Below are 114176 nucleotides of genomic sequence, written 5' to 3' on the forward strand. Positions count from 1 at the left end.
GGGACCTGTTCACGCATGAGGGCAGGTGGGCGGTCGCCGCGATCCCGCTGCTGGAGGCGGACTGGGGCCCGATGCCGGGCTACAAGTGGCTGCAGCACGGCTCCAGTGCGATCGGCCTGCTGATCATCGCGGTGTACGCGCTGCTGTGGCTGCGCGGCCGGTCGGCGGAGCGTGCGGTGCGGACGCTGCCGGCGTGGCTGCGATGGAGCTGGTACTCGACGCTGCCGGTTGCGCTGATCACCGGCTGGTGCGTCGGTCTGGTCGTCCACGGCCCGCCCGGACAGGAGCTCACCGTGCAGCAGCTGGCCTACCGGACGCTGCCGGCGGCGTGCGGGGTGTGGGGCGCGGCGAGCCTGGTGCTGTGCATCGCCGTGGTGGCGGCGACCGGGCGTCACCGGGCCTGAGCACGCACTGCTCGTCGTCTCACCACCACTCGGCGGCGTCACCGCCCCAGGGACGCGGTGCGCGGAACATCTCCGGACCGCCCTGCCAGCGCACGGCGGGAGCGACCGTGGTCACCCGGGTGCCCGCGACGTCGAACTCCTGCGTGCGGGCGGCGGCCGCCGGCATCGGCGCGGCGGTCGGAGTCCTCCGCATCCCGAGCAGCTCCGCGGCGACTCGGCGCAGTGAGGTGCGCACGTACCACGAGCCCCCGGCTTCGCCGCGGCGTCGGAGTGCCGTCATGATCCCCGCGGCGAGCAGATATCCGGCGGAGTGGTCGAGCGCCTGCGCGGGCAGCGCACCGGGGGTGCGGCCGTCCGAGGACTCGATCCAGGAGATCCCGCAGTCGGCCTGAACGATGCTGTCGAATCCGCGCGGTGAGTAGGCGCCGTGCCAGGCGCTGAGCTGCGCGACGATCAGCTGCGGGTGGACGGCTGCGAGCGTGCGCGGTTCGAGGCCCAGCCTGCGCAGACCGTCCGGACGATAGCCGAGCACGACCACATCGGCATCAGCGAGGAGCGCGTCGAAGCGCGGACGATCGGCGGCGATGTCCAGCAGCGCCGAGCGCTTGCCGTGCCCGGTATCCAGATGCTGCCAGGGGATCTCCGGCCGCTGCGGAGGGTCCAGACGCAGCACGTCGGCGCCGGCGAAGGCCAGCGTGCGCGTGGCCACGGGGCCGGCGATCACGCGGGTGAGGTCGAGCACGCGGACGCCCGCCAGCGGTGCGGACTCCTCCGCGCCGGGGATGCGGCGCGGACGGGAATCGGCGAGGGGCGAGACCTCGGTCAGCGGATGCCGGCGCAGAGCGGCATCCGCCGCGGGATCCTCCCGGCTCACCAGCACGCACACTCCACCGGCCTCGCGAACGGCGGATGCCGCGGGCGCGGCCTCTCGTGCACGCAGGGCGTCGCTCACGTCGTCGCGGGCTGCGCTCGCGGGCAGACCCAGCGCTTCGCACAGCGCCGTCGCGTGGTGCGGGTAGTTGCCGTGCGTCCGGACCCAGCCGTCGGCCGTGGGCCAGAACCCGGAGAGCGGGGCGAAGCCGGAGATCCCCGCCCCGTCCAGGCGCAGATGGCGCTCGCTGCCGTAGGCGGCGGCCACCTGATCCGCATCGAGCGGGAGCGGACGGCCGAGACCGGGGGAGAGGGACGCGATCGCTGAGGAGACGGCGGACACGCTCGCTCGTGCGAGCTCTCCTACGGCGAGGCGGGAGGGCAGCGGGACCGGAGGGTCGGTCAGGATGGTGTCCATGAGGCGAGCGTACGGGGAGGGCGCCTGCGACACGCCCGGGGTGTGGGGCTGATTTGCCGGATGCCCGGGATCCCCGTAGATTATCTGTTGTTCGCCCCAAGCGGTTGAGCGAAAGGTCTCCGGGCCTGGCTCCCTCCAAGCAGCGAACGGCTCCTTCTTCCACTGGTGGTTTCACTGGTGTAAGGTGGAGATCCGGCGCCGGACAGACTACTCAGCAGTCTCGGATCTGCCGGAGACAATTATGAGGTTGCCCTGTGCGTCCTGCTTTGGTGGGTGTGTGGGTGCGTCCGATCCTTGAGAACTCAACAGCGTGCACTTGTCAAATGCCAAATTATTCTCGTCGGCCTCTTTTGTGGGGTTGGTTGAGTATTCCTTTGGATCAAATTTTGTGTGAATGTCAGTAATGATGTTCGTTTTTTGGTCATGGTTGAACTCGCTGCTTTCTGGTCGTTTTCCCGGCTGGTTGGTCAGCATCGTTTTTTTACGGAGAGTTTGATCCTGGCTCAGGATGAACGCTGGCGGCGTGCTTAACACATGCAAGTCGAACGATGAACCTGGGGCTTGCCCTGGGGGATTAGTGGCGAACGGGTGAGTAACACGTGAGCAACCTGCCCCTGACTCTGGGATAAGCGCTGGAAACGGTGTCTAATACTGGATATGTCCTATCACCGCATGGTGTGTGGGTGGAAAGATTTTTCGGTTGGGGATGGGCTCGCGGCCTATCAGCTTGTTGGTGAGGTAATGGCTTACCAAGGCGTCGACGGGTAGCCGGCCTGAGAGGGTGACCGGCCACACTGGGACTGAGACACGGCCCAGACTCCTACGGGAGGCAGCAGTGGGGAATATTGCACAATGGGCGGAAGCCTGATGCAGCAACGCCGCGTGAGGGATGACGGCCTTCGGGTTGTAAACCTCTTTTGTCGGGGAAGAAGCCTTCGGGTGACGGTACCTGGAGAAAAAGCACCGGCTAACTACGTGCCAGCAGCCGCGGTAATACGTAGGGTGCAAGCGTTATCCGGAATTATTGGGCGTAAAGAGCTCGTAGGCGGTTTGTCGCGTCTGTCGTGAAATCCTCAGGCTCAACCTGAGGCTTGCGGTGGGTACGGGCAGACTAGAGTGCGGTAGGGGAGATTGGAATTCCTGGTGTAGCGGTGGAATGCGCAGATATCAGGAGGAACACCGATGGCGAAGGCAGATCTCTGGGCCGTAACTGACGCTGAGGAGCGAAAGGGTGGGGAGCAAACAGGCTTAGATACCCTGGTAGTCCACCCCGTAAACGTTGGGAACTAGTTGTGGGGTCCTTTCCACGGATTCCGTGACGCAGCTAACGCATTAAGTTCCCCGCCTGGGGAGTACGGCCGCAAGGCTAAAACTCAAAGGAATTGACGGGGACCCGCACAAGCGGCGGAGCATGCGGATTAATTCGATGCAACGCGAAGAACCTTACCAAGGCTTGACATACACCAGAAGACCCTGGAAACAGGGGGCTCTTTGGACACTGGTGAACAGGTGGTGCATGGTTGTCGTCAGCTCGTGTCGTGAGATGTTGGGTTAAGTCCCGCAACGAGCGCAACCCTCGTTCTATGTTGCCAGCACGTTATGGTGGGAACTCATGGGATACTGCCGGGGTCAACTCGGAGGAAGGTGGGGATGACGTCAAATCATCATGCCCCTTATGTCTTGGGCTTCACGCATGCTACAATGGCCGGTACAATGGGCGGCGATACCGTGAGGTGGAGCGAATCCCAAAAAGCCGGTCCCAGTTCGGATTGAGGTCTGCAACTCGACCTCATGAAGTCGGAGTCGCTAGTAATCGCAGATCAGCAACGCTGCGGTGAATACGTTCCCGGGTCTTGTACACACCGCCCGTCAAGTCATGAAAGTCGGTAACACCTGAAGCCGGTGGCCTAACCCTTGTGGAGGGAGCCGTCGAAGGTGGGATTGGTAATTAGGACTAAGTCGTAACAAGGTAGCCGTACCGGAAGGTGCGGCTGGATCACCTCCTTTCTAAGGAGCATCTGTGCCTGGTCTTTCGGGGCTGGGTTCCAGAACCTCGGTCAGGGCCGGTTGTGCTCTGCGGGGGCTCATGGGTGGAACGTTTGACATGGCATTCGAGCTGCGAGCTTGGGTCAGTACGGCCTTCGGGTCTGGAACGCTGGGGTTCGGGGGTTGGGTGCGTGCACGCTGTTGGGTCCTGAGGGACCGGGCCGGCTCGGTGGAGTCGTGCTGGACCTCGTGGCCCTTTTTGTCGTCTCCGGTCGGGGATGGTGAGGGGGGTCCGCCCGTACTTTGAGAACTACACAGTGGACGCGAGCATCTTAAAGAAAACGATCATCAGTCTTTGTGACTGGTGTGCTCATGTGATGTCAAGTCTTTAAGAGCAAACGGTGGATGCCTGGGCATCTGGAGCCGAAGAAGGACGTAGCAATCTGCGATAAGCCTCGGGGAGCTGATAAGCGAGTTTTGATCCGAGGATCTCCGAATGGGGAAACCCCGCCGGGCGTTTGTGCGACCCGGTGACTCCCGTCTGAATGTATAGGGCGGGTAGAGGGAACGTGGGGAAGTGAAACATCTCAGTACCCACAGGAAGAGAAAACAATAGTGATTCCGTGAGTAGTGGCGAGCGAAAGCGGAGGAGGCTAAACCGTTTCTGTGTGATACCCGGCAGGGGTTGCAGGGACGGGGTTGTGGGACTTTTCTGATCATTCTGCCGGATGGTCGACGTGATGTGGCGATATAGACGAACCGTTTTGAAAAGCGGGCCGTAGTGGGTGCCAGCCCCGTAGTCGAAATGTCGTGCGCAGCGTGAAGAGTATCCCAAGTAGCACGGGGCCCGAGAAATCCCGTGTGAATCTGTCAGGACCACCTGATAAGCCTGAATACTCCCAGATGACCGATAGCGGACAAGTACCGTGAGGGAAAGGTGAAAAGTACCCCGGGAGGGGAGTGAAATAGTACCTGAAACCGTTTGCTTACAAACCGTTGGAGCCTCCTTGGTAGGGGTGACAGCGTGCCTTTTGAAGAATGAGCCTGCGAGTTAGTGATATGTGGCGAGGTTAACCCGTGTGGGGGAGCCGTAGCGAAAGCGAGTCTGAAGAGGGCGTCGTAGTCGCATGTTCTAGACCCGAAGCGAAGTGATCTATCCATGGCCAGGCTGAAGCACGTGTAAGAGCGTGTGGAGGGCCGAACCCACTTAGGTTGAAAACTGAGGGGATGAGCTGTGGATAGGGGTGAAAGGCCAATCAAACTTCGTGATAGCTGGTTCTCTCCGAAATGCATTTAGGTGCAGCGTTGCGTGTTTCTTGCCGGAGGTAGAGCTACTGGATGGCCGATGGGCCTCACCAGGTTACTGACGTCAGCCAAACTCCGAATGCCGGTAAGTGAGAGCGCAGCAGTGAGACTGTGGGGGATAAGCTTCATAGTCGAGAGGGAAACAACCCAGACCACCATCTAAGGTCCCAAAGCGCGTGCTAAGTGGAAAAGGATGTGGAGTTGCTTAGACAACCAGGAGGTTGGCTTAGAAGCAGCCATCCTTGAAAGAGTGCGTAATAGCTCACTGGTCAAGTGATTCCGCGCCGACAATGTAACGGGGCTCAAGCACGCCACCGAAGTTGTGGCATTGACATTTTTGGTAGGCCTTCGTGGTCCAGCCGTGTTGATGGGTAGGAGAGCGTCGTGTGGCGAGTGAAGCGGCGGGGTGACCCAGTCGTGGACGCCACACGAGTGAGAATGCAGGCATGAGTAGCGAAAGACGTGTGAGAAACACGTCCTCCGGAAGACCAAGGGTTCCAGGGTCAAGCTAATCTTCCCTGGGTAAGTCGGGACCTAAGGCGAGGCCGACAGGCGTAGTCGATGGACAACGGGTTGATATTCCCGTACCGGCGAAGAACCGCCCAAGCTAATCCAGTGATGCTAAGTGTCCGAAGCTTCCCATCGTCACCTTCGGGTGGCACCGGGGGGTGGAGCACACGACCCTATGCTGGTGCGGTTAGCGTGTTAACAGGTGTGACGCAGGAAGGTAGCCCATGCCAGGCGATGGTTGTCCTGGTGCAAGCGTGTAGGCCGGTCCCTAGGCAAATCCGGGGGCCATGCGGCTGAGACGCGATGCGGATGAAAAGTGGGTGATCCTCTGCTGCCGAGAAAAGCATCGACGCGAGGTTCCAGCCGCCCGTACCCCAAACCGACTCAGGTGGTCAGGTAGAGAATACCGAGGAGATCGAGAGAATCGTGGTTAAGGAACTCGGCAAAATGCCCCCGTAACTTCGGGAGAAGGGGGGCCATCCGCTTATACCCACTTGCTGGGGAAAGGGCGTGGTGGCCGCAGAGACCAGTGGGTAGCGACTGTTTACTAAAAACACAGGTCCGTGCGAAGACGCAAGTCGATGTATACGGACTGACGCCTGCCCGGTGCTGGAAGGTTAAGAGGACCGGTCAGCCAGTAATGGCGAAGCTGAGAATTTAAGCCCCAGTAAACGGCGGTGGTAACTATAACCATCCTAAGGTAGCGAAATTCCTTGTCGGGTAAGTTCCGACCTGCACGAATGGCGTAACGACTTCCCAACTGTCTCAACCACGAACTCGGCGAAATTGCATTACGAGTAAAGATGCTCGTTACGCGCAGCAGGACGGAAAGACCCCGTGACCTTTACTACAGCTTGGTATTGGTGTTCGGTGTGGCTTGTGTAGGATAGGTGGGAGACGGTGAAGCGGGCACGCCAGTGTTCGTGGAGTCATTGTTGAAATACCACTCTGGTCACTCTGGATATCTAACTTCGGACCGTGATCCGGTTCAGGGACAGTGCCTGGTGGGTAGTTTAACTGGGGCGGTTGCCTCCTAAAGAGTAACGGAGGCGCCCAAAGGTTCCCTCAGCCTGGTTGGCAATCAGGTGGCGAGTGTAAGTGCACAAGGGAGCTTGACTGTGAGACTGACAGGTCGAGCAGGGACGAAAGTCGGGACTAGTGATCCGGCAGTGGCTTGTGGAAGCGCTGTCGCTCAACGGATAAAAGGTACCTCGGGGATAACAGGCTGATCTTGCCCAAGAGTCCATATCGACGGCATGGTTTGGCACCTCGATGTCGGCTCGTCGCATCCTGGGGCTGGAGTAGGTCCCAAGGGTTGGGCTGTTCGCCCATTAAAGCGGTACGCGAGCTGGGTTTAGAACGTCGTGAGACAGTTCGGTCCCTATCCGCTGCGCGCGGAGGAAGTTTGAGAGGATCTGACCCTAGTACGAGAGGACCGGGTTGGACGAACCTCTGGTGTGCCAGTTGTTCCGCCAGGAGCACCGCTGGTTAGCTACGTTCGGGATGGATAACCGCTGAAAGCATCTAAGCGGGAAGCCGGCCTCAAGATGAGACTTCCATCACCTTCGGGTGGAGAGGCTCCCAGCCAGACGACTGGGTTGATAGGCCAGATGTGGAAGCACGGCAACGTGTGGAGCTGACTGGTACTAATAAGCCGATGACTTGATAACACCCCTGTTTTCTGCGGGTGCTCGCGTCCACTTTGTGGTTCTCGACGTACGGTCGGGAACCGACAACACATACTCATTTGTTGTGTGTTGCTGAAACGTCAATAGTGTTTCGGCGGCCATAGCGTGAGGGAAACGCCCGGACACATTCCGAACCCGGAAGCTAAGCCTCACAGCGCCGATGGTACTGCAGGGGAGACCCTGTGGGAGAGTAGGACACCGCCGGACTTCTCTTAAGCAAGATGGCCACCCCGGTTCGGGTGGCCATCTTGCGTTAACAAGCAGGGAGTCGGAATGTCGGAAGAGCAGCGGGACCGCCGAGACGGCGAGGGCGCGCGAGATCGACGTTCGGGCTCCGAACGCAGGCCGCGGTATTCGGATGCCTCCGCCCGCGAGTCTCGGCGACCCCGTGAGAGGTTTTCCCGGAGCGGCGAGCGCCGTCCATACGGCGCGGGCGCCAGCGACCGCGGCCAGCGCGACGACGGTCGCCCTTATGGCACTCGCGACCGTGATCGTGATGATCGGTACCGTGGTAGGTCTGGTGAGCGTCGTCCGTACGGTGATCGTGACCGTGACCGTGATCGCAGCCGCGGCCAGCGTGATGATCGGTACCGTGGCAGGTCTGGTGAGCGTCGTCCGTACGGTGATCGTGACCGTGACCGTGATCGCAGCCGCGGCCAGCGTGATGACCGTCACCCGTATGGTGACCGTGACCGCGCTCTTGGTGACCGTGGCGACCGTCGTCCCCACGGCGGCCGTGAGCGTGACGACCGGGGCCGTGACAGATCGAGCCAGCGCCGTCCGTATGGCGATCGTGATGGTCGCCGACCCTATGACGACCGCGATGATCGGAATCGCGGCCGGTCGAGTCATCACGGTAGATCGGGTGATCGCGGTAGATCGGGTGATCGTCGCCCGTACGGGGACCATGACCGGGACCGGGATCGCCGATACCGATCAGGCGATCGCGCGTCGTACCGGGATCGCCCGCGCGGGGGAGCGGACCGTCCGCGGAACGAGTTCGCCGCGGTTCGCGAGCGCATCCCGGAGCCGGCTCTGCCGGACGAGATCACGGCGAAGGATCTGCATTCGTCCGCCCGCAACGAGCTGAAGACGCTCAGCAAGGAGAACGCCGAGCAGACGGCGCGCCACCTCGCGATGGCGGCACAGCTCATCGACTCCGACCCGCAGCGGGCCCACGAGCACGCTCTGGCCGCCTCGCGTCGGGCGGGGCGCATCGCCGTGGTCCGTCAGACCCTCGCGATCACCGCATATGGCATCGGCGACTTCGCTCTGGCGCTGCGTGAGCTGCACACCTACCGGCGCATCTCCGGGAGGAACGACATGATCGCCCTCATCGTCGACAGCGAGCGCGGGGTCGGACGACCCGACCGGGCCCTCGAGGAGGGGCGCGGCGTCGACCGCACCGAGCTCGACGTCGACGTGCGCGTCGCCCTGGCCATCGCGATGTCCGGTGCGCGGCTGGATCGCGGCGAGACGGAGCTCGCCCTTGGCGAGCTCGAGATCCCCGAACTCGACCCCGACAGGGCGTTCGACTGGAGCCCCGCGCTGTTCTCGGCCCGCGCGGCGGTGCTCGAGGACCTCGGGCGCACCGAGGAGGCGGCCTTCTGGGCCCGGCGCTCCGAGGTGGCGGAGTCCGCACTGGGCCTGGACGGACGACTCGACGAGATCATCGTCGAGGACGCCCTGGCCGAGGGACAGGGCGAGGGCGAGGACGCTGAATCCGAGCCGGAGAAGGACGCGGAGGACTGATGGCGCTGTTCCGCCGGACGAAGCCGGCCCTGACCACACCGTTGACCGGTCGCGATGCTCTGCTCGCCGACCTCGACGGCGTCGTGTATGCGGGCTCGAGCGCCCTGCCGCATGCCGTGGAGAGCCTGGACCGTGCAGCGGACTCCGTGCGCATCGGCTACATCACCAACAACGCGTCACGGACCGATGCCGCCGTAGCCGCGCATCTCACGAGCCTGGGGCTCACGGTCTCCGCCGATGACGTGGTGACCAGCCCTCAGGCCGCCATGCGGCTGCTGGCGACCAGGGTGCCCGCGCCGGCGACGATCCTCATCGTCGGCGGGGATGGACTGGTGGACGAGGCGCAGAAGGCCGGGTACACCGTCACCCGCAGCGCCGAGGACTCCCCTGCGGCGGTCGTGCAGGGCTTCGCCCCGGAGGTCAGCTGGACCGACCTCGCCGAGGCGGCATTCGCCCTGCAGGTGCCGGAGGAGGAGGGCGGGATCCCGTGGATCTCGACCAACAACGATTGGACCATTCCCCGAGACCGCGGGGTCGCACCGGGCAACGGCACCCTGGTCTCCGCCGTGCACACCGCCATCGGCCGCCTGTCGACGGTGGCGGGCAAACCGGAGAAGCCGATCTTCGAGGTCGCGATGGAGCGCTTCGGCGCGCAGAGGGCGCTGTTCATCGGCGACAGGCTCGATACGGACATCGCCGGCGCCGTGCGAGCGGGAATCGACTCCGCGCTGGTGCTCACCGGCATCGACCGGCCGAAGCACGTGCTGGCCGCGCCGCAGGGCTCCCGCCCGGACTTCATCCTCGGCGACCTGCGCGACCTGCACGAGCCGTACCCGGCGACGGTGGAGTCCGACGGCGTGTTCTCCGTCAACGACGCCGCTGTCCGTGTCGTCGACGCCGACGTGCAGATCCTCTCGGCGGGTTCCTCCCAGATCGATCTGCTGCGAGCGGGTGCGGCGGCGATCTGGTCGACCGGCCTCATGATCTACGTGTTCCGGGTGCCCGAGCTGCTGTACGCGGATCCTTTCCACAGGCCCTGAGCCGTTCCCCGTGCCCCATCGCACGGCGCGTTACAGTGGTCGGATGGAGCACACGAGCGACGAGCCGGCAGACGCACTCTGGAGCCGTCTGCGCCTCATCGAGGGCCAGCCTCTCGAATCCCGCGCGGATGCCTACGGCGCAGTGCACGACGAGCTCATGAAGCGCCTTGAGGGCGCCCCCCGCGCAGCTGCGGGCCCGGCGAGTCGATGACGAGACTCGATACGGCTCTCGCGATGCGCGGGCTGGCGCGTTCGCGTACGCACGCTGCGGCGCTCATCGCCGACGGGCTGGTGCGCGTGTCGGGCCGCCCCGTCGTCAAGGCGTCCACTCCGGTCTCCGATGACGACGACATCCGCGTCGACGGCGCCGACCACTACGTGGGGCGCGGTGCGCACAAGCTCATCGCCGCCCTCGACGGCTTCGCCCTGTCGGTGCAGGGCAGACTCGCACTCGACATGGGCGCCTCCACGGGCGGATTCACCCAGGTGCTGCGCGAACGCGGCGCACGCCGGGTGCTGGCGGTCGACGTGGGCCACGGCCAGCTCGCCGATGCCATCGCGGCCGACCCCGGGGTGGTCGCGATCGAGGGGTTCAACGTGCGGCACATGACCGCGGCGAACCTCGCGGATGTCACCGGCGAGCCGAGCCCTCCCGATCTGGTCGTGGGCGATCTGTCGTTCATCTCCCTCGCGCACGTGCTTCCCGCCGTCGCCGCGGTGGTGGCATCCGACGGCGATGTCGTGCTGCTGGTCAAGCCGCAGTTCGAAGTCGGTCGCACCGCCGTCCGAGGCGGTCTGGTCACCAGCGCCGCGCTGCGCGTGGATGCCGTGGAGCGCACGCTGTGGGTCGCGTACGACAACGGGCTGCGCACGCTGGGCATCCTCGCGTCCCCGATCCTCGGCACGCACGGCAACGCCGAATACCTGGTCCACCTCTCGCCCGACCGCGGGGAGGATCCGTCAGAATGGACGGAGCAGATCGCACACGTGGCAGGAGGACGATGAACGAGCGCCGGATCCTGGTCGTCGCCCACGCGAAGCGCCCCGACACCGTCACCGCCGCGCTGCGCGTCATCGATGCGCTGCACGAGGCGGGCGCGGTGCCCGTGCTTCCCGCCGACGACCGGGACGAGTTCGCCGCGGTCGACCCGCGGTTCGCCGAGCTGGGCGTGCTGGGCGAGGACGTGCCCGATGACGGACTCGAGCTCGCCGTCGTCCTCGGCGGAGACGGCACCATCCTGCGGGCGGCCGAGCTCGTGCGCGATTCCGGTGCGCCGGTGCTGGGGATCAACATGGGGCACGTCGGCTTCCTCGCCGAGACCGACCGCGATGACATGGATGCCGCCGTGCGTCGCGTGGTCGATCGCGACTACGACGTGGAGGAGCGATTGGCGCTGTCCGTGCAGGTGCACGATGACGCCGGTCGCGTGGTGTACGAGACGTGGGCGCTCAACGAGGCGACGGTGGAGAAGGCCAGCCGGGAGCGGATGATCGAGGTGGTCGTCGAGATCGACGGACGTCCGCTCACGAGCTTCGGCTGCGACGGCATGGTCGTCTCCACACCGACGGGATCCACCGCCTACAACTTCTCCGCGGGCGGCCCGGTGGTCTGGCCGTCCGTCGAGGCGATCTCCCTCGTGCCGCTGTCCGCGCACGCGCTGTTCGCGAAGCCTCTCGTGGTGGGCCCGGAGGCGTCCGTCGCCGTCGAGCTGCTGGATCGCACCGGCGGCAGCGCCATCCTGTGGTGCGACGGCCGGCGCTCGCACGATCTGCCTCCCGGGGCCCGGGTCATGGTGCATCGGTCCACGCGTCCGGTGCGACTCGCGCGGCTGCGTCCGGCAGTGTTCACCGACCGGCTCGTGCGGAAGTTCCAGCTGCCGGTGACGGGGTGGCGGGGAGCGCCGTGATCGACGAGATGCGCATCCGCGGCCTCGGCGTCATCGATGACGCCGTGCTTCCGCTGGGCCCCGGGTTCACGGCCGTGACCGGCGAGACCGGCGCGGGCAAGACCATGGTCATCACAGGGCTCGGACTGCTGCTGGGCGCACGCGCGGATTCCTCCGCGGTGCGCGCGGGCGCGGCACAGGCCTCCGTCGCCGGGGTGTGGGTGGTGCCGCAGGAGGGCGCGGTCGCCGAGATCGTCGCCGACGCGGGCGGCGAGCTGGAGCCCGCCGGCGATGCCGCCGAGCTGTACGTGTCCCGAACGCTCAGTGCCGAAGGGCGCAGCCGCGCCAGCGTGGGAGGACGCCCCGCACCCGCATCCGTGCTGTCGGCGCTGGCGGACGAGCTCGTCGTCGTGCACGGACAGTCCGAGCAGCTGCGCCTGCGGTCCGCCGCCGCGCAGCGCGACGCGCTGGATCGGTTCGGGGGCGAGCCGGTTCGTGCCGCGCTGGCCGAGTACTCCGCCCGACTCGAGGCCTGGCGAGGGGTGGACGCCGAGATCGCCGAGCTCACGGCGAATCGCGACAGGCGCGCGGAGGAGGCCGCTCGGCTTCGCGAGCAGCTCGCGGAGATCGAGCAGATCGACCCGGAGGAGGGGGAGGACATCGCCCTCGACGAGCGCGCCGAGCGGCTGGAGAACGCCGAGGAGCTGCGGCTGGCGGCATCCGTCGCCCGCACGGCGCTGTCGGGGGAGGACGACGAGCCCGACGTCGCGGGGCTGCTGGCCGAAGCACGTCGATCACTGGAGAGAGCCGCCGACCCGCAGCTGGCGGAGATCGCCGAGTCCGTGGCGGATCTCGGCTACCGAGCGGCGGATCTCGCCGGACGTCTGTCGGGCTACCTCGCCGACCTCGACGAGTCCGGACCGCATGAGCTGGCCGCAGTGCAGGAGCGCCGTGCGGTCATCGGCGCGCTCGTCAGACGGCATGGATCCCTCGACGAGGCGCTGCAGGTCCGTCGCACCGGGTCACTGCGGCTGGCCGAGCTCGACGACGACGGCGACCGCGTCGAGCGGCTCACCGTCGAGGCGACGCAGGCGCGCGCGGCGCTCGATCGTGCGGCGGCGGAGCTCACCTCCGCGCGCACCGAGGCGGCCGTCCGGCTCTCCGCCGCCGTCACCGAGGAGCTGCATGCCCTGGCGATGCCGGATGCCAGGCTCGAGGTGCGTGTCTCACCGGGCGCGGAGACCGCGCACGGACACGATGAGGTGGAGATCCAGCTCGCTCCGCATCCGGGCGCCGCACCCCGTTCGCTCGCCCGCAGCGCCTCCGGCGGGGAGCTCTCGCGCGTGATGCTCGCCATCGAGGTGGTCATCGCCGGCACCGACCCGGTGCCCACGTTCGTCTTCGACGAGGTGGATGCGGGCATCGGCGGTGCTGCGGCCATCGAGGTCGGTCGCAGGCTCGCGCAGCTCGCCCGCACCTCGCAGGTGATCGCGGTCACCCACCTCGCCCAGGTCGCCGCCTTCGCGACCAACCACCTGTCCGTCGTGAAGTCCAACGACGGCTCGGTCACCGCATCCAGCATCACCCGACTGTCGGGCCGGGAGCGCGAAGCCGAGATGGCCCGGCTGCTGTCCGGGCTCGCCGATTCCGACGCCGCCCTCAGTCACGCCCGCGAACTCCTGAGCCTGGGCTCGGAATCGAACTGATAGGATAAAAGCCCGTGATGAACTCTTCTGTTGCGGAGCCCGAGAACGACACCACCAGGCACATCTTCGTGACCGGAGGTGTCGTTTCGTCGTTGGGGAAGGGTCTCACTGCAGCGAGCCTGGGCAACCTCCTCACCGCCCGCGGACTGCGCGTGGTCATGCAGAAGCTGGACCCGTATCTGAACGTCGACCCGGGGACCATGAACCCGTTCGAGCACGGCGAGGTCTTCGTCACCGACGACGGCGCCGAGACCGACCTCGACATCGGCCACTACGAGCGCTTCCTCGGCATCGAGCTGTCCCGCGCCGCCAACGTCACCACCGGTCAGATCTACTCGCAGGTCATCGCCAAGGAGCGTCGTGGCGACTACCTCGGAGCGACGGTCCAGGTCATTCCGCACATCACCGACGAGATCAAACGCCGCATGCGCCTGCAGGCCACCGAGGAGCCGCGCCCCGACGTGATCATCACCGAGGTGGGCGGCACGGTCGGCGACATCGAGTCGCAGCCCTTCCTCGAGGCCGCCCGTCAGCTCCGCCATGAGCTCGGGCGCGGGAACGTGTTCTTCGTGCACGTCTCCCTCGTGCCGTTCATGGGCGCGTCGGGCGAGCAGAAGACCAAGCCCACCCAGCACTCCGTCGCAGCACTCCGTCAGGTCGGCATCCAGCCGGACGCTCTCGTGCTGCGCAGCGATCGCCCGGTCAGCGGCGGCAACCGGAACAAGATCGCCCTGATGTGCGACGTCGACATCGAGGGTGTCATCAACACCGTCGATCTGCCCAGCATCTACGACATCCCCTCCACGCTCAACGAGCAGGGGCTGGACTCCTACATCATTGGGCGGCTGGGGCTGCGCGATCGCGCCCGGGAGGTGGACTGGACCCGCTGGAACACCGTGCTGCACGCCGTGCACAACCCCAAGCGCGAGGTCACCATCGGACTGGTGGGAAAGTACATCGACCTGCCCGACGCGTACCTGTCCGTGACGGAGGCGCTCAAGGCGGGCGGATTCGCGCAGGAGACCAAGGTCGACATCCGCTGGATCGCCTCGGACACCTGCGAGACGCCCGAAGGAGCGGCGAAGAACCTCGCGGACCTGGACGGCATCCTCGTACCCGGCGGGTTCGGCATCCGCGGCATCGAGGGCAAGCTCGGCGCGCTGCGCTTCGCGCGCGAGCAGGGCATCCCCACACTCGGCATCTGCCTGGGTCTGCAGTGCATGGTCATCGAGTACGGCCGCAACGTCGCCGGCATCGTCGGCGCCTCCTCGACCGAGTTCGACCCGGAGACCGCGGAGCCCATCATCGCGACCATGGCCGAGCAGGTCGAGATCCTCGACGGCGGCGACCTGGGCGGCACCATGCGACTGGGGCTGTACGAGGCCGCACTCGTCGAGGGGTCCCTGGTGCGCGACCTGTACGGTGCCGACACGGCATCCGAGCGCCACCGTCACCGGTACGAGGTCAACAACGCCTATCGCGACCGCCTCGCGGACGCCGGTCTGGTGTTCTCCGGCTTGAACGCCGATCTGGATCTCGTCGAGTACGTCGAGCTCCCGCGCGACGTGCACCCGTACTACATCGCCACGCAGGCGCACCCCGAGCTGCGCTCGCGACCCACCGCACCGCACCCGCTGTTCCGCGGCCTGATCGGCGCGGCCATCGAGCGGCACCGCTCCAGCGAGCTGTTCGGCGATGACGACGCCTGACCTGCTTCGGGACGAACCCTTCGAACCCGAGGTGCTGGAGAGCTCGATCGGCTTCGAGGGCGCCGTCTGGAACGTGCTCGACGAGCGGGTGGCGTACGGCGACGGCCGGATCCGCCGCCAGTACGTCGCGCACACCGGCGCTGTCGCCGTCGTCGCCCTCGACGAGGACGGTCGTGTGCTGCTCATCCAGCAGTACCGGCATCCGATCCGCCATCGGGACTGGGAGCTGCCCGCCGGCCTGCTCGACATCCCCGGTGAGGATCCGTTGACCGCCGCGCAGCGTGAGCTCGCGGAGGAGACCGACACCGCCGCCGCGCACTGGGAGCACCTGGTCTCGTCCTGGACGACCCCCGGCGGCAACGACGAGATGATCCACATCTATCTCGCCACCGGCATCACGACCACCGCCGCCCACGCCCGCGCGGACGAGGAGGCCGACATCCGGGTCGCATGGGTTCCACTGGCGGAAGCCGCGGATGCCGTGCTCGCCGGACGCCTGCACAACGGCATCCTCAGCATCGGTGTGCTCGCCGCCGAACGGCGGCTGCGCGACAGGGACTGACATGCGCCTCGATGCGGCGCTCGACGCGTACCTCCGCCACATCACGATCGAGCGCGGCCTCTCCGAGCACTCCATCGCCGCCTACCGGCGCGACCTCAACGGCTACCTCCGGTGGCTGACGGGACAGGGGGTCGGGACCACGGATGCCATCACTCCGGCGATCGTGACGGCGTTCATCGCCGAGCAGGCGGCGGCGGTGCCCGCACCCGCCGCCACGAGCCTCGCCCGTCTGCAGTCGTCGGTGCGCGGCTGGCACCGATTCCTGGCGCGCGAGGGCATCAAGGAGGACGACCCGACCGGGCGGCTGCGTCCTCCGAAGACGCCGCGCAGACTGCCCAAGGCGCTCACGATCGAGCAGGTCGAGCGGCTGCTGGCGGCGCCTCCGGCCGATGAGCCCCTCGGCATCCGCGACCGTGCGCTGCTCGAACTGCTGTACGCGACCGGCGCCCGCGTCTCCGAGGCCGTCGGCCTGGACGTCGACGACCTCTCCCACGGGGACGTGCTGCGCCTGCGCGGCAAGGGCGACAAGGAGCGCATCGTGCCGGTCGGCTCGTACGCGCGCGCGGCCGTGGACGCCTATCTCACCCGGGTGCGCCCGGCGCTGGCGGCGAAGGGCCGCGCCACCGCCCGACTGTTCCTCGGCGCCCGCGGGGCGCCGCTGTCCCGCCAGAGTGCGTGGCTCGTCATCCGTGCCGCCGCCGAGAGCGCCGGCATCACCGCCGAGGTGTCGCCGCACACCCTGCGGCATTCCTTCGCCACCCACCTGCTGCAGGGAGGCGCCGACGTGCGGGTCGTCCAGGAACTGCTCGGGCACGCGTCCGTGGCGACCACGCAGATCTACACGCACGTCTCGGTGGATGCGCTGCGCGACGTCTACATCACCTCCCACCCCCGCGCCCGCTGAACGGTCCGGGACCGGTTCGCCGTCGGCGTGCAGTGGCATCCGGAGGCGGCGGAGGACCCGGGGCTGTCCGAGGGGCTGGCCGCAGCGGCGCGGGAGCATGCCGCGCGCCGCCTCTGAGCCCGCCCGCCCTGCGGCTACAATCGAGCAAGCACGAACGAGCAGGAGAATCGGTGGCGGAGAAGGCGACGAAGTCCAAGTCGACGGCGGCGAAGGGGGACGACACCCCCATCGGCCCGACGGGGCGTCCGTACCGCGGCTTCGACATCCCCGCTCCGCTGGAGTCCCACGGTCCGGCGCGGATCATCGCGCTGTGCAATCAGAAGGGCGGAGTGGGCAAGACGACCACGACCATCAACCTGGCCGCCGCGCTCGCCGAGTACGGTCGCAGGGTGCTGGCGGTGGACTTCGATCCGCAGGGTGCGCTGTCGGCCGGCCTCGGCATCGTCGTGCACGACGTCCCGACCGTCTACGACATGCTCCTGGACGTCAAGCGCGACCCGCACGAGGCCATCGTCCACTCCGCGACGGCGAACCTCGACGTGCTGCCCGCCAACATCGACCTCTCCGCCGCCGAGGTGCATCTGGTCAACGAGGTCGCCCGCGAGACCATCCTCTCCCGGGTGCTGCGTCACGTCACCGGCGAGTACGACGTCATCCTCATCGACTGCCAGCCGTCGCTGGGCCTGCTCACGGTCAACGCGCTGACCGCCGCGCATGGGGTGCTCATCCCGCTGGAGTGCGAGTTCTTCGCGCTGCGGGGAGTCGCGCTGCTGATCGAGACCATCGACAAGGTGCGCGACCGTCTGAACCCGTCCCTCACCATGGACGGCCTGCTGGCGACCATGTACGACCCCCGTACCCTGCACTCGCGCGAGGTGCTGGAACGCGTCGTCGACGCCTTCGGCGACGACGTGCTGGAGACCGTGATCGGCCGCACCGTGAAGTTCCCGGACGCCTCGGTGTCGGGTGTGCCGATCACCGAGTACGCGCCGGAGCACGCAGCCGCCCAGGCGTACCTGCGACTGGCGCGGGAGCTTGTGGCCCGTGGCGCCGTCGCCTGAGCCCGAGGAATCGGACGCCTCACGGTTCCGCGTCTCGCTGTCGAACTTCGACGGCCCGTTCGATCTGCTCCTGACTCTGATCTCCCAGCGCGAGCTCGACATCACCGAGGTGTCGCTGAGCAGGGTGACCGACGAGTTCATCTCGTACCTGCGCGACCTCGACGGCGACGAGGAGCTGGAGCAGGCATCGGAGTTCCTCGTCGTCGCCGCGACGCTGCTGGACATGAAGGTGGCGGGTCTGCTGCCGCAGGGTGAACTGGTCGACGCGGAGTCCGTGGCGCTGCTGGAGGCGCGGGATCTGCTGTTCGCGAGGCTTCTGCAGTACCGCGCCTTCAAGGAGGTGTCGGCATGGTTCGGGCGCTGCCTGCAGCGGGAGGGCCGCAGGCACGCGCGCGCCGTGCCGCTGGATGCCAAGCATCGCAGCCGGACCCCCGAGCTGGTGTGGACGCTGAGCGCCGACGACTTCGCGGCGCTCGCCGCGATGGCCTTCGCCCCCAAGGAGCTGCCCTCGGTCGGCCTGGATCACCTGCACGCGCCGCTGGTCAGCATCCGGGAGCAGGCCGCCGTCGTCGTGGCGATGCTGCGCAGCACGGAGTCGCTGACCTTCCGCGAGCTGATCAGCGGGGTGAGCCAGCCGGGGATCGTCGTGGCGCGGTTCATCTCCGTGCTGGAGCTGTACCGGCATGCCGCGCTGTCCTTCCAGCAGCTGGAGCCGCTGGGCGAGCTCACCCTGCGCTGGTCGGCGCAGAGCTGGTCGGACGAGCAGCTGGCGACGCTGGGCGCGGACTACGACAGGTGAGGTGACGATGACCGAGGAGGAGGCCGTGATGGAGGAGGCCGTGCTCGAGACGACTGAGGAGACGCCGCTGGCCGAGCGGATCGAGGCGATCCTGCTCGTCATCGATGAGCCGATCGCCCTGGTCGCCCTCGCGGCGGCCGTGCATGCGCCCGTGCCGGCCGTGCGGCAGACGCTGGAGACGCTCGTCGAGGACTACGACGGGCGCGGACGCGGCCCGCGCCGCGGCTTCGAGCTGCGCGAGGTCGGCGGCGGGTGGCGGCTGTACGTCCGTGAGGACCACGACGACCTGGTCGCCGACTTCATCGGCGGGCAGGCGCCGTCGAGACTGTCGCAGGCGGCCCTGGAGACGCTCGCCGTCATCGCCTACAAGCAGCCCGTCACCCGCGGGCAGGTGGCATCGATCCGCGCCGTGAACGTGGACTCGGTGGTGCGCACCCTGCTGGCGCGGGGGCTCATCACGGAGCTGTTCGCCGATGCCGAGACGGGCGCGATCAACTACGGCACGACGGACCAGCTGCTGGAGCACCTGGGGATCAACTCGATCGACGAGCTGCCCCGGATCTCGCCGCTGCTGGAGGACGGTGCGGACGGGTTCGACGAGGGAGACATCAGATGACCGACGACAGGCCCGCACAGGGCGCCCCGCAGGGCGTCCGGCTGCAGAAGGCCCTGGCCAACGCGGGCGTCGCATCGCGTCGCGTCATCGAGCAGTACATCGTCGAAGGACGCATCCGCGTGAACGGGCGCACCGTGACCGAGCTCGGCACCCGCATCGACCCGGACGGGGACCGGATCGACGTGGACGGCACGGCCGTGCAGCTGGACGTGTCGAAGCGGTATGTGATGCTCAACAAGCCCACCGGGGTCTACAGCACCATGCACGACGAGAAGGGCAGACCGGATCTGCGCCGATTCACGCGGGAATGGCCGGAGCGGCTCTACAACGTCGGGAGGCTGGACGCCCAGACCAGCGGACTGCTGATCCTCACCAATGACGGCGATCTCGCCCACGTGCTCGCGCACCCGTCGTTCGGCGTGACGAAGGTGTACGTCGCGAAGGTGGCCGGCGCTGTCACCGCGCAGACGATCGCGACGCTCACCCGCGGGATCGACCTGGAGGACGGCCCCATCAAGGCCGACAGGGCGCGGCTGCTGGACGTGTCTCCCGGCTCTGCGTCCGCACGCAGCAGCCTCGTGGAGCTGACCCTGCATTCCGGGCGCAACCGCATCGTGCGACGCATGATGGCCGCCGTCGGGCATCCGGTCCAGGAGCTCGTGCGCCGGCAGTTCGGACCGGTCCACCTGGGAGCCCTCCCGGTCGGGAAGGCCAGGGACCTGAGTAAAATCGAACTCGGCGCGCTGCTGACCCTCTCGCGCCGGGATTCACCTGCGGCCGCGGGAGACGACGACGAGCAGGAGACCGAGTGAGCGATTCCCCCAGTGCACGCGCATCGCGCACCACCGGCACCGTGCGCATCGTCGGCGCGGGGCTGCTCGGAGCCAGCATCGGCCACGCGCTGCGCAGGCAGGACGTCGATGTCGTGCTGGCCGACGTCTCGCCCTCCCAGCTCCGGCTCGCGATCGACTACGGGGCGGGGCGAGACGCGCGTGACGACGACCGTCCTGGCCTCGTGGTGGTGGCCGTCCCCCCGGACGTGACCGCCGACGTCGTCCAGGCCGAGCTGGAGGCGCACCCGGAGGCCGTGGTCACCGATGTCGCGAGCGTCAAGCTCGAGCCGTTCACCGAGCTGCGCCGTCGCGGCGTCGACCTGACCAGGTACATCGGCTCGCACCCCCTCGCGGGCCGCGAGCGCGGCGGAGCCATCTCCGCGCGGGCGGACCTGTTCATCGGCCGGCCGTGGGTGGTGTGCCGCGATGAGGAGACCCGCGCGGCCGATCTCGCCGTCGTCGAGGCGCTCGCGCTGGACCTCGGGGCGATGCCGCTGGAGATGACCCCGCAGGAGCACGACCGCTCCGTCGCCCTGACCTCGCACGTGCCGCAGGTCGTGGCGAGCCTGCTGGCCGCACGGCTGGCATCCGCGGAGCCGGGCTCGCTGAGTCTGGCGGGCCAGGGCGTGCGCGACACCACCCGCATCGCCGCATCCGCCCCCGAACTGTGGGTGCAGATCCTCAGCGCCAATGCGGGACCCGTCGTCGAGGTGCTCGACGCCCTCGCATCCGATCTGCGGGAGGTGTCGGATGCGCTGCGCGAGCCGGACGCCCCCGGCGCGCGGCGGACTATCGCCGATGCGATCCGGCAGGGCAACGAGGGCGTGTCGCTGCTGCCGGGCAAGCACGGGCAGAACCGTCGTTTTGAGCAGCTCATCGTCATGGTCGACGACACTCCCGGCCAGCTGGGGCGCCTGTTCGGGGAGCTCGGGGAGTTGGGCGTGAACGTGGAGGACCTGCGGCTGGAGCATTCGCCCGGCGCGCAGTTCGGCCTCGCCGACATCAGCGTGGCGCCGGACGCGCTGCGCGGCGCCGTCGAGGGTCTGGAGGCGCGCGGCTGGCGGATTGCGGGGAACACCAATGACTGACACGACCACGTCCTCGGCGTACGACGCGGACAAGGTCATCGCCATCGACGGACCGGCGGGATCCGGGAAGTCCAGCGTCTCCAAGGCCGTCGCCCGCAGACTGGGGTTCGGGTACCTCGACACCGGTGCCGCCTACCGCGCGCTGGCCTGGTACGTGCTCGAGCGCGGAGGCGACACGGCGGATGCCGATGCCGTGCGCGCCGCGGCATCCGACCTTCCGCTGCGGCAGCGGCTGGACCCGGACGACCGGCGCGTCCTGGTCGGCGGCACGGATGTGACCGCCGCGATCCGAGAGCCGCGCGTGTCGGCGGCGGTCAGCGGCGTCGCCCGGGTGCCCGAGGTGCGCGTGCAGGTGAACGAGATGTTCCGCGCCGTCGTGGCGGATGCCGAGTATCCGGCCGTCGTCGTCGAGGGCCGGGACATCACGACCGTCGTCGCCCCCGACGCCCCCGTGCGCATTCTCCTGACCGCGGCACCGGAGGTGCGCGCGGCCCGGCGGGCGGGCGAACTGGCGGGGCAGGACGCCGCCGCCGTCGCCGAGGCGCTGCACCGGCGCGACGCATCGGACAGCGCCGTGGTCGACTTCCTCCACGCCGCCCCGGGCGTCGATGTCGTCGACTCGACAGAACTCGATCTTCCGCAGACCATCGACGCCGTCCTCGCCGTGATCCGGCGGCGGCGCGATGCCGACAAGGAGCCCCACCATGGCTGATGAAGAGTACGTCGGGGAGCCCGACGACCTCGCCGACAAGATGGCCGAGCTCGACGAGCAGCTGGCCGAGCAGCGGGCGGAGCTCATGCGCTCCACGCTCGCCGACTACGATCTCGACGAGGAGGACGCCGATCTGCTGTCCGGTGGTGTCGGCGGCCAGGACGGCATCGAGCACCTGCCCGCCCTGCCGGTCGTCGCGATCGTGGGACGACCGAACGTGGGCAAGTCCGCGCTGGTCAATCGCATCCTCGGGCGACGTGAGGCCGTCGTGGAGGACACCCCCGGCGTCACCCGGGACCGGGTCACGTACCGGGCGGAGTGGCAGCAGCGCCGCTTCTCGCTCGTGGACACCGGCGGGTGGGAGCCGGATGCCAAGGGCATCGACCGCTCGGTGGCTGCGCAGGCCGAGGTCGCGATCGATCTGGCCGACGTGGTGCTGTTCGTCGTGGATGCGAAGGTCGGCGCGACGTCGACGGACGAGCACGTCGTGAAGCTGCTGCGCAAGAGCGGCAAGCCCGTGCTGCTCGTCGCGAACAAGATCGATGACGTCCGCCAGGAGCCGGAGGCCGCGGTGCTGTGGAACCTGGGCCTCGGCGAGCCGTATCCGGTCTCCGCCATCCACGGGCGCGGCGTCGCCGACCTCCTCGATCTCGTCGTCGCGAAGCTGCCCGACGTCTCCGCGGTCGCCACGGCCGAGGTCGGCGGTCCCCGCCGCGTCGCCATCCTCGGCCGTCCCAACGTGGGGAAGTCCTCACTGCTGAACAGGGCCGCGGGGGAGGAGCGCGTCGTCGTCAACGACCTCGCCGGCACCACTCGCGACCCGGTGGACGAGATCGTCGAGCTGGGCGGCAGGCCGTGGCGGCTCGTCGACACCGCCGGCATCCGCCGTCGCGTGCACCTGCAGCAGGGCGCCGACTTCTACGCGTCACTGCGCACCTCCGCCGCGCTGGAGAAGGCCGAGGTCGCGGTCGTCGTGATCGACGTGAGCCAGCCGATCAGCGTGCAGGACCTGAACATCATCGACATGGTGCTGGAATCGGGCCGGGCCCTCGTGCTCGCGTTCAACAAGTGGGACCGTCTGTCCGACGACGACCTGGAGAACGCCGACCGGCGCCGGTACCTCGAGCGGGAGATCGAGCAGGACCTCGCGCACGTGACATGGGCGCCGCGCGTGAACATCTCGGCGAAGACGGGGTGGCATCTCGACAAGCTCGTGCCCGCCCTGGAGCGTGCGCTGGAGAACTGGGACCGCCGCATCCCCACCGGCAAGTTCAACGCGTTCCTCACCGAGCTGGTGGCCGCGCACCCGCATCCACTGCGCGGCGGCAAGCAGCCGCGCGTGCTGTTCGGCACGCAGGCCTCCACCCGCCCGCCGACGTTCGTGCTGTTCACGACGGGCTTCCTCGACCCCGGCTATCGCCGGTTCATCCAGCGCCGCCTGCGGGAGATCTACGCCTTCGAGGGCACTCCGATCGTCATCAACATGCGGGTGCGGGAGCGTCGGCGGCGGTAACCGCAGTTTGGGTCGCGGCGCCCGTCGAAGGGATAATGAGAACGGATGCCGTGATCCCGGCATCCGTTCCCGCTCGGCCCACGAGGCCCGCCGAAGGAGACTGCGATGACGCACACCCTGCCCCTGCCCGACTTCGCCCACGAGCGCGTGGAGGTGATCACCGGGCGCCGCAGCGGCCTGTTCATCGCCGTCGCGCTGCACTCCTCCGTGCTCGGCTCCGCGCTCGGCGGGGCGAGGCTGTGGACGTACCCGCACTGGAGCGACGCGCTCGGGGACGCGCTGCGGCTGTCGACCGCGATGACCCTGAAGAATGCCGCGGCGGGGCTCGACGCCGGCGGCGGCAAGTCCGTCATCCGTCTGGAGCCGGGGCAGACCCTGGACGCTGATCAGCGGCGAGCGGCCTTCCTCGACCTCGGTGACGCCGTCGAACTCCTCGACGGAAGCTATCGCACGGCCGAGGACGTCGGGTCGACCACGGAGGACATGCTCACCGTCAGCGAGCGCACGCAGCACGTCGTCGGACTGCCCGGGGCCGTGGGCGGCTCCGGCGAGCCGGCGGGCCCCACGAGTCTGGGCGTGTACGCGTCCCTGCAGGCGGTGCTCGAGCGGGTGACCGGATCGGCGTCGCCGGAGGGGCGGCGGGTGACCATCTCCGGCCTGGGACAGGTCGGTGGGCGCCTCGCGCAGCGGCTCGCCGAGCACGGTGCGCAGCTGACCGTCACCGACATCAACCCGGCCCGGCGCGCGTTCGCCACGGAGCTCGGGGCGACCTGGGTCGAGCCAGGCACAGAGCATCTGGTCCCCGGCGACGTGTTCGTGCCCGCCGGGATCGGCGGGGTGCTGACGGACGAGGTCATCGACGCGCTGGACGTGAAGGCCGTGTGCGGGCCGGCGAACAATCCGCTGTCCGAGCGCTCGGGAGCCGATCGACTGGCGGGCCGGGGCATCCTGTACGCGCCGGACTTCGTCGTCAATGCGGGCGGGGTGATCTACCTGGACCTGGAGGCGAAGCGGATCGGCACGAGCGAGGAGATCATGGCCCGCGTCGCGGCGATCGGCGACACCGTGCGCAGGATCCTCGACGACGCGCAGGTGCGAGGGGTGACGCCGCTGCAGGCCGCGGAAGAGCTGGCCGCGGAGCGGCTGCGCGGCGGCGTGCAGGACGGTGCGAGAAGGTAACCTCCGGACATGTCTCCGCCGCGGGGGAGCCGGACACGCGCAGCTGTGAAAAGCTGGACGGGTGACCATCATCCCTCCCGCTCCCGGCGAACCGCGTCGGCCCGGTGGCCCGCGTGATCCCGGCGACGCCTGGGTGATCTCGGCCTCGGGCGAGAGGTACTGGGGTCGATACGGGGCGGCGGGTCTGCTGGCCGTGGACGCGCAGCGGGGTGTGCTGCTGCAGCACCGGGTCGGCTGGAGCCACTTCGGAGGGACTTGGGGCGTGCCCGGCGGAGCCCTGCACGAGGGCGAGTCGGCTCTGCCCGGCGCGCTGCGCGAATCGCACGAGGAGGCCGGCATTCCCGCCGGATCCGTACGCGCACGGTTCACGAGTGTGCTCGATCTGGACATCTGGTCGTACACGACCGTCATCGCCGAGGTCACGACGCCCTTCGAACCGGTCATCAGCGACCCGGAGAGCCTGGCACTGGAATGGGTGCCCGTGGGGGAGGTGGATCAGCGTCCACTGCACCCGGGGTTCGCCGCCGCCTGGCCGGGCCTGCGCGCGCTGCTGCCGACGCGTCCCGCGATCGTGGTGGACGCTGCGAACGTCGTGGGGTCCGTGCCCGACGGCTGGTGGAAGGACCGGGCGGGCGCCGCTGCGCGGCTGCGCGACCGACTGACGGACTGGCTGCAGGTCGGCGTGGCCGCGACCGAGCTCGGCCTCGGTGCGGACCGGTGGTTCCCGCGCATCTCGATGGTGGTGGAGGGTGCGGCGCGCGTGCTGACCGAAGCCCCTGCGGCCGAGGCGGTGAGTATCGTGCGTGCCGAGGGCGGTGGGGACGACGGCATCGTCGACGAGGCTCGCAGACTGCACGGGGACGGCGCGCTGGTGACGGTCGTGACGAGTGACCGCGGGCTGCGCGCTCGAGTCGAGGCCCTGGGCGCGCAGGTGAGGCCCGCAGGCTGGCTGCTGGGTCAGTTGGACTGACCGCCGGACCAGCGGGACTGATCAGAACTGGTCAGAAGGGCGCGCCGATGAGGTCTCCGGCGGTGTTTCCGGCGGGCCGGCACGTCGGAAGATCCCTGGTGTCGGCGTCCACGAACATGACGCGTCGGGGCACTCGATCGGGATACGTGCGCCCTGTCGGGCTGTGCCATCGCAGCGTCTGATCGGCCAGCTGGGTCACCGTCCATCGTGCGGTGTCGGCCACGTCGGGGTGCTTGAGGGCGTGGTGGGATCTGCACAGATGCGCGAGATTCCCGATCGCCGTGGGCCCTCCTGCTGCGTGATCGTGATTGTGGTCGATGTCGCATCGATGCACGGGCATCCGACAGCCGGGGAAGCGGCAGTGCTGGTCGCGCGCACGCAGGAACCTGCGCATCGGCTCGGTGGGTGTGTAGGTGTCCGTCTCTTCGACCAGGCCCGCAGGGCTCAGGAACAGTCGTGTCCAGCCGGTGCGGGAGCCGGCGAGTGCACGAGCGACATCCGGATGCAGGGGACCGTGACCATCGAGCTCGGCGGGCCTGTCATCGGCACCGGCGAGGGTACTGGCGGCGACGGTCACCTGGATCGTCGCATGGATGCCCTCCAGACCCGTGCCGTGGACCTCCGAAGGAGCGGAGGCCAGCAGCAGGTCGGCGAACAGATCCGCGCGCAGCTGATCCATGGTCCGATCGTCGGCGGGGAGGTGGAGCAGCAGAGGGCTGTCCTCGTGCCGGTGCGGATCGCTCTCCGGATCCGCTTCCGGAGCAGGCCTGGCGCTCGTCTCGAAGTCGGTGTTCGTCTTCTCGAAGCCGGTGCTCGTCTCGGACTCGGTGCTCGTCTGGGCGCCGGAAGGATCGGTCGATGAGGGAGTAGCGGTCATGAGCCGGGCGGTCGTGAACGGATCGGTCGTGAAGGGGTCGGTCGTGAACGTACCGGCGCTGAAAATGGCCTCGGCCCACTCGGCTTCGGCTCTCTGAGCCGCCCATTCCGCATCCGTCGGCTCGGTGGGAGGCAGGATCGGTCTGCGGTCGTCGGAATGCCGGACCATGTGCCGCGCCATCACCGTGAGTCGGTCCTGGATCGCCAGCGCCAGGTGCTCGGGCAGCATGGCCTGCAGCAGCGCCATCCCATCGCCGACCGATCGCACCGTGACCTCCCGATCCGCGGCGGCACGCTCGTGCTGATCGACGACCGTGGTCCCGGCCAGCGCCGCCGCCACGCGTCGGGCGTGCGCACGGGTGCGGGCGGCGGTGTCCGCTTCAGCGACCTCCAGCACCGCGACCTCGTACAGCTTCAGGGTCCCGGCATCGACGTCGCCTGTGCGCACGGCCTCCCGCACCGGCCGAGACTCGCGGAGGATCTCGCGCACATGCTGCGGGGTCAGACGACCGTCGGTGAAGGCCTCTCGGATGGTGGGGAACTCCTCATGCAGTAACCGGGCGTCCACGAAGGCGAACTCCGCCGACCCCTGCGACATGTGTCCGGCGGCGGCGTACTCCGCGAACATCGAGCGCTCGATCATGTCGCGCTGCATCGGAGCATCCGCGACCTCCTGCGCCCACAGCTCCCACCGCTCCGCCAGCAGGGCTGCGGCCTCCGCCTGAAGACGAGCGATCTTCCGCTGCGTCTCCACCCAGGCATCCAGCAGAGCGCCGCGTCGCTCGCTCCGGATGATCTGGTCTGATGTCATGCATCCAGTATAGAACAAATATTCGAATATTCAAGAGGAGATCTCACGGAATCTCGAGGCGACCGATCGTCATCGATCGCGCTGATCGCGACCGCGCAACCGGTCGATCTCCCGGCGTTCCCGCTTGGTCGGGCGTCCTGCCCCGCGATCGCGCACCGCGATCATCGCGACGGGGTCTCGGGGCGGAGTGCGGTCCTCGTAGGCGGTGACGGCGACGGGCGCCCCCACGCGCTTGATCAGAGGCTGCTTCACGATGAGGATCCGATCGAAACCAGACAGGCGCACGCGCACCTCGTCCCCGGGCTTCACCGTCTGCGCGGCCTTGGCCCGCTCGCCGTTCACGCGCACATGCCCAGCGCGGCATTCGGCGGTCGCGGCGGAACGCGTCTTGCAGATCCTCACCGCCCACAGCCAGCTGTCGATGCGCGCCGGCTTCACGGCATCCGTCATCGCCTCTCCCTCCGGCTCGCGGTCGTGCGGAGGACGCCCCACGCGATCAGGCCCTGGCCGATCGTGTAGGAGGCCATGACGCCGGGGCTGGTCCAGTCGGGCATCCCCTCGGGGAGGAAGAGACGGAACGCGAGGAGGGAGTCGCTCGCGAGGAAGAAGGCCCCGCCGACGGCGACGATCGGATGACAGCGTGCGGACGTCGCCGCCGTTCCGGCGAGCACCAGCCCGTACGCGGCGACGGCGACGAGAAGACCTCCGGTGTGCGGGCCCAGGAGGATCAGCATCCCGATCCACCACATGAGATAGACGAGAGTCCATTTCGGCAGCCGGCGCATGCGGGCGAAGCGCAGGAAGAGCCAGATGTAACCGACGTGCGCGACGCCGAAGAAGAGGAGCATGAGGGGAAGCTCCGGGGCCCTGGTGAAGAGGGATCCTGCGCTGTCACCGAACCAGGAGAACACGATCGCACCGAGCAGCAGTATGAAGACCGCCCGCGGACGGAGTCTCGGCGCGGTGGCGATGACGGGAAGCGCGAGCAGAGGCATGAGCATCAGCTTCGTCGGTCCCGCCGCAGGCGAGTGCACGGCGAGAGCCGTGACGTGGACGATCGACAGGAGCAGGTACGGGACCCAGACGGCGATGTCGAGAAGACGGATGCCGTGCGGCATCCGCCTCTCCGTCGTCCGTGTGGTGCGAACCGCGGCCATCATGACTCGACCACCACGGCGGTGACTGCCCCGTCGGGATCGTGATTTGCGGCGGGCCGACCGAGCACGGGGTCGTCGATGACCGGATGCTGTGCGCTCATGGTTTCACGGTAGCGCGGCCGCACCTTCGACTTCGTGCACGACGAGGACACGCCCGGCGGGGAGCTCGGCGGTCTTCTGGAATCCCTGGGCGAGGAAGGTCGACAGGGTGCCGTGGAACAGGTCGTTCGCGCGGTGCGTGCCCTCGCTCGTGTCGACGGGGTACGCCTCGATGACGCGGGCCCCGGATTCGGCGGCGAAGTCGACGGCCGTGCGCAGCAGCTGTGCGGTGAGGCTCTTGCCCCGATGCTCCCGGCGTACGACGAAGCACGTGATCGCCCAGACGCTCTCATCGTCGAGGGACTCGGCCGTCGCGCCGGCGATCGCACGCGTACGAAGAATGCGCGTCTGCGCCGAACGCGGTCCGACGCGGACCCACCCGGCGGCCTCACCGTCGACGTACGCGATGAGCCCGGGCGGCGGGCCGGTGGCGATCTCGTCTCGCAGCATGTCGCGTCGTTCATCGAAAGTGGACGACTGCCAGTCCTTGCGTGCGACGACCGGCCAGATGCACTGACAGCTGCGCCCGTCTCCGCCGCCGGAGAGGGAGTGCTGCACGTCGTCCCATCGATCGATCGTCGCCTGCTCTGTGGTGATCATCGTCATGTCCGGCACGCTACGCGGGGGCTCGGACATCGGCAACGACGAGCGCCATGGCGTGTCGTGCGGCCATGCACCACGCCCGGCGATCGTGGTTCGCGGCGGCCCCGTGCGTGGGCTAGGATGGACGAGTTGCCCGCGCTTCGGTGCGGACCGCCACGGGCTGTGGCGCAGCTTGGTAGCGCACTTGACTGGGGGTCAAGGGGTCGCAGGTTCAAATCCTGTCAGCCCGACCAAAAAGTCCCGGAAACTCACCGGTTTTCGGGACTTTTCCGTGGGTGAGATGTGATCCGGCCATCGAAAACGTCGTCTTTTGCTCCCTCTGAGCCGGTGTCCACGCCGGCCGCGTTGTCGCTCGCGCACGCTACCGCGACTGCGAAGGAAAGGTCCGGTTCGTGCAGGCGACCAGGGAGAACCGGAAGGCGGCGGAACGCACGCTGAAAGCGAGGCTCGCGGACCGGAGTCTCTTCAAGCCCACCGGCATCGATCTGACCTCTGACAGCCCGTTCCCGGATCTCGTCGCGTACTGACTGGAAGACCTCGACCTCGAGAATCACCTGACCACGCGGACGCGGCAGCTGTACGAGCGGGACATGGAGAAGCTCGTCGTGACCGTCTTCCGCCCCCCTGACGCTGCGGGAGATCGGTGTCGCGCGGATGCGATCACTTCGTGAAGTCGCCGGCGAAACAGAGGTACTGACGACCGGTGACGTGACCGGTTCGGGGTCGGTCGTGCTGCGTGCCCACCCAGCGGCTCGTCACCCAGGGCTCCGGGCACCGCCCGAGTGAGACGGACCGGCCCGATGCCGGTGAGACACGGCCCGCTCGGTGAGACGCCCTCCGGATCCGGATGCGGATGTCCGGGTTGCGCGTCGGCTCCTGTCATCCATTAGCGTGTTCAGCATGGCTGAGTCGAACGGGCCCGCAGTTCCACCGAGCCGACCGGAAATCGGGGAGCGGAGCCGGACCTCGTTCAGACCAGCGGTTGCGGCCGAAGCCCGGCTGAGGTCGACTCCCTCTGCGGTGATCATGCAGCCCGGCACGGGATGCAACCTCGACTGCCTGTACTGCTATCTCCCTGAACACCGCGATATGCGGCGGATGCCGCTTGCCGTCGCACGGGCCACCGCCGAGACGGTCAATGCCTGGGCTCAGGACCGTCCGGGATTCGAGGTGTTCTGGCACGGCGGCGAACCACTGGCGGTGGGCAGGCGTCACTTCACCGACCTGCTGGCTCCGTTCAGCGGGGTGCGGCACGGCGTGCAGACCAACGCCACGCTGATCAACGACGCGTGGTGCGACGTCTTCGCCGCATACGCGATCCGCGTCGGCGTCAGCATCGACGGCCCACCGGCCCTGTCGGCCGCTCGACGCACCAGGTCCGGGCAGCCCGCCTACGGGCGGATCATGCGCGGTATCGACTGTCTGCGCCGCAACGGGATCAGCTTCACCACGATCGCCGTGGTCAGCGAGCCGGATCCGGAACTGGCCGCGGAATTCTACGAGTTCTTCGTCGGCCTCGGCACCGAGGCACTCGGCGTCAGCATCGAACAGCGAGTGGGAGCGAACACGCGCGTCGGCACAGGCGATCCACGACGAGCACAGGAGTTCTGGATCGCCCTCACCGAAGCATGGATGGCGGACCCCGCGATTCGCATCCGGGAGATCGACCGCAGTCTGCGTCATGTACGAAGAGCTCTCGCCGGGGAGCAGCCGGCGATCACCGACGTCGATCCCCTGCCGACGATCACCTGCGATGGTGACGTCGTGCTGGTCGCTCCGGAGCTCGCCGGCTTCCACGACCCGCTCGGATACGGCGACTTCGATTCCGGCAACGTCCTGGCCGATCCGTTGCACGAGATACTCGCCGAGGCGGGGGATCGGACGACATGGCTGGCCGACCACCTCGCCGCGGTCGACGCCTGCCGGGGTTGCGCTTCCGCGCAGTTCTGCGACGGACCCAGCCCCGCCGACGCCTACTTCGAACGCGGGCGGATCGACCCCGGCCCCACCGATCACTGTCGCACCACCACCATGACTCTGGCCGACACCCTGTGTCGGCCACTGCTCGCTGCGGCATCGTCGAGGATCACGTCGATATGAGCACGCTCGGTCGCGCTCCGCATCGTGACCGACGCGCACGTCATCACGCGGAAGCCCACCACGCGGCACTTCCCCCGGGCTTTCCCACGCCGAACGCAGAACACGGTTGACGACCTGGCTCGACCACCACGACCCGCGCAGGGCCCACCTCCGCCTCGGAGGCCGAATCCCATCGACCGAATCAGCAACAGTCGATGTCAGCGCACTCCGGGCGCATCGAAACCGTCGCACGTGGCGCGGTACGGACGATCGGGCAGATGGATCGCCCACTCCGCATCCGTCAGATTGCGCCCGGCAGCGGCGCAGGCGCGCACGAGGGGATCGTCGCTCTCCTCGGGCGGAGATCCCCCGATGCGGAGCAGGTGGACCTCCTCCCCGGCACCCGAGACGGCCAGCCAGGCTCCGTCCGGAGAGGTGCGCACGAGTTCCGCCTGCAGCGGCAGCGGCACTCCGCTGAGGTCGGGCGCCGACGCGGTGCCGCCGAAGGCGGGCGGGGACTCGAGACCGCCGGGAGTGATCGCCACCGCCGACCCGTCCGGCAGGAAGACGGCCGAGGCTGCCGGGAGGGGCAGATGACCGGTGGAGATGAGCGGTTCGAGCGCCTCACCGGTGTGCGCGTGATAGATCCCCGCGATCGCGCCGTCCTGGGCATCCGGTGCGCCCTGGCGAAGGACGGGCCCGAGGATGGTCTCGTTGTCCGGCGGGAGCACGACGCGAGCATCACCATCCCAGGCGAGCGTCCGTGCGCTGTCCCGCTCGCCGAACTGGTCGACGGTGACGGTGAACTGCCACTGTGCGACGACCTGAAGGCCGGCATCGAGAAGGGCGACCTGGCCTGCGGCGGAGGCGGCGAGAACGCGCTCGCCGGTGCGATCGCCCTCGACGAAGACAGCACGGTCGGTGAACCCGAGCTCTGCGACGGCACGCTCGGCGATGACACGACCGTCCTCGATGAGCGCGACGGAATCACCGCCGGCGACGAATCCGCTCTCGCCCCATGTCCCGACGACGGAGGCGGGGGAACGCGGGCCGGCGAACCCGAGGGCTCCGCCGTCGGCGCCGAACAGATGCACGCGTCCGCCCGCAGCCGCCAGCGTCTCGCCGTCATGCGACCACGCCAGGTCGACGAGCCCGGACGAGCTTTCGGTCTGAACCGGTGAGGAGACCTCTCCCAGTGGCCAGATCCGCAGCATCGAGGTCGCATCGACAGTCGCGATGTGCGTTTCCGACAGTGCGATGTCGATGGGGCGGGAGGCGTGCCCGATCAGGCGGGTCACGTCGTCGGATGTGGTGGTGATCTCCCAGTCGCCGGCGACCTCGGCTGCCAGGGCGAGGGCGTCACGAGCCTGGTCCGTCTCGGCGATCCGCCAGGCCTCGATCGCGAGGAGGCGAGCCAACGCGCCATCAGCACCGGCGACCTGTTGCGCCAGTGCCGCGAGGCGGCGACTGTCGGCATCATCCCGCTGGGCTTCTGCCTCCGCCCGGGCACGGTCGGCCGCGGCGGCCCCCTGCACGGCCAGGACGCCGCCCGCTCCGGCGACGACGAGCAGCACCGCGAGCGCAGCAGCCCCGATCCGGGTGAGGCGTCGGACACGATGCTGGCGGCGGACGTCCTCTCCGACGAGGTCGTCCTTCGTGGTTCCCACGACCGGTGCGACGATCTCCGCGAGCTGATCGAGGAAGACGGGATCGCGGGGCGCAGGCGGATGCATCCGATCGCCCCGGTAGGGCATGTGCCGCGGCTCCGCCGGGAATGCCGTGCGCAACGGCTCGGGGGCGGCGGTCGAACCGGCGGAGAGCTCACCCCGAGCACTGTCCCACTCCCAGGTGCCGGTGGTGACGACGACCTGGAGCCGTTCCACCCCGACCGCGGCGAGGCGCTGCCGGATGGCCGTCGTCACCGCGGCATCCCTCGCGGACTCCGGTGACGCCAGCAGCAGGAACCAGTCGGCGGAACCGGGATCGCCCGCGCGTGTGACGCGGACCGCGCCACGTCGACCGTAGCGGGGGAGTGCGCGGACGAGGGCATCCGCCAGCGGCTGGTCGGGGCCGTCCGCCGCGGCGAGGTAGACGGTGGCGCTCATGAGTCCTCCCCGGTCCCGGCGCAGCCGATGGGGGCATGGTCGACGGCGGAGAAGCCGATGAACTCCTCCCGTGAGACGGCGCCGTCGAGCGCGTCGCAGGCGATGGCGAGCATCCGGGCGGCGTCGGTCGGCCAGAGGCCCGCGGAGGTGCGCACCCAGGAGCCGCCGAGGAGCCAACGGGACTCGCTTCCCGCCGTCGTGTCGTAGCAGCCGCTCTCGGCGTACTCGAGCGCGGCGGGCAGCTCCGCGATCGTCGCCATCGTCGGCGGGTGCACGATGCCGGGCAGCGCGCAACCGTCGGCCGGGGCGAGCGCGAGCGCGTCGTGGGCGTAGTGCAGCGGCCCCGCTCTGCTGATGCTCATCGACGGGCCCGCCGTCTCCAGGGTGTCGGGGGCGAGGATGCGCACCTCCGCATCGTCGCGGACCCACAGGGCCGTCCCGTCATCGGTGAACCGAACGGTGCCGACTCCGGCGACCTCGGTCGTGGCGAGCTCGGTCAGACCGTCGTCACCGATCGCATAGGTGGTCAGACGCGCGCGGAGCGGCGCTGCTGACCAGGCCGGCCCGATACGGGCGGCGATCCTCCCGCCATCCGGGGAGATCGCGAAGGACGACGCCTCCCCGCTGCATCCCGCGCCGTCCGCACCGAGCGGGACGGGGACGGAGCGGACATTCCGCCCGGCGCTGTCCGACACGATCAGTTCCGCGCCTCCGGCCCCGTCGTGCCGGTACACGAACGCATCGCCGTCCGCGGCGAACACCGGTTCCGTGCCCAGCTCGGGGATCGTGCCGAGGGGTTCGGCCGCACCGTCCGGGCCGAGACCGAAGATCCTGCCGTCCGCACCGACCGCGCGCGCACCGTCCGGGGTCAGATAGTGCGTCCGGCCGGGCAGCTCCCAGGTGTCGTCGGCGGAGAGATCGACCACGACGGACCCCGTGGGCGTCGCCAGCGACAGGCGTCCGCCGCCGGCATCCCCCGGCGAGGAGCTCGACCGGATCTGCTCCGGACGGTACTCGTCGGGCAGCAGGGGAGGGAGGTCGACCAGATCGGCGCCGGGACCGCTGATCGCGGCGAGCAGTGCCCCCGTCTGTGCGGTCTCGGGAGCGAGCGCGTACGCCTCGACGGCGAGCGCAAGGGCGGCGCGGGGATCCTGCGCTGAGCGCGACTTCGCCGCGAACTCCCGAGCCAGCGCGGTCTGCGCCGCCGCCTCAGCGGTGGCGCGCTCGGCCGCCGCCGCCTGCCAGCTCACCCCCGCCGCCGTGGCGGCGACGACGGCGACAGCGGTCGCCGTGGCGAGGGCGCCGAGAGCGGAGCGGACGACGGTCCTGGTGCGGCGGCGCTCGGTGGAGTCCCGGTCGGCGACCTGCTGGACCGGCTCGTCACGGATCAGGGCGACGATGCGGGCGATATCGGCGCGGAAGCGCGGGTTGTCCAGCGTCAGCTCGGTCTCCTGCCGCGCCCAGGACAGGTCGATGATCCTCGGAGCGGTTGTGAGCAGCCCGCGCAGCGCGGGATGCGCGGCGTCGGATTCGGCGCTGAAATCCCCGGAATCCGCGTCCCAGCCGAGCGTGCCCTCAGTGAGGACGATGAGGATCCGGTCTGCGCCCTTGGTCGCGAGGCAGTGCTGGATCTCCTGCCCGACCCAGTGCGAGGCCGCCGCCTGCGGTGAGGCGAGGAGGAGGAACCACTCCGAGGCGTCCAGGGCGGTCGTGATCGCGCCCCACAGATCCGGGTCGACGGCGAGGCCGGTCTCATCCCGGAACACCTCCATCGCCCGCCGTTGCCGCCAGGACCGGGCGAATTGCTGCAGACCGCGCTGCAGCGCCGGGGCGAAGGCGCCGTCGGCGGAGTGCGAGTAGGAGATGAATGCCTGATATCCGGACTGCGCCACGTCATGCCCTCTCTTCGGCAGCGGGGGTGATCTGCAGGTCTGCGGCAGTGAGGATGCCGGGCAGGCGTCGTGCCTGGTCACGGCTCTGCTCCGCGTGCATCGGGTCCACATCCGCCCAGTCCGGTGCGGCGGCACCCGGATGTCGGGAGCGGAACCAGCGGTGGTGCTCCGCCTCGGCGAGCGCCTCGACCACATCATCGTCGAGAACCGTGATCGCGGGGAGGAGCGGTGTGCGCGGGACGATGTCGAAACCCAGCTCGCGCAGCATGCCGCGAGCGGCCCGGGCCGCGTCGTAGTTCTGCGAACGGAGCTCGTCGGGCAGCTCCGCCCAGGGGCGGTACGCGGGCTTGGCGGCGCGCTCCTCAGCCGGCAGGGAGCGATTCAGCTGCCGCAGGTATCCGTCGTGCAGCGCCCGTCCGAGGGTCTCGAGTCTGCCGTGCGCGATCTGCTCGTCATCACCGAGCTCTGCGGCGACGTCGAACAGCTCGATCCGGTCATGCCCGTGCAGCAGGCGCACCAGCGAGGGGCCCTCCGTCACCCCCACCACCACGGTGTCCGTGCCCCGCAGCGCCACATCGGCGCAGGAGAGCACGCTCAACGCCTCCGCATCGTCGCGCTCCGAGACGACGACCAGAGCCGGGGGCGTGTGCAACCCGTGAAGGGTCGCGGCGATCTCCCCGCGACTGTCCGGACTCCTCAACTCCTGCACGATGATCCGCGCTGACCCGTGCGTCCCGCCCAGGTCGGTGAGAAGCCGTTCGACGCCGCGGCTGCGAGCGGAGAGCAGCCAATGCACCTCCAGCACATCATCGTCCGCTCGTGCCGACCACTGCCGGGCCGCGGCGGCGATCACGGACCGGGCGACGGCATCGGCGCCGATGACGATGATCGGCGGCGGCGGTCCGGCGGTGGTGAGCAGACCCGCCCACCGGTCGATGATGACCGGGCCGGAACGATCCTCCAGATTGAAGAACTCACGCTGAAACGGTGCACCCGGGTCGTGCATGAGAGCATTCAGGTCGTTCGCGGTGTCGGCATCGGGAACGGCGAGGAAGCAGCAGAACTCCGGCCGGAAGGACAATCTCGGCGAACGGAAGAGGTCTGCCACGGCATCGGCGATGGCCGTGGTCTCGGCCGCGTCCCCGACGAGGACGATGGCCCGGGAAGCCCGGTCGAGGCGTGCGGCGCGCAGGCGGGAGACCTCTGTCGCGCTGCCGACGATCACCGGGATGCCCAGTCGGCGCGCGGCCCGCACATGCGGACCGGCGGCATCGGTCTCGATCACGGCCACGGCTCGGCCTGCTTGTTTCGCGGAGCGTGCGGCGCGCCAGCCGCGTTCCCCCAGTCCCACGATCACGACATGCCCGCGCAGGCTCCGCACGCCCAGGGCCCAGACCCGGTGCCGGGCCACGGAGACGACGGTGCCGATGGCCGCGGTGGCGAGCACGACGGGCGCAGCCCAGCGGGCGATCTCCAGTGCCCAGGGGATCTGCCCGTCGAGCGATCCGTTCTCCAGCAGGAACAGCGATGCGGTGATGTACAACTGCGTGCCGAAGGGGATGCCCAGGTCGTGGATGTCGGAGTACCGGGCGACACCGAACAGGCCCAGGAGGAAGACCGCCGCGACGGCTCCGAGCATGACGATGCCGCCGAGACGATCCCAGAACATCCAGAACCGCTGCCGCATCGCTCGTCCTCCACCAAGGGCCAGTTACCCTGATCCTAGTGAGGAACCGGGAGGAGTGCGGCGCAGTGATCCACGACGAGCACGTGACACAGCTCGCCCGAGCGATGCGGATGCGTGACGCCGAGAGCCGCGGCAGGACCGCCGCGGCATGGGAGCAGCTGGACGCCTCCGAACGAGAGGCGAACCTCGACTCGGCCCGGTTCGCGCCGATCATCCTCACCGCCCTCGGGCTGAGGATCGTCGAAGGCGAGCCCGAAGGACGCCGGGATTCCCTCACCGACGAGGAACTGGATGCGGGCGCGCGGCTGGAGCATCTGCGCTGGTGCCGCTTCACCCGTCGCGCCGGTCGCAGCGGGCACCCGGACCTCGTGCCCTGGGAGGAGCTGGACGAGCCGACTCGGGAACTCGACCGTCTTCGGATCCGAGCGCTGCCGGAGGTGCTGGCAGCGCTCGGATACTCGGTGATCGGCCATGACGGCGCATCCTGATCGGCACAGGCTTCTCGCCATCGACGGCGGCGGAGTGCGCGGCGTCGTCGCTCTGGAGACCATCGCCGGCATCGAGCGGGTGCTCCGCCAGGAGACCGGTGACCCCGACCTGCGGCTCGGCGACTGGTTCGACTACATCGCCGGTACGAGCACCGGCGCCATCATCGCCGCCGGACTCGCCCTGGGGCGTTCGGCGGAAGAACTCCTCGAGCTGTACGTCACGCACTCCAGGGCGATCTTCCGCTCCTCGCGCTGGAGCTCCCGCATCCGGCACCGCTACGATCACGCCGGGCTCGCCGCGCTGCTCAAGCAGGAGTTCGGCGAGACCACGACACTGGGCTCCGAGACGCTGCGCTGCCTGCTCATGATCGGGTTGCGCAATGCCAGCACGGACTCGCCGTGGCCGGTCAGCAGCAACCCCGCGGCCGCGTTCAACGATCCCGGGGCGGCCGATTCGAATCTGCAGCTTCCGCTGTGGCAGCTCGTGCGCGCGAGCACCGCCGCGCCGACGTTCTTCCGGAGCGAGCGCATCGTCTTCGGCAACGGCACCGCATACACCTTCAGCGACGGCGCGACGACCACGCTGAACAATCCCGCCCTGCAGCTGGCGCTCATGGCCACCCTGCCGGAGTACCGGCTCGAGTGGCCCCGAGGGCCGGAGAGGCTGCTGCTGGTCAGCGTCGGCAACGGCGCCTTCGCCACCCGTGCGCTCTCTCAGCTCGATCAGCCGCTGTGGCAGCAGGCGACGGCCGTGCCCGCCGCTCTGATCAACAGCGTGTCCGTGCAGCAGGATCTGCTCTGCCGTGTCCTCGGCCGGACTCGCCACGGTGCACCCATCGATGCGGAGATCGGAGATCTCCACAAGCCTTCGATCGACGACCCGATGTTCAGCTACGTCCGCTATGACGCCGCCGTCACCGATGCGGAGCTGCGCAGGCGCGGGCTCTCCGCCGAGGTGGCCAGGGCGGGCCGCCTGGACGCGGTCGATGCGATCCCGGTCCTGCGGCAGCTCGGGCGCAGCATCGCCGCGGATGTGCGAGCCGAGCACTTCGCGGGGTTCATCGGCCGACACCCCGCATAGGGCGATCTGGCGCGCACGCGCGCCTTGCCGATATGTTGGAGCAGGTATTCGACCATGGCGGCCGGACAGACCCCCCTCGTACCGGGCCGCACCGAAAGGAGCTCGGCTTTGGCGAGTGTTGTCTCAGGCATGTCCCCGGCCGCACGAGCGCGACGCAAACGCGGATTGCTCATCTGGGGCATCATCATCCTTCTCATCTGGTTCCTGTGCTCGCTCGCCTTCGCGTCCATGCTGGCGCCCGCCGCACCGAGCTTCGCCTCCGCGTTCATGGCGGGCCAGGGCATCGGAGGGGTGTTCTTCCTGCTGGGAGCCATCCTGTTCCTCATCGGCTTCATCGCCGAGCTGCGAGCGCGCGCCTTCAACCGCCGCGACATCGCCCAGGCGAACGCTCTGCATCACAGGCTCGTCGACTTCTCCCGGACACCGCGGTCCGCCCTGTACTCCGCCCCCGGTGACAGCGTCGTCAGCGGGGCGAGGATCATCGAGATCGAACGTCACTTCGACCAGCAGACCGAAGGAGCGATCACGGGTGCGCTGGAGACCAGCATGCGCATGTTCTCCACCTCCTTCGGCGTGTCCTCCGCGACCACCTACGCGCACGACGTCGACACGGCCCGCACCTACGGCTCGAGCTCCTCGTTCACCTCCGGGAGCATCAACGGCACGACGATCGCGAACCTCTCGATGAGCCAGACGACTCGCGCCAACCTCATGGGCGACGCGCTCTTCGCGGTCTTCGAGGTGAACGGCAACGACACCTACCGGGTCGTGTCGATGTCCGCATCCGGCGTACGCGACTGGATGGCGGAGCTGATCCTCGCCGTCTCCGAGCACTTCGGCGGGCAGGCCACCCACTCGGGGAACGTCGTCGCCTCGTGGGTGCCCACGATCACCCAGCAGTTCGGGCCGCAGGACGTGTCCTACGCCACCGACCGGCTCAAGGCGCTCGCCGCCCGCCCATACGAGGACCGGGAGTCCGTGGCGTTCGCGGGCACGACGATCGGGCGCAACGCCATGATCGCCACGCACATGCGCATCGGCGACGCACCACCGCTCGAACTGCTCCCGTCCGTGTTCCCGAGCAGTTTCGGCGCGGCGCTGGGCGCACCGGAACAGCCCGCTGCTCTGCCGCAGTCGGTCGGAGGAGGCCGGTGAGGCGGCGCGCGGCGGCGGCCGGCGCGATCCTCTGCGCAGCGCTGCTCCTGGCGGCGTGCGCCTCAGCATCGCCCCATGCGAAGGCGCCGACCGATGCCCCCGCCGACGTCGCGGAGACGCCGGAGGCGCCCTCCCTGACCGGTGCGGACATCCAGGCCTGGATCGCGAACGCCGAGTGGTCGTTCGCCGACCGCGGACTCGAGGAGCCGATCACGATCGTTTTCGAGGACGGGAAGGCGAGCGACGACGTCATGCGCGTGTACGAGATCGGCGTCGGCGTCGAATCCGATGCCGACGGCGACGGGGTCGTCGACCTCGCCGTGCCCGTCACCCAGCTCGACGGCAACGGCTTCCAGGAGCTGTGGTACGTCTGGCTCGGCAAGGACATCGATGCGGATGCCGTGGCCGAGCAGGTCTGGTACCCCATCGCGCGTACGGTCCGCTGCGGTGACGTCGTCCACTCCGTAGAAGGCACCGACGGCGGCTTCCTGATCGACCAGACCCTCTGGATGCCCCACACCGATCAAGGGCGCGACTGCGCCGGCGGCGGAACCGGGACGCAGACCCGCGAGATCGCCATCATCGACGTCGACGGCGTCGCCTACCCCGTGCAGACCGCGCCCGTCCCGGCCTGGGGCGGTGTCTGTCCGCGTTCGGAATGGCTCGACGGCATCATCGATGACACGGTCGACGGACGGGTCGCACCGCCGGCGTCGGCTCCGCAGGCCATCGCTCCCGGCGACCCGGTCGGGCTCTACGAGCTCCCGCCGGCACCGCTTCTCACCGCAGACGGTGCGCGGTTCTTCGGCTTCCAGGGCGACCTGCCCGGTGAGGCCGGCGAGCAGCAGGTGCTGATGCACTGCGCGTTCGGATGAGGCCGGAACAGCGGTGGGCAACGGATGAGGACACCGACATGAGACCGCTCCGCTACTCGATCAACGTCACGCTCGACGGCTGCTGCAGCCACGAGGCGGGGCTGCCACCGGACGCCGACTCGATGCGCTACTGGGCCGACCAGATGGCCAAGGCCGACGCGCTGATCCTCGGCCGGACGACGTATCAGATGATGGAATCGGCTTGGCGCCGGCCGGCGACAGGCGATTGGCCGGGCTGGATGGGGGAGCGGGAGCTCCCCTTCGCGGAGGCCATCGACCGCGCGCCGAAGCATGTCGTCTCGAGCACGCTCGATTCGGTGGACTGGAATGCCGAGCTGCTGCGCGGCGACCCGGTCGCTGCGGTACGGCACCTCAAGGCCCAGCCCGGCAGGGGCCTGTGGGTGGGAGGCGTGACACTGCCGACGGCGCTGGCGGAACAGGGACTGATCGACGAGTACGAGTTCCTCGTGCATCCGGTGCTCGCCGGCCGAGGCCCCACCCTGCTCGCCGGTCTCCACCAGCAGGTCCGGCTCGAGCTCGTGGAGCGGCGCGACTTCCCCTCCGGCGCCGTCGCCGTGCGATATCGGCCCCTGCACGCCACCGCCTGACGGCCGCGACGCGCGCATCCGTCATCCCGGCGACGGCATAGGACCCTGCACCTACCCGACGCGCCACGCCGTCCAGCACAATGGCAACCATGACAGTGCGCGTGCTCATCGTCGACGACCACCCGGTCGTCGTTGGAGGCCTGCGCGCCCTCCTGGAGACGCTGGACGGCATGGAGGTCGTCGGTCAGGCCTCGGACGGCGCAGGTGCCGTGCGGGAGGTCGCCCTGCGGCATCCGGATGTGGTGGTGATGGACCTGCGGATGCCGGGAATCGACGGCGTCGAGGCGACGCGCCGGATCGCCGCCGGGTACCCGGAGACCGCCGTGCTCGTACTGACGATGTTCGCCGAGGACTCCCTCGTCGCGGAGGCGCTCGCCGCCGGAGCGCAGGGGTACCTGCTCAAGGGCGCCGAGCAGGAGGAGATCGAGCGGGCGATACGCGCCGTCGCCGCCGGCGACGCGATCTTCAGCCGCGAGGTCGCCGATCAGCTCCTCCGACCGCGCGCGCCGCAGCGCGCCGCCCTCCCGCAGCTGACCGAGCGAGAGCGGGAGGTCACGCACCTGCTCGCGGCGGGACGCTCCAACAGCAGCATCGCGCAGCGGCTCGCGATCTCGCCGAAGACGGTCAGCAACCACATCTCCGCGATCTTCCTCAAACTCGGCGTCGCGACCCGCGCGGAGGCGATCGTGATCGCGCGGGACGCCGGCCTCGGGCGCGAGGACGAATAGGGCGTCACGAGCACCTGCATCGTGACGCCCCGCTCATGCCCGCTTCCTGGGTCTCGGAATCGGCGCGGCCTCCCAGATGTCGTCCGGGGTGCGCAGCACGTGCCATCCCAGCACCCCCATGCCGATCGCCGTCGTGCCCCAGCCGATGAAGTCCAGCCAGGGGATCCCGCCGAAGGTGGCGACCAGATGCACGATCTGCGACACCGTGAACAGCAGTCCGAACCACAGCGGCATGAACCGCGTCCTCATCGCCAGGATGCCCAGCAGGATGACGCCGGTGATGTGCCCGAGAACGAAGATCAGCACCGGGACGAATGTGATCGGCCCTTCGAAGGCCGCCTCGCTGAGAGCATCCGAACTCGCCCGGTCCAGGCCGGTCCGGACGGCTCCCCACGCGATGCCGTCCATGATCGACAGCGCACCCATCGCGATGTACGCCGGGGTGAGGATCGCCCCGGTGACGGTCGCGAGGATCGGCGCACGGCGCATCATCAGATGCACGGCGGCGATCGCGCCGCCGACGAGCGAGAACAGCGCCAGCCAGTTCCACAGCGAGGCCGCCCACTGCCCGGAGGGGTCGGCGACGATCTCGTCATAGGTGTCCGACCCGTCGCCGTGCAGACGCAGGAACGCGAGGATCAGAGGCCCGACGGGCATGAGGATCGCGGCGGTCACCCGCCGGAAGCGGCGCGAGTCGCGAGGCGTGCGCTCCTGCGCGCGGGTCGCCTCCGCGCGTGAGACCCGGCCGCTCATGAGTCCCGCCGCCCGAGCCCGGCGAGGATGAGCATGGCGATCACGATCGTGATCACGATCCCCAGCGCCGCCGCGATGATCGCGCCTGCGGGAACACCCGGCACGAAGAACGCCGGCAACCCGCCGAGCGACCCGACCACGCCGAACACCGCCACCGTGATCGCGGCGCGTCGCGAGCCCCGCCACGCGGGAACGGCGAGGGCGATCACCCCCAGATTCAGGAGCAGTCCGACGATGACGATCGCGAGGGCGATGCCGCCGGCGGCCGCGAGCTGCTGGGTGGCATCGGCGAGTCCGAGGACCGCCAGGAGCGCGGCGAGTACGAGTCCGATGCGCAGCAGGACGGTGCGGCGGTTCACGGATGCGGTTGGTGCGGACATGAGGTTCCTTTCCCGAGGACGACCGCTGTTCGGCCGACTGATTCCGAGCATCCGCCGTCGGCATCACCCGCCGGATGAGAGCGCGGCCGGAGTCGCTCGGGCTCTTCGCCCGGCCGCCTGGGGGCACGCCCCTACCCGGCGCACCCGTGCATGGGACAGAATCACACTCATGACCGAGGACGACGCGGACCCGCGCCGCGGCTGGACGCTGGTCGGCGCCGGCGTCGCGGTGCTGCTGCTGACCGTCGCCGCGGCGGGGGGAGCTGCACTGGGCTGGGGATGGTCGGACCTCGTCGAGACGTACACGTTCACCAACCTGCTCATCGGCGCCGCGTTCGTGCTGTCGGGGAGCGTGATCGGCTGGCATCGGCCGCGGAACGCCGTGGGAGTGCTGTTCGCGCTCGCAGGGCTCGCGCATCTGATCTCCGCGGCCTGCTATCCGCTGGTGCTCATCGGCGTGTCGGGCGGCTGGCCCGCGCCGCTGACCCGGGCCCTGGCGGGGCTGTTCAGCGGCAGCTGGCCGATGGGGCTCACCGCGCTCGCGCTCGTGGCGCTGCTGCGCTTCCCCGACGGCAGGACCGCCGGTGCGCCCCGCTGGCTGTGGCGCGTCGCCGAGGTCTGGATACTCGTCAACGGCGTCCTCAGCGCCTCGAGCGGGCTGGTCTCGCCCGCACCGCTCATCGCGGGCGATCCGGCGACGGTCTCGCTGTTCGCCGTCGCCGAGTTCCCCGTCGAGTTCGTCGACGAGCTGACCGGTGTGCTGGGCGCACCGACCGTCTTCCTCGTCATCGCGGCTTTCGTCGTGCGGTGGCGTCGCGGCGATGACCGCGCCCGTCGTCAGCTGCTCTGGCTCTTCCTCGCGTTCTTCGCGATGCTGCTCCTGAACAGCCAGCGCTGGCTCACCGACGACGGCCCGATCCTGCTGCTGGCGAGCACGGCGTTCATCCCCGTCGCGATCGGGATCGCCATCGTCCGCGAGCAGCTGCTCGACATCCGTCTGGTCTGGTCCCGCACGCTGACCTACAGCCTGCTGATCCTCCTGGTCGTGGGCCTGTACGCGGGGCTCGTCGCCGCGGTCGCATCGGTGGTTCCCCCCGAAGCCGATCGCCCGGTCACGATCGTCGCGGCCGTCGCGGTGGCACTGCTGTTCAATCCGCTGCGGATCCTGCTGCAGCGACTCATCTCGAGGGCGTTCTTCGGCACCCGCGGCGATCCGGTCAGGACCGCCGCCGACGTGCCGACCGATGGTGGGCTCGCGGATGTGCTCGCGCATCTGCGGGCGACGCTGCGCCTGTCACATCTGGCCGTGGCGCGAGACGGGCGGGTCCTCGCCGAGGACGGGGCGGCTCCCCCCGAACGCGACGCGGTCGCGCTGGCCATCGCCGCGGAACCGGGAGCGGAGCTCGTGATCGGCCTTCGAAGCGGGGAGCGCAGCCTGCACCGGAAGGACCGTCAGGCGCTCACGCTCGTGCTGCCGTCCATCGGCCTCCTGCTACGCGAGCAGCGTCTGCTGGAGGAGGTCCGCAGGACCAGGGCGCTCTCGGCGCAGGAGCGCGAGCGCGACAGGGCCCGGCTGCATCGCGACCTGCATGACGGGCTCGGCCCGCTGCTGACCGGGGTCGCGCTGCGACTGGATGCCATCGCGAACCTCGTCGGCCGACGCGATGACCGGGTCGACGATGCGATCGCGAGGGCCCGTGCCGAGGTGCGCCTGGCTCTCGACTCCGTCCGACGCGTGGTGTACGGCCTCCGGCCGGTCGCCCTCGGCGAGGGGGGACTCGTCGGCGCATTGCAGGAGCAGGCGCGCGGCGAGCAGTCCCCGGTCGTCGACGTGCACGTCGACGAGCCGCTGCCGGAGCTCTCACCGGCCGTGGAGCTGACCGCCTACCGCATCGCCATGGAGGCCCTCGCGAACGCGCGGCGCCACTCCCGGGCATCCGCCGTGTCGCTCACGCTGCGGACGCAAGCGGGTGACCTGCGCATGGTGATCGAGGACGACGGCGGGGAGACGTTCGGAACGGTCGTGCCGGGGGCCGGGATCCGGTCGATGCGCGAGCGTGCGGAGGAGCTGCGCGGCCAGGTCATCGCCGAGCCCACAGCACGCGGCTGGCGGGTGGAGGCCACCATCCCGCTCGCCTGAGCGGGTGTCATCCTGCCGACGTGTTCCGGACAGGACCACGCCGTCGGCCTGCCGGTCGTCTCACGACGGCTGATCGCGGGAGAGATACGCGATGGCCGCGAGGACCCTGCGGTGGGCCCGGCCGTCATCGGGGAGGTCGAGCTTCATGAAGATCGTGCGCATGTGCGTCTCGACCGTGCGCTCCGACAGATGCAGCGCCTCCGCCACCGCCGTGTTCGACCTGCCCTCGGCCACGAGCGCGAGCACGTCGCGCTCGCGCGCCGTGAGCCGACCGAGCGAGCCGTGCGCGGACTCCTGCACCAGGGCGCGCACGACCGTCGGATCCAGGGCCGTACCGCCTTCGGCGACTCTGCCGAGGGCCTCGCAGAACTCGGACACGTCGAGCACCCGGTCCTTGAGCAGGTACCCGAAACCGGGGGTGCCGATGAGCACCCGGCAGCCGTGCAGCTCGATGTGCTGACTGAGCATCATGATCCCGCACTCCGGCAGGCGGCGGCGCAGCTCCACCGCGGCGACGGCGCCATCGCGCACGCCGGCCGACGGCATCCGGATGTCGATGATCGCGACATCCGGGAGACAGCGCTCGACGGTCTCCGTGATCGCATCCGCACTGCGGGCGATCGCCACCACCCGGTGGCCCTGCCGTTCCAGGAGGGCGGTGAGCCCCTCTCGGAACAGGGCCCCGTCCTCCGCGATCACGATGCGCACGGGATCTCCGCGGTGACCCGTGTTCCCCGACGGCCCGGCTCAGGGCCCACCCGCAGAGAGCCGCCGATGGCCACCGCCCGGTCCGTGAGCCCGGTCGGCACCGTCGTCACCAGCCCCGTGCCGTCGTCGGTCACGCACAGCGTCAGGCGGTCCCCTTGATGCGAGAGCCGCACCTGAACGCGGTTCGGCCGCGCGTGCTTGAGGGCGTTGGTCACCGCCTCCGCGGCGATGAGGTACACCGTGGCGGACTGCGCCTCCGACAGCTCGGGGAGGGTGCATACCTCCACGTCGACGGGAATCGGGCCCGTCATGCGCAGCGATGCCAGCGCCGCCGCCAGACCGTCCTCGAGCCTGCTCGGCCGGACGCCATGCGCGATCCTGCGGATCTCCTCGGTGGTCTCGCGCAGCTCGTGGACGATCCGCTCCAGGCCCGCCGCTGCCGCATCCGACACGTCGGACTGCACGGCGCGCACGAGCATGCCGATTCCGATCAGGCGCTGCTGCACGGCGTCGTGCAGGTCATGCTGGAGTCGTCGCCGTTCCGCCGCAGTCGCCTCCGCGAGCCGTGCGTTCACGGCGCGGGCGTCCTCAGCGGCGCGGCGCAGCACGGTGTCGAGCCGGCAGAGCTCCAGTGCCAGCGTCAGCGGCTGCGCGAGTTCCGCGATACGGCGCCGAAGCCGTGGTGTCCGGATGCTGAGCTCGATGCGCGCGATGCGTTCGGCTCCGCGCTCGATGTCGAGGTACGGGGCGTGCGGATCCGGCGTCGTCGGCGTGCCGTCCGGCAGCATCCACTCCGATGCCCGGGGCTCCAGGATCAGCACTCGAAGCCCGGAATCCCTGCAGGCCAGGCGCAGCGTGTCGGTGACGGCGGACGGCGGCCGGGTGCCGTCTCTCACCTGTGCGGCGAAACGTGTCGCCAGCGTCACGGCATCGACGTTCTCACGATCGATGAGCCGGTGGATGCCGACGCGCAGCGCACGGTGAGCGGGAAGCAGGACCAGTGCCGCGGTGAATGCGGCCAGTGTGATCCCGACGGTCGTGTACGACGGCAGCAGCTCCGTCACCCCGAGCACGAGCACGGCGAACGCGGCTGCTGAGATCACGAACGAGGACAGCCAGGCGATGGACTGGCCGAGGATCCAATCGATGTCGAAGAGGTCGTGGCGGAGAACCGCGATCGTGACGGCGAGAGGGAGCAGAACGAGGATCGCGAACAGGAACGGTGAGAAGGAGACCGCGAGAGGCAGGTCGGCCAGCTGCATGCCCCATCCGGCGATCAGCAGCACCATCACCCCCGAACCGGCCAGCAGGAGCCAGCGGATCTGGCGTCTGCGGGCTGCGGATCCGGCGCGGTGGCGGGCGAGGAGGTCGATGACCGCGAGCAGCATGCTCGTCGCGATCAGCGCCATGCCGACCAGGACCGCCGGCTCGGAGCCGGAAGCCTCCGCGGAGACGCGGCCGTCCTCCTGCGGCACGTCCCACAGGCCGACCAGCACCAGCAGCGCCCCCGTGCCCCAGCTCCACGGCAGTGCGCGCACGATGCGCTGGAATCGTCGCGAACGGCCGGAGTCATCAGGGAAGACCAGCAGCAGCGCGAAAGCCCCCGCGAGATTGACGGGCCACGCGCCGGCCCACCAGTGCGCGGCCACGGAGGCGCCCGGCAGAGGCGCCGATGTCGCCGCGGATGCCGCCAGCACGTCGTTGATCGCGACGAGCACGACGGCCGCGCTGCTCCAGGCCAGCGCCGGTGCGACGGCGGAATCCGGATGGACTCCGTGGATCACCCAGCCCAGACCGACGGCGACCCCCGCGAGGGCCGCGATGCCCCAGAGCGCGGGCTCGTCCCGCATCGCGCCCAGCAGCGCGCCGACCGCGATGACGGCGGATGCGAGCGCGGTCAGGACTCCGAACCGCAGGCGTCTCACGGCTCGATTCTGCCGGTTCGACCGCGCATCCGCCTCCGTGCGAGCACTGAAGGCCCCGCACGGGGCGAACTCCGGTGCGGGCGCGGATGCCGGGACGGCGCCGCTCCGGAAGTCTCGGATGCATCACGTCGACTCTTCCAGGAGGAAGCATCATGAATCTCATCGTCGCCCCGATCCTCGCCATCCTGATCGGCCTCTTCGTCCGCTCGAAGTTCCAGGCAGTGCTGCTGTACCTCGTCATCGAGGCGCTCTTCTTCACCTACCAGACGCTGTCCGTGCTGATGTCGTGGATGGGCGGGGAGGGAGGTTTCGGAGGTGCGACGGAACAGGGCGCGTTCGGGCCGGCACCCGACGGGTTCCCGCTGGAGTACAGCGCGAGCGAGCTCAGCGCGTACGGCCTGGTCAACCTGACCATCATCCTCGTGGGCACGGGGCTCATCCTGCTGATCTGCTGGCTGAGGGGGCGCAGCCGGGTCAAGAAGCACAGCGTTCAGGTCGCCTGAGCGCGTGGGGTCGCCGACGGCATGCCCGGTGGCCATGGCCGCCCGTCGCCGGGGCGGCGGCCCTCACCAGGGCAGATCGCCGTGCCCCGATGCGAACGTGCCGGTCGGCCCGTCCGGGGAGACCATGGCCATCCGGACGATGTGTCGCGCGCCGACCTCCACGCTCTGCGTGCCGGTGTTCCCGTTCAGATCGGTCCGCGTGAAACCGGGTTCGACGGAGTTGACGCGGAACCGGGGGAGGGCCTTCGCCAACTGGATCGTGATCGTGTTGACGACGGCCTTCGACGCCGGATACGCGATGCCCGGATAGAAGTGCGTGGGTCCGGACGGATCGCTCAGCATCGACAGCGACGCCAGGCCGCTGGCGACATTGACGATGACCGGTGCCGCCGAGCGCTCCAGGAGGGGGAGGAGCGCATGTGTGACGCGCATCGTGCCGAACACGTTCACGTCGAACACCGCCCGCACGTCCTCGGCCGTCGTCTCCGCCGGCGCGAGGATCGTGTTGCCCGGTCCGCGTCCTTCGACGCCCGCGTTGTTGATGAGGACGTCGATCCCGCCCTCGCCCGCGATCCGTTCCGCCGCGCGGGCGACGGAAGCTCCATCGGTCACGTCGATGCGGATGAAGGTCGCTCCCAGCTCGGCGGCGGCCGCCATGCCTCGGTTCTCGTCCCGCGCTCCGAGGAGCACGGTGTGCCCGGCGGCGATGAGCTGCCGGGCGGTCTCCTTGCCGAGGCCCTTGTTCGCCCCGGTGATGAATGTCGTCGTCATGATCTCCACCCTTCCGCGGGGCTCGGGCGCGGAACAGTCGTCGGCCTGTCCTGGGACTGTCGGACCCAGGACAGGCCGTGTCGTCAGGGGGCAGGATGGAGAGATGGAATCGGAGTTCGGGGCCGCTCTGCGGGCGTGGCGGGATCGGCTGAGCCCGCACGAGCTCGGCCTGCCGACAGGCGCCCGGCGTCGCGCATCCGGGCTGCGCCGGGAGGAGCTCGCCGGGCTCGCGGGGATCTCCGTCGACTATCTGACCAGGCTGGAGCAGGGGCGGGCGCAGGGCCCGTCGGATCAGGTGGTCGCCGCGCTGGCGCGAGCGCTGCGGCTGTCCGACCGGGAGAGAGGGCTGCTGTTCGGTCTGGCCGGGGTCGCCCAGCCCGGCCCCGGCATGATCCCCCGGCACGTCGCGCCGAGCGTGCAGCGGATGCTGGACCGCTTCACCGGGACGCCGGTGATCGTGTTCGACGCGTCCTGGACGCTCATCTCCGCGAACGACGCCTATCGCGCAGTCATGGGTGACACGTCCGCCTGGGTGGGGCATGAGGCCAACGGCGTGTGGCGCGCCTTCACGGGCGCCGGCACGCGGGCACGACTGACCGCCGAGGAGTCGGAGGAGCAGCGACGACGGCTCGTCCTCGACCTGCGTCTGGCGGCTGCCCGCTACCCGGGCGACCCCCGCCTGCGCGACCTGATCCGCGACCTGAGGAGACGGTCGCCCGACTTCGGTGAGCTGTGGGACGAGCCCGGCGGTGAATCGGCGCCCGCGCGACGCAAGGTCATCGACCATCCCGAAGTGGGGCCGATCGGCCTCGACTGCGATACCGTCGAGGTCGCCGGTGATGACCTGAGGGTCATGATCTACACGGCCGTACCCGGCACGGAGGACGCGAGCAGACTCGCGCTCGCCGTGGCCCTGGGGGTGCAGCCTCAGGCCGCTTCCGGCGACGGGAGCGGCCGCCGGTCATCCCGGTGAGGCGACCCGTTCGGCTGCTGCGGCCAGCGTCTGCATCATGATCCGGCTGGCCGCCTGAAGGATGGGGAGCCCGCGCATGCGCGGCAGGACCTCGCGGAGGTCATCCGCCGAGATTCTGCTCATGACTTCGAGCATGCCGCCCAGGACGAATCGCATGGTCGCGAGCTCCTCGTCGTTCACGTCGGAGCTCTGCAGCCGGAAGGCGTCGAGCCAGAGGCTGCGGATGGAGTCCTTCAGGATCTCCCGCAGCTCGGAGGTGGAGTTCGGGCCCGCCACGGTCAGCATGTGCCGCAGCCGATCGTCTCCGATCGCGTTCAGCATGACCTCTTCGACCTGTGCGGACTCGAAGCCGAAGCCTCCCGCGATCAGACGGGGGATCTCGGGCACCAGCTGGTTCGCGACGGCGCTGCGGGCCAGGTCCTCCAGGTCGGCGTAGTGGTAGTAGAACGAGTTCCGATTCACCCCCGCCGCCTGCACGAGACCGCTGACGGTGATCTCCTGGAACGGCATGGCGCGCAGCTGGGCGAAGAACGCGGTCTCGATGCGCGTCGTCGCCGGAGGGGAGCCGTCTTTGCGGGGCCGTGCCATGAGTGCTCCTGGGTTACTGGGCGATTCGCGTGAGTCTGTCTGTTTTTATTGTACAGCGTGTCTAATAGCCTGGAGGTTCCGAGACGACGGACTTCAGGACAGGGAGAGGATCCGGGATGATCGAGAGGCTGGGACCGAGGAAGTACGCCTTCCCGCTGCTGGTGGTGGTGCTGATCGGATGCGTGATGGCGCTGCTGTTCTATCCGATGCTGCACATGCAGCCGAAGAACCTGCCGTTCGCCGTGCTGTCCCTGGACGAGGGGGCCACGACGCCCGCCGGCGAGGTCAATGCGGGCGAGATGATGACGGAGAAGCTCGTGACCGCGGAGGCACCCGGAGACGGCGAGGTCGCCCCGATCAAGTGGGAGGTCGTCGACTCGCAGGAGGCGCTGGACGACGCGATCGCGGAGAACGAGTATTACGGCGCACTGACGATCCCCGCGGACTTCACGAAGGCGCAGGCCGCCGCGCAGGCCGGTCAGGGCGAGGCGCCGAGCGTGCATGTCGTGCTCGACAACGCCAAGAGCCCCATGATGGCGACGCAGATGCAGACGTTGATGGGGCAGACGTTCGGCGGGCTCGGTCTGACCGCGGACATCGAGGTGATCCACACCGGGGATGCGGATGCGGCACCGGTCTCGCCGATGGCGGGCATGATGAGCCAGCAGGTGGGAATCATGCCGCTGATGATCATGTCGCTGATCGGGTCGATCCTGCTGGTGCGCATCTTCCCGATGCGGGGAGCGGAGACCACCGGGCGGCGCTTCGGGGTCCTCGGCATCCAGCTGGCCTACGCCGCCGGATACTCGCTGCTGGCATCCCTGGCCGCCGTCTGGCTGCTCAACGGCGTCGTCGGCGCGGCGGCGCCCTTCTGGACGACGACGGTGTTCCTGTGGTTCGCGGCGTTCGCGGTCACCGCCCTGTTCCTGGGTGCGTTCGACGTCGCGTTCCCGCTGGGCGTGCTGCTGGCGATCGCGGCGGTGCTGTGCGGGATGATGACCGCGGTGCTCCCGCCGGAGACCCTGCCCGCGTTCTGGGCGGATTGGATCCAGCCGTGGGTTCCGCAGCCCTTCATCGCCGGGGGCCTGCGCGACATCCTCTACATGGGCGCCGGACTCATGCCCAAGGGCAGCGGCGGGCTTCTCGTCATCGGCGGCGTCGGGGTCATCCTCACCCTCATCGCCGGATTCATCCCGCGCCGTGCGCGGGCGGGCGTCTCACCGGCAGCCGCCGAGCCGGAGCCGGTGACGGCCTGAGCGGTCGGGCCTTCAGCCCGGACGCGGCTCCCGTCGTGCCCGTGCGACGACGATCCCGCGCTGAGAGTGCGGGAAGTCCTCCAGCATCGCTCGCAGCTCGGCGGCCTCCACATCCGCGCCGAACGCCTCCGCGCCCGGCTCGAGCATGATCCCGGATGCCAGGGGGCCGGCGATCACCGGATCGAAGCCCAGGTCGTCGACGAGCCCGGCGACGGCCGCCACGTCGTCCTCCCCGTCGCCGGCGATCGCGATCGCCTTGCGCCCGGCGGCTCCCGCCGGCCTGGCCTCGTCCACCAGATCCTGATATCCCATGTGTCCGAGGGCCTTGACCACCCGGGCACCGGTGAGGAACTCCTGCACGAGCTCGCTCGTGGAGGTGCGCGGGTCGTTCAGGTCCGGACGGATGCCGTCGGAGCCCCACCAGAAATTCATGGCGTCGATGACGAGCATCCCGCGCAGTCCCGCCACGGGGAGGGTTCGGAAGCCGCTGAGCGGGAGGGCGAGCAGCACGGCATCCGCCCCCGCGATCACGCCGTCCACGGACCCCGCCGACGCGCCGATCGCGGCCATCGCCGGGGCGATCGATCCGGCGTCGCCGGAGTGCGCGACCCGCACCCGCAGGCCCGCGGCGACGGCGAGCTGCGCGATCGCGCCGCCCAGCCGTCCCGCGCCGATGATGCCCAGGGTGCGGATGCGGGTGTCCATGCCACGATGCTACGTGCCGCTCGGGCCCGAAGAGCGTTCCGCACCGTCCTTCCCGCGCGCGAGGCGGGAGGGCCACCAGATCGCCGGACCGATGTCGAGACTCAGCGCGGGCACGAGCAGCGATCGCACGACGAAGGTGTCCAGCAGCACGCCGACGGCGACGATGAACGCGATCTGCACGAGGAACAGGATCGGGATCACCGAGAGCGCGGCGAACGTCGCGGCCAGCACGAGCCCGGCCGAGGTGATCACCCCGCCCGTGACCGCGAGCCCGCGCAGCACGCCCTCTTCCGTGCCGTGGCGCCGCGACTCCTCGCGCACCCGTGTCATGAGGAAGATGTTGTAGTCGATGCCCAGCGCGACGAGGAACACGAAGCCGTACAGCGGGACGGCGGGGTCCGCGCCGGGGAAGTCGAAGATCCCGTTGAACACGAGGGCGGACACGCCCAGCGCCGACCCGAACGACAGCACGGTGGTGAGGATCAGCAGCAGCGGGGCGACGACGGCGCGCAGCAGCAGCATGAGGATCCCGAGGATCACGAGGAGGATGACGGGGATGATCAGCGTGCGGTCGTGGATCGACGCGGTGTTCGTGTCGATCGACGTCGCGGTGACTCCTCCGACCAGCGCCCCCAGCCCATCGAGGTCATCGCGCACGGCGTTCACGGCCCGCTCCGCGGCGGCGGAGTCCGCGGCGGAGTCGAGGGTGGCCTGCAGCAGCACCCGTCCGTCCACCACGGTGGGCGCGGGAGCAGGGGCACCGGGAGGACCGAAGGCGCCCACGCCGTCCGCGGTCATCGGCGCGGTGCCCGACGGCGAGTCGGATGCCGTCACCGACACCGTGTCGATGCCGTCCGCGTCCCGCAGCACGTCAGCGGCGTCCTGCAGGCCGGACTCGTCGACCAGCACGTACACGGGGCTGCCGGATCCGCCCGGGAAGTGCTCGCCGAGCACCTGCTGGCCGTCGCGGGCGTCGGACTGGCCCAGCACCAGGTCGGACTGCGGCACACCGTCCGCCTGCAGCTGCACGACCCCCGTCGCCGCGACGAGGAGCACCAGTGCCACGGAGATCCAGATGGCGCGCGGCCTGCGGCGCACGAGGCGCGCCAGGCGCGGCCACGCGCCTCCCTGATCGAGAGGACTCTCGTCGACGGCGCCGTCGGGGGAGAACACCGGGCGACGTGGCCAGAACGCGGCGCGCCCGAACAGGAGGAGCAGGGCCGGGAGCAGGGTGAGCGCCGACAGCATCGCGAAGACGATGCCGACGGCCGCCACCGGGCCCAGCGAGCTGTTGGACTTCAGATCGCTCAGCAGCAGGCACAGCAGGCCGGCGATGACCGTGCCGCCCGACGCGAGGATGGGTTCGAAGGATCCCTTCCAGGCGGCGCGGATCGCCGTCCATCCGTCCTGCGTCCGCCGCAGCTCCTCACGCAGCCGCGCGACCAGCAGCAGCGAATAGTCGGTCGCCGCGCCGATGACGAGGATGAACAGGATGCCCTGGGTCTGCCCGCTCAGCAGCAGGATGCCGGCCTTCGCCGCCCACCACACCACCAGCAGCGCCACGCACAGGGCGAACAGGCTCGTGCTGAGCACGATCACCGGCAGCAGCAGGGACCTGTACACGACGATGAGGATCACGAGCACGGCCAGCATCGCCACCAGCAGCAGGATGCCGTCGATGCCGGAGAAGCCCGCGACGAGGTCGGCGGTGAAGCCCGCCGGCCCGGTGAGATGCACGCGGACGCCGGCGGGAACGGCGGTGCGCAGGTCGGCGGAGAGGGCGGCGGTGACCTCGCCGACATCGGCGTCCGCGTCGATGGGCACGAACGCCTGCGCGGCCCTGCCGTCGTCGGAGACCAGCACGGGGGAGGAGCCGTCCTGCACGCCCTCGGCGGTCACCGCGCCGTCCAGCGCGGCGCCGAGCGCCTGACGCAGATCGTCGTCGATCGTCGTGTCCGCTTCGAAGACGACCACCGCGGGGATGGCGTCCTCGCCGAGGAAGTCGCCGAGGCTCCGCTGCACCTCGGTGGCCGCGGCGGAATCGGGCAGATAGGCGGTGCCGTCGTTCGAGGAGACCTCGTCCACCCGTCCGAACAGCGGACCGCCCAGGCCCGCCCCGATCACCCACGCGAGGATGAGGAGGGCGGAGAGCAGGGTGCGCAGCAGGCGACCGCGTCGGCGGGTCGGCTCTGCGGCCTCGGGCGGTCCCGAGCGGACCCGGGGCGTCGCGGTGCGCTGCGGTGAGGAAGGGGGATGCGACATGATCGGCCTTTCGGATCGGGCGGGGTCAGCCCCGCCATGCGGCGATGAGCAGCAGGGTCGCCAGGAAGCCGACGACGTAGTTGAGGATGAGGAAGCGTCGCCAGGAGCGGTTCGCAGCGGGGGATCGGTCGTCGGTCACGCTCCACCACGGCAGGGCGATCGCGATGTACGGCAGCACGAGGGCGGCGGCCCAGGGGCCGGGCCACGGCGCCCAGAGCATGACGCACCCCGCGGTGATCCAGACGACGACGGCGAGCCTGACCGTGGACCGCGCGCCGAGCGCCGTCGCGATCGAGGAGATCCCGCCGGCGCGGTCGGGAAGGACGTCCTGCACGGCGCCGAAGGCGTGCGCGGCCGCACCCCAGAGGAAGAAGGCGACGAGGGTGAGCACCCAGCCGGCACTCGGTGCGGCGCCCGCGAGGGACAGACCGACCAGTGCGGGGCCGACGAAATGCGTGCTGGAGGTCAGGGAATCGATGACCGGCCGCTCCTTCAGACGCAGCCCCGGCACGGAGTAGGCGACCACGGCGACCATGCTCACCGCCAGCCACGCCCGTGCCGCCGGGGTGCCGAGGGTGAACAGCAGCACGAGGAAGGGGATGTTGGAGGCCGCGATCGTCCACATCAGAGCACGGTGCAGCTCCGGCGTCGGCTGTGCGCCCTCCGCTCCGCCCTTGCGGGGATTGAGGAGGTCGGAGGCGCTGTCGAACACGTCGTTGATCCCGTACAGGGCGAGGTTGTAGGGGGCGAGGAAGTAGGCGACGCCGATCACGAGGACGACGTCCACCCGACCGGAGGCCATCAGATACGCGGCGCCGAACGGGAACGCCGTGTTGATCCAGCTGACGGGACGGGAGACCGTCAGGAGCTGCCGGACCGCGCCGGTGGTCATCGTCCGGGCCCCTCGTCCGTGTCGCGTCGGGAGCGCAGCGCCGCCCACACTGCAGGCAGCAGGACACCGGCCGCCAGCGGATACGACAGGTCCTCCACGGGGACGGGCCCGATGTGCACGCCCAGGAGCCGCGACGGCTCGTAGGAGAAGAATCCCGCGGTGATCATCACGGCGTCGAAGACGAGCGTCAGGGCCAGCAGGACGGTGATGGTCAGCAGGACGGGGACCGTTGCAGGGCGCCGCGCCGCCGCGAGCCGCAGAGCCGCGGTCAGCACGACGACGGCGGCGAGGAGGATCACGGACAGCAGGGGGTACGTCATCCGAGATCCTCCGACCGGTCGCGACGGATGCCCCGCAGTCGGGCGGTGCCGACGATGCGGACGAAGCCGGTGTAGGCGACCATCGTGCACGTCGACAGCAGGACCAGGAACACCGGCTCCTCCAGCGGCAGCTCCGGGGCGAGCACGATGCCCGTCGCCCACGGGCTGTCCCCGCGGAGGAAGATGCCGGCGGCGATGCCCGTGGCATCCCAGAGCAGGAAGAAGACCGTTCCTGCTGCGGTGACGATGGCAGCCGTGATCGGATCCCTCCAGAAGAACAGCCGGAAGCGATGATCCAGCAGCAGCACACAGCCCAGGCCGGCCAGCAGCCCGAGAAGATGCGTCATTCCCATCATCCTCTCCTTCGCACGTCGGCGCCCGCGGGCTCGGGCAGCGGACCGGCGGAGCGGTCGCCACGGATGCGCTTGAGGACGAGCTCGGCGCTGATCAGGCACATCGGCACGCCCACCCCCGGTGACGTCGTCGCCCCGGCGAAGTACAGCCCTCGTACGCGCCGGGAGGCGTTCCGGGCGCGGAGGACGGCGCTCTGCGACAGCACGTGCGCCGGTCCCAGCATCCCTCCGCGCCAGGAATGGAAGTCGGCGGCGAAGTCCGCCGGGCCCCGCGTCTCGCGCACGAGGATGCGTGGGCGCAGATCCGGGATGCCCGCCCACTGCGAGACCGTGTCGATCGCCGCATCCGCGATCTCCTCGACCCGCCGATCACCTCCGCCCTCGCTCCCGCCCCGGCCGAGCGCGACGTCGGGCGGCACCGGTACGAGGAGGAAGAGGTTCTCATCGCCCTCCGGGGCGACCGTCGGGTCGGTCTGCGACGGCTTGCACGCGTACAGCGAGGCGGGCTCGGGAACCCGCGGTCGCGTGCCGAACACGGCATCGAGATTCGCATGCCAGTCCTCGGCGAGGAACAGGGAGTGATGCGGGAGCCGCGGAAGGCGGCCACGGATGCCGAGCATGACCGTCACCGCTCCCGGCCCGCTCACGCGGCGGCGCCACCAGCGCTCCGGCCAGGTGCGCAGCCGGGGAGGCAGGAGACGGGTCTCGGTGTGATGCAGATCCGCGGCGGAGACGACGATGTCCGCGGAGAGGCGTCGCTCGACGCCCGTGCCGTCGCGCCAGCGGACACCGCGCACCTCGGCGCCCGTGGTCGTGGTCGTGGTGAGGATCTCCTCCACTTCGGCATCCGTCACGATCACCGCTCCGGCATCCTCCGCCAGAGCCGTCAGACGGTCGATGACGCGGGCGAAGCCGCCCTGCGGGTAGCGCACGCCGTCATCGAGGTCCAAGGCGCTCAGCAGGTGGTACAGGGCCGGTGCGCGCCGCGGGTCGGTGCCGAGGAAGACCGCGGGGTAGCCGAGGATCTGCCTGAGCACGGGATGCGCGAACCGGCGGGAGGCGAAGGCGTCCAGGCTCGTGGACAGCAGGCCCGCCAGTCTCGGCAGCACGCGCAGGACCTCGGGGCGGAACAGACCGCTCAGCCGCGTGTACGGGTTGTACAGGAAGTGCGCGAGCGCGAGGTCCTTCGCCCGGCGCGCGGAGGAGAGATAAGCCGTCAGCCGCCGGCCGGCGCCCGGCTCGAGACGCTCGAACAGGATCGGTGCCGCGCCGCGCGCGTGCACGGCGACGGGGGAGACCGGGGCGCCCTCGTGGCGCTCGGCGAAGACGGCGTATCCGGGATCGAGCGATCTCAGATCCAGCTGCTCGTCCGACGAGGTGCCCATCAGCGCGAAGAAGTGCTCGAAGGCCTCGGGCAGGAGCAGCCACGACGGCCCGGTGTCGAATCGGAAGCCGTGACGGTGCAGCGAGCCGGCGCGTCCGCCGACGACGGCGTTCTTCTCGAGCACGGTCACCTCGTGGCCGTCACGGGCGAGCAGTCCCGCCGTGGCCAGCCCTGCGACCCCGGCCCCGATCACGATGACGCGGCTCATCGGCCCGGCTCCGCGACGGTGCGCAGCACGGCGCCGGCGACGATGGCGGCCTTGCGGGCGTCGGGCACGCGCACGCGCGTGCTGTACAGGGTGCTGACCGGGGTGGCGCTGATGCGATCCGCCAGTGCGGCGAACAGCCCCAGGGCGCTGCGGACCGCGACCCGCGCGTCCCTCGGCAGCAGCGGGACGGCCACGCGCGCCTCGGCCAGCCGGGCTCGGATCCGCAGCAGCCGAGCATCGCGATCTGCATCCGTCAACCGGCCCTTCTCGCGCAGGTAGCTGCGGTGCAGCCGTTCGGTGTCGTCGGCGAGATCCCGCAGGAAGTTCACGTCCTGGAAGGCCGCCCCCAGTGCCCGTGCGCCGTGCTCGAGAACGCTCAGCTGCCCGTCGCTGCGGGATTGGTGGCACAGGAAGACCCGAAGGCACATGAGTCCGACGACCTCTGCGGAGCCGTGCACGTACTGCTCGTGGGAGCGATCGTCGTGGCCCCGGACGGTCGTGGCTCCGGCGGGGCGGAGGTCCATGCGCATCGAGTCGAAGAACGGCGCCGTCAGATCCTCGTCGATGCCGCAGTCCCGCGCCGTGCGGGCGAAGGCGTGCAGCACCATGTCGCCGCTGCATCCGAGGCGGATCGCGCGGCCGACCGCCTGCTCGTACTCGCAGAGCGCGGCCAGCTGCGCGGCGGCGTCCAGACCCGCCTCCTCCGTCACGCCGTCGACCAGCTCGTCGGCGATGCGAACCATGGCGTAGATGTTTCGGACGTGCTGCCGGTGCCGCCGGCCGAGCAGGCGGGTGGCGAGACCGAAGGAGGTCGAGTAGGCGCGGATGACCTCCGATGCGGCGGCTTCGGCTGTGTCGGTGAACAGCGGCAGGCCGGCGGTGGCTCTCGTGCCCGTCATGACGCCCTCCCGTCGATGAGCCCCACCACGTCGTCGAGCACGGCCCTGGCGGGAGGCGGGAGCAGTCCAGCGCGGGCGGCATCCGCGATCCCGGCTCGAGCTCGGGCGAGCTGCTGGGCGACCAGACGGTGGGCGAACTCCTCGGCGCCGCAGGCTCGGAACCGGTCGCGCATCGCGTCGGCCTCCGCTTCCGTGAGATCAGCGGCGCCGAAGCGGGGTGCGATGTCCTCCCACGCGCCGGTGCGGCGCGCGTGGGCGACGAGCGTCGTGCGCTTGCCCTCCCGCAGGTCCGAACAGGGGTCCTTGCCGTGCGAGCGCCCGTCGCCGAACATCGCCAGCGCGTCATCCTGAACCTGATACGCCAGTCCGAGGGCCCGGGAGACTGTCGCGAGCACCGTTTCGAGATCCTCGCCGCGCCCCGCCAGGATCACCGCCAGACGCAGCGGGAGCGCGAAGCTGTACGCCGCGGTCTTCTCCGCCGTCATCCTCAGAACCGTCTCCGGCTCGTCGGCGATCACCCCGTCACTCAGAGCCGTGTCGGTCAGCTCCCCGGCGACGGTCGTGCTGATCGTGCTGTGCAGCAGCCGGAGCATGCGCGTGCGCACAGCGGCCGGCAGGTCGGCGAGGGCGAAGATGCGATGCACCTCGGTCAGCAGCAGATCGCCCATCAGGATGGCTCCCGTGCATCCCCAGTGCCGGGCCGCCGCGTTCGTGCCGCGGGCGGGAGCAGGATGCTGATCCTGCAGGCGCGCGATGAGATTCGGGGCGTGCCGGCGCTGCAGATCTCCGTCGATCACATCGTCGTGCAGGAGGAATGCGAAGTGCAGCAGCTCGATGGCGCAGGCCAGCTGGAGCACGGTCCGGGGCGCCGCCGAGTCGGAGCAGCGCGAGGAGACCGCCGGATCGGGGCGGTCCGACAGTGCGGCGTGGAGGCGGAGCAGCATCCGCGGGCGCAGCATCTTCCCGTCTGCGATCTGCTCTCCCGCGAGCCGCCACAGCAGGGCGAACTCGTCGCCGTGCGTGAGCGCGGACGCCTCCCGCTCCGCAAGGAGCCGGCGCAGTTCGGGCCCGACCTCGGCCTCGGGATCCGCGGCGCCGCGCAGCGACGTCATGGTCGCAGCCCGTCCAGCTCGAGGAGCAGCGGAAGCTGCTCGCGCATCCACGGGCTGAAGACGAATCCCGTCGTCTGCAGGGCCTGGGCGACGGCCCCGGGCTGTGCCCAGGCCCAGTCCAGGACCTCGGTGGGATCGGGCGCCGGCGTTCCGTCCAGCAGGGCGACGGAGACAGGGCAGATCTCGTTCTCGACGACTCCCGACGCGTCCACGGCACGGTACCGGTAGGAGGGGAGCACGATGCGGATCGATCGGATGCGAACCCCGAGCTCCTCGTGGGCGCGCCGCTCGGCCGCCCGGACCGGATGCTCTCCGGGGAAGGGATGCCCGCAGAAGCTGTTGGTCCACACTCCCGGCCAGGTCGTCTTCTCCAGCGCGCGGCGGGTGAGCAGCAGCCGCCCGTCGGAGTCGAGCAGATAGCAGGAGAAGCCGAGGTGCAGCGGTGTGAGGGCGGTGTGGACGGTGTCCTTGCGCGCCGATCCCGTCGGTGTGCCGTCATCCGACAGGAGCGTGATCAGTTCCATGCGTCGTTCCCCTCAATATCTATAGCCGAGAGTATTGCTAGCTAGGCAAGAAAGCAATATAGCATGAAATAATTAATCGGATAGTATCGGAGGATGGATGAACGATCGGGCCAGGGAGCCTCAGTCGGCGAAGGAGCCGTCGAGAGCCCTCGGCGCCCGTCGGAGGGGATGCGGAAGGACGATGTCTACGACATCGATCTCAGCGATCCCACGCACATCCTCGTCGACCGGGGGGGGATGGATCCCGCCGATGTGCGGCAGATCACCGAACTGATGATGTCCCTGGGGCGGCTCCGTGAAGCCGAGGAGCACCTGTCGGAGGTCTCACGGCGCTACATGCGCCTCAACGAGACCGACATGCGCGCGCTGCACTACCTCATCGTGTGCGAGAACAAGAAGGTCATCGCCACGCCCGGGGGCATCTCCGACCACCTCGACATCTCCTCCGCCTCGACGACCAAGCTCCTGGACCGACTGGAGCGCGGCGGGCACATCGTGCGCGAGCCGCATCCCACCGACCGGCGCGCCCTGGCCATCTCGATCACCCCCGAGACGCATCGTGCGGCCATGGAGACGGTCGGACGCCAGCAGTCCAAGCGCTTCTACGCCGCAGCACGGCTGAGCACGGCGGAGCGGGACGTCGTCATCCGGTTCCTGCAGGACATGACGGCGGAGATCACGCTGCACGACGAGGCCTGGGCTCAGCAGGAGGACTGACACCGCGGCGGCGTCGATCGGAGCCGGCCCGGTCATGCCGTCGTCCCGCCCATCGGGCCCCGCGGATGCCTAGAGTGTGGTCATGGAGAAGAATCGACCGGACGAACCCGAACGGCCTGCGGCCGTCGACGCGGAGGAGGCGCTGCGCGACGCGGCCGCAGCCGCAGGGGCCGCGACGGCCGAGGCCAACCGCTGGGGCGGGGCCGACAAGAAGCCCGCCGAGCCCGCGGACCGCTTCTGGTGAGCCGGGTGGAGACGGCACGGCTCACAGGGCGCCTGCACCGGGGTGCTCACCGGAAGTCCCGCGAGCGGTGGGCGAGGCCCGTGCGCAGATCCTCGAAGGCATCCGCGAGGACGTTCGTCACACCCTCGGCGGAGCGCTCGACGATGCCGCGCACGATGAGGGCGGGGGAGTCCCGGGCGACACGGCGGTAGCGCCCCCAGACGCCCGCCGAGCAGATCACGTTCACCAGCCCGTACTCGTCCTCGAGGTTCAGGAAGGTGATCCCGCCTGCCGTCGCCGGACGCTGCCGGTGCGTGACCACGCCCGCCACCTCGATGCGCCGCCCGGCCTCGTGCGTGCGCAGCAGGTCGGAGCGGAGCACACCGCGCTCGTCGAGCGTCGCCCGCAGATGGGCGATCGGGTGATCATCCGTGGACACGCCGGTGGCCCACAGATCCGCGGCCAGGCGCTCATAACCGGACTGATCGGCGAACAGCGGCGGCTGAACGGCCACCGTCGTCCCCGGCAGATACTGTGCCCGGTCCCGGGCGGCAGCCCCCGCCAGCCAGATCCCCTCGCGTCTGCTCAGACCCAGGCACTCGAAGGCGCCCGCAGCGGCCATCGCCTCCAGCTGGGCGGCTGTGGCATCCGTCCGCCGCACCAGATCAGGCAGATCGCGGAACGGACCGTGCTCATCACGGGAGGCGACGATCCGCTTCGCGAGCCGCTCGCCGATCCCGCGGATGCCGGCCAGACCCAGCCGCACGGCGAAGCGGCCGTCACGGCGGTGCGCGGCCGAGGAATCCGGAGCTGCGGCATCGAAGATCCCCGCCGCGGGCTGCTGGTCGTCCAGGCAGGACTCCAGCCCGGTGGGACCGTGCGGACCCTCATCGCCCAGGCGCTCCAGGCCGTCCAGCGCCGCGGAGGCGTGCAGATCGGGCCGCAGCACGCGCACTCCGTGTCGGCGGGCGTCGGAGGTCAGCGACGACGCCGAGTAGAACCCCATCGGCTGGGAGCGCAGCAGCCCGGCCAGGAACGCCGCCGGGTAGTGCAGCTTCAGCCAGGAGCTGGCGTACACGAGCAGGGCGAAGGACAGTGAATGGGATTCCGCGAAGCCGAAGTTCGAGAACGCCTGGATCTGCGCGTAGATGCGATCGGCCGTCACCTCGCTCAGGCCCTTCTCCCGCATGCCGGAGTACAGCGACTCCCGGATCCTCTCGATCTTCTCCGACCCCCGTTTGGATCCCATCGCCCTGCGCAGCAGATCGGCCTCGTCGGCCGTGCAGTCCCCGAGCACCGTCGCCATCCGGATCAGCTGCTCCTGGAACACCGGGACGCCCAGGGTGCGCTCGAGCACGTTCTTGAGCAGGGGGTGCGCGTACGGGATCTCCGGCGGATCCTCGAGCGGCTCGCCGCGTGCCCTTCTGACACGGTTCGACTTCTCGACGCGATCCCTCTCCAGCTTGCGCTTGACGAACGGATGCACGGCACCGCCCTGGATCGGGCCGGGACGGATCAGGGCGATCTGGATCGCCAGGTCGTAGAACTCACGGGGCTGCAGTCGGGGCAGCAGGCCCATCTGCGCGCGGGACTCCACCTGGAACACGCCGATCGAATCCGCGCGGCAGAGCATGTCGTACACCGCGGGCTCCTCCTTCGGGATCGTGTCGAGGGACCAGTGCTCTCCGGTCGCCTCGGCGATCAGGTCGAAGCAGTGCCGCAGCGCCGACAGCATCCCCAGGCCCAGCAGGTCGAACTTGACCAGTCCCATCCAGGCCGCATCGTCCTTGTCCCACTGGATGACCGTGCGGCCCGGCATCCGGGCGTGCTCCACCGGCACCACCTCTCCCACCGGCTCGGCGGTCAGCACCATCCCCCCGGAGTGGATGCCCAGATGCCGCGGGGCCTTCAGCAGCTCCCCGGCGTAGGAGAGCACGTCGGCGGGGATGTCGCTGCCCTCGGCGGGCTCGATCTCCGCCCCCCAGCCGTCCACCTGCCTCGACCAGGCATCCTGACTGCCGGGAGAGTGCCCCAGCGCCCGTGCCATGTCCCGGACGGCGTTCTTCGGCCGGTACTGGATGACGTTCGCCACCTGGGCGGCGCGCTCACGGCCGTAGGTCTCGTACACCCACTGGATGATCTCCTCGCGCCGGCTGGAGTCGAAGTCCACGTCGATGTCGGGCTCCTCGCTGCGGGTGGTGGCCAGGAACCGCTCGAAGGGGAGCCGGTACAGGATGGGGTCGACGGCGGTGATGCCCAGCAGGTAGCAGACCGCGCTCGCAGCCGCCGATCCGCGACCCTGGCAGAGGATGCCGAGGCTCCTGGCCTTCTGAACGATCCCGTGCACGATGAGGAAGTAGCCGGGGAAGTCCTTCTCCTCGATGACGTCCAGCTCGCGCTCGATCCGCCGCCGTCCCGCCTCGTCGAGCCGAGGGTACCTGTGCGGGACCGCCGCCCAGACCAGGGCGCGCAGATGGCTCATCGGCGTCTCGCCCTCCGGCACCTTCTGCCGGGGGAGGGCGGGCCTGGCCCGTCGTAGCGGAAAGGCGCAGGCCGCGGCGATCCGCAGCCCTTCCTCGACCGCTCCCGGGTACCGACGGAACCGTGCGGTCATCTCCGCCCCGCTGCGCAGATGCGCACCGCCGTGGGCGGGCAGCCAGCCGTCGAGGTCGTCCATGCTGCGGGTCGCGCGCACCGCGGCGACAGCCTCGGCCAGGTCAGTCCGCGCGGGTGTCGCGTAGTGCACGTTGCCGGTGGCGACCACGGGAAGACGGAGATCGGCGGCGAGGGCGGCGAGGGCGTCGTTGCGGCGGGTGTCCAACGGGTCGCCGTGGTCGAACAGCTCGACGGCCACCCGGTCCTGCCCGAACAGGTCCACGAGCCTGCGCAGGGGCGTCTCGGCATCCGCCTGCTCGAGGCCGCGGCGCACGCCGCCCTTGCGGCATCCGGTCAGGATCATCCAGTGCCCTCCCGCGCTGGCCACCAGATCGTCGAGATCGTAGAGCGGTCGCCCCTTCTCCCCGCCGCGCAGCTGCGCGCGGGTGATCGCCCCGGAGAGCCGGTGGTACCCCTCGACCCCGTGCGCGAGCACGAGCAGGTGCTCCCCGAGCGGGTCGGGAGCACCGGTGCGGGAGGGAGCGGGACGGCCGTCGGCGGCGCCCAGCGACAGTTCCGCCCCGAACACGGTCTGCACGTCGGTGAACTCGGCGGCCTCGGCGAAGCGCGCCGCGCCGTAGAAGCCGTCATGATCGGTGATCGCGAGGGCGGTCAATCCCAGGGCCTCGGCCTCGGCCAGCAGCTCCTCGGGCGAGGAGACGCCGTCGAGGAAGGAGAACGAGCTGTGCGCGTGCAGCTCGGCGTACGGCACGGCGCCCTCCGGGCGGGTGACGGCCGGGCGGGACGCGGGCGGGCGGTGCCTGCTGAGCGGCCCGGGATCCATGCGCCGGACCGGCGGCTCGGGCGATGCCGGGGGCGGATCGGTCGGTGCGCTCAGCGTCCGCGCGAGCTGCGACCAGGGGAGGCTCGGGTTGTTGAAGCCCATCAGCAGTACCGCCCCTCGGCCCACCAGCCGTCCTCGCGGAGCAGGACCAGCCAGGCGCGATGCCGGTCGTCGAGCAGCTGGAACCGGTGGACGGGCCGGCGCCGTCCGGCACCCCCGCGCCGTTCGCGCACCGGCCACGGTCCCGCCCAGCCGATCACCGGACTGTCCTCGACGAGAGCGGGTGGGCAGGACAGCCCGCCGCGCTCGTCGACGACGACCTCCGCGCCGTCGGCGCCGGTGACCTGCACGGGACGCGGCGGGGCGAAGACCTCGGCGGGCAGCGGGTTCGGCATGCTGCCCGGCCACGGCCGATCGGGCTCGCGCGGGAGGACAGGGCGCTCGCCCCACGGTGTGAGCACCTGACGATCCTCGAGAAGACGCCCACCCGACACGGCCGCGGTGAGGACGCCACGATGTCCGAGCATCGTCTGCACACGGGAGACCGCGTGATGCAGACGGTCGTCGGTGCCCGAGCCGAACAGGCCGGGCTGGTGGTGCGCGGCGTCGTCCACCGCGGTGGGCGCGATCCGCACCGCGACGATCCCCCGGAAGGAGCGCGCGGCATCGGCATCCTGTCCCAGCACCCCGCGGCGCGCGGAGTCCGCGGCGAGCGTCTCCAGCTGCCAGCGCACCCTGTCCACGAGATCGCTCGCATCGAAGCAGGTGGGATGCAGCCAGACGCGTGAGAACACCGCCCCGTCGTCGTCGGTGAGGTCGACGCGCACCTCGGTGCACACCAGAGAGGCGTCGGCGAGGGCCAGCAGCACGGCATCGGCCGTCCGCCGCACGGCGAAGGCGATCTGATCGGACTGCCCGAGCGGCGTCTCGAAGACGGCCTCCCCGGACAGCTGCGGATCGGGAGGCCGGGGGGTCGTCGGGCGGGAGTCGGCGCCCTGCGCCAGCGCGTGCAGCCGAGCGCCGTGCTCGCCGAACCTCTCCCGCACGGCCTCGCCCTCCAGGGCGGCGAACCCGCCCAGCGTGGAGATCCCCAGCCGTCGCAGCAGGGCGGCCAGCTCCGGTGCTCCCAGTGCCTGCAGCGGGAGGGGGGCGAGGAAGCGCCGGGATGCGCCGGGCGGGACCACGGCGTACCCTCCGGCGGGCTCCGCCGCCGTCCGCTCCGAGGCGGTGCGAGCCGCCAGTTCCGCGGTGAACGCCCCGTCGGCGACGCCGATCCGGACCTCCCCGTAGCCGGCATCGGCGAGCAGATCGAGCAGGGCGGAGGCGGCCTCCGCCTCACCGCCGTGGTAGCGGGATATCCCGCGGGAGCGGAGGGCTGCGAGCCCGGGGCGCAGCAGGTGCACGCCGGGAGCGTGATCCTCGATCAGCCGCAGCACGGGCAGGAAGGCGCGCTCATCGACCGAGGGATCGTGCGGCAGCATCCGCAGCGACGGCAGCAGGCTCTGCGCGTGCCGACGTCGTTGTCCGATCCGTACCCCGTGCTCTCGGGCGGAAGCCGTACAGGCGGTGATCGCCCCCGCCCGCACGAGCGCTGCGGGCGGATGCGGGGGAGCACCTCCCAGGGCAGCCCGCAGCGGCCAGTCCGGGAACCACAGCGCGTGCATGCGGACGGGGGCGGGGTGCGCGGCGGAGGGCGCGTTCATGACGCCGCCGCCCAAGGACCTCGGACGGGTTCGACGGTCCGGCGCACCGAAGCGGAGGACCGCTCTCCGGCGGTGATCGGGACCACCCCGATCCTGCCCCGGTCGTCGGGCAGCCGTACTCGCATGCTGCGCGGGTGCGGGGCGGACCTCGTCTGCGCGGCGACCGTCACCATACGCTCCGTCAGCAGCCCCCAGCCCTCGCCGATCCCCTCCCAGTGCGGGTCCTGCAGGCTGATCATCCCCTCGCTCCGGGGCCAGGACGCGGTGGTCAGCACCGTGCATCCGCGATCGCGCAGCCGGGCGGCCAGCCGTGCGGCCTCCTCCTCCCGCACACCGCCGGTGGGATGGACCGCCAGCAGCGGCACCACCTCCGCCAGCGCCGAGACGACCGCCAGCCACCTCTGGCCGGGAGAGGGCACCAGGATCAGCCTGCTCAGCTCGATGCCGAAGGCGGCGGCGGCCTCGATGCCGAGCGTGGGCATGCCCACGGCGGCGCACCAGCCGCCGCGCTGCGAGACGGTGCTCATCAGGGCGAAGAGCAGGCTCGGCGAGGGCGACACCGAGTACACCGCGCCGGTGCGCAGCCCCTGCTCGGGGAGCAGCCCCTGCAGGACGGGCGGCAGCGGCAGCACGGTGTCGTCGCCGCGACGCCGCTGCATCCGCCCGATCTCCCGGCGCAGACGGAGGACGTCCCCCGCGCGTTCGTCAGCGGCGGAGAGCGCCGTGATCGTTCCGATGCTCATTCGACCATCCTCGAAGAAAGATTCGAATAATTCAAATGCATATCGAAGTGTAGATAGTACATCCGACATCGCGGAGTGCTCGGGTGGCGCGTGCGCGGACAGTGCGGGACAAGAGGGCTAATCTGAGCACATGGCAATCGCACGGCTACACGGCGGCCCGCTCGACGGGCAGATCATCCCGCTCGAGGACGCCGGGCAGGCATCCCTGGTCCTGCCCTACAGCGAGACCCAGCTGACGTATCAGCGCGAGGGCGAGGCGACGAACACGGGGGCGCATGACGGCCCCACCGAGATCGCCTTCCGGTTCACGGAATCCAGCGACGACATCTCACCGCATGACGACTGACGCCGCGGTGCCCTCTCCGACGGTGGCCGGCGACCCGCAGCGCACCGTCGAGATCGAGCGCAAGTACGACGCGGATGCCGACACGCGGCTGCCGGACTGGACGGGCGTCCCCGGGGTGACGACGGTGAGCGCGGGTGAGCTGAGGGAGCTGGACGCGCGCTACTTCGACACGGTCGGGCGCACCCTGGCCATGCACGGCATCGCGCTGCGCCGCCGTACCGGCGGTCCGGACGCCGGCTGGCACATCAAGGGACCTCGGCAGGGCGATGGCAGGCTCGAGCTCGGCTGGCCGCTGGATGATGACGACCGGATGCCGGATGCCGTCGCCGGGACCGCCGCGCAGTGGACCTCGGACCGCCTGCTCCCGATCGCCCGCATCCGCAACACCCGCACCGCCTACCGTCTGATGGGCGGAGACGGCATGGTCGCCGAGTTCGTGGACGATCGCGTGCGGGCCACGAATCTGCTCACCGGGACGCGCCGGGAATGGCGGGAATGGGAGATGGAGCTGGGTCCTGCCGCGCCCGCGGACGCCGCAGGGCAGGAGTCCTTCTTCGCCGCCGTCGAGCAGGCCGTCCTCGCCGCCGGAGGTCGCGCGCCGTCCTCCGGCTCCAAGCTCGCCCGCGCGCTCGGGGCCTGAGCTCAGGCGCGCTCAGACGCAGGAGGCTCCGGTCCGAGCGGACCGGAGCCTCCTGCGTGCGGACGCCGAGGCGTCAGAGGTTGATCATGTGGCCGGCGAGGCCGTGGAAGCCCTCCTGCAGCGCCTCCGACAGCGTCGGGTGGGTGTGCACGTTTCGGGCGGCCTCGAGAGCCGTGAGATCCCACTTCTGTGCGAGGGTCAGCTCCGGGAGCAGCTCGGAGACGTCCGGACCGATCAGGTGCCCGCCGATGAGCTCGAGGTGCTCGGCGTCCGCGATGAGCTTGACGAAGCCGACCGGCTCGCCCAGGCCGTTGGCCTTGCCGTTCGCGCTGAACGGGAACTTCGCGACCTTGATCTCGCGTCCCTCCGCACGCGCCTGCTCCTCGGTGAGGCCGAAGCTGGCGACCTGCGGCTGGCAGAACGTCGCACGCGGCATCATCCGGTAGTCGCCCAGCGTCTGGGTCTCCGCACCGGCGATGGTCTCGGCCGCCACCACGGCCTGCGCCTCGGCCACGTGGGCCAGCTGCAGCTTGGCGGTCACGTCGCCGATCGCGTAGATGCCCGCGACGTTCGTGCGCATGTGGTCGTCGATGTCGATCGCACCGCGCTCGGTGAGCGTCACCCCGGTCGCCTCCAGGCCGTAGCCGTCGACGTTCGGCGCGAAGCCGACCGACATGAGCACCTTGCCCGCGGTGATCTCACCGGGCTGCCCGTCCCGGGTCTCATAGGTGACGTGCACGGACGAGCCGTTGTCGGTGACGGTCTTGACCGCCGTGGAGGTGAGGATGTCGATGCCGAGCTTCTTGTACTGCCGCTGGATCTCCTTGGAGACCTCGGCGTCCTCGTTGGGCAGTGCGCGGTCGAGGAACTCGATGATCGTGACCTTGACGCCGTAGTTCGCCAGCACGTACGCGAACTCCATGCCGATCGCACCCGCGCCGACGATGACGATCGACTCGGGCAGCTCGCGGGTGAGGATCTGCTCCTCGAAGGTGACGACGTTCTCGCTCAGCTGCACGCCCGGAAGCAGACGGACGGTCGACCCCGTCGCGATGATGACGTTCTCGAACGTGACCTCCTCGGTGGTCCCGTCCGACTTCGCCACGGAGATCGCCTTCGGACCGGTGAAGGTCCCGCGCCCGTCGTACTCGGTCACCTTGTTCTTCTTCATCAGGAAGTGGATGCCCTTGACGTGCGTCTCCGAGACCTTGCGGCTGCGGTCGAACGCCGCACCGAAGTCGAAGTGCACGTCACCGGAGATGCCGAAGAAGTCGGCCTTGTGGGTGAAGGTGTGCGCGATCTCGGCGTTCTTCAGGAGCGACTTGGAGGGGATGCATCCGACGTTCAGGCACACACCGCCCCAGTACTTCTCCTCGATGATGGCTGTGGACAGACCGAGCTGTGCGCTGCGGACGGCGGCGACGTAGCCGCCAGGGCCCGCCCCGAGGATGACGACATCGTAATGTGGCATGTCCTCAAGCCTATCGTCTGCGTCGCGCGCGAGCGCCTGAGAGCGCGTGCGCGGGAGGCGAAGTCCTCCTCCCGCGCACGGGATGGCATCCGATAGGCTGAAGGACCGGAGGAGGGAGAACCGTGACAGACGACAGCACGATCGGCGCCGGAGGCGCGATCCACCGCGATGGCGAGGTGCGGCACGATGTGACGCAGACGTTCGGCCACGAATCCGACCTCTCGTTCGTGCCGTTCGGTGCGGACCTGACCGAGACGGAGAGCGCCGCCATCGCAGCACTGCCCTCCGGCTCCGCGCTGCTGCTGGTGCGGGCGGGGGCCCTCGCCGGCGCGCGCTATCTGCTCGACGCCGATGTGACGACCGTGGGCCGTCACCCCGAGGCCGACATCTTCTTCGACGACGTGACGGTGTCGCGTCGTCACGCCGAGATCACCCGGGCGGGAGCGGTGTTCGAGATCATCGACCAGCGGTCCCTGAACGGCACGTACGTCAACGGCGAGCGCGTCGACCGCAGTGAACTGGCCAACGGCTACGAGCTGCGCATCGGCAAGTTCCGGATGAACTTCTTCGCCTCCCCGATCGATCTCGCTGCGGCGAACGACTGATGGCATCGGGGGGTGCCGCCCGGGAGCGCTTGGCGCCCACGGGTCTTCTCAGCATCGGTCAGGTGCTCGCTCGCCTGACTCCGCAGTTCCCGCAGCTCACCTCCAGCAAGCTGCGCTTCCTCGAGGTGCAGGGCATCGTCGCACCGTCGCGGACCGAGTCCGGATACCGAAAGTTCTCTGCATCCGACGTCGAGCGTCTGCGCACGGCGCTGACCCTGCAGCGGGATCACTACCTGCCGCTCAGCGTGATCCGCGAGCAGCTCGACGAGGCGGAGGCGAAAGGGGAGAGCTGGAGTGACATCGTGCCGCGCTCCATCACTCCCGTCGGCCGTCGCCACCGGCGGGAGGAGCTGCTGGCCCGGACCGGAGCCACGCCGCAGCTGCTGAACGATGCGATCAGCGCCGGGCTCATCCCGGCATCCGAGACGTATCCGGAGCAGGTGTCCACGCTGCTTTCCGGCCTCGTGACGCTGGCACGGCACGGCATCGAGCCCCGTCATCTGCGCAGCCTGCGGCAGAGTGCGGAGCGCGAGGCGGCACTGATCGAGTCGGCGCTGTCCACGCTGCTGCGGCGCACGGATGCGGCATCGCGGGGGCGCGCGGCCGAGCTCGCCCCCGAACTGGCCACCTGCATCGATGAGGTGCGCAGCGCCATGGTGCGCCAGGCGCTGGAGCGGGTGCTTTCGTAACGAAGAGGTTGCGACACACCTTCGGTGCGAGGCGGATGTGATTGCCCGTCCGGGGGTGCTGCTCTAGCGTTGAGGTATTCGTTCAGGAGAGGACAGAGGTTATGAATGCGGATGAGCTGACGGGTGAACCGCGCTTCGTGACCGAGCTCCTCTTCACCGACGGGCTGCCCGCCATGGACGACGAGGTCGGGTACCGCGGCGTCGTCGCCGCGCGGGCGGCGGGGATCACGTATCGCCAGCTCGACTACTGGGCTCGCACCGAACTGGTCGTCCCCACCATCCGCGGCGCCTCCGGATCCGGGTCGCAGCGCCTGTACGGCTTCCGTGACATCCTCGTCCTCAAGCTGGTCAAGCGCCTGCTGGACACCGGGATCTCCCTGCAGCAGATCCGCACCGCCGTCGAGCAGCTGCATGCCGCCGGCATCCGCGATCTGGCCGGGACCACGCTCATGAGCGACGGGGCCTCCGTCTACCTGTGCACCTCGAACGATGAGGTCATCGACCTCGTCAGCCGCGGCCAGGGTGTGTTCGGCATCGCCGTCGGGAAGGTGCTGCGCGAGGTGGAGACCACGCTCGTGGAGTTCGACCAGTCCGCTCCGGACCCGATCGACGAGCTCGCCGCCCGCCGCAGGAAGCGCACCGCCTGATCCTCCACGGGGCCGAGCCCTTCCCGGCTCAGCGCAACGGCGTCACGCCTGGGCGCCGCCCTCCGGGACCGGCACGCGACCCGCGCGGACGATCCGGTCCAGGAGCTGGTCGAAGTCGGCAGCGAGCTCCTGAGCGGAGTCACCGGGCCAGATGTGCAACGGCTTGGCGGCCCCCTGCGCCTGCTGCAGCGAGGTGCGCTCCGGCAGCTGCGGCGAGAGCACCAGCGGGCCGAACATGTCGCGCAGCTCCTTGATGCGGAACTGGTGCTCGATGGACTGCGGGCGCACGCGGTTGACGACGATGCCCAGCGGCTGCAGGCGAGGGGAGAGACCGCGGCGGATCTCCTCGATGGCGCGCAGCGCGCGATCGGCGGCCGCCACCGAGAACAGGCCCGGCTCGGTGACCACCATGACGCGGTCGCTGGCGGCCCAGGCCGTGCGGGTGAGCGCATTCAGGGAAGGGGCGCAGTCGATGAGCACGAGGTCGTACTCGCTCTCGACGGTGGCCAGCGCCTCCTCGAGCTTCCACACGTCGCGCACGCTGGGGTGCGGGCCGTCGAAGTTGATCGCCGACGGGCTGCCGATCAGCAGATCGATCGTGCCGGGGTGCACTTTCGCCCAGCCGCTGGTGGTGATCGCCTGACGGACCACCTTCTCCTTGGGGTTCTCCAGCACGTCGGCGATGTTCAGCCTGCCGGCGATCTGGATGTCCATGCCGGTGGACACATCCGACTGCGGGTCGAGGTCGACGACGAGAGTGCGGATGCCGCGGGCGAAGGCGGCGGAGGCGAGACCGAGGGTGACGGTCGTCTTCCCCACGCCTCCCTTGAGGGAGCTGACGCTGAGTACGTGCACGACCTACACGTTACCGTGCCATAGTCTGGGGGCACACTCAGCCCCCGCCTGCACGCAGTCGTCTGCGCGCATCGACCTCTGAAGAGGTGTGCATGTTTCAGAAGATCCTGGTAGCGAATCGTGGCGAGATCGCCATCCGCGCGTTCCGCGCGGCGTACGAGGTGGGGGCGCGCACCGTCGCGGTCTTCCCCCATGAGGATCGCGGCTCGCTGCACCGGCTCAAGGCCGACGAGGCGTACGAGATCGGTGAGAGGGGCCACCCCGTCCAGGCCTACCTCGACGTCGACGGGATCATCGCGGTCGCGCTCGAGGCCGGCGCGGATGCCATCTACCCCGGCTACGGCTTCCTCTCCGAGAACCCGGAGCTGGCGGAGAAGGCCGCCGCCGCGGGTCTCGTCTTCATCGGTCCGCCCGCGCACGTCCTGGAGATGGCCGGGAACAAGGTCGAGGCCAAGCGCCACGCCATCGAGGCCGGCGTGCCCGTGCTGGCCTCGACGGAGGCGTCCGACGACATCGACGCGCTCGTGGCGCAGTCCGACGAGATCGGCTTCCCGCTGTTCGCGAAGGCCGTCGCCGGCGGCGGCGGCCGCGGCATGCGACGGGTGGAGACGAAGGAGGAGCTGGCACCCGCACTGGCGGAGGCCATGCGCGAGGCAGGGGCGGCCTTCGGCGACGCGCGGATGTTCCTCGAGCAGGCGGTGCTGCGTCCTCGTCACATCGAGGTGCAGATCCTCGCTGACGGGCAGGGCGGCATCGTGCACCTGTTCGAGCGGGACTGCTCGGTGCAGCGACGCCACCAGAAGGTCGTCGAGGTGGCGCCCGCGCCCAACCTCGATGACACCGTGCGAGACGCCCTGCACCGTCATGCGATCGCGTTCGCGCGCTCGATCGGCTACCAGAACGCGGGGACCGTCGAGTTCCTGCTGGAGACCGAGGGTCCCCGCGCGGGGCAGGTCGTGTTCATCGAGATGAACCCGCGCATCCAGGTCGAGCACACCGTGACCGAGGAGGTCACCGACGTCGACCTCGTGCGCGCGCAGATGCAGATCGCCGACGGCGCCACCCTCGCCGAGCTCGAGCTGGAGCAGGACGACATCCAGCTCCACGGCGCGGCGCTGCAGTGCCGGATCACCACGGAGGACCCCACCCAGGGATTCCGACCGGACACCGGCAAGATCACGACCTATCGCTCGCCCGGCGGCGCGGGCATCCGTCTCGACGGCGGCACGACAGCCGCGGGATCCCAGATCAACCCCTACTTCGACTCCATGCTGTCGAAGCTGATCTGTCGAGGCCGCTCCTTCGACAGCGCCGTCTCGCGGGCGCGCAGGGCGCTGGCGGAGTTCCGGGTCCGCGGCGTCGCCACGAACATCCCGTTCCTGCAGGCGGTGCTGGACGATCCGTCCTTCGCCGCGGGCGACCTGTCGACGTCCTTCATCGACGAGCGACCGGAGCTGCTGCGCGGACGGGTGTCGAAGGACCGTGGCTCGAAGATCCTCAACTGGCTCGTCGACGTCACGGTCAACAAGCCGTACGGCGAGAACCCGCTCGTGGCGTCCCCGTCGCAGAAGCTGCCGGTGATCGACCTCGGTGCCGAAGCACCCGCAGGGTCCCGCCGGCGACTTCAGGAGCTCGGCCCCGAGGGGTTCGCCGCCGCGCTGCGCGCGCAGGACGCCCTCGCCGTCACCGAGACGACGTTCCGCGACGCGCACCAGTCCCTGCTGGCCACGCGCGTGCGCACGAGGGATCTCGTCGCCGTCGCTCCGCACGTGGCCCGCATGACGCCGCAGCTGCTGTCGGTGGAGGCCTGGGGCGGCGCGACCTACGACGTCGCGCTCCGCTTCCTCGGCGAGGACCCGTGGGAGCGGCTGGCAGCGATGCGCGCCGCGCTGCCGAACATCAACATCCAGATGCTGCTGCGCGGCCGCAACACCGTGGGCTACACGCCGTACCCGACGGCCGTCACGGATGCCTTCGTGCGCGAGGCCGCCGAGACCGGAGTGGACATCTTCCGCATCTTCGACGCCCTCAACGACGTGTCGCAGATGCGCCCCGCCATCGATGCGGTGCTGGGCACCGGCACGGCCGTGGCCGAGGCCGCGCTGTGCTACACCGGTGATCTGCTGGACCCCGCCGAGGACCTGTACACCCTGGACTACTACCTGCGCCTCGCGGAGCAGATCGTCGCGGCCGGCGCGCATGTCATCGGCATCAAGGACATGGCGGGTCTGCTGCGCCCCGCGGCGGCGGCGAAGCTCGTCACGGCGCTGCGGGAGCGCTTCGATCAGCCCGTGCACGTGCACACCCATGACACGGCGGGCGGTCAGCTGGCGACCCTGCTCGCGGCGAGCGGGGCCGGAGCGGATGCCGTGGACGCGGCCTCCGCGCCGATGTCGGGCACCACCAGCCAGCCGTCGCTGTCGGCTCTGGTCGCCGCCCTCGCGCACACCGAGCGCGACACCGGCATCGATCTGCAGGCGGTCGCCGACCTGGAACCGTACTGGGAGGCGGTGCGCCGACTGTACCGGCCGTTCGAGTCCGGTCTGCCCAGTCCCACCGGCCGCGTGTACCACCACGAGATCCCCGGTGGGCAGCTGTCGAATCTGCGTCAGCAGGCGATCGCCCTGGGCCTGTCCTCCGACTTCGAGCTCATCGAGGACATGTACGCCGCGGCGGATGCCATCCTCGGCCGAGTGCCCAAGGTGACCCCGTCCTCGAAGGTGGTCGGCGATCTCGCCCTGCACCTGGCAGCCGTGAAGGCGGATCCGGCGGACTTCGAGGCCAACCCCGATCACTACGACATCCCCGACTCCGTCGTGGCGTTCATGGCCGGCGAACTGGGCGATCTGCCCGGTGGGTGGCCCGAGCCGTTCCGCAGCAAGGTGCTCGCCGGACGCGGCGCGAAGGCCGGCATCACCCCGATCACGGCCGCGCAGCAGGAGGCGCTCGACGGTACGTCGCAGGAACGGCGCGGCATGCTCGACGAGCTGCTGTTCCCCGCTCCGACCAGGGCCTTCCGTCAGCGCCGTGAGGAGTACGGTGATCTGTCGGTGCTGGACACCGCCGACTACCTGTACGGGCTGGTCCCCGGCGCCGAGCATGCCGTGGAGATGGAGCGCGGCGTGCGGCTGTACGTCGGTCTCGAGGCCATCGGCGAAGTCGATCCGAAGGGCATGCGCACCGTGATGACCACGCTGAACGGGCAGCTGCGCCCGGTGTCGGTGCGCGACAGGTCGGTCACCGTCGAGGTGCACGAGGCGGAGAAGGCCGACGCCTCCAGGCCCGGGCACGTCGCTGCTCCGTTCTCCGGCGCGGTGACTCTGAAGGTCGAGGAGGGGGCCGCCGTCGAGGCGGGCGAGGCCGTCGCCTCCATCGAGGCGATGAAGATGGAGGCGACCATCACGACACCCGTCGGGGGCGTCGTGGAGCGCCTTGCGATCGGTGCGACCCAGCAGGTCGAGGCCGGTGATCTTTTGGTCGTCATCCGTCCCGAGCACTAATCTTGGGCGGGCGCATGTGTGCGCCGGAGCTGGGAGCTGGATTCGTGACGCCGAAGAACACCGTGGACCCCGAGGGGGATGATTCGCTGGGCGTGCTCGATGACACCGCGTCGTCGGACACCATCCCGATCGGACCGCTCGGCAGCACCGAGCAGGTCAGCGTGACGCTGCCGACGGGCGGTGAGGACGACGATCTCGTGGACGACGAAGTGGTCGGCGGCGAGGTCGTCGCCGACCTCATCATCGACACCTCGGCGGTCGCCGACGAGGACACGGTCGCCCGGATCAGCCGGGAGACGCCGGAGATCGTCATCGAGCTGCCGGCGGAGGATCTGCCGCAGGCGGCCCCGGCTGAGCCGGAACCCGTCATCGAGGTCGAGCCGGAGACCGCACCCATGACGGAGAGTGCCCGCTCCGTGGACCCGGCCCCGTCCGCCATCGTGGACGCGGAGGTGGTCCCCGCGACCGATGCGGTGCCGACGTCGGCCGGGTCGACGTCCTCGGCGGGTGGCAGGCCGACGGCGACGTCGAGACCGACGAGGAAGCCGGCGACGAAGGCGAGGGCGAAGGCGTCCGCAGGGGAGTCCGCGCAGCGGAAGGCGGACGCACGCCCTGGGGCGGACGCCGCACGAAAGTCGGACGACGGCGCGGTGCCGACCGCCGTCGTCGGGTCGCGGGAGGCCGCGGAGCCGGTGTCGGCCGTCGCATCGGCCGCCGCAGCGCGCACGGATGCCGGTCCTGAGCCCACGAGCGACGAGAACCCTCCCGAGGGGTCGGAGCTCGCGCAGCTGGAATCCGTGGTCGCCGCTACCAAGGCCTCGCTCCGCGAGGCCATGTCCCCGACCCGACCCGACCCGAGGAACGAAGCACGGCCCGTCACGACGGGCATCGAAGAGGAGAACAGCCCCGTGCACACCGAGGACGCCGCTTCCGCTGGCCGCCCCGCGACCGACGCCGACCACCCGACGCCCGCGCCGGTGCGAGCGGCCTCGGAGCTGACGCTCACCGCCAAGCGACTCGACGATCTGGGCGACTCGGGCAGGGAGAGCGCCGACCTCCTCACCGCTGACCGGCTGCTCGACCCGTCCCGCCTCTCGCGGCCCGAGCCGGAGGGCGCGTGGAGTCACCTGCTGTACACGCTCTCGCGCGGCAGGATCAACATCGGTGACGGGCGCAGGGCGCGCGAGCGCAAAGCGCTCACCGCACGGATCGCGGCACCGATGACCGGCGACGCGCGGTTCGTGCCGGTGCTCTCCCGCAAGGGCGGTGTCGGCAAGACCACGGTGACGGTGCTGCTGGGAATGGCTCTGGCCGATGCCAGGGAGGACCGCGTGATCGCCGTGGACGCCAACCCCGACCGGGGCACGCTCGCCGAGCGCGTCGGCGGCAGCCACACCAGATCCGTGCGCGACCTGGTGCGCGCCCAGCATGACATCCGCGGATTCCATGACATCTCCGCACTCGTGGCTCGTGACCACACGCGTCTGGACGTGCTGGCGTCGGATGCCGACCCTCGTGTCTCGGAGGCGTTCGGCGACGCGGACTACCGGGACGTGGCGGCGGTGGCCGCACAGTACTACTCGCTCGTGCTCACCGACTCCGGCACGGGCATCGTGCACTCGGTGATGGGCGCCACGCTGGACCTCGCCGATCGGATCATCGTCGTCTCCGGCCTCAGCGTGGACGAGGCGCGCCTGGCATCCGAGACGCTGACATGGCTGGAGAGCAACGGGTACGCGCAGCTCGCGCGCGATGCGATCGTCGTGCTGAACCAGTCCACGCCGGGGATGCCGCTCGTTCGTCTCGGTGAGCTCGAGTCGCATTTCTCCACGCGTGCCGCACAGGTGCTGCGCATTCCGTACGATCCGCAGATCGCCGGCGGCGGACCCATCCACTATGCCGGCCTGCGGCCGGAGACTCGGCTCGCCGCCCGCGAGATCGCCGCCGCGCTCGTCGAGGGCCTGCGGGCGAAGGCCGCCTGATGGCCGTTCGTGAGATCCGGCTGTACGGCGACCCCGTGCTGCGCGAGAGGTGCGCGACCATCGACGGCATCGACGACGGCGTGCGCGCGCTGGTCGCAGATCTCCTCGACACCGTCGCACTGCCCGGCCGCGCAGGAGTGGCGGCGAACCAGATCGGCGTCGCGCTGCGCGCGTTCAGCTACAATATCGACGGCGACATCGGCTATGTCCTCAACCCCGTGCTCACCGAGGTGCGCGGCGAGCCGGAGCTCGTCGGCGAGGGATGCCTGTCGGTGCCCGGGCTCTGGCACGACACGCCGCGGCATCCATGGGCTCGTGTGGAGGGGATCGATCTGGACGGCGAGCCGGTCGTGCTGGAGGGCGAGGGGCTGCTGGCTCAGGCGCTGCAGCACGAGACCGACCATCTGGACGGCATGGTGTACCTGGGCCGACTGCAGGGCGAGACCCGCAAGCTGGCGATGCGCCAGGTGCGGGAGAGCGACTGGTTCTGACGCGGGCCGGAGCAATGCGGCGAGGCCGCGTCGCTGGGACGGTCAGCCCAGCGGTGTCGTCGTGGTGTGCGCGGGCGCCTCGTAGATCTCGGCGATCTCGTCGGCGAAGTCCTGCAGGATCACGTTGCGCTTGATCGACAGCTTCGGCGTGAGATGCCCGCTGGCCTCGGTCCACTCGACGGGGAGGATCGTGAACTTGCGGATGGACTCGGCGCGCGAGACCGTCTTGTTCGCCCGGTCGATGGCGCGCTGCACCTCCTCGCGGACCGCCGCGTTCGTGCTGGCCTCGGCCAGCGACATGTCCCCGGGGAGGCCGTTGTTGGTCAGCCACGTCGGCAGCATCTCGGAGTCGAGCGTGATGAGCGCTGAGATGAACGGCTTCTGATCGCCCAGCACGACGACCTGGCCGACGATCGGGTTGGAGCGGATCGGATCCTCCAGCTGAGCGGGGGAGACGTTCTTGCCTCCCGCCGTCACGATGATCTCCTTCTTGCGGCCGGTGATCGTGAGGAACCCCTCGGAGTCGAAGGTGCCCAGGTCGCCCGTGCGGAACCATCCGTCGTCGAAGGCCGCCGCCGTCGCCTCCGGGTTGTTCCAGTACTCCTTGAAGACGTTGATGCCCCTGATCTCGATCTCGCCGTCGTCGGCGAGCCGGAGGCCGACGCCGGGAAGGGCGGGACCGACCGTGCCGATCTTGGACTTGTCGGCGAGGTTCACCGTCGCGGGGGCGGTGGTCTCGGTGAGCCCGTAGCCCTCCAGGATCACCACGCCGAGACTGTGGAAGAAATGGCCCAGGCGCGCGCCCAGAGGCGCGGAGCCGGAGACGGCGTACTTGACGTTGCCTCCCATCGCTTCACGCAGCTTGCCGTAGACGAGCTTGTCGAACAGCGCGAACTTCACCCGCAGCCCGAGCGGCACCTTCCTGCCCTGTTCGAGGAGGGTGGAGCGCTCGACGGCGACGGCCGCCGCGGCGCGGAAGATCTTGCCCCTGCCTCCGGCCTCGGCCTTCTGCTCCGCGGAGTTGTAGACCTTCTCGAACACGCGGGGAACGGCCAGGAGGAAGGTGGGCTTGAAGGAGCCGAGAGCGGGCAGCAGCTGCTTCGTGTCGGGCTGGTGGCCCGTCCGCACGCCCGCGTGGATGCCGAGGACGGAGATGAACCGTGCGAACACGTGCGCGGTGGTGATGAACAGCAGGGTCGACGCGCCCGGCATCGTGACGACCTCCTCCAGCGCCTTGGCGGAGTTGCGGGACAGCTCCACGAAGTTGCTGTGCGTGAGCACGCAGCCCTTGGGGCGGCCCGTCGAGCCCGAGGTGTAGATGAGGGTCGCGATGTCGGAGCCCACCGCGATCCTGCGGCGGCGCTCGATCTCGGCATCCTCCACGTCGGCGCCCTGGGCGGTGAGAGTGTCGATGGCGCCGAGGTGCATCTGCCACACCTCGCGCAGCAGAGGCAGGTCGCCGCGCACCTCGTCCACGCGGGCGAAATGCTCGGGCGACTCCACGATGAGCGCGATGGCACCGGAGTCCTCCATGATCCATTGGATCTGCGAGGGGGAGCTGGTCTCGTAGATGGGCACCATCACCGCGCCGGCGTAGAAGAGGGCGAAGTCGACGAGCGTCCACTCGTAGGTGGTGCTCGCGAGGAAGCCGACCTTCTCACCGGGCTGGATGCCCGCGGCGGTGAAGCCCTTCGCGAGGGCGATCACCGCCGTCTCGAAGTCCTTGGCCGTGACGTCGCGCCAGCCGTCCCCCTCGGGAACGGAGAACAGAGCGAGGTCCGGGGTCTGCTGCACGCGGATGGCGAGCAGATCAGAAGTGTTGGCCTGGGGGTCGGCGGGGACGAGGGCGGGAACTTCGAACTGGACCACGGCAGCTCCTTCGGTACCGGATGGACGGGTGACAGTCCCGAGTCTAAGACATGGGACCCGGTCGCATCCCACCAGACACCCGGTCGCTCGAGAGGGGGCGGCGCTAGACTTCCAGACGATGTTCTACTGGCTGATGAAGTACGTCGTGATCGGACCGCTGGTCAAGGCGGTCTTCCGACCCTGGATCGTGGGGCGCGACAACGTCCCCGCCTCCGGCCCGGCCATCCTGGCGAGCAATCACCTCTCCTTCGCCGACTCGATCTTCCTGCCGCTGCTGATCGACCGGCCCATGTCGTTCCTCGCCAAGAGCGACTACTTCACCGGCCGCGGGCTGAAGGGCTGGGCGACCAAGGTCTTCATGAAGGCGACCGGTCAGATCCCCATCGACCGGTCCGGCGGCAAGGCGTCCGAGGCCTCCCTGAACACGGGGCTGCAGATCCTGGGCCGTGGAGACCTGCTGGGCATCTACCCGGAGGGCACCCGCAGCCCCGACGGCAAGCTGTACCGGGGAAGGACGGGGCTCGCGAGGATGGCACTGGAGGCCAAGGTGCCGGTCGTCCCCGTCGTCATGGTGGACACGGATGCCGTGATGCCGATCGGCACGCGCATCCCGAACGTCATGCGGGTCGGCGTGGTCATCGGGGAGCCGCTGGACTTCTCCCGGTACGCGGGCATGGAGAACGACCGCTACATCCTGCGCTCCGTCACGGACGAGATCATGATCGCACTGCAGCGCCTGGGTGAGCAGGAGTACGACGACGTGTACGCGTCCACGGTGAAGGATCGACTGCCCAAGTCCGCCGTCCGCCGCTGAGCGGCCCCGCCCGTCACGGCGGGATCGGCGCCGACGCGCGGACACTAAGCTGGGTGGATGCATCCCTCGCACCCTGAACTCGACGCGTGGCGCTCCCTTCCCATCAAGCAGCAGCCGCAGTGGCCGGACGGCGAGCGGGTGGCCGAGGTGTCCGCGCAGATCGCGTCGCTGCCACCGCTGGTGTTCGCGGGCGAGGTCGACGACCTTCGCGCCCGCCTGGCGCGAGCGGCGTCCGGGCACGCCTTCCTGCTGCAGGGCGGAGACTGCGCGGAGACGTTCGCCGGGGCCACGGCCGATCAGATCCGCAACCGCATCAAGACCGTGCTGCAGATGGCCGTCGTGCTCACCTACGGCGCATCGATGCCGGTGGTCAAGATGGGGCGCATGGCGGGCCAGTTCGCCAAGCCGCGCTCCAGCGACACGGAGACCCGCGGGGATGTCACCCTGCCCGCCTACCGCGGCGACATCGTCAACGGGTACGACTTCACCGCGGCCTCCCGGCAGCCCGACGCCGGCCGCCTGCTGCAGGGCTACCACATGGCGTCGTCGACGCTGAACCTCATCCGCGCCTTCACGCAGGGCGGGTTCGCCGACCTGCGCGAGGTGCACTCCTGGAACCGCGGCTTCGCGCAGAACCCGGCCAATCAGCGCTACGAGCGCATGGCGGCGGAGATCGATCGCGCGATCAAGTTCATGGAGGCGGCGGGTGCCGACTTCGAGGAGCTCAAACGGGTGGAGTTCTTCACCGGTCACGAGGGCCTGCTCATGGACTACGAGCGGCCGATGACGCGCATCGACTCGCGCACCGGGACCCCGTACAACACGTCCGCGCACTTCCTGTGGATCGGGGAGCGCACCAGAGGCCTCGACGACGCGCACGTGGACTACTTCTCCCGCATCCGCAACCCCATCGGCGTCAAGCTCGGGCCGACCACGACACCCGACACGGCGCTCGCCCTCATCGACAGGCTCGACCCGGAGCGCGAGCCCGGGCGTCTCACCTTCATCACGCGGATGGGTGCGGGCAGGATCCGGGACGCCCTGCCCCCGCTGCTGGAGGCCGTGCGGGACTCGGGGGCCACGCCGCTGTGGGTCACCGACCCCATGCACGGCAACGGCATCACGACCTCGACGGGGTACAAGACCCGTCGCTTCGACGATGTGATCGACGAGGTGCGCGGCTTCTTCGAGGCGCACCGCGCGGCGGGGACCTTCCCCGGCGGCATCCACGTGGAGCTCACCGGCGACGACGTCACGGAGTGCCTGGGCGGCTCGGAGCACATCGACGAGGCCTCCCTCGCCACGCGCTACGAGAGCCTGTGCGACCCGCGGTTGAACCACATGCAGAGCCTCGAGCTGGCCTTCCTCGTGGCAGAGGAGCTCGAGAAGCGCTAGCGTCGGGACTCGCCGGGCGGCCGGCGGCGGGAATCAGCCGCTCACATTGAGCACGATGTAGATCTCGGTTCCCCGGCGACGCATCGATCCGCTCTCCGGGTCGGTGCTCTTGGCCTGCGTGAGGGCGTTCGGGACACCGCTCCAGAACGGCGCGTACGTCGCGGAGAAGCCCGCATCCTTCAGCTTCTTCACCGCATCGTCACGCGTCAGCCCGGCGACGTCGGGAACGGCGAACAGCTGCGGGCCCTTCGAGACCGTCAGCGTCACGGTGTCGCCGGGGCGCCAGCTGCCACCACCGGGACGCTCCGTGGTCTGCGCGATGACGGTGCCCTTCGCGGCGGTGTCACTCCACTCCTCCGGACGATTGCCGTCGACCTTCAGCTCGACGTCCTGCAGCTCCTTCACGGCGTCGTCCACGGTCTTGCCGACGACGTTCGGGACCTCGCCGAGGGAGATCTGGATGAGGGCGTCGTCGTCCTCGAAGAGATCGCAGCCGTCACCGCATCCGTAGGGCTCGCCCCCGGCTCGGGGAGTGATCCGCACGTTCAGCACGAGGCCGCGCTCGAGAGAGGCGAAGTAGCGCTCGACGTCATCGTCGACGTTGACGCCGTTGGCGACCAGCGTGCGGCGAACCTCATCCTCGGTGGAGCCGCTGAGCTTGCCGATGGTGTGTCGGGCGGGGCCGGAGGAGACGATGAGCGTGACGGCGCTCTCCTTCTCGACGCGTTCGCCCGCGCCCGGGTCGGAGTCGATCACATCACCCGCGTCGATGTCGATCGACGGCTTCTCCATCGTCTCCGGATGCAGGCCGGCATCCGTGATCGCGTTCTGCGCATCGGCCAGTGTCAGCCCCGCCACGGGCGGCACCGTGATGAGAGACCCGGGTCCGGAGCCGAACCACCACCCGACGCCGCCGGCTGAGACGGCCAGCAGCAGCACGATCGACAGCAGCAGGGCTCCGCGTGCGCGGCGGCGTGCGGAGCGGCGTCTCAGCCGGGCTCCGTTGTCGGTCTCCGTCTCGGCCGGTGCGACGGGACCGGCGATGACGGCCGTCCCGGGCAGGATCTTGGTCACCGCGCCGGAGTCGTGCTCGCGGGAGGCGGAGTGCGCGGAGGTCCGGATGGGGGTGATTCCCAGCTCCTGTTCGATCTCGCGGAGCCGGTCGAGCATCGCCTGCGCGTTCAGCGGACGCTCGTCGGGCGACTTCTCGGTCGCCCACAGCACCAGCTCGTCCAGCGCCGCGGGCACGCCGGGGTTGCGCACGCTCGGGCGGGGCACCTGCTCGGTGGCGTGCTGGAAGGCGATCTGCATGGGCTGCTCGCCCTGGTACGGCTGCTCGCCGACGAGCATCTCGTACAGCATGATCCCCAGCGCGTAGATGTCGCTGCGCGCGTCTGCCGTCCCGCGGGTGACCAGCTCCGGTGCGAGGTACGCGATCGTCCCCATCAGCTGCGCGCCCGTGGCGGTGTTGGCCGTGGTGGCGCGCGCCAGCCCGAAGTCGCCGATCTTGATGCGCCCGTCCTCGGCCAGCAGCACGTTCTCGGGCTTCACATCGCGGTGCACGATGCCCGCGCGGTGCGCCGCGGACAGGCCGGACAGGATGGCGTCCATGATCGTGACGGTCTGCTGCACCGTCAGGCGCTTCTGCTCGCGCATGAGCTCGCGCAGCGTGATGCCGGGGAGGTACTCCATCACGAGATAGGCGAGGTCGCCGTCCTGCCCCTGGTCGAACACGTTGACCACATGCGGGTCGGCCAGGCGGGCGGCCGAGCGCGCCTCCTGGATGAACCGGCTCTGGAACGCCGAGTCGTCGCTGAGATGGGCGTGCATGACCTTGAGCGCGATACGGCGCTCCAGACGCATGTCGGTGGCGACATACACCGTCGCCATGCCGCCGCGCGCGATGCGCGCGCGCACCCGGTACCGGCCGTCGACGAGCCGCCCGATGAGGGGGTCTGCCGGCGGAGTGCTCACGGGAAGAGTCTATGAAGAACGCGCGCGAGGCTGCGGCAGCGGCTCACCTGCGGGACGTTTCGATCCGCTGACGACACGGTCATCCCAGCGCGGCGACCCACTCGGTCGCCTGCTGCTCCCACTGGCCGTAGCGCTCCGGGTACGCCGACACCTGCACGGTCTGTGCGGCCTGCGTGAACGGCATGTGCTGCCATCCGGTCACGTCGAGCAGGCCGCGGCTGGCTGCGCCGTTGGGGTCGTGCCCACCGCCGTAGAACACCCGGATGCTGCGGTCGGCGTCCATGATCTGCGCGGGCGTCCCCCATCCCTGGCTCGGCCGCTGCTGGAACAGGCCGAGGGAATCGCGGTCGCCGTGGTCGAGGTTGCGCAGCGAGGACTCCACCATGGCCGTCGCCAGCGCGATGGCGATCCCGCGGTCCGGTACGCCGAGTTCGCGCCCGACGCGGATGATGTGCTGGGCGTGCCCGCGCTGGGTGGCGTCCAGGACGGCCCTGCGCTGCGTGGACGCGGGGGAGAGTCGCAGGGTCTGACCCGGATAGATGATGCTCCCGTCGCGGAGTCCGTTCGCCTGCATCAGCACGGCCACGCTCGTGCCGTGCTTCCTCGCGATCCCGAACAGCGTGTCTCCGGCGACGACCCTGTGGGTCTGCGCGGCGGGAGCCGCGGTGGGGGCGGGTCCCGCCGTCGTCGCGCCGGGCACCCGCAGGTGCTGGCCGGGATGGATGAGCGCCGAGTCGCCGAGCCCGTTCGCGGTGATGACGGCGTCGACGGTGGTGCCGTACCTGCGTGCGATCGCGTACACGGTGTCGCCGGGCGCCACGGTGTGCACGGTCGCGGCCGGCGGGGCAGGAGACGTCGCTGCCGCTGCCGCCGGCGCAGCGCCGGGGACCAGTCGCAGCGTCTGGCCCGGGTGGATCACCGAGCGCCAGCCCAGACCGTTCCAGCCGAGCACATCGGCCGGGCGCAGCCCGTGCCGGATGGCGATGCCGGACACGGTGTCTCCCGGACGCACCACGTAGTCGGAGACAGTCGACGCCGGTCGCGACACGGCGGCGCGCGGGGCGGCCGGCCGAGCGGCGCGGGCCTCGTGCGCGCCGACCGAGGCGGGGGCGGAGCGGACGGGCTCCTCGGCCTCCGTGGGCACTGCGGTGAGGACGGCGGCGAGGGTTCCGATCACGGCGGCAGGCGCTCCGAGGCGGAGCGACCGGGCGCGGGCCGAGCGATTGTGCATGAGGATCTCCCTGTCCTTCCTGAGGACACGCTGACACGGAAGTAAAGAGTTGTCAACAGAAGTGGCTGGTGTGACTGGAGGGTCCAGAGTTGCCATCAAGACGAATCCTCGCCGTGAACACCCGTATCGACGGGATGAGATAGTGGTGAGGTGTCTGAGAACGCCCCTGAACCGACCGACTGGCTGACCCTCCCCGAGCTCGCCGAGGCGCTCGGCGAGACTCCCGGGCGTGTGCGCCGACTGCTCGACGAGCATTATCTGGTCGGCTCGCGCCGGGACGGCGCCTTCGCGGTGCCCTCCCTCTTCCTCGTCGACGGCAGGCCGCTGCCATCGCTGCGCGGGACGATCATCGCGCTCCAGGATGCCGGGTTCGACGACGACGAGGTCATCGACTGGCTGTTGGCGCAGGAGGATTCGCTCGGTCGCAGCCCCATCGCCGCCCTGCGGGACGGTCACAAGAGCGCCGTGCGCAGCATCGCCCGCACACTCGCCTGAGATCTGCGCGGCGCCTACGCCGAGCGCGCGATCGCGGCCTCTGCCAGCTCGCGAAGCGTCGCCGCCGCCTCGGCGTCGACCGCGGCGGATGCCAGTGCCTGCTCGGCCCGTGCGCCGTACTCGGCGATCATCTCCTCGATCTGCGCCACCGCCCCGGTGCCGTCGATGAGCGTCTGCAGCGCACGAACATCGGAGGGCGACAGGTCGGGGTCTCCCAGGGCCCGATCGAGCCCGGCCCGGTCGGCTGACGAGAGGCGCTCACGGGCGAGGGCGATGAGAGCGGTGCGCTTGCCCTCGCGGAGATCGTCGCCGGCGGGCTTGCCCGTCACGAGGGGATCTCCGAAGACGCCGAGCAGATCATCGCGCAGCTGGAACGCCATGCCCACGGGGTGGCCGATGGCGCGCAGTGAGGACAGCAGCCCCGCATCCGCCCCCGCCAGCGATGCCCCCAGCAGCAGCGGCTCGATGACGCTGTACCCGGCGGACTTCAGTGATGCGACGCGCAGTGCGCGCTCGAGCAGCACGGCGGGCTCGTTGACGCTCCACGCCGACTCCTCGGTGATGTCCAGCAGCTGTCCGATCGTGACGTCCCGGCGCATGCGCGCGTACTCCGCGCGGGTGGCGGCCGCGTGCGGGTGTCCCCGCAGCGATTCCTCGAGGAGATCGTCGCTCCACGCCACCAGCAGGTCTCCCAGCAGGATCGCAGCGGATCGTCCGAACGATTCGGCGTCGCCGTGCCAGCCCGCCGTGCGGTGGGCGCTCTCCAGCGCGCGGTGCGCGGCGGGGCGTCCGCGTCGGGTGTCGGAGTTGTCGATGAGGTCGTCGTGCACGAGCGCCGCGGACTGGAAGATCTCCAGCGCCGCGCACAGCCCCCAGAGCGCGGAGAGGTCGTCGGACGCGGGCGACGCGGCCAGCCAGCCCGCGTGGCAGAACCGCGCGCGCAGGCGTTTCCCGCCGGAGAGGGCTGCTCCTGCGGCGTCCAGGAACAGGGCGGCGTCCGTACCGTAGCCATCGCCTTCCGCACGGATCCTGCCGAGGAATTCCTCCAGGCGGGCGGACACGGCATCGGGGACGGGGGAGGGGCGCACGATTCCCAGCCTAGATGCAGGAATCGGACGGCGCTCGGCTAGCCGGGCGCCCTGCGCACGGGTAGACTGGGGGGAACGAACCGAGGGGGTTGGACATGCCTCTTTCCGAGCAGGAGCAGCGCATGCTCGATGAGATGGAGCGCCATCTCCTGAAGCATGACGCGGATGTGGTGAGCGCGCCGTCCGGGGACCGTGCGCTCAGCTACCGGAACCTGGTCTACGGCGCCCTGCTGCTGCTTGCCGGCGTGGGAGGGCTGGTGGCCGCGGTCGTCGCCAGCGGCGGCATCGGGCAGATCGGCAGCATCGTGATCGGCGTCATCGCGTTCGTCGCGATGCTCGGCGGGGCCATCGTCGCCTTCACTCCCGTTCGACGTGCGTCCTCCGGAGTCCGCCCCGGTGCGGGACCGCGTCCCGACCGTCAGCGCGACGCCTCCTTCATGGAGCGCATGAACGATCGGTGGGATCGGCGGCAGGACGAGCGCTGACTCGACTTCTTCTCCGAGGAGCCCGGATGCTGAGCATCCGGGCTCCTCGCGTCTCCAGCCGTCGTCGGAGCGTCGAGAGCGGTCCTTCGCCACCCGCCCTCCACCCGTCCTCCACTTCTCCTCCACTGGCCTCCACCCCCGCGATCCGCGTGATTGCGGGGGTTTTCGCGTTCAATCCGTGAGGATCCCGTGAATGGTGCCGATTGATCATATAAAAGTGGAGAGAAGTGGAGTAAAGTGGTGCAAACCTCGGATTGGCCGGATGCAGAGGGGGTGATGGCCGATGCTGTTGGGGACGCACACGCCCAAGCTGGACGACAAGGGCCGAGTCATCCTCCCCGCGAAGTTCCGTGAGGATCTCGCCGGCGGCATCGTCGTCACCAGAGGGCAGGAGCGTTGCCTGTACGTGTTCAGCACCGCCGAGTTCGAGGCCATGCACGAACGCATCCGGCAGGCTCCGCTGAGCAACAAGCAGGCCAGGGACTTCCTACGCATGTTCCTCTCCGGCGCCAGCGCCGAGATGCCCGACAGTCAGAACCGGATCACGATTCCCGGTCATCTGCGCCAGTACGCGGGGTTGCAGAAGGAGCTGGTCGTCACGGGTGTCGGCGCGCACGCAGAGATCTGGGACGCCGCCGCGTGGAACGCGTACCTGGAGGGCAATGAGGAGTCGTACGCAGAGCTGGAGCAGGAGGTGATTCCCGGATTGTTCTGACCACGGCTGTGATGCCTCGCCGCTCCGCCCCGACACACTTCCCCGGTGCCGGGTCGAGCGGAGAGGAATCAGAGCCGGCGGTCACGGGAGAAGATCATGAGCCTCCGCGACATCCACACGCCGGTCCTGCTGGACCGCTGCGTCGAACTGCTCGCCCCCGCTCTTGCGGCAGACGGGGCCGTGCTCGTCGACGCGACGCTCGGCATGGGCGGGCATTCCGAGGCGTTCCTGGAGCGATTCCCGGGCATCCGGCTGATCGGGCTGGATCGCGACACCGACGCGCTGGACATCGCGCGCGAGAGGCTCTCGCCGTACGCGGACCGGATCACGCTGGTGCACAGCGTCTACGACGAGATCGGTCTGCATGCCCACGGCGCGTCGGCGATCCTCTTCGACCTCGGGGTCTCCTCCCTGCAGCTCGACGAGGCGGAGCGGGGCTTCGCGTACTCCCAGGACGCGCCACTGGACATGCGCATGGACCAGACCAAGGGGCGCACCGCCGCCGCGATCCTCGCCGAGTACAGCGAGGGTCGGCTGCGCAGGATCTTCGAGCGCTACGGCGAGGAGAAGCTCGCCGGCCGCTACGCCCGCTTCATCGTCGAGGCACGGCAGGAGCGTCCGCTCCTGCGCTCCGGGGAGCTCGTCGATCTGCTCATCGCGGCCACCCCCGCCGCGGCGCAGAGGGCGGGGCATCCGGCCAAACGCGTCTTCCAGGCGCTGCGCATCGAGGTCAACTCCGAGCTGAGCGTGCTCGCCGACGCCATCCCCTCCGCGATGGACGCGCTGGCCGTCGGCGGTCGCATCGTGATCCTGGCGTACCAGTCGCTGGAGGACCGCCTCGTCAAGCAGGCCTTCGCCTCCGCATCCGCCTCCACCGCGCCCGCCGGGCTCCCCGTCGAGCTTCCGGAGCATGCGCCGCGGTTCCGCATGCTCACCCGGGGGGCGGAGACGGCGGGCGAGGAGGAACGCGCACGCAACCCGCGCGCCATCCCCGCCCGCCTGCGCGCAGCGCAGAAGCTCAGGGAGACGACATGAGCGTGCTCGACGCCCTCGCACCGCAGCGGGTCGAACCGGCACGGAAGCCGGAGCGACGGCTTCGGGCCGTCACCGGGCGCGTCGCCAGACGGCGCCCCAGGCTCGCCGGAGCCGTGCTGGCCGTCGGCGGCGCCCTGGCCATCGGCGCCGCCCAGATGGCGATCTCCCTGGCCTCCACGCAGGACGCGTTCGTCCTCGCCGGGCTCAACGTGCAGCAGCACGAACTCACCCTGCAGAAGCAGGCGCTGGAGGACGAACTGGCGGGCGTGAGCTCGCCGCAGGCCCTGGCTGCGAAAGCGGATGCCATGGGGCTCGTCGTCGTCGGTTCGCCCTCCTACCTGCGCCTGAGCGACGCCACCGTGCTCGGTGACCGCGCCGGTACGGGGTGGATCTCCACCGTCACGCCCAACGGCTCGACGAGAGTCGGCAACGCGCTGCTCGCACCGCCGCCGAGCGAGACGCCCGCGGAGGCACCGGAGGAGACGGCGACTCAGGAGGACCCCGACCGGCCGCCCGTCCTCACCGACGGCCTGCCCTCACCGACCACCCGTTAGACCCGTTCAGGATGGAGACCGCCGCATGACGACACGCGCAACACGCGGGACACGACGGCGCACGGTCGTCGCGCTCGCCGTGATCCTCGCGGTGCTGTCCGCCTTCATCCTGCGTCTGATCGACATCCAGGTGGTGCAGGCCGACGACCACGTCGCCGACTCCCTCGGCAAGCTCAGCAGCTCCACCACCATCCCCGGTGCGCGCGGTGACATCGTCGATGCCGAGGGCACGGTGCTGGCCTCGGACGCCTTCGTGTACGACGCTCAGCTGGATCCGAAGCTCATCCACCAGTACGAGACCGAGACCGATCCGAGGAAGAAGCCCGAGCTGTCCTGGGACCAGGCCAGCGAGAAGATCGCCGGGATCGTCGGGATGACCGGAGACGAGGTGCGGGGCATCGTGGCGGCGGCACTGGAGAAGAACCCGAACAGCCGGTACGCCAAGCTGAAGAACGGACTGTCCACGGAGCAGTACCTGCAGCTGCGGGACCTGCGTCTGGCCTACCTGCACAACGCCTCCCGGGCCATCCGGGTGTATCCCGACGGCGCCGTGGCGGGCAACCTCGTCGGCTTCCTCAACGGGGCGGGCGAACCGCAGTACGGCATCGAGCGGATGGACCAGTCCTGCCTGGCGGCCAAGAACGGCTCGACGACGTACCGGCGCGGCCAGGGCGGTGTGCGGGTCCCCGGCAGCGAGCGCACCGTCCCCGCCGTGGACGGCGGCACGGTGCGGCTGACCATCGATGCGGATCTGAACTGGTACCTGCAGCAGATGATCGCCGAGGAGGCGCAGCGCCAGGGCGCGCGGGCGGGCAGCGTCACCGTCGTCGAGGTGAAGACCGGGAAGATCCGCGCCGCGGCGGAGTACCCCTCCGTCGACCCCAACGACGTCGACACCGTGCCACAGGAGTTCTGGCGCTCGCACGTCTTCTCCGATGCCTACGAGCCGGGGTCGACGTTCAAGGCCATCACCGCCGCGACCGTCATCGATCAGGGCAAGGCGACGCCGCTGTCGCATGTGACCGCCCCCGCGCACATGGTCTTCCCCAACGGGGCGGTCATCAACGACGCCGCCCCGCATCCGGTCTACGAGTACACCCTCGCCGGAGCCATGATCGACTCCTCGAACGTCTCGCTGTCGATGTTCGGCAGCAGAGTCGACCCCGGCACGCGCGAGGAGTACCTGCGGAGCTTCGGGGTCGGAAGTCCCACCGCCGTCGACTTCCACAGCGAGGCCGCCGGGATCCTCGAGGACTCCGCCAAGTGGGACAACCAGTCGCTGTACACCACCACCTTCGGCCAGCACTTCACCGTCACGCCCGTGCAGATCGCCGGCGCCTACCAGGCCATCGCCAACGACGGCAGGAAGATCGACCTGTCCCTGGTCGAGTCCTGCACCGACGCCGACGGCACCGTGCACGAGGCCGCCGCGCCCGAGAGCAGACGCATCATCAAGTCGGAGACCGCGGCCGATGTGCGCCGGATGCTGGAGAACGTCGCCGTGCAGAGCTCGAACGCCAGAGCCGTCAAGGTTCCCGGATACCGGATCGGCATGAAGACCGGGACGGGGGAGAAGCCCGACGGGCACGGCGGGTACAAGAAGGGCGTGTACTTCACCAACATGGTCGGCATCGCCCCGATCGAGGACCCGCAGTACGTCGTCGTCGTGACGCTGGACGAGCCGACTAAGATGAGAAGCTCCGCCGCAACCGCCGTCGCGTTCCAGCAGGCGGTGACCCAGGTCATGAAGACCTATCGCGTGCCACCGTCCTCGAAGCCGATGGGCGAGCTGCTTCCCAAGTTCAACTAGCCGGCGTTCCGCCGCGCATGGAGATGACACATGATCGCTCTGTCGCTCGCCGAGATCGCCGAGATCCTGGACGGTGAGCTGCGCCCGGCCGGTGCGGACTCCGCGCAGACCGTCGTCCGCGGCCCCGTCGACACGGACTCGCGGGAGATGACCCCGGGGGCGATCTTCGTCGCCAAGCCCGGCGAGGTCACGGATGGCCATCTGTTCGTCGACGCCGCGGTCGCCGCGGGGGCGGTGCTCGCGATCGTCGAGCGTCCGGTCGAGACCGAGGTCTCGCAGATCGTCGTCGCCGATGCCGTGCAGGCACTCGCCGACCTCGCGCGCGCGGTGGTCGCGCGAGTGCGCGCCGCCGGCCGGCTGAGGATCGTGGGGATCACCGGGTCGAACGGCAAGACCACGACCAAGAACTTCCTCGCCCGCATCCTCGCCGACGAGGGCGAGACCGTGGCGCCCATCCGGTCGTACAACAACGAGGTGGGCGCGCCCCTGACCATGCTGCGCGTCACCGAGCGCACCCGCTACCTGGTGTGCGAGTTCGGCGCCGCGGGGCAGGGCGGCATCGCCCATCTGGCGGGTCTCGTGGAACCCGATGCGGCAGTGGTGCTCATGGTCGGCCTCGCCCACGCCGGCGGCTTCGGGAGCATCGAGTCGACGGCACGGGCGAAATCCGAACTCCTCCAGGTCGCCCGTCCGGGCGGGACCGCCGTGCTCAACATCGATGACCCGCGGGTATGGGCCATGCGCGCGGTCGCCGAGGATCGCGGCCTGGCCGTGGTCGGCTTCGGGCAGGGCGAGGGCGCCGTCGTGCGCGCGGAGGACGTCGTGGTCACGGCCTCGGGCACCTCGTGCACGGTCGTGCACGCCGACGAGCGATTCCCCCTGCAGCTGCAGGTGCTCGGTGCGCACCACATCGGCAACGCGCTGGCGGCCATCGCCGCGGCGGGCGTGCTCGGTGTGCCGGCATCCGTCGCCGCGGCGCGCCTCGAGACCGTGGAGATCGCCGAGCGGTGGCGCATGCAGCCGATGGGCAATGAGCGCGTGCGCATCATCAACGACGCTTACAACGCCAGCCCGGACTCCATGGCCGCGGCCCTGCGCACACTCGCACAGATCACCGGACCGGGAGAGCGCACGGTCGCCGTGCTGGGCGCGATGACCGAGCTGGGGGAGTACGCGGGCGAGGAGCACGATCGGATCGGCCTGCTGGCGGTGCGCCTGAACATCCGTCGCATCGTGGTGGTGGGCCCGGAGGCCCGGCGCCTGTACCTCGCCGTCGTCGGCGAAGGATCATGGGACAGCGAGGCCGTGCACCTGCCCGATCAGGACGCCGCTTTCGAGTACCTGCGAGGCGAGCTGCGCGACGGCGACCGCGTGCTCGTGAAGTCGTCCAACTCCGTGGGGCTCCGGCATCTCGGCGATCGTCTGGGAGAATTGTTCTCGTGAGGTCCCTGCTTATGGCGACGGCGATATCGCTCGCCTTCTCGCTCTTCCTGACGCCCGTGTTCCTGAAGCTGTTCCGCAGGGTCGGCTGGGGTCAGGTGATCCGCACGCCCGAGGACATCGCCAACCCCAGTCACGAGGCCAAGCGCGGCACCCCCACCATGGGCGGCGTGATCTTCATCATCGGCACCATCCTCGGCTATTTCGTGGGGACGTTCTTCGGCGGCACCACGCCCGCGCTCTCGGCCATCCTCGTGCTGTGGCTCATGGTGGGCTTCGGTGTGGTGGGTTTCATCGACGACTACATGAAGGTGCGCAGCCAGCGCAGCCTCGGGCTGTCGGGGTGGCGCAAGGTCGTCGGACAGCTCGTCGTGCTCATCCCGTTCGGCATCGTGGCACTGAACTTCCCCAACTCCCTCGGGCAGTACCCCGCCAGCGGCTATGTCTCGCTGTTCCGCGACATCTCCTGGCTGAACCTGTTCGTCTTCGGCACGGTGCTCGGCTGGATCCTCTATCTCATCTGGATCTCGGTGATCGGCGTCGCCACCTCCAACAGCGTCAACCTCACCGACGGTCTGGACGGCCTCGCCGCCGGCTCCGGCGTGCTCGTGGTCGGATCGTACGGGCTCATCGCCTTCTGGCAGTTCAAGCAGTCCTGCATCGGCGAGGGCATGAACGCCATGGGCTGCTACGAGGTGCGCGAGCCGCTGAACCTCGCCACCGTGGCGGCGGCGTTCGCGGGCGGGCTGATCGGGTTCCTGTGGTGGAACGCACCCAAGGCGAAGGTGTTCATGGGCGACGTCGGCTCGATGGCCATCGGAGGCGTCGTCACAGCGCTCGCCATCCTCACCCGCACCGAACTGCTGCTGCTGGTCATCGCCGGCATCTTCGTGATCTCCTCCGGCTCGGTGATCCTGCAGCGCGCGTACTTCAAGCTCACCCGCGGCAAGCGGCTGTTCCTGATGAGCCCCTTCCACCACCATCTCGAGATGCGCGGCTGGGCGGAGGTCACGATCGTCGTGCGGCTGTGGATCATCGCGGGTCTGCTGGCGGCATCCGCCGTCGGACTCTTCTACGTGGACTGGTTCGCCCAGGCCTCGAACGGCTGACGGGCATGAGCGACACCGCGCGCCTGGACGGACTCATCAGCTGGCACTCCGACTGGGCAGGACTCCGCGTCGCCGTCCTCGGACTGTCCGTGACCGGCTTCTCCGCCGCCGACACCCTCACCGAGCTCGGTGCCGAGGTGCTCGTCCTCTCCGAGGACGCCGCAGAGGAGTACGCGCGCCTCGTGCCGGTCATCGGCGCGCGACTGGTTCTCGGCCCGCTCGATGCGCCGCCGGAGGCGCTGCGCGCCTTCGAGCCGGATGTGATCATCGCATCGCCGGGCTTCGCCCCCTCGCACCCGGTCATCGCATGGGCGCGGGCGGCCGACATCGCCCTGTGGGGCGATGTCGAACTCGCCTGGCGGCTGCGCGACAAGGTGCTGCGTCCGGACGGAACTCCCGCCGAATGGGTGCTCATCACCGGCACCAACGGCAAGACCACGACCACGCAGATCACGGCCACTCTGCTGCAGGCGGGCGGACTGCGGGCGGCGCCGTGCGGCAACATCGGCGTCCCAGTGCTCGACGCGATCCGCGACCCGAGCGGCTTCGACGTGCTGGTCGTCGAGCTCTCCAGCCATCAGCTGTGGTACCTCGGGCTGTCCGCGCCCGCCGGCCAGCCCGTCCCGTACGCCGCCACCTGCCTCAACCTCGCCGACGACCACCTCGTCTGGCACGGCGGCGCCGCGGCGTACCGCGCGGCCAAGGCGCTCGTGTACCGGCACACGAAGGTCGCCTGCGTCTACAACAGGGACGATGCCGCCACCCGGGAGATGGTGGAGGAGGCGGATGTCGTCGAGGGCGCCCGCGCGATCGGCTTCGGGCTGGGCACCCCCGGGCCGAGCGACCTCGGAACCGTCGACGGCATCCTCGCCGACCGGGCCTTCCACGACGACCGGCGCCACAGCGCGCTGGAGCTGACGACGCTGGAGGAGCTGCACGCCGTGGGGCTGTCCGCCCCGCACATCGTGCAGAACATCCTCGCGGCATCCGCACTGGCCCGCTCCCTGGGCGTCGAGCCCGCCGCGATCCACGACGCCCTGCAGAGGTTCGCCCTCGACGCGCATCGCATCCAGATCGTGGCCGAGCATCGCGGCATCCGCTGGGTGGACGACTCCAAGGCCACCAATCCGCACGCCGTGGCGTCCTCGCTGCGGGCGTACCCGGGTGCGGTGTGGATCGTCGGCGGCGATCTCAAGGGCGTGGAGATCGACGACCTCGTCGCCCATGCAGGCAGCACGGCGGGCGGGGCGATCGTCATCGGCGTCGACCGCGAGCCGGTCCTGGCGGCATTCCGGCGACACGCGCCGCACGTGCCGGTGTCGGAGGTGGTCCCTGGCGACACTGGAGAGGTCATGGACCGCGTGGTGGAGATCGCGGCGGGGATGATCGACGGCGAGGGGACGGTCCTGCTGGCCCCGGCCGCCGCATCCTTCGACCAGTTCCGCAGCTACGCGGACCGTGGGGAGCGCTTCGCGAGGGCGGTGCGCGAGTGGATCGGACGGGGGAGCACGGATGACGCAGACGGCTCGCCCGACGCGCGCTGACGGCTCCGCCCCGGGACGGGGACTCGCCGCGCGCGTGTCGCTCGGCAGGCGGTTCGCACCGCCGTCGGTCGAGTTCGTGATGATCGCCTCCACCGCGGTGGTGCTCACGCTCTTCGGCGTGGTCATGGTGCTCTCGGCCACGAGCGCCAACCCGACCGCACCGCTGGAGGCCGCGCTCAAGCAGGGCGTGTTCGCCCTCGTCGGCATCCCGCTGATGCTCCTGGTGAGCAGACTCCCCGTGTCGTTCTTCGGACGGATCGCATGGCCGGCGCTGATCGTGGCCGTGCTGTTCCAGCTGCTCGTCTTCGTGCGCGGCGTCGGGGTCTCCTCCTACGGGAACCGGAACTGGATCAACATCGCCGGGGTCCAGCTGCAGCCCTCGGAGTTCCTCAAGCTCGCCCTCGCCATCTGGATCGCCTTCGTGCTGCTGCGCAAGCAGGCCCGCCTGGGCACGTGGCATCAGGTGTTCATCCCCGTCGTCCCGGTGTCCGTCCTCGCCATCGGCACGGTCATCGCCGGAGGGGACCTGGGCACCGTCATGGTGCTCGTGCTCATCGTGCTCGGCTGCCTGTTCTTCTCCGGCGCGAAGCTGCGACTGTTCATCCTGCCCATGCTGATCGGCGCTGTCGCCGTGACGGGATTCGCACTCACGAGCGACAACCGGATGAAGCGCATCCTCGCCGCCTTCAATCCCGAGGCCTGCAACCCGAACGTCGAGTGCTACCAGGCCGTGCACGGCATGTGGGGGATGGCCAACGGCGGCTTCTTCGGCCTGGGACTGGGCAACTCGCAGGAGAAGTACTGGCTGCCCGCGGCGTCCAACGACTACATCTTCGCGATCATCGGCGAGGAGCTGGGCCTGCTCGGCTGTCTGCTGGTGCTCGTGCTGTTCGGGGTCTTCGCCGTCGGCGTGTTCCGCATCATCCGCCGGAGCGCGGACCCCTTCATCCGCGTCGCCGCGGGCGGCATCGTCGTGTGGGTCGTCGGCCAGGCGCTGTTCAACATCGGCGTCGTGCTGCGCGTGCTGCCCGTGATGGGCGTGCCGCTGCCGTTCATGTCCCAGGGAGGGACGGCGCTGCTGTCGGTCATGATCGCCTGCGGCGTGCTGCTCTCCTTCGCCCGCACCGTCCCCATGGCTGCGAAGGGCGCGCCCGCCCCGCCGCGGACCGCCGGCGCGGCGCGAAAGGGTAGGGTCACGGAGTGACCACCTATCTTCTGGCCGGCGGGGGCACCGCCGGCCATGTCAATCCGCTGCTGGCCGTGGCGGACCTGCTCCGCGACCGGGACGGTGACACCGTGCTGGTGCTGGGCACCAGGGAGGGTCTGGAGGCGCGGCTGGTGCCCGCTCGCGGCTACCGGCTGCTGACCGTCGACAAGGTGCCCTTCCCCCGACGCCCGAACCGCGCCGCGCTGACGTTTCCGATGCGATTCCGGCGGGCCGTCGCGCAGGTGCGTGCGCACATCCGCGAGCATGCGGTGGACGCGGTCGTCGGGTTCGGCGGCTACGCCTCCGCTCCGGCGTACGTGGCCGCGCGGCGTGAGCGGATCCCGTTCGTCGTCCACGAGGCCAACGCCCGGCCGGGACTGGCGAACGTGCTGGGCGCCCGTCGGGCATCCGCCGTCGGCGTGGCCTTCGAGGGGACCCCGCTCAAGCGAGGAGAGCTGGTCGGCATGCCGCTGCGTCGGGAGGTCGTCGAGCTCGACCGCGCCGCCGCCAGGGCGGAGGCGGCCGAGGAGTTCGGCCTGGACGCCGAGCGCCCCGTACTGCTGGTCTTCGGCGGCTCGCTGGGCGCTCAGCGTCTCAACGACGCCTTCGCCGGCTCCTGGCAGGACGTGCTGGACGCCGGTTGGCAGCTGCTGCACGTCACGGGGGAGCGCAGCGACCTGGCGGATCCGGCGGCGCCGGGATACACCCTGCGCCGCTACGTCGACCGGATGGATCTCGCCTTCGCCCTCGCCGACCTGATCGTCTCCCGCTCGGGCGCGGCGACGGTCAGCGAGATCAGCGCCCTGGGGCTTCCCGCGCTGTACGTGCCCTATTCCGTCGGCAACGGCGAGCAGCGTCTGAACGCCGGATCGGCGGTCGCCGCGGGCGCCGCCGTGCTGCTGGACGACGCGACCTTCGATGCGGATGCCGTGCGCTCGCAGGTCGTCCCGCTGCTGAGCGATCCCGACCGGATCACGCGGATGGCGGAGGCCGCCCGGCGCGTCGGAACCCGTACGGGGACCGAGAACCTCGTCGCGCTCATCGATCGCGCACTCGCGGAAAAGTAGACTGGGGCCGACATGATCAGACCCGACCTCACCCTCCCGATCCCCGAGACCATCACCTCCGCGCACTTCATCGGCATCGGCGGATCCGGGATGAGCGGACTCGCGCGGATGTTCCTCGACGCCGGCATCCGCGTCTCCGGATCGGACCGCGCCGACAGCGCGAATCTGCGCGCACTGGCCGCGGCCGGCGCGACCGTCCATGTCGGCCATGATGCCGCGCATCTGGGCGACGCCGACACCGTCGTGCACACCGGAGCGATCTGGCCGGAGAACCCCGAGTTCATCACGGCCAAGGAGCGCGGGCTGCACGTCATCCACCGCTCGCAGGCCCTGCACTGGCTCATCGGCGGACGCCGTCTGGCGTCCGTCGCGGGCGCGCACGGCAAGACCACCTCCACGGGCATGCTGATCACGGCCCTGCAGGCGCTGGGCGCGGACCCGAGCTTCGTCAACGGGGGAGTGATCGAGCAGCTGGGCGTCTCCAGCGCGTCCGGTTCCGATGAGCTGTTCGTCATCGAGGCCGACGAATCCGACGGCACCTTCCTGCTGTACGACACCTCGGTCGCGCTCATCACCAACGTCGACCCGGACCATCTGGACTTCTTCGGCTCCGAGGATGCCTTCTACGACGCCTTCGTGCGCTTCGGGAACGAGGCGCACGAGGCCGTCGTCATCTCGGCGGATGACCCCGGGGCACGGCGCGTGCACGCGGGACTGACGCACGCGAACATCATCACGTTCGGGCGCGCCGCGGATGCCGATCTCCGCATCGCCGACATCGACACGACCGGTCCCGTCTCCGCCACGCTCGTGCACGGCGCCGAGACCGTGCGGATGCGGCTGGCCGTCCCCGGCGCGCACAACGCGATCAACGCCGCGGGAGCGGTCGCCGTGCTCATGACGCTCGGATACGGCCTCGCCGATGCGGCGGGCGCTGTGGAGGGCTTCGCCGGCACCGTGCGCCGGCTCGAGCTGCACGGGGAGGCGCGCGGCGTCCGCGTGTACGACGACTACTCGCACCATCCGACGGAGGTCCGCGCCGCGCTGGAAGCCATGCGCGGCATCGCCGGCTCCGGTCGTCTGATCGCGATCCAGCAGCCGCACACCTACTCCCGCACGCAGCACATGTACCGGGAGTTCGCCCGGGTGCTCGAGGAGCTCGCCGACCACACCGTGATGCTGGACGTCTACGGTGCGCGCGAGGATCCCGTGCCCGGGGTGACGGGCGAACTGGTCAGCGGCGCGTTCGCCGACCAGACGCACGTGCACTACGTGCCGGACTGGCAGCAGGCCGCCGACTACACCGCGCAGGTCGCGCATGACGGCGACGTCGTCGTGACCCTCGGCTGCGGCAACGTGTACCAGATCATCCCGCAGGTGCTCGACTCCCTCCGGCGCGTCCCCGAGGTCTGAGACATGCGACGCCCGGCTCCGCTTCCGGCTCCCGCGGAGGAGCCGGCCGAGACCACGGCCGCCGCGTCGCGGCCGCGCCGGCGGTGGCCGCGCGCGAGCGCGGACGCGGCCGGTCGCGTCGGGGCGGAAGGTGCGGATGCCGGGAGCGCGCGCGCCGTCGGAACGGATGCCGTCGTCGGGACGTCGACGCCGGACGCGGTCCGCCCGCCCGTCGCGGCGGACGACGCGACGCCCACGATCCCCGTGGAACCCGTCGATCTCGTCGCGGCGGCGGAGGCGCTCGCCTCCGCCGAGATTCCGGCCGCTCCCATCAGCAGCGGTGACGTGTGGCGCGCGGCCCGTGCGCGGCGCAGGGCCCTTCGTGCGGAGATCCGTCGTTTCACGCAGCGCTCCCGGCGTCGGCGGATCATCTGGTGGAGCACGACCGGAGCCCTCGGCGTGCTCCTGGTCGGCAGCGTGGGCGCGGCGTACAGCCCGCTGTTCGCCGTCGAGACGATCACGGTCACGGGCACGCGGGCCATGGATCGCACCACCGTGCAGCAGGCGCTGTCCGCGCAGATCGGCACTCCGCTCGCGCTGGTCGACTCTGACGAGGTGCGGGCTGCGTTGACGGAGTTCCCGCTCATCGAGTCGTACGCGGTGGAGGCGCATCCCCCGCACGACCTGGTGGTGCGGATCGTCGAGCGCACGCCGGTCGGCGTCATCCGCACGGACGGCGGCTACACGCTCGTCGATGCGGCGGGTGTGGAGCTGGCTGCCGGTGCCGACAGGCCTGAGGGGCAGCCCGTCCTGTCGGTCGCCGGAGGCACGGACACCGCGGCGTTCCGCAGCGCAGGACAGGTGGTGCGGTCCCTGCCCGGTGACCTGCGGGGGCAGGTCGCCGAGGTCAGGGCCTCCACGATGGATGACGTGACACTGGTGCTCGCCGACGGCAAGAGCGTCGTGTGGGGCAGCGCGGAGGAGTCGGCGCTGAAGGCGCTGGTGCTCGTGGCGCTCATCGACAACTCGCCGGGTTCCCGCTCCTTCGACGTCTCGGCGCCGGGCGTCCCGGTGGTCCGCTGAGCGCACTCCGTCGCGCCCGGGGCGCCGCGTCCCGCGCGCACGGGACGCGTCGTCCGGGGGATCGTGACGACACGCCGTGTCGGTGCGCGCGCACGCCCGGCTTGCGCCTACCGTCGATGACGAGAACGCAATACCGGGAAATAGTTTAACCCTCTCGTTGAGGTTTAAGGTTTATCCCTCGTCAGGCTCGAATAACGGAGGCCGGCCATGAGCCAGAACCAGAACTACCTCGCCGTGATCAAGGTCGTCGGCGTCGGCGGTGGCGGCGTCAACGCCGTCAACCGGATGATCGAACTCGGGCTGCGCGGGGTCGAGTTCATCGCCGTCAACACCGATGCCCAGGCGTTGCTGATGAGCGATGCGGACGTCAAGCTCGATGTGGGCCGCGAGCTCACCCGCGGGCTCGGCGCCGGAGCCGATCCCGAGGTGGGTCGGCGCGCGGCAGAGGACCACGCCGAGGAGATCGAGCAGGCGCTGACGGGGGCCGACATGGTGTTCGTCACCGCGGGCGAGGGCGGTGGCACCGGCACCGGCGGTGCACCCGTCGTGGCGCGCATCGCCAAGTCGATCGGCGCGCTGACGATCGGCGTGGTGACCAAGCCGTTCTCCTTCGAGGGCCGCCGTCGCCAGAGCCAGGCGGAGGCCGGTGTCGCCAAGCTGAAGGAGGAGGTGGACACCCTCATCGTCGTGCCCAACGACCGCCTCCTGGAGATCAGCGACCGGGGGATCTCGATGATCGAGGCCTTCGCCACCGCCGACCAGGTGCTCCTCGCCGGTGTCCAGGGCATCACCGACCTCATCACCACCCCGGGGCTGATCAACCTCGACTTCGCCGACGTGAAGTCGGTCATGCAGGGCGCCGGCTCCGCCCTGATGGGCATCGGCTCCGCCCGCGGCGCCGACCGCGCCATCAAGGCCGCCGAGCTGGCTGTCGAGTCGCCGCTGCTGGAGGCCTCCATCGAGGGGGCGCACGGCGTGCTGCTGTCGATCCAGGGCGGGTCGAATCTCGGCATCTTCGAGATCCACGACGCCGCGGAGCTCGTCAAGGAGGCCGCGCACCCGGAGGCCAACATCATCTTCGGCACCGTCATCGACGACACACTCGGCGACGAGGTGCGCGTGACGGTGATCGCAGCGGGCTTCGACGGCGGCGAGCCCTCGCCGAGACTGGAGCCGCTGGACCTCAAGCGCCCTGTGGCGAACACGCTGCCGGAGGTTCGTCTGGACGAGGATGCCGAGGACGAGAGTCCCGAGCCCGTCCGCGCTCCCGTGCCGGTGACGTCGACGTCCGCCTTCGATGCCGACATCGACGACGACGACATCGACATCCCCGAGTTCCTGAAGTGAGCAAGCGACTTCCGGCTCCTCGCCGGAGGTCACGACACGCCCGCCGAACCGCGCGGCAATCACCGGGCGGCGCCTCGGCCGGGGCTAACCTTTCAACCAGACCAGCCCGTACCGTTCGAACCGGAGGACACGATGGGTAACCCGCTGAAGAAGACCATGGTGTATCTCGGCCTCGCCGACGAGGAGGAGAACTACGAGGAGGAGACTGCGCCCGCCCCGGCTCGTGCCTCCCGCGAGCGCGAGGAGCAGGCGCCCGCGCCGGTGACTCCGCTGCGCCGGCCGACGGCCGTCAGGCAGCCCGCCGCGGGTGCGGTCAATGAGATCCTCACTGTCCACCCCAAGCAGTACCGCGACGCGCAGATCATCGCTGAGAACTTCCGCGAGGGAGTGCCGGTGATCATCAACTTGTCGCAGATGAGCGATGCCGACGCCCGCCGTCTCATCGACTTCGCCAGTGGGCTCTCCCTGGGGCTGTACGGACGCATCGAGAGGGTCACCAGCAAGGTGTTCCTGCTCTCTCCCGAGAACATTGCGGTGTCCGGGCAGGGTGGTCTGGCACAGGCGGGATCCGCCTCCTTCGACTCCTGACCTTGGGCACCCTCCTCGGCGTCATCGGCGGCATCGCGGAGACGGTGCTGACGCTGTACTTCCTCGTTCTCATCGCGCGGCTGGTGCTGGATCTGGTGCCGCTGTTCAATCGGGAGTGGCGGCCGAAGGGCGCGGGACTCGTGCTGGCAGAGCTCGTGTATACGCTGACCGACCCGCCGATCCGATTCTTCCGACGGCTGGTCCCGCCGCTGCGCATGGGCACGATCTCGCTGGATTTCGGTATCACCCTGACCCTGATCGTCCTGCTCGTCCTGATGACCATCGCACGGGCTCTGTGAACGCCGCAGCACCATGTCCCGCCATCGCGCGGCACAGACTGGGGGGCTATGCTTGGCTCCCAGACGCGCGGTGCGGGTAAGCCTGCGCGTTCGAAGCACAACGCGCCATCTTCACGGCTGGCGAGAAGAACTCACCGAAAGAGGAGCCACCCATGGCACTTACCCCGGATGACGTCGTCCACAAGGAGTTCCAGCACGTCCGATTCAAGGACGGTTTCGACCCCGAAGAGGTCGACGACTACCTCGATGAGATCGTCGTTGAGTGGCGCAAGACCATCGAGGAGAACAACGACCTCAAGGCGAAGCTCGCGGCGTTCGAGTCCGGCCAGCACACCGCTCCCGTCGCCGCGGCCCCTGCCGCCGAGGCCCCGGCCACATCGACCGCGTCCGCCACGGGCACCTCTGCGGGCATCATCGAGCTCGCTCAGCGTCTGCACGACGAGCACGTCGCGGAGGGAGAGGCCAAGCGTCGTCAGCTCATCGCGGACGCCGAGGCCGAGGTGGCGCGCATCCGCTCCGCGGCGGAGGCCAAGCAGCGCGAGGAGGCCGTGCGTCTCGAGCGCGAGCGCAACACCCTCGAGGGCCGTATCACCGAGCTGCGCGAGTTCGAGCGCGACTACCGCGGCAAGCTGCGCGCGATGATCGAGGGGCAGCTGCGCGACCTCGACCAGAAGACCTCCTCGGACTCGACCCCGGTCTCGGCCATCGGCCTGTAGGTCACTCTTGACAGGACGTCGTCCCCTTCGTCGGTCGGCGGCCGGTGCGATCGTCGCGATCCTCGCGGCGCTCGTGCTGGTCGCCGATCAGTCTGTGAAGCAGCTCACCATCGCACACCTCCCGTCCCAGGAGACGGTCCCGGTGCTGGGCGAGTTCCTCCAGTTGTTCTACATCCGCAACTCCGGCGCGGCGTTCTCGATCGGCGCCGGGATGACGTGGATCTTCACGATCGCGCTCGTCGTCGTCGCCGGTGTCATCGTCTGGAAGACCATCGGCGTGCGCTCCCGGCTGTGGGCCGTGGTGCTCGGCGGTCTGCTGGGCGGCGTCCTCGGCAATCTCACCGACCGGCTGCTCCGAGATCCGGGCTTCGCGGTCGGTCATGTCGTCGACATGATCTCCATGCCGTGGATGATCCCCGCGGTGTTCAACGTGGCCGACGTCTTCATCGTCACAGGCATGATCTCCGTCGCTCTGCTGGTGGTCACCGGACTCCGACTGGACGGCACTCGAGAACGCGATCATGCGCAGCCCGACGACGCAGGCGGTGCCGAGGACGATGCGGCTCCGGGGTCCGAGTCCGCCGCGAGCGGGGCGTGAGGATGCCCTCTCGCAGCCTGCCCGTGCCCGACGGGCTGGAGGGCGCGAGGGTCGACGCCGCCCTGGCGAAGATGCTCGGCTTCTCCCGCACCTTCGCCGCCGAGATCGCGGAGTCTGGCGGGGTGATCCTCGACGGCGTCGTCCTGGGCAAGTCCGATCGGCTGCGTGCGGGGGCGTGGCTGGAGGTGACGTGGACTCCGCGGGAGGAGCCGCGGATCGTCCCGCTCGCCGTCCCCGAACTGGGGATCGTGCACGACGACGACGAGATCGTCGTCGTCGACAAGCCCACCGGCGTCGCCGCCCACCCGTCCGTCGGCTGGGAGGGCCCGACGGTGGTGGGTGCACTGGCCGCTGCAGGATTCCGCATCGCCACCAGCGGTGCGCCCGAGCGTCAGGGCGTCGTGCATCGTCTGGATGTCGGCACCAGCGGCCTCATGGTGGTCGCCAAGACCGAGTCCGCGTACACGGCCCTCAAACGGGCCTTCAAGGAGCGCACCGTCGAGAAGGTGTACCACGCCGTCGTGCAGGGGCATCCGGATCCGCTCACCGGAACGATCGACGCGCCCATCGGCAGAGATCCCCGTCACCACTGGAGGTTCGCGGTCGTCGCCGACGGGAAGCCGTCGGTGACCCACTACGAGACGCTCGAGGCGTTCCCGGGGGCCTCGCTGCTGGAGATCCGCCTCGAGACCGGCCGCACGCACCAGATCCGCGTGCACATGGCCGCGCATCGACATCCGTGCGTCGGCGACCCGCTGTACGGCGCCGACCCCACCCTGTCGGCGAGGCTCGGCCTCACGAGGCAGTGGCTGCATGCGCATCGGCTCGCGTTCACGCATCCGGCCTCGGGGGAGTGGGTGCGATTCGAGTCGCCGTATCCCGCCGATTTCCGCCATGCGCTTGAGGTGCTCGACCCGGGCCGTTCGGAGGACGCCTGAGCGCACGCCCGTGCGCCGCGCCGCGAGGCCGGACTCCCGGGCAGGGGGAACGGGGTTCGGGACGGGTGGGGAGGGGCCCGGGTAGGCTCGGATCATGGCCTCCGACTCCTTCGTGCACCTGCATGTCCACAGCGAGTACTCCATGCTGGACGGCGCGGCCAAGATCAGCTCGATGACCAAGGCCGCCGCCGATTACGGGATGCCCGCGATCGCCGTCACCGACCATGGCAACACGTTCGCCGCGTACGAGTTCTACAATGCGGCGAAGGCCGCCGGGGTCAAGCCGATCATCGGCCTCGAGGCGTACGTCACCCCCGGCACCCACCGCAGTGACAAGTCCCGGGTCGCGTGGGGGTCGCCCGATCAGAAGAGCGACGACGTCTCGGGCTCCGGCGCGTACACGCACATGACGCTGTGGAGCGAGACGACACCGGGGATGCACAACCTGTTCCGGCTGAGCTCGCGCTCGAGCCTGGAAGGCTACTACTTCAAGCCGCGGATGGACCGTGAGCTGCTGCAGACCTACAGCGACGGCCTCATCGCGACCACGGGATGCCCGTCGGGGGAGATCCAGACCCGCCTGCGTCTGGGGCAGTACGACGCGGCCCGTGCGGCGGCTGCGGAGTTCCAGGACATCTTCGGCAAGGAGAACTACTTCTGCGAGATCATGGACCACGGTCTGTCGATCGAGCGGCGCGTGACCTCCGACCTGCTGCGGCTGGCCAAGGACCTGGGCATCCCCCTCGTCGCCACCAACGACTCGCACTACACGCACCAGCACGAGGCCGACGCGCACGAGGCGCTGCTGTGCGTGCAGTCCGGGTCGACCATGGATGACCCCAACCGGTTCAAGTTCGACGGCGACGGCTACTACATCAAGACGGCGCAGGAGATGCGCCAGCTCTTCCGCGACCACCCCGAGGCCTGCGACAACACGCTGCTGATCGCCGAGCGCTGCCAGGTCGAGTTCGACACCGAGGCGAACTACATGCCGAGCTTCCCCGTCCCGGAGGGGGAGACCGAGGAGAGCTGGCTGGTCAAGGAGGTCGAGCGCGGGCTGCACTACCGCTACCCGGACGGCATCCCCGGCGAGGTGCGCGAGCGCGCCGAGTACGAGCTGGGCATCATCCTGCAGATGAAGTTCCCCGGCTACTTCCTCGTGGTGGCCGACTTCATCAACTGGGCCAAGGACCACGGCATCCGCGTCGGTCCGGGCCGGGGATCGGGCGCCGGGTCGATGGTCGCCTACGCGATGAGGATCACCGATCTGGACCCGCTCCGGCACGGTCTCATCTTCGAGCGCTTCCTCAACCCGGATCGCGTGTCCATGCCCGACTTCGACGTCGACTTCGACGACCGCCGCCGCGGCGAGGTCATCGACTACGTCACGGAGAAGTACGGCGACGACCGCGTCGCGCAGATCGTCACCTACGGCACCATCAAGTCCAAACAGGCGTTGAAGGACGCCGGCCGTGTGCTGGGCTTCCCGTTCAGCATGGGCGACCGGCTCACCAAGGCCATGCCGCCCGCGGTGATGGGCAAGGACATGCCCCTCAGCGGCATGTACGACTCCACGCACCCGCGCTACAAGGAGGCCAGCGAGTTCCGCGCGCTCATCGACACCGACCCGGAGGCGAAGACGGTCTTCGACCGCGCGCTGGGGCTGGAGGGGCTGAAACGGCAGTGGGGCGTGCACGCCGCCGGCGTGATCATGTCCTCGCATCCGCTGCTGGACATCGTGCCGATCATGAAGCGCGAGCAGGACGGTCAGATCGTCACGCAGTTCGACTACCCGTCCTGCGAGTCGCTCGGGCTGATCAAGATGGACTTCCTGGGGCTGCGCAACCTCACGATCATCTCGGACGCGCTGGACAACATCCGCACCAACCGCGGTGAGGAGCTCGATCTGGAGCACCTCACGATCGAGGACCGCGGGGCGTACGAGCTGCTCGCCCGCGGCGACACCCTGGGCGTGTTCCAGCTCGACGGCGGTGCCATGCGCGCGCTGCTGCGCCTGATGAAGCCGGACAACTTCGAGGACATCTCCGCCGTCATCGCGCTGTATCGTCCTGGCCCCATGGGCGCGAACTCGCACACCAACTACGCCCTGCGCAAGAACGGGCAGCAGGAGATCACCCCCATTCACCCCGAGCTCGAGGAGCCGCTGCGGGAGATCCTCGAGGGCACGTACGGGTTGATCATCTACCAGGAGCAGGTGATGGCCATCGCGCAGAAGGTGGCGGGGTTCACTCTCGGCCAGGCGGACATCCTGCGGCGCGCGATGGGCAAGAAGAAGAAGTCCGAGCTGGACAAGCAGTACGCGGGCTTCCACCAGGGGATGCTGGACCGCGGGTTCAGCGAGGAGGCCATCAAGGCGCTCTGGGACATCCTGCTGCCGTTCTCCGACTACGCGTTCAACAAGGCGCACTCCGCCGCGTACGGGCTGGTGTCCTACTGGACCGCGTACCTGAAGGCGCACTACCCGGCCGAGTACATGGCCGCGCTGCTGACGAGCGTCGGCGATTCCAAGGACAAGATGGCGCTGTACCTGAATGAATGCCGCCGCATGGGCATCAGGGTGCTGCCGCCGGACGTCTCCGAGTCGATCAACTTCTTCGCCGCCGTCGGCGAGGACATCCGCTTCGGTCTCGGCGCGGTGCGCAACGTCGGCGGCAACGTCGTCGAAGGCATCATCAGTGCACGGCAGGAGGGCCCCTACACCTCCTTCCATGACTTCCTCGACCGCGTACCGCTGCACGTGGCGAACAAGCGCACCGTGGAATCGCTCATCAAGGCGGGGGCCTTCGACTCGATGGGCGACACCCGTCGCGCCCTGCTGGAGATCCACGAGGACGCCGTCGAGGCGGCGGTGGACCGCAAGCGCAACGAGGCGCAGGGGGCCATCGGCTTCGACTTCGACAGCCTGTACGACGACATGGACCAGGCGCCGCCGGCGAAGGTCCCGGAGCGACCGGAGTGGGTCAAGAAGGACAAGCTCGCCTTCGAGCGGGAGATGCTCGGGCTGTACGTCTCCGATCATCCGCTGGCAGGGCTGGAGGTGCCGCTGGCCCGGCACGCGTCCATCTCCATCCACGACCTTCTCACCTCGGAGGACCTGCAGGACGGTGACCAGGTGACGGTGGCGGGGTTGGTCACCGGCGTCCAGCACCGGGTGGCCAAGGCCAGCGGGAACCCGTACGGCATGATCTCCGTCGAGGATTTCGACGGGGAGATCACGGTCATGTTCATGGGCAAGACCTACACGGAGTTCCAGCATCTGCTGCAGCAGGATGCGATCCTCGCCGTCCGCGGTCGTGTGTCGCGCAGGGACGACGGCATGAACCTGCACGCGCAGTCCGCGTTCGCCCCCGACATCGGCTCCTTCGACGCGGCCGGTCCGCTGTCCCTCCTCGTCGCCGAGCAGCGCGCCACGGAGCGCACCATGACGGATCTCGCCGAGGTGCTGCGACGGCATGCCGGCGACACTGAGGTGCTGTTGCGTGTGCACCGGGGCGGGTCCGCGAAGGTGTTCGAGGTGCCGATGCCGGTGACGGTCTCGGCGGACCTCTTCGGCGATCTGAAGTCGCTGCTCGGGCCCGCATGCCTGGGGTGACCCGGGGGCGCGTCTGAAACGTCGCCCAGGCTGTGCGCAGGACCCTGGGTAGTATCGGGTCTCGCAGGGTGAAGCGATGCGAGGAGAGGACCCGCTGGATGAGCACCGGACGTGCGGAGGAGTCCACCGATGACGCGGTGCGCACCCAGGAGCAGCTGGAGCCCGAGTACGGGATCCTCGGATTCACGCTGCGCGAGCTGATCATCCTCGTCGCATGGGCGGTGTCGTTCGTCGTCTCGTTCTTCCCGGTGGCGGCGCTGGGCTCGACGGTGTGGGTGAGCGGGATCGACTGGATCCTCACGATCGGCGTGCCCACGGCCGCCGTCTTCCTCCTCGTGCTGCGCAGATTCTCCCCCGAGGGCATTCGCAGGGTCGGGTCCCTGGGCATCGACCAGTTCGCCTCCGTGGCGGTCTCGGTGTCCGCGACCGTGTGGGTGCAGCTGATCTGGCGGCAGACCGCCGCGATCGTGCAGACAGGGGTCTTCACGATCGGGTGGGTGCCGATCGTCGCCGCGGTCGCCGCACTCGCCCTCGTCGCGTCGACGGTGTTCGCGCCGCTGATCCCGCGACTGCGCGACGACTTCGAGGGGCGCGCGGAGACGCTCGCGCACCGCAACGCGAATCCCGTGCGACCCGTCATCCCGCGGACGCGGCGCCCGGCATCGCGCGCCGCTGCGCTCCCGGACGCGGTGCCGTCGGATGTGACGGATGCCGGGGGCACGACTGTCCTTCCGGACGCACCGTCCCCCGCGGCGCACGATGATGTCGATGACGATACGCGGCCGCGTGCGCAATTCCCGTTCCTCGGCGGCGGAGTCCTGCTCGCCGAGGGCCCGTCCGCGGCGGCCGCGGACCCGCTTCCCGCCGTCGGAGACGGCAGCGCTCCGGCTGGTGCCCCGGCGGGCGGCCGGGCGGAGATGGACGGCGATGTCGCGGATGCCGATGGACGCGAGAACGGGACGGCGTACACCGATCCGATCGAAGCGCTGGATGAGATCTTCGCCGCCAACGGGCTGGGAGTCACCTCCGAACCTGACGAGGAGCGGGCGCCGCGAGGTCTGCTGCGTCGCAACAGAAGCGCTCAGCCGCGCACGGCCGACCAGGAGGCGAATCCGTTCTGGATCCTCGCCGGAACCGAGCGCGACGTCCTCGACGAGCAGGGGCAGCCGCTGTTCCGCATCGGCCCGGAGGCCTGGGCCCTGGTCATCGAGGACCGCGGTGGGGCGTACGTCGTCCGACATGACGACGGCCGCATCGGCTTTCTGCACGACATCACCGGCATCACGAAAGGCTGACACATTGCGCACCATCGATCTCCGCGGGAAGAGCCTCGCCCCCGCGGACATGCTCGCCGTTGTTCCCCGTGCCGCACAGGCACGGGCCGAAGCCCTGGCGACCGCCGCGCAGATCGTCGATGACGTCCGCACGGCGGGCGAGAGCGCGCTGCGTGATCAGGCCGAGAGGTTCGACCACGTCGTCGGACACGCGATCCGGGTGCCCGCCGAGCACCTCGCCGAAGCACTGGAGTCCGTGGATCCCGAGGTGCGCACGGCCCTCGAGAACGCGATCGGACGGGTGCGCAGGGGATCCGCCGCACAGGTGCCCGCCGCGCACATCACCGAGCTCGGTCCGGGTGCGCGCATCATCCAGCGCTGGCAGCCCGTAGGACGCGCCGGCGTCTACATCCCCGGAGGGAAGGCGCCGCTGGCTTCCAGCGTCGTGATGAACGTCGTCCCCGCGCAGGTCGCCGGAGTCGGCAGCATCGCCCTCGCCTCCCCGCCGCAGGCCGGCCACGGCGGGCGGGTGCACCCGACGATCCTCGCCGCCGCCGCGCTGCTGGGCATCGACGAGGTGTACGCCATCGGCGGCGCGGGTGCCATCGGAGCGCTGGCGTACGGAGTGGCGGGGCTCGGACTCGATCCGGTCGACGTCGTCTCCGGACCGGGGAACAACTACGTCGCCTCCGCCAAGCGCGCCGTCGCCGGCGCCGTGGGCACGGACTCGGAGGCCGGCGCCACGGAGATCCTCGTCGTGGCGGACGACACGGCGGACCCGGACCTGGTCGCCGCCGACCTCGTCAGCCAGGCGGAGCACGACGAGCAGGCATCGGCCGTGCTCGTGACCGATTCCGTCGAGCTCGCGGACCGTGTGGCGGATGCCGTCGCACGCCGTGCTTCCGACACCCTGCACGCGCAGCGCGTCGCCGCGGCTCTGGCGGGCCCGCAGTCGGCGATCGTCCTGGTCGACGACCGAGGCATGGCGGAGGCGTTCAGCAACGCTTACGCTCCCGAGCATCTGGAACTGCACATCGCGGGCGCCGCCGAGGCCGCCGAGCGGTTCACGAGCGCAGGCGCCGTCTTCGTCGGCGACCAGACCCCGGTCAGCCTCGGGGACTACATGGCGGGCAGCAACCACGTGCTGCCCACGGGCGGACAGGCGCGGTACGCCGCCGGACTGGGGGCGTACACGTTCCTGCGCCCCCAGCAGGTGATCGAGTACGACCACGCTGCGCTCGACCAGGTGCGCGAGGGCGTCATCGCGCTCTCGGCCGCGGAGATCCTGCCCGCGCACGGGGAAGCCGTGCAGGCGCGGTTCGCCGAGCGCTCCGTGCGCGTGGACCGCCGGTAGGCTGGGAGATCATGCACTGCCCTTTCTGCCGGCATCCGGACTCCCGCGTCATCGATTCCCGTACGAGCGATGACGGCCTGTCCATACGCCGGCGCAGGCAGTGCCCGGAGTGCGGCGGACGGTTCTCGACCACGGAGACGGCGAGCCTGATGGTCATCAAACGGTCCGGGGTGCTCGAGCCGTTCAGCCGCGACAAGGTCGTCGCGGGCGTTCGCAAGGCCTGCCAGGGGCGTCCGGTCACCGATGCCGACCTCGCCGTGCTCGCGCAGCAGGTCGAGGAGGCCGTCCGCCAGACCGGTGTGTCGCAGCTGGACACCAATGAGATCGGCCTCACCATCCTCGGCCCGCTGCGCGACCTCGACGAGGTCGCGTATCTGCGCTTCGCCAGCGTCTATCAGGGATTCGACTCGCTGGACGACTTCGAGCGCGCCATCGGCGAGCTGCGCGCAGACCATGCCACGGCGGAGTCGCCGCTCGCGGACCGATAGCCTGGCAGTGATGTACCCGCTGCTCTTCCGCCACGTCCTCTCCCGTCTCGACCCCGAATTCGCGCACCACGTCGCGATGACGGTGATCCGTGCGCTCGGCGTTCGGCCGTTCTCCTGGGTGGCGCGTGCGATCACTGCCCCGCATCCGGAGCTGCAGGTGCAGGCGCTGGGCCGCACCTTCCCATCGCCGTTCGGCATCGCGGCGGGCTTCGACAAGAACGCCGTGGGCGTGCGGGGCCTCGACGCGCTGGGATTCGGACACATCGAGGTCGGCACGGTGACCGCCGTTCCGCAGGAGGGCAACCCCCGGCCGCGGCTGTTCCGACTCGTGCCCGATCGTGCGGTCATCAACCGGATGGGGTTCAACAACGAGGGTGCGGCCGCTGCTGCCGCCCGGCTGAAGACGCTGCGACGTCGCGCACCGCGTGCCGTGATCGGGGCGAACATCGGCAAGAGCAGGGTCGTGGCGGTCGAGGACGCCCTCGACGACTACGTCGCATCCGCCGCGCTGCTCGCGCCGCTGGCCGACTATCTGGCCGTGAACGTGTCCTCGCCGAACACCCCGGGACTGCGCGGGCTCCAGGCCGTCGACGCGCTCGCGCCGCTGCTCCGTGCGGTCAAGACCGCGGCGGGGGAGACGCCCCTGCTGGTGAAGATCGCGCCCGACCTGAGCGACGACGAGATCTCGGCCATCGCGCGACTGGCCGTCGACGAGGGACTCGCCGGCATCATCACCCACAACACGACCATCGGTCGGGAGGGGTTGCGCACGGACCCCGCGGTCGTGGCGGCCGCCGGCGCCGGCGGCCTGTCGGGGGCGCCCCTGAAGGAGCGCTCGCTCGAGGTGCTCGCCGTCGTGCGCGCCGTCGTACCGGCGGAGTTCTGCGTGATCGCCGTGGGAGGCGTGGAGACCGCCGAGGACGTGCAGAAGCGGCTGGACGCCGGCGCGACCCTCGTGCAGGGGTACACGGCTTTCCTGTACCGCGGGCCGTTGTGGGCCCGGCAGATCAACAGGGGACTGCACCGCTGAGCAGGGTCGAGCCGTCGACCGCGGTCTGCGCTGTCGAGCCGCACCTGCGAGCGGTGCGCGATCAGCCGGGGTACTGGCCGCGCTTGACCTGCGGCTTGGGCAGCCGCATGAAACGCATCTGCAGCGAGCGCATGGCGGCGTACCAGCCCAGGCCGCGCTCCCGGCGCTCGATACCGAACTTCGCGGCCACCTTGCGCTTGACGCGGATGCTCAGCAGCACCATGTCGGCGATGGCCAGCAGCATGTACGCCCACAGCCCGACCATGGCCCACACCTGAATGCCCACGACCGGCGCGAGGTTGAGCAGGATGACCAGCAGCATCGCCGCCATCAGCCACTCGGAGATGTGCCAGCCGGCGTCGACGTAGTCCCGCACCCAGCGCCGCTGCGGGCCCTTGTCACGGGCGGGAAGGTATTTCTCCTCGCCGCGCTCCATGCCCAGCCGTGCGCGTTCGCGACGCGCCTGCAGCTCGGCCTTGGCCGCCGCGCGCGCCTCCTTGGTGTTCGCGACGAGCGGTCGACGATTCGCCGCCTCGCGCTCGGCACGGGTCGGCGTCGGCCTGCCCTTGCCCACGGCGGGCGTCTGGGGGGCGTCGTCGGCTTCAGGAGTGGACTTGGGCACGTTCGACCTCAGTTCGGAATCGGGATCGCCTTAAGATTACTCGCATGACCTCGTCTTCAGCGCCCGACCCGTCGGCATCCGAGTCCCCTGACCTGTCGGCGTCCGAGTCCGCCGTCCTCGAAGCGGTCGCCCTCGGCATCCCCGGAGCACTGTCCGATCTCGGCGCACTCGTGCGCATCCCCGGGATCGCGTGGCCCGCCTTCGACCAGGCCCAGCTCGAGCGCAGCGCGGATGCCGTGGCGGAGCTGGCCCGCGGCACGGGCGTGTTCGACGAGGTCCGGGTGCTGCGTGCGCACGTCGACGACACCGACGAGCTCGGCCAGCCCGCCGTGCTGGCCACGCGTGCGGCGCGGGGAGGGAAGCCCACGATCCTGTTGTACGCGCACCACGATGTGCAGCCTCCCGGCGATGACGAACTGTGGGAGACCCCGCCCTTCGAGCCGACCGTGCGCGACGGTCGGCTGTACGGGCGCGGCGCGGCGGACGACAAGGCGGGCGTCATGGCGCACATCGCCGCGCTGCGCGCCGTCCGGGAGGTGC

The 114176-nt window shown here is 69.8% G+C and carries 102 protein-coding genes, 1 tRNA gene and 3 rRNA genes (2 of these 106 only partly in view); 72 read left to right on the top strand and 34 right to left on the bottom strand.

Annotation, left to right across the window (positions count from 1 at the left end; genetic code table 11):
* Positions 1-404 carry the 3' portion of a DUF4184 family protein gene (locus ABD770_RS11275; protein ID WP_344819657.1) on the top strand. Its footprint begins 400 nt before the window's first position, so only the last 404 of its 804 coding nucleotides appear in the window; the start codon falls outside the window, past its left edge; its stop codon occupies positions 402-404.
* Positions 405-423: 19 nt separating this feature from the next.
* Here ABD770_RS11275 and ABD770_RS11280 read toward each other — a convergent pair whose 3' ends face one another.
* Together ABD770_RS11280 and ABD770_RS11285 are read right to left on the bottom strand one after the other, a co-directional pair.
* On the bottom strand, positions 424-1692 hold the full coding sequence (locus ABD770_RS11280; protein ID WP_344819658.1) for a CoA transferase: 1269 nt from the start codon (positions 1690-1692) through the stop codon (positions 424-426).
* A 207-nt stretch (positions 1693-1899) separates the two neighbouring features.
* Positions 1900-2166 (bottom strand): hypothetical protein, encoded by a 267-nt coding sequence (locus ABD770_RS11285; protein WP_344819659.1) that lies wholly within the window; start codon positions 2164-2166, stop codon positions 1900-1902.
* A 6-nt stretch (positions 2167-2172) separates the two neighbouring features.
* Here ABD770_RS11285 and ABD770_RS11290 point away from each other — a divergent pair.
* The 22 genes from ABD770_RS11290 to ABD770_RS11395 all read left to right on the top strand — a co-directional run bounded on the left by ABD770_RS11290 (position 2173) and on the right by ABD770_RS11395 (position 25511).
* A 16S ribosomal RNA gene (locus ABD770_RS11290) occupies positions 2173-3699 on the top strand.
* Between the two features lie 357 nt (positions 3700-4056).
* Positions 4057-7163 (top strand): 23S ribosomal RNA (locus tag ABD770_RS11295).
* A 108-nt stretch (positions 7164-7271) separates the two neighbouring features.
* Positions 7272-7388: ribosomal RNA gene (gene rrf / locus ABD770_RS11300) — 5S ribosomal RNA — on the top strand.
* The 16S, 23S and 5S rRNA genes sit together here, the layout of an rRNA operon.
* A gap of 265 nt (positions 7389-7653) precedes the next feature.
* Positions 7654-8271, top strand: coding sequence for a hypothetical protein (locus ABD770_RS11305; protein ID WP_344819661.1), 618 nt, complete (start codon positions 7654-7656; stop codon positions 8269-8271).
* 47 nt (positions 8272-8318) lie between these two features.
* Positions 8319-8933 carry a hypothetical protein gene (locus ABD770_RS11310; RefSeq protein ID WP_344819662.1) on the top strand — a complete coding sequence of 205 codons (615 nt, stop codon included), beginning with the start codon at positions 8319-8321 and terminating at the stop codon, positions 8931-8933.
* A complete protein-coding gene (locus ABD770_RS11315; RefSeq protein WP_344819663.1) occupies positions 8933-9973 on the top strand; it encodes an HAD-IIA family hydrolase in 1041 nt (346 codons plus the stop codon). The genes ABD770_RS11310 and ABD770_RS11315 overlap by 1 nt, the downstream gene beginning before the upstream one ends.
* 43 nt (positions 9974-10016) lie before the next feature.
* Positions 10017-10184, top strand: a complete 168-nt coding sequence (locus ABD770_RS11320; protein WP_344819664.1) for a hypothetical protein — start codon at positions 10017-10019, stop codon at positions 10182-10184.
* Positions 10181-10978 carry a TlyA family RNA methyltransferase gene (locus tag ABD770_RS11325; protein ID WP_344819666.1) on the top strand — a complete coding sequence of 266 codons (798 nt, stop codon included), beginning with the start codon at positions 10181-10183 and terminating at the stop codon, positions 10976-10978. Before ABD770_RS11320 ends, ABD770_RS11325 begins: the two co-directional genes overlap by 4 nt.
* Positions 10975-11880: an NAD kinase gene (locus ABD770_RS11330; protein WP_344819667.1), complete on the top strand. Its 906-nt coding sequence runs from the start codon at positions 10975-10977 to the stop codon at positions 11878-11880. The genes ABD770_RS11325 and ABD770_RS11330 overlap by 4 nt, the downstream gene beginning before the upstream one ends.
* Positions 11877-13565, top strand: coding sequence for a DNA repair protein RecN (gene recN / locus ABD770_RS11335; RefSeq protein ID WP_344819668.1), 1689 nt, complete (start codon positions 11877-11879; stop codon positions 13563-13565). The genes ABD770_RS11330 and recN overlap by 4 nt, the downstream gene beginning before the upstream one ends.
* A gap of 17 nt (positions 13566-13582) precedes the next feature.
* Entirely contained in the window at positions 13583-15274 is a 1692-nt protein-coding gene (pyrG, locus tag ABD770_RS11340; protein ID WP_344819669.1) for a CTP synthase, read from the top strand.
* Entirely contained in the window at positions 15261-15836 is a 576-nt protein-coding gene (locus tag ABD770_RS11345; RefSeq protein WP_344819670.1) for an NUDIX domain-containing protein, read from the top strand. Before pyrG ends, ABD770_RS11345 begins: the two co-directional genes overlap by 14 nt.
* A 1-nt stretch (position 15837) precedes the next feature.
* Positions 15838-16740 (top strand): site-specific tyrosine recombinase XerD, encoded by a 903-nt coding sequence (gene xerD / locus ABD770_RS11350; protein ID WP_344819671.1) that lies wholly within the window; start codon positions 15838-15840, stop codon positions 16738-16740.
* A gap of 170 nt (positions 16741-16910) precedes the next feature.
* A complete protein-coding gene (locus ABD770_RS11355; RefSeq protein ID WP_344819672.1) occupies positions 16911-17801 on the top strand; it encodes a ParA family protein in 891 nt (296 codons plus the stop codon).
* Positions 17785-18600 (top strand): segregation and condensation protein A, encoded by an 816-nt coding sequence (locus ABD770_RS11360; protein WP_344819673.1) that lies wholly within the window; start codon positions 17785-17787, stop codon positions 18598-18600. The genes ABD770_RS11355 and ABD770_RS11360 overlap by 17 nt, the downstream gene beginning before the upstream one ends.
* A 28-nt stretch (positions 18601-18628) precedes the next feature.
* Positions 18629-19216 carry an SMC-Scp complex subunit ScpB gene (gene scpB / locus ABD770_RS11365; RefSeq protein ID WP_425562765.1) on the top strand — a complete coding sequence of 196 codons (588 nt, stop codon included), beginning with the start codon at positions 18629-18631 and terminating at the stop codon, positions 19214-19216.
* Complete coding sequence (locus ABD770_RS11370; RefSeq protein ID WP_344819674.1) at positions 19213-20028, top strand: pseudouridine synthase; 816 nt, start codon at positions 19213-19215, stop codon at positions 20026-20028. Before scpB ends, ABD770_RS11370 begins: the two co-directional genes overlap by 4 nt.
* Entirely contained in the window at positions 20025-21137 is a 1113-nt protein-coding gene (locus ABD770_RS11375) for a prephenate dehydrogenase (protein WP_344819675.1), read from the top strand. The genes ABD770_RS11370 and ABD770_RS11375 overlap by 4 nt, the downstream gene beginning before the upstream one ends.
* On the top strand, positions 21130-21849 hold the full coding sequence (gene cmk, locus ABD770_RS11380; protein ID WP_344819676.1) for a (d)CMP kinase: 720 nt from the start codon (positions 21130-21132) through the stop codon (positions 21847-21849). Before ABD770_RS11375 ends, cmk begins: the two co-directional genes overlap by 8 nt.
* Positions 21842-23362: a ribosome biogenesis GTPase Der gene (gene der / locus ABD770_RS11385; RefSeq protein ID WP_344819677.1), complete on the top strand. Its 1521-nt coding sequence runs from the start codon at positions 21842-21844 to the stop codon at positions 23360-23362. Before cmk ends, der begins: the two co-directional genes overlap by 8 nt.
* A 105-nt stretch (positions 23363-23467) precedes the next feature.
* Positions 23468-24541 (top strand): Glu/Leu/Phe/Val dehydrogenase family protein, encoded by a 1074-nt coding sequence (locus ABD770_RS11390; protein ID WP_344819678.1) that lies wholly within the window; start codon positions 23468-23470, stop codon positions 24539-24541.
* Positions 24542-24602: 61 nt separating this feature from the next.
* Positions 24603-25511 carry an NUDIX domain-containing protein gene (locus tag ABD770_RS11395; RefSeq protein WP_344819679.1) on the top strand — a complete coding sequence of 303 codons (909 nt, stop codon included), beginning with the start codon at positions 24603-24605 and terminating at the stop codon, positions 25509-25511.
* Between the two features lie 31 nt (positions 25512-25542).
* Here ABD770_RS11395 and ABD770_RS11400 read toward each other — a convergent pair whose 3' ends face one another.
* From ABD770_RS11400 to ABD770_RS11415, 4 genes are all read right to left on the bottom strand, one after another.
* A complete protein-coding gene (locus ABD770_RS11400; protein ID WP_344819680.1) occupies positions 25543-27198 on the bottom strand; it encodes an HNH endonuclease signature motif containing protein in 1656 nt (551 codons plus the stop codon).
* Positions 27199-27267: 69 nt separating this feature from the next.
* Positions 27268-27648 (bottom strand): RNA-binding S4 domain-containing protein, encoded by a 381-nt coding sequence (locus ABD770_RS11405; RefSeq protein WP_344819681.1) that lies wholly within the window; start codon positions 27646-27648, stop codon positions 27268-27270.
* A complete protein-coding gene (locus ABD770_RS11410; RefSeq protein WP_344819682.1) occupies positions 27645-28316 on the bottom strand; it encodes a lysoplasmalogenase family protein in 672 nt (223 codons plus the stop codon). The genes ABD770_RS11405 and ABD770_RS11410 overlap by 4 nt, the downstream gene beginning before the upstream one ends.
* A 144-nt stretch (positions 28317-28460) precedes the next feature.
* Positions 28461-29060: a GNAT family N-acetyltransferase gene (locus ABD770_RS11415; protein WP_344819683.1), complete on the bottom strand. Its 600-nt coding sequence runs from the start codon at positions 29058-29060 to the stop codon at positions 28461-28463.
* A gap of 153 nt (positions 29061-29213) precedes the next feature.
* Here ABD770_RS11415 and ABD770_RS11420 point away from each other — a divergent pair.
* Both ABD770_RS11420 and ABD770_RS11425 read left to right on the top strand, forming a co-directional pair.
* Positions 29214-29290 (top strand) — tRNA-Pro (locus ABD770_RS11420).
* Between the two features lie 793 nt (positions 29291-30083).
* Positions 30084-31157 carry a radical SAM protein gene (locus tag ABD770_RS11425; RefSeq protein WP_344819919.1) on the top strand — a complete coding sequence of 358 codons (1074 nt, stop codon included), beginning with the start codon at positions 30084-30086 and terminating at the stop codon, positions 31155-31157.
* Positions 31158-31354: 197 nt separating this feature from the next.
* On the opposite strand, the gene ABD770_RS11430 is transcribed toward ABD770_RS11425, so the two are convergent.
* Genes ABD770_RS11430 through ABD770_RS11440 form a run of 3 tightly spaced genes read right to left on the bottom strand, consistent with a single transcriptional unit; the run spans position 31355 to position 36820 of the window.
* Positions 31355-33241 carry a WD40 repeat domain-containing protein gene (locus ABD770_RS11430; RefSeq protein ID WP_344819684.1) on the bottom strand — a complete coding sequence of 629 codons (1887 nt, stop codon included), beginning with the start codon at positions 33239-33241 and terminating at the stop codon, positions 31355-31357.
* A complete protein-coding gene (locus tag ABD770_RS11435; protein ID WP_344819685.1) occupies positions 33238-35133 on the bottom strand; it encodes a TIR domain-containing protein in 1896 nt (631 codons plus the stop codon). The genes ABD770_RS11430 and ABD770_RS11435 overlap by 4 nt, the downstream gene beginning before the upstream one ends.
* A 1-nt stretch (position 35134) precedes the next feature.
* A complete protein-coding gene (locus tag ABD770_RS11440) occupies positions 35135-36820 on the bottom strand; it encodes an NAD-binding protein (RefSeq protein WP_344819686.1) in 1686 nt (561 codons plus the stop codon).
* A 65-nt stretch (positions 36821-36885) separates the two neighbouring features.
* Here ABD770_RS11440 and ABD770_RS11445 point away from each other — a divergent pair, with 65 nt between their 5' ends.
* The 6 genes from ABD770_RS11445 (at position 36886) to ABD770_RS11470 (ending at position 41755) form a co-directional block, all read left to right on the top strand.
* Positions 36886-37308, top strand: a complete 423-nt coding sequence (locus tag ABD770_RS11445) for a hypothetical protein (RefSeq protein WP_344819687.1) — start codon at positions 36886-36888, stop codon at positions 37306-37308.
* Positions 37292-38389, top strand: a complete 1098-nt coding sequence (locus ABD770_RS11450) for a patatin-like phospholipase family protein (RefSeq protein WP_344819688.1) — start codon at positions 37292-37294, stop codon at positions 38387-38389. The genes ABD770_RS11445 and ABD770_RS11450 overlap by 17 nt, the downstream gene beginning before the upstream one ends.
* 108 nt (positions 38390-38497) lie before the next feature.
* On the top strand, positions 38498-39544 hold the full coding sequence (locus ABD770_RS11455; protein WP_344819689.1) for a hypothetical protein: 1047 nt from the start codon (positions 38498-38500) through the stop codon (positions 39542-39544).
* Entirely contained in the window at positions 39541-40419 is an 879-nt protein-coding gene (locus ABD770_RS11460) for a hypothetical protein (protein WP_344819690.1), read from the top strand. The genes ABD770_RS11455 and ABD770_RS11460 overlap by 4 nt, the downstream gene beginning before the upstream one ends.
* A gap of 38 nt (positions 40420-40457) precedes the next feature.
* On the top strand, positions 40458-41027 hold the full coding sequence (locus ABD770_RS11465; protein WP_344819691.1) for a dihydrofolate reductase family protein: 570 nt from the start codon (positions 40458-40460) through the stop codon (positions 41025-41027).
* An 89-nt stretch (positions 41028-41116) separates the two neighbouring features.
* Positions 41117-41755, top strand: coding sequence for a response regulator (locus ABD770_RS11470; RefSeq protein WP_344819692.1), 639 nt, complete (start codon positions 41117-41119; stop codon positions 41753-41755).
* Between the two features lie 33 nt (positions 41756-41788).
* On the opposite strand, the gene ABD770_RS11475 is transcribed toward ABD770_RS11470, so the two are convergent.
* Together ABD770_RS11475 and ABD770_RS11480 are read right to left on the bottom strand one after the other, a co-directional pair.
* Positions 41789-42508, bottom strand: a complete 720-nt coding sequence (locus ABD770_RS11475) for a hypothetical protein (protein ID WP_344819693.1) — start codon at positions 42506-42508, stop codon at positions 41789-41791.
* Positions 42505-42888 (bottom strand): hypothetical protein, encoded by a 384-nt coding sequence (locus ABD770_RS11480; RefSeq protein ID WP_344819694.1) that lies wholly within the window; start codon positions 42886-42888, stop codon positions 42505-42507. The genes ABD770_RS11475 and ABD770_RS11480 overlap by 4 nt, the downstream gene beginning before the upstream one ends.
* Before the next feature lie 169 nt (positions 42889-43057).
* Between ABD770_RS11480 and ABD770_RS11485 the strand changes: the two genes are divergently transcribed.
* Entirely contained in the window at positions 43058-45028 is a 1971-nt protein-coding gene (locus tag ABD770_RS11485; RefSeq protein WP_344819695.1) for a sensor histidine kinase, read from the top strand.
* Positions 45029-45088: 60 nt separating this feature from the next.
* Here the strand turns inward: ABD770_RS11485 and ABD770_RS11490 are convergent, their stop codons facing one another.
* Together ABD770_RS11490 and ABD770_RS11495 are read right to left on the bottom strand one after the other, a co-directional pair.
* Positions 45089-45736, bottom strand: coding sequence for a LuxR C-terminal-related transcriptional regulator (locus ABD770_RS11490; RefSeq protein WP_344819696.1), 648 nt, complete (start codon positions 45734-45736; stop codon positions 45089-45091).
* Positions 45724-47661 carry an ATP-binding protein gene (locus ABD770_RS11495; RefSeq protein WP_344819697.1) on the bottom strand — a complete coding sequence of 646 codons (1938 nt, stop codon included), beginning with the start codon at positions 47659-47661 and terminating at the stop codon, positions 45724-45726. Before ABD770_RS11495 ends, ABD770_RS11490 begins: the two co-directional genes overlap by 13 nt.
* Positions 47662-47813: 152 nt before the next feature.
* On the opposite strand from ABD770_RS11495, the gene ABD770_RS11500 reads away from it, so the two are divergent.
* A complete protein-coding gene (locus ABD770_RS11500) occupies positions 47814-48164 on the top strand; it encodes a hypothetical protein (RefSeq protein WP_344819698.1) in 351 nt (116 codons plus the stop codon).
* A 63-nt stretch (positions 48165-48227) separates the two neighbouring features.
* On the opposite strand, the gene ABD770_RS11505 is transcribed toward ABD770_RS11500, so the two are convergent.
* Positions 48228-48935: an SDR family NAD(P)-dependent oxidoreductase gene (locus tag ABD770_RS11505; protein WP_344819699.1), complete on the bottom strand. Its 708-nt coding sequence runs from the start codon at positions 48933-48935 to the stop codon at positions 48228-48230.
* A 103-nt stretch (positions 48936-49038) separates the two neighbouring features.
* Between ABD770_RS11505 and ABD770_RS11510 the strand changes: the two genes are divergently transcribed.
* Entirely contained in the window at positions 49039-49908 is an 870-nt protein-coding gene (locus tag ABD770_RS11510) for a helix-turn-helix transcriptional regulator (protein ID WP_344819700.1), read from the top strand.
* Here ABD770_RS11510 and ABD770_RS11515 read toward each other — a convergent pair.
* On the bottom strand, positions 49897-50496 hold the full coding sequence (locus ABD770_RS11515) for a TetR/AcrR family transcriptional regulator (RefSeq protein ID WP_344819701.1): 600 nt from the start codon (positions 50494-50496) through the stop codon (positions 49897-49899). The two genes, ABD770_RS11510 and ABD770_RS11515, sit on opposite strands and share 12 nt — an antisense overlap.
* A 116-nt stretch (positions 50497-50612) precedes the next feature.
* Here ABD770_RS11515 and ABD770_RS11520 point away from each other — a divergent pair, with 116 nt between their 5' ends.
* Positions 50613-51752, top strand: a complete 1140-nt coding sequence (locus ABD770_RS11520; protein ID WP_344819702.1) for a YhgE/Pip domain-containing protein — start codon at positions 50613-50615, stop codon at positions 51750-51752.
* Positions 51753-51764: 12 nt separating this feature from the next.
* Here the strand turns inward: ABD770_RS11520 and ABD770_RS11525 are convergent, their stop codons facing one another.
* Genes ABD770_RS11525 through idi form a run of 9 tightly spaced genes read right to left on the bottom strand, consistent with a single transcriptional unit; the run spans position 51765 to position 60411 of the window.
* Positions 51765-52457 carry an NADPH-dependent F420 reductase gene (locus ABD770_RS11525; RefSeq protein WP_344819703.1) on the bottom strand — a complete coding sequence of 231 codons (693 nt, stop codon included), beginning with the start codon at positions 52455-52457 and terminating at the stop codon, positions 51765-51767.
* Positions 52458-52466: 9 nt separating this feature from the next.
* Positions 52467-54719: an MMPL family transporter gene (locus ABD770_RS11530; RefSeq protein ID WP_344819704.1), complete on the bottom strand. Its 2253-nt coding sequence runs from the start codon at positions 54717-54719 to the stop codon at positions 52467-52469.
* Positions 54720-54744: 25 nt separating this feature from the next.
* Positions 54745-55611 carry a prenyltransferase gene (locus tag ABD770_RS11535; RefSeq protein ID WP_344819705.1) on the bottom strand — a complete coding sequence of 289 codons (867 nt, stop codon included), beginning with the start codon at positions 55609-55611 and terminating at the stop codon, positions 54745-54747.
* Positions 55608-55931 (bottom strand): lycopene cyclase domain-containing protein, encoded by a 324-nt coding sequence (locus ABD770_RS11540; protein ID WP_344819706.1) that lies wholly within the window; start codon positions 55929-55931, stop codon positions 55608-55610. Before ABD770_RS11540 ends, ABD770_RS11535 begins: the two co-directional genes overlap by 4 nt.
* On the bottom strand, positions 55928-56278 hold the full coding sequence (locus ABD770_RS11545; RefSeq protein WP_344819707.1) for a lycopene cyclase domain-containing protein: 351 nt from the start codon (positions 56276-56278) through the stop codon (positions 55928-55930). Before ABD770_RS11545 ends, ABD770_RS11540 begins: the two co-directional genes overlap by 4 nt.
* A gap of 5 nt (positions 56279-56283) precedes the next feature.
* Positions 56284-57876, bottom strand: a complete 1593-nt coding sequence (gene crtI, locus ABD770_RS11550) for a phytoene desaturase family protein (RefSeq protein WP_344819708.1) — start codon at positions 57874-57876, stop codon at positions 56284-56286.
* Positions 57873-58775, bottom strand: coding sequence for a phytoene/squalene synthase family protein (locus ABD770_RS11555; RefSeq protein WP_344819710.1), 903 nt, complete (start codon positions 58773-58775; stop codon positions 57873-57875). The genes crtI and ABD770_RS11555 overlap by 4 nt, the downstream gene beginning before the upstream one ends.
* Positions 58772-59887, bottom strand: coding sequence for a polyprenyl synthetase family protein (locus ABD770_RS11560; protein WP_344819711.1), 1116 nt, complete (start codon positions 59885-59887; stop codon positions 58772-58774). Before ABD770_RS11560 ends, ABD770_RS11555 begins: the two co-directional genes overlap by 4 nt.
* A complete protein-coding gene (idi, locus tag ABD770_RS11565; RefSeq protein ID WP_344819712.1) occupies positions 59884-60411 on the bottom strand; it encodes an isopentenyl-diphosphate Delta-isomerase in 528 nt (175 codons plus the stop codon). Before idi ends, ABD770_RS11560 begins: the two co-directional genes overlap by 4 nt.
* Positions 60412-60579: 168 nt before the next feature.
* Here idi and ABD770_RS11570 point away from each other — a divergent pair, with 168 nt between their 5' ends.
* Positions 60580-61128: a MarR family winged helix-turn-helix transcriptional regulator gene (locus ABD770_RS11570; RefSeq protein WP_344819920.1), complete on the top strand. Its 549-nt coding sequence runs from the start codon at positions 60580-60582 to the stop codon at positions 61126-61128.
* Between the two features lie 82 nt (positions 61129-61210).
* On the top strand, positions 61211-61372 hold the full coding sequence (locus ABD770_RS11575) for a hypothetical protein (RefSeq protein ID WP_344819713.1): 162 nt from the start codon (positions 61211-61213) through the stop codon (positions 61370-61372).
* Between the two features lie 46 nt (positions 61373-61418).
* On the opposite strand, the gene ABD770_RS11580 is transcribed toward ABD770_RS11575, so the two are convergent.
* From ABD770_RS11580 to ABD770_RS11590, 3 genes are read right to left on the bottom strand one after another with little or no spacing between them, the layout of a single operon-like run.
* Positions 61419-64892, bottom strand: coding sequence for an error-prone DNA polymerase (locus tag ABD770_RS11580; protein WP_344819921.1), 3474 nt, complete (start codon positions 64890-64892; stop codon positions 61419-61421).
* Complete coding sequence (locus ABD770_RS11585; protein ID WP_344819714.1) at positions 64892-66493, bottom strand: DNA polymerase Y family protein; 1602 nt, start codon at positions 66491-66493, stop codon at positions 64892-64894. Before ABD770_RS11585 ends, ABD770_RS11580 begins: the two co-directional genes overlap by 1 nt.
* Complete coding sequence (locus ABD770_RS11590) at positions 66490-67236, bottom strand: hypothetical protein (RefSeq protein WP_344819715.1); 747 nt, start codon at positions 67234-67236, stop codon at positions 66490-66492. The genes ABD770_RS11585 and ABD770_RS11590 overlap by 4 nt, the downstream gene beginning before the upstream one ends.
* Before the next feature lie 130 nt (positions 67237-67366).
* On the opposite strand from ABD770_RS11590, the gene ABD770_RS11595 reads away from it, so the two are divergent.
* Together ABD770_RS11595 and ABD770_RS11600 are read left to right on the top strand one after the other, a co-directional pair.
* Positions 67367-67582 carry a response regulator gene (locus ABD770_RS11595; protein WP_344819716.1) on the top strand — a complete coding sequence of 72 codons (216 nt, stop codon included), beginning with the start codon at positions 67367-67369 and terminating at the stop codon, positions 67580-67582.
* Positions 67572-68222: a CYTH domain-containing protein gene (locus ABD770_RS11600; RefSeq protein WP_344819717.1), complete on the top strand. Its 651-nt coding sequence runs from the start codon at positions 67572-67574 to the stop codon at positions 68220-68222. The genes ABD770_RS11595 and ABD770_RS11600 overlap by 11 nt, the downstream gene beginning before the upstream one ends.
* Before the next feature lie 73 nt (positions 68223-68295).
* On the opposite strand, the gene lpdA is transcribed toward ABD770_RS11600, so the two are convergent.
* Positions 68296-69693: a dihydrolipoyl dehydrogenase gene (lpdA, locus tag ABD770_RS11605; protein ID WP_344819718.1), complete on the bottom strand. Its 1398-nt coding sequence runs from the start codon at positions 69691-69693 to the stop codon at positions 68296-68298.
* A 140-nt stretch (positions 69694-69833) separates the two neighbouring features.
* Between lpdA and ABD770_RS11610 the strand changes: the two genes are divergently transcribed.
* From ABD770_RS11610 to ABD770_RS11620, 3 genes are all read left to right on the top strand, one after another.
* The gene (locus ABD770_RS11610; RefSeq protein WP_425562766.1) at positions 69834-70298 is read left to right on the top strand and encodes an FHA domain-containing protein; all 465 of its coding nucleotides are present in this window, start codon (positions 69834-69836) and stop codon (positions 70296-70298) included.
* Positions 70298-70987: a transcriptional regulator FtsR gene (gene ftsR, locus ABD770_RS11615; protein ID WP_344819719.1), complete on the top strand. Its 690-nt coding sequence runs from the start codon at positions 70298-70300 to the stop codon at positions 70985-70987. The genes ABD770_RS11610 and ftsR overlap by 1 nt, the downstream gene beginning before the upstream one ends.
* Before the next feature lie 101 nt (positions 70988-71088).
* Positions 71089-71634, top strand: a complete 546-nt coding sequence (locus ABD770_RS11620; RefSeq protein ID WP_344819720.1) for a MerR family transcriptional regulator — start codon at positions 71089-71091, stop codon at positions 71632-71634.
* A gap of 42 nt (positions 71635-71676) precedes the next feature.
* Here ABD770_RS11620 and ABD770_RS11625 read toward each other — a convergent pair whose 3' ends face one another.
* Positions 71677-72489: a ParA family protein gene (locus ABD770_RS11625; RefSeq protein ID WP_344819721.1), complete on the bottom strand. Its 813-nt coding sequence runs from the start codon at positions 72487-72489 to the stop codon at positions 71677-71679.
* 92 nt (positions 72490-72581) lie between these two features.
* On the opposite strand from ABD770_RS11625, the gene ABD770_RS11630 reads away from it, so the two are divergent.
* The 3 genes from ABD770_RS11630 to ABD770_RS11640 are packed head-to-tail and all read left to right on the top strand — an operon-like array spanning position 72582 to position 78462.
* Complete coding sequence (locus ABD770_RS11630; protein ID WP_344819722.1) at positions 72582-75989, top strand: pyruvate carboxylase; 3408 nt, start codon at positions 72582-72584, stop codon at positions 75987-75989.
* A 44-nt stretch (positions 75990-76033) separates the two neighbouring features.
* Positions 76034-77971, top strand: a complete 1938-nt coding sequence (locus ABD770_RS11635) for a nucleotide-binding protein (protein ID WP_344819723.1) — start codon at positions 76034-76036, stop codon at positions 77969-77971.
* Positions 77971-78462 (top strand): peptide deformylase, encoded by a 492-nt coding sequence (locus tag ABD770_RS11640; RefSeq protein WP_344819724.1) that lies wholly within the window; start codon positions 77971-77973, stop codon positions 78460-78462. The genes ABD770_RS11635 and ABD770_RS11640 overlap by 1 nt, the downstream gene beginning before the upstream one ends.
* A gap of 42 nt (positions 78463-78504) precedes the next feature.
* On the opposite strand, the gene ABD770_RS11645 is transcribed toward ABD770_RS11640, so the two are convergent.
* The gene (locus ABD770_RS11645) at positions 78505-80331 is read right to left on the bottom strand and encodes an AMP-dependent synthetase/ligase (protein WP_344819725.1); all 1827 of its coding nucleotides are present in this window, start codon (positions 80329-80331) and stop codon (positions 78505-78507) included.
* Between the two features lie 118 nt (positions 80332-80449).
* Here ABD770_RS11645 and ABD770_RS11650 point away from each other — a divergent pair, with 118 nt between their 5' ends.
* Together ABD770_RS11650 and ABD770_RS11655 are read left to right on the top strand one after the other, a co-directional pair.
* Positions 80450-81145 (top strand): lysophospholipid acyltransferase family protein, encoded by a 696-nt coding sequence (locus ABD770_RS11650; protein ID WP_344819726.1) that lies wholly within the window; start codon positions 80450-80452, stop codon positions 81143-81145.
* 57 nt (positions 81146-81202) lie between these two features.
* The gene (locus ABD770_RS11655) at positions 81203-82540 is read left to right on the top strand and encodes a class II 3-deoxy-7-phosphoheptulonate synthase (protein ID WP_344819727.1); all 1338 of its coding nucleotides are present in this window, start codon (positions 81203-81205) and stop codon (positions 82538-82540) included.
* A 33-nt stretch (positions 82541-82573) separates the two neighbouring features.
* On the opposite strand, the gene pknB is transcribed toward ABD770_RS11655, so the two are convergent.
* On the bottom strand, positions 82574-84514 hold the full coding sequence (gene pknB / locus ABD770_RS11660) for a Stk1 family PASTA domain-containing Ser/Thr kinase (protein ID WP_344819728.1): 1941 nt from the start codon (positions 84512-84514) through the stop codon (positions 82574-82576).
* A gap of 79 nt (positions 84515-84593) precedes the next feature.
* Positions 84594-85745: a muramidase family protein gene (locus ABD770_RS11665; RefSeq protein ID WP_344819729.1), complete on the bottom strand. Its 1152-nt coding sequence runs from the start codon at positions 85743-85745 to the stop codon at positions 84594-84596.
* Between the two features lie 150 nt (positions 85746-85895).
* Here ABD770_RS11665 and ABD770_RS11670 point away from each other — a divergent pair, with 150 nt between their 5' ends.
* Positions 85896-86240 carry an Rv2175c family DNA-binding protein gene (locus ABD770_RS11670; RefSeq protein ID WP_344819730.1) on the top strand — a complete coding sequence of 115 codons (345 nt, stop codon included), beginning with the start codon at positions 85896-85898 and terminating at the stop codon, positions 86238-86240.
* 14 nt (positions 86241-86254) lie between these two features.
* Here ABD770_RS11670 and ABD770_RS11675 read toward each other — a convergent pair whose 3' ends face one another.
* Positions 86255-87328 (bottom strand): polyprenyl synthetase family protein, encoded by a 1074-nt coding sequence (locus tag ABD770_RS11675; RefSeq protein WP_344819731.1) that lies wholly within the window; start codon positions 87326-87328, stop codon positions 86255-86257.
* A gap of 95 nt (positions 87329-87423) precedes the next feature.
* Between ABD770_RS11675 and ABD770_RS11680 the strand changes: the two genes are divergently transcribed.
* The 23 genes from ABD770_RS11680 to ABD770_RS11790 all read left to right on the top strand — a co-directional run bounded on the left by ABD770_RS11680 (position 87424) and on the right by ABD770_RS11790 (position 113014).
* Positions 87424-87813, top strand: coding sequence for a DUF3040 domain-containing protein (locus ABD770_RS11680; protein WP_344819732.1), 390 nt, complete (start codon positions 87424-87426; stop codon positions 87811-87813).
* A 283-nt stretch (positions 87814-88096) separates the two neighbouring features.
* On the top strand, positions 88097-88528 hold the full coding sequence (mraZ, locus tag ABD770_RS11685; protein ID WP_344819733.1) for a division/cell wall cluster transcriptional repressor MraZ: 432 nt from the start codon (positions 88097-88099) through the stop codon (positions 88526-88528).
* A 96-nt stretch (positions 88529-88624) separates the two neighbouring features.
* Complete coding sequence (gene rsmH / locus ABD770_RS11690) at positions 88625-89563, top strand: 16S rRNA (cytosine(1402)-N(4))-methyltransferase RsmH (RefSeq protein WP_344819734.1); 939 nt, start codon at positions 88625-88627, stop codon at positions 89561-89563.
* On the top strand, positions 89560-90117 hold the full coding sequence (ftsL, locus tag ABD770_RS11695) for a cell division protein FtsL (protein ID WP_344819735.1): 558 nt from the start codon (positions 89560-89562) through the stop codon (positions 90115-90117). Before rsmH ends, ftsL begins: the two co-directional genes overlap by 4 nt.
* A gap of 25 nt (positions 90118-90142) precedes the next feature.
* Entirely contained in the window at positions 90143-91927 is a 1785-nt protein-coding gene (locus ABD770_RS11700; RefSeq protein ID WP_344819736.1) for a peptidoglycan D,D-transpeptidase FtsI family protein, read from the top strand.
* A 30-nt stretch (positions 91928-91957) separates the two neighbouring features.
* Positions 91958-93370 (top strand): UDP-N-acetylmuramoyl-tripeptide--D-alanyl-D-alanine ligase, encoded by a 1413-nt coding sequence (locus tag ABD770_RS11705; RefSeq protein ID WP_344819737.1) that lies wholly within the window; start codon positions 91958-91960, stop codon positions 93368-93370.
* Entirely contained in the window at positions 93367-94476 is a 1110-nt protein-coding gene (gene mraY / locus ABD770_RS11710; protein WP_344819738.1) for a phospho-N-acetylmuramoyl-pentapeptide-transferase, read from the top strand. The genes ABD770_RS11705 and mraY overlap by 4 nt, the downstream gene beginning before the upstream one ends.
* 5 nt (positions 94477-94481) lie before the next feature.
* Positions 94482-96020, top strand: coding sequence for a UDP-N-acetylmuramoyl-L-alanine--D-glutamate ligase (gene murD / locus ABD770_RS11715; RefSeq protein ID WP_344819739.1), 1539 nt, complete (start codon positions 94482-94484; stop codon positions 96018-96020).
* Positions 95989-97224, top strand: a complete 1236-nt coding sequence (locus ABD770_RS11720; protein WP_344819740.1) for a peptidoglycan glycosyltransferase FtsW — start codon at positions 95989-95991, stop codon at positions 97222-97224. Before murD ends, ABD770_RS11720 begins: the two co-directional genes overlap by 32 nt.
* Entirely contained in the window at positions 97221-98294 is a 1074-nt protein-coding gene (locus ABD770_RS11725) for a UDP-N-acetylglucosamine--N-acetylmuramyl-(pentapeptide) pyrophosphoryl-undecaprenol N-acetylglucosamine transferase (protein ID WP_344819741.1), read from the top strand. Before ABD770_RS11720 ends, ABD770_RS11725 begins: the two co-directional genes overlap by 4 nt.
* Before the next feature lie 12 nt (positions 98295-98306).
* The gene (murC, locus tag ABD770_RS11730) at positions 98307-99707 is read left to right on the top strand and encodes a UDP-N-acetylmuramate--L-alanine ligase (protein WP_344819742.1); all 1401 of its coding nucleotides are present in this window, start codon (positions 98307-98309) and stop codon (positions 99705-99707) included.
* 3 nt (positions 99708-99710) lie between these two features.
* A complete protein-coding gene (locus ABD770_RS11735) occupies positions 99711-100769 on the top strand; it encodes a cell division protein FtsQ/DivIB (protein ID WP_344819743.1) in 1059 nt (352 codons plus the stop codon).
* A gap of 207 nt (positions 100770-100976) precedes the next feature.
* Positions 100977-102116 carry a cell division protein FtsZ gene (gene ftsZ / locus ABD770_RS11740; RefSeq protein WP_344819744.1) on the top strand — a complete coding sequence of 380 codons (1140 nt, stop codon included), beginning with the start codon at positions 100977-100979 and terminating at the stop codon, positions 102114-102116.
* Between the two features lie 132 nt (positions 102117-102248).
* Complete coding sequence (locus ABD770_RS11745) at positions 102249-102704, top strand: cell division protein SepF (protein ID WP_344819745.1); 456 nt, start codon at positions 102249-102251, stop codon at positions 102702-102704.
* A 2-nt stretch (positions 102705-102706) separates the two neighbouring features.
* Positions 102707-103003 carry a YggT family protein gene (locus tag ABD770_RS11750; protein WP_344819746.1) on the top strand — a complete coding sequence of 99 codons (297 nt, stop codon included), beginning with the start codon at positions 102707-102709 and terminating at the stop codon, positions 103001-103003.
* Between the two features lie 152 nt (positions 103004-103155).
* Positions 103156-103719: a DivIVA domain-containing protein gene (locus ABD770_RS11755; RefSeq protein ID WP_344819748.1), complete on the top strand. Its 564-nt coding sequence runs from the start codon at positions 103156-103158 to the stop codon at positions 103717-103719.
* A 7-nt stretch (positions 103720-103726) separates the two neighbouring features.
* Positions 103727-104317 (top strand): signal peptidase II, encoded by a 591-nt coding sequence (gene lspA, locus ABD770_RS11760; RefSeq protein ID WP_344819749.1) that lies wholly within the window; start codon positions 103727-103729, stop codon positions 104315-104317.
* A 2-nt stretch (positions 104318-104319) separates the two neighbouring features.
* A complete protein-coding gene (locus ABD770_RS11765; RefSeq protein ID WP_344819750.1) occupies positions 104320-105255 on the top strand; it encodes an RluA family pseudouridine synthase in 936 nt (311 codons plus the stop codon).
* 94 nt (positions 105256-105349) lie between these two features.
* Complete coding sequence (gene dnaE / locus ABD770_RS11770; protein WP_344819751.1) at positions 105350-108868, top strand: DNA polymerase III subunit alpha; 3519 nt, start codon at positions 105350-105352, stop codon at positions 108866-108868.
* Positions 108869-108966: 98 nt separating this feature from the next.
* Entirely contained in the window at positions 108967-110163 is a 1197-nt protein-coding gene (locus ABD770_RS11775; protein ID WP_344819752.1) for a hypothetical protein, read from the top strand.
* Positions 110108-111496, top strand: a complete 1389-nt coding sequence (gene hisD, locus ABD770_RS11780) for a histidinol dehydrogenase (RefSeq protein WP_344819753.1) — start codon at positions 110108-110110, stop codon at positions 111494-111496. The genes ABD770_RS11775 and hisD overlap by 56 nt, the downstream gene beginning before the upstream one ends.
* Before the next feature lie 11 nt (positions 111497-111507).
* Positions 111508-111984, top strand: coding sequence for a transcriptional regulator NrdR (nrdR, locus tag ABD770_RS11785; RefSeq protein WP_344819754.1), 477 nt, complete (start codon positions 111508-111510; stop codon positions 111982-111984).
* A 10-nt stretch (positions 111985-111994) separates the two neighbouring features.
* A complete protein-coding gene (locus tag ABD770_RS11790; protein WP_344819756.1) occupies positions 111995-113014 on the top strand; it encodes a quinone-dependent dihydroorotate dehydrogenase in 1020 nt (339 codons plus the stop codon).
* 61 nt (positions 113015-113075) lie between these two features.
* Here the strand turns inward: ABD770_RS11790 and ABD770_RS11795 are convergent, their stop codons facing one another.
* On the bottom strand, positions 113076-113636 hold the full coding sequence (locus ABD770_RS11795) for a DUF3043 domain-containing protein (RefSeq protein ID WP_344819757.1): 561 nt from the start codon (positions 113634-113636) through the stop codon (positions 113076-113078).
* 44 nt (positions 113637-113680) lie between these two features.
* Here ABD770_RS11795 and ABD770_RS11800 point away from each other — a divergent pair, with 44 nt between their 5' ends.
* Positions 113681-114176: the start of a dipeptidase gene (locus ABD770_RS11800; RefSeq protein ID WP_344819758.1), read on the top strand. The gene runs 944 nt beyond the window's last position; the window shows 496 of its 1440 coding nt (coding positions 1-496); it begins with the start codon at positions 113681-113683; its stop codon lies off the right edge, out of view.

Source organism: Microbacterium soli (assembly GCF_039539005.1).
Lineage (GTDB): Bacteria > Actinomycetota > Actinomycetes > Actinomycetales > Microbacteriaceae > Microbacterium > Microbacterium soli.

Excerpts from the sequence above, each read along its gene's own strand:
- ABD770_RS11475 (WP_344819693.1), bottom strand. The coding sequence starts at position 42,508 with ATGAGCGGCCGGGTCTCACGCGCGGAGGCGACCCGCGCGCAGGAGCGC.
- ABD770_RS11650 (WP_344819726.1), top strand. The coding sequence starts at position 80,450 with ATGTTCTACTGGCTGATGAAGTACGTCGTGATCGGACCGCTGGTCAAG.
- ABD770_RS11540 (WP_344819706.1), bottom strand. The coding sequence starts at position 55,931 with ATGACGTACCCCCTGCTGTCCGTGATCCTCCTCGCCGCCGTCGTCGTG.
- ABD770_RS11485 (WP_344819695.1), top strand. The coding sequence starts at position 43,058 with ATGACCGAGGACGACGCGGACCCGCGCCGCGGCTGGACGCTGGTCGGC.
- murD (WP_344819739.1), top strand. The coding sequence starts at position 94,482 with ATGAGCGACACCGCGCGCCTGGACGGACTCATCAGCTGGCACTCCGAC.
- scpB (WP_425562765.1), top strand. The coding sequence starts at position 18,629 with ATGGAGGAGGCCGTGCTCGAGACGACTGAGGAGACGCCGCTGGCCGAG.
- ABD770_RS11705 (WP_344819737.1), top strand. The coding sequence starts at position 91,958 with ATGATCGCTCTGTCGCTCGCCGAGATCGCCGAGATCCTGGACGGTGAG.
- ABD770_RS11465 (WP_344819691.1), top strand. The coding sequence starts at position 40,458 with ATGAGACCGCTCCGCTACTCGATCAACGTCACGCTCGACGGCTGCTGC.
- ABD770_RS11370 (WP_344819674.1), top strand. The coding sequence starts at position 19,213 with ATGACCGACGACAGGCCCGCACAGGGCGCCCCGCAGGGCGTCCGGCTG.
- ABD770_RS11765 (WP_344819750.1), top strand. The coding sequence starts at position 104,320 with ATGCCCTCTCGCAGCCTGCCCGTGCCCGACGGGCTGGAGGGCGCGAGG.
- ABD770_RS11775 (WP_344819752.1), top strand. The coding sequence starts at position 108,967 with ATGAGCACCGGACGTGCGGAGGAGTCCACCGATGACGCGGTGCGCACC.
- ABD770_RS11640 (WP_344819724.1), top strand. The coding sequence starts at position 77,971 with ATGGCCGTTCGTGAGATCCGGCTGTACGGCGACCCCGTGCTGCGCGAG.
- ABD770_RS11315 (WP_344819663.1), top strand. The coding sequence starts at position 8,933 with ATGGCGCTGTTCCGCCGGACGAAGCCGGCCCTGACCACACCGTTGACC.
- ABD770_RS11470 (WP_344819692.1), top strand. The coding sequence starts at position 41,117 with ATGACAGTGCGCGTGCTCATCGTCGACGACCACCCGGTCGTCGTTGGA.
- ftsZ (WP_344819744.1), top strand. The coding sequence starts at position 100,977 with ATGAGCCAGAACCAGAACTACCTCGCCGTGATCAAGGTCGTCGGCGTC.
- ABD770_RS11285 (WP_344819659.1), bottom strand. The coding sequence starts at position 2,166 with ATGCTGACCAACCAGCCGGGAAAACGACCAGAAAGCAGCGAGTTCAAC.
- ABD770_RS11570 (WP_344819920.1), top strand. The coding sequence starts at position 60,580 with ATGCGGAAGGACGATGTCTACGACATCGATCTCAGCGATCCCACGCAC.
- ABD770_RS11630 (WP_344819722.1), top strand. The coding sequence starts at position 72,582 with ATGTTTCAGAAGATCCTGGTAGCGAATCGTGGCGAGATCGCCATCCGC.
- nrdR (WP_344819754.1), top strand. The coding sequence starts at position 111,508 with ATGCACTGCCCTTTCTGCCGGCATCCGGACTCCCGCGTCATCGATTCC.
- ABD770_RS11620 (WP_344819720.1), top strand. The coding sequence starts at position 71,089 with ATGAATGCGGATGAGCTGACGGGTGAACCGCGCTTCGTGACCGAGCTC.
- pyrG (WP_344819669.1), top strand. The coding sequence starts at position 13,583 with ATGAACTCTTCTGTTGCGGAGCCCGAGAACGACACCACCAGGCACATC.
- ABD770_RS11480 (WP_344819694.1), bottom strand. The coding sequence starts at position 42,888 with ATGTCCGCACCAACCGCATCCGTGAACCGCCGCACCGTCCTGCTGCGC.
- ABD770_RS11575 (WP_344819713.1), top strand. The coding sequence starts at position 61,211 with ATGGAGAAGAATCGACCGGACGAACCCGAACGGCCTGCGGCCGTCGAC.
- ABD770_RS11520 (WP_344819702.1), top strand. The coding sequence starts at position 50,613 with ATGATCGAGAGGCTGGGACCGAGGAAGTACGCCTTCCCGCTGCTGGTG.
- cmk (WP_344819676.1), top strand. The coding sequence starts at position 21,130 with ATGACTGACACGACCACGTCCTCGGCGTACGACGCGGACAAGGTCATC.
- ABD770_RS11450 (WP_344819688.1), top strand. The coding sequence starts at position 37,292 with ATGACGGCGCATCCTGATCGGCACAGGCTTCTCGCCATCGACGGCGGC.
- rsmH (WP_344819734.1), top strand. The coding sequence starts at position 88,625 with ATGAGCCTCCGCGACATCCACACGCCGGTCCTGCTGGACCGCTGCGTC.
- ABD770_RS11330 (WP_344819667.1), top strand. The coding sequence starts at position 10,975 with ATGAACGAGCGCCGGATCCTGGTCGTCGCCCACGCGAAGCGCCCCGAC.
- ABD770_RS11595 (WP_344819716.1), top strand. The coding sequence starts at position 67,367 with ATGGCAATCGCACGGCTACACGGCGGCCCGCTCGACGGGCAGATCATC.
- ABD770_RS11400 (WP_344819680.1), bottom strand. The coding sequence starts at position 27,198 with ATGACATCAGACCAGATCATCCGGAGCGAGCGACGCGGCGCTCTGCTG.
- ABD770_RS11430 (WP_344819684.1), bottom strand. The coding sequence starts at position 33,241 with ATGAGCGCCACCGTCTACCTCGCCGCGGCGGACGGCCCCGACCAGCCG.
- xerD (WP_344819671.1), top strand. The coding sequence starts at position 15,838 with ATGCGCCTCGATGCGGCGCTCGACGCGTACCTCCGCCACATCACGATC.
- ABD770_RS11505 (WP_344819699.1), bottom strand. The coding sequence starts at position 48,935 with ATGACGACGACATTCATCACCGGGGCGAACAAGGGCCTCGGCAAGGAG.
- ABD770_RS11305 (WP_344819661.1), top strand. The coding sequence starts at position 7,654 with ATGGCACTCGCGACCGTGATCGTGATGATCGGTACCGTGGTAGGTCTG.
- ABD770_RS11440 (WP_344819686.1), bottom strand. The coding sequence starts at position 36,820 with ATGCGGCAGCGGTTCTGGATGTTCTGGGATCGTCTCGGCGGCATCGTC.
- ABD770_RS11415 (WP_344819683.1), bottom strand. The coding sequence starts at position 29,060 with ATGACGATGATCACCACAGAGCAGGCGACGATCGATCGATGGGACGAC.
- dnaE (WP_344819751.1), top strand. The coding sequence starts at position 105,350 with ATGGCCTCCGACTCCTTCGTGCACCTGCATGTCCACAGCGAGTACTCC.
- ABD770_RS11665 (WP_344819729.1), bottom strand. The coding sequence starts at position 85,745 with ATGCACAATCGCTCGGCCCGCGCCCGGTCGCTCCGCCTCGGAGCGCCT.
- ABD770_RS11405 (WP_344819681.1), bottom strand. The coding sequence starts at position 27,648 with ATGACGGATGCCGTGAAGCCGGCGCGCATCGACAGCTGGCTGTGGGCG.
- hisD (WP_344819753.1), top strand. The coding sequence starts at position 110,108 with ATGACGACGGCCGCATCGGCTTTCTGCACGACATCACCGGCATCACGA.
- ABD770_RS11390 (WP_344819678.1), top strand. The coding sequence starts at position 23,468 with ATGACGCACACCCTGCCCCTGCCCGACTTCGCCCACGAGCGCGTGGAG.
- ABD770_RS11580 (WP_344819921.1), bottom strand. The coding sequence starts at position 64,892 with ATGGGCTTCAACAACCCGAGCCTCCCCTGGTCGCAGCTCGCGCGGACG.
- der (WP_344819677.1), top strand. The coding sequence starts at position 21,842 with ATGGCTGATGAAGAGTACGTCGGGGAGCCCGACGACCTCGCCGACAAG.
- ABD770_RS11600 (WP_344819717.1), top strand. The coding sequence starts at position 67,572 with ATGACGACTGACGCCGCGGTGCCCTCTCCGACGGTGGCCGGCGACCCG.
- ABD770_RS11720 (WP_344819740.1), top strand. The coding sequence starts at position 95,989 with ATGACGCAGACGGCTCGCCCGACGCGCGCTGACGGCTCCGCCCCGGGA.
- ABD770_RS11700 (WP_344819736.1), top strand. The coding sequence starts at position 90,143 with ATGACGACACGCGCAACACGCGGGACACGACGGCGCACGGTCGTCGCG.
- ABD770_RS11585 (WP_344819714.1), bottom strand. The coding sequence starts at position 66,493 with ATGAACGCGCCCTCCGCCGCGCACCCCGCCCCCGTCCGCATGCACGCG.
- ABD770_RS11320 (WP_344819664.1), top strand. The coding sequence starts at position 10,017 with ATGGAGCACACGAGCGACGAGCCGGCAGACGCACTCTGGAGCCGTCTG.
- ABD770_RS11535 (WP_344819705.1), bottom strand. The coding sequence starts at position 55,611 with ATGACCACCGGCGCGGTCCGGCAGCTCCTGACGGTCTCCCGTCCCGTC.
- ABD770_RS11545 (WP_344819707.1), bottom strand. The coding sequence starts at position 56,278 with ATGACGCATCTTCTCGGGCTGCTGGCCGGCCTGGGCTGTGTGCTGCTG.
- ABD770_RS11325 (WP_344819666.1), top strand. The coding sequence starts at position 10,181 with ATGACGAGACTCGATACGGCTCTCGCGATGCGCGGGCTGGCGCGTTCG.
- ABD770_RS11310 (WP_344819662.1), top strand. The coding sequence starts at position 8,319 with ATGGCGGCACAGCTCATCGACTCCGACCCGCAGCGGGCCCACGAGCAC.
- ABD770_RS11655 (WP_344819727.1), top strand. The coding sequence starts at position 81,203 with ATGCATCCCTCGCACCCTGAACTCGACGCGTGGCGCTCCCTTCCCATC.
- ABD770_RS11425 (WP_344819919.1), top strand. The coding sequence starts at position 30,084 with ATGCAGCCCGGCACGGGATGCAACCTCGACTGCCTGTACTGCTATCTC.
- ABD770_RS11755 (WP_344819748.1), top strand. The coding sequence starts at position 103,156 with ATGGCACTTACCCCGGATGACGTCGTCCACAAGGAGTTCCAGCACGTC.
- ABD770_RS11790 (WP_344819756.1), top strand. The coding sequence starts at position 111,995 with ATGTACCCGCTGCTCTTCCGCCACGTCCTCTCCCGTCTCGACCCCGAA.
- ABD770_RS11410 (WP_344819682.1), bottom strand. The coding sequence starts at position 28,316 with ATGCCGCACGGCATCCGTCTTCTCGACATCGCCGTCTGGGTCCCGTAC.
- ABD770_RS11525 (WP_344819703.1), bottom strand. The coding sequence starts at position 52,457 with ATGGACACCCGCATCCGCACCCTGGGCATCATCGGCGCGGGACGGCTG.
- ABD770_RS11280 (WP_344819658.1), bottom strand. The coding sequence starts at position 1,692 with ATGGACACCATCCTGACCGACCCTCCGGTCCCGCTGCCCTCCCGCCTC.
- ftsR (WP_344819719.1), top strand. The coding sequence starts at position 70,298 with ATGGCATCGGGGGGTGCCGCCCGGGAGCGCTTGGCGCCCACGGGTCTT.
- ABD770_RS11590 (WP_344819715.1), bottom strand. The coding sequence starts at position 67,236 with ATGAGCATCGGAACGATCACGGCGCTCTCCGCCGCTGACGAACGCGCG.
- ABD770_RS11530 (WP_344819704.1), bottom strand. The coding sequence starts at position 54,719 with ATGTCGCATCCCCCTTCCTCACCGCAGCGCACCGCGACGCCCCGGGTC.
- ABD770_RS11680 (WP_344819732.1), top strand. The coding sequence starts at position 87,424 with ATGCCTCTTTCCGAGCAGGAGCAGCGCATGCTCGATGAGATGGAGCGC.
- crtI (WP_344819708.1), bottom strand. The coding sequence starts at position 57,876 with ATGAGCCGCGTCATCGTGATCGGGGCCGGGGTCGCAGGGCTGGCCACG.
- murC (WP_344819742.1), top strand. The coding sequence starts at position 98,307 with ATGATCAGACCCGACCTCACCCTCCCGATCCCCGAGACCATCACCTCC.
- ABD770_RS11500 (WP_344819698.1), top strand. The coding sequence starts at position 47,814 with ATGAATCTCATCGTCGCCCCGATCCTCGCCATCCTGATCGGCCTCTTC.
- ABD770_RS11555 (WP_344819710.1), bottom strand. The coding sequence starts at position 58,775 with ATGACGGGCACGAGAGCCACCGCCGGCCTGCCGCTGTTCACCGACACA.
- ABD770_RS11345 (WP_344819670.1), top strand. The coding sequence starts at position 15,261 with ATGACGACGCCTGACCTGCTTCGGGACGAACCCTTCGAACCCGAGGTG.
- ftsL (WP_344819735.1), top strand. The coding sequence starts at position 89,560 with ATGAGCGTGCTCGACGCCCTCGCACCGCAGCGGGTCGAACCGGCACGG.
- ABD770_RS11560 (WP_344819711.1), bottom strand. The coding sequence starts at position 59,887 with ATGACGTCGCTGCGCGGCGCCGCGGATCCCGAGGCCGAGGTCGGGCCC.
- ABD770_RS11745 (WP_344819745.1), top strand. The coding sequence starts at position 102,249 with ATGGGTAACCCGCTGAAGAAGACCATGGTGTATCTCGGCCTCGCCGAC.
- ABD770_RS11515 (WP_344819701.1), bottom strand. The coding sequence starts at position 50,496 with ATGGCACGGCCCCGCAAAGACGGCTCCCCTCCGGCGACGACGCGCATC.
- ABD770_RS11510 (WP_344819700.1), top strand. The coding sequence starts at position 49,039 with ATGGAATCGGAGTTCGGGGCCGCTCTGCGGGCGTGGCGGGATCGGCTG.
- ABD770_RS11735 (WP_344819743.1), top strand. The coding sequence starts at position 99,711 with ATGCGACGCCCGGCTCCGCTTCCGGCTCCCGCGGAGGAGCCGGCCGAG.
- idi (WP_344819712.1), bottom strand. The coding sequence starts at position 60,411 with ATGGAACTGATCACGCTCCTGTCGGATGACGGCACACCGACGGGATCG.
- mraZ (WP_344819733.1), top strand. The coding sequence starts at position 88,097 with ATGCTGTTGGGGACGCACACGCCCAAGCTGGACGACAAGGGCCGAGTC.
- lpdA (WP_344819718.1), bottom strand. The coding sequence starts at position 69,693 with ATGCCACATTACGATGTCGTCATCCTCGGGGCGGGCCCTGGCGGCTAC.